Here is a 115,343-nt window from a genome sequence, read left to right as displayed (position 1 = left end):
CATCGCGCACCGCTTCGAGCGTTTCCTCGACGGTATTCAGTAGATGGGCGCTGCCGTCGTAAACGGCCCGGCCCGCATCCGTCAGCGTCAAGGCGCGTGTTGTGCGGAGGAACAACGGCGTGCCAAGACGGGTCTCGAAGGCCTTCAATTGATGCGATACCGCAGGGGGATTGACGCCGAGCACGCGGGCGGCCGCTCGTAATGAGCCTTGATCCGCAATCGTGACGAATGTCTGCAGCGCCGCGAGATCAGCTCGATCCATTGTTCGAATTTTTCGAAGAGTGTATTGCCACTGTAGCGCCTATGCGCATGTCATGCGCTCTGGAACGCTGGGTTCATCCGCTCTATCGCACCGAATTATGTCGTTTCCCGCAGTAAAGCCACGCTCGACGACCGTGGGCATCATGACGATTGTCGCCACCGTATTCGGCATGGCTCTGGCTGATGCGTTTATAAAAAAATATAGCATTGCCATGACGTTATGGCAGATTTACGTTCTACGGTCAGCGTTTGTACTGCCGGTTTTGTTGATCGCGACCCGCGGACGCATCCGAGTGCCCGGCCTGGGTTGGATCCTGTTGCGCAGCATGCTGCTCGCATTGATGTATCTCGCGATGTACGCCGTCATCTCCTGGCTGAAACTATCGGTGATTGCGGCGTCGATCTATACCGCCCCGCTATTCATCGTGACCTTGTCCGCCCTACTCCTGCGCGATCCCGTCACGCCACGCCAGTGGGTCGCCATTCTTATCGGATTCTTGGGTGTACTGTTGGTCGTCGAACCCGGCGCCTCGGCGTTCCAACCCTTGGCCCTGGTCCCGCTTGGCGCGGCGTTGTTCTATGCGGTGGCTGCGGTCGTCACCCGGGCTCGGTGCCGCGCTACATCGGCGGCTACTCTAGCGGTCTGGTTGAATTTGAGTCTTCTGCTCTGGGGAGCGCTGGCCAGCATCCTGATAGCGAGCACCAAAGTCGGCTCCGCGTTGGACTACCCGTTCCTTTTGGGCCACTGGGGCACCATGAGCCCCGGTGAATGGCGCACGATCATCGTCCTGGCGCTACTGATGATCGGTATCAGCGTGGGCCTTGCACGGGCCTATCAGTCGCCGCGGCCGCAGGTCATTGCCGTGTTCGATTACAGCTTTCTGATCTTCGCGGCGTTCTGGGGCTATATATTCTTCGATGAAATCCCGAATCCGCCGACTCTGATCGGCATGGTTTTGATTGCATCGGCCGGCTCGCTGGTTCTGAGAGCCGACGCGGCGAGCACCGAGGCGCGTTAGTGTGCAGGCCCAACACCGCGGGCCATCATCCGCCCCGCCCGATTCGAACCACGATGCGATGGGTGTGGTCGGCGTTATCCAGAGGTATCCGGGCATCGGGCAGCGGTTGGCCGTCGAGGGTGACGAAAACGGTGGGTTCCGACGCTTCGATCGCGATCACCTCAATCTCGTAACGGGCCGCGCCACGATGGAGCGTGGCTCGAAAACCGGGCCAGTCGATCGGCAGCAACGGCGCGATTTCGAGTGTCGTACCGTCGTGGATTCGCAGACCCAGCAAGGCTTCGATGCCGCCGCGCCAGAGCCATCCGGCCGCCCCGGTGTACCAGGTCCAGCCGCCCCGCCCGACATGGGGCGCCATGCTGTAAATATCGCCGGCCAGCACGTAGGGCTCGGTGCGATAACGCGCGATCTGTTCCGGCCCGCTTGCCTGAAGTACGGGATTGAGCAGTGAAAATAGCTGCCAGGCGCGCTCGGCGTCGCCCAGGCCCGCGGCCGCCCAGACGGCCCACACCGCGCCGTGGGTATATTGGCCGCCGTTTTCGCGAATACCCGGGGGGTAGCCCCGAATATAGCCAGGGTCTTGATGAGTGCGGTCGAACGGCGGCGCGAGCAGCAGGATTTGACGGGTCTCGTTGCGGACCAGGCGTTCGTATACCGCGTTCATGGCATGCCGGGTGCGAGCGCTGTCAGCGCCGGTGGCGAGCGTTGCCCAGGTCTGTGCCATGAGATCGATCTGACATTCGTCGTTCTCGGCGGACCCTAGCGGCGAGCCGTCGTCGAAATAGGCTCGTCGATACCAATCGCCGTCCCAGGCATGGTCCTCGATCCGCTGTAACAGCCGATCGGCCAAGCCATCGTAGCGGGTGCCCCGCGGCTCGTCGTCCATGGTGGCGCACAGCGGCGCGAAATCCCGAAGTACGCGGACAAGAAACCAGCCGAGCCAGACGCTTTCGCCCCGCCCATCGGCGCCGATCCGATTGTATCCGTCGTTCCAGTCGCCGCCGCCGATCAGCGGCAGCCCGTGGGCGCCGTAGCGACTGGCATGCTCGATCGCCCGCACGCAATGCTCGTAAAGCGACCCCTCGTTCGCAGCGGGGGCGTATTCGCTATAGCGTTCGGTTTCGTCGGGTTCGAGCGGTGCGCCGGCGAGGTAGGCGACGCGCGCGGCCAGAATCGATGTGTCCCCGGTCGTATGCACGTACTGCGCCGTGACATAGGGCAGCCATAGCAAATCGTCGGTATAGCGAGTCCGCACACCGCGTAGCGGGCGTTCGTGCCACCAATGCAGAACGTCGCCTTCGGAAAATTGCCGGCTGGCTGCCCGGAGTATGTGGGCGCGCGTCCAGTCCGGCTGGGACCACAAAAGCGCGAGCACATCCTGCAACTGATCGCGGAACCCATAGGCGCCACTGGACTGATAATAGCCGGTTCGCCCCCATAGCCGGCAGGACAGTACCTGGTACGGAAGCCAGTGATTGATCATGATGTCGGTCGCCCGGTCCGGCGTGTGCACCTCGATGCCGGTCAGATGACGTGCCCAGAACGCTGCCAGTGTTTGTTCACCGTGGGCGACGTTGTCGCGATCGCGAAATCGTGCGGCCAGGGCCAATGCGTCATCGCGATCGCGCCCCTGGCCGACGATGAAATAAATCGAGCGGGTGGTATCGGTCGGCACATCGACATGTACCTGATATGCGGCACACGGGTCGACGCCCGGTTCGATGTAGCCCGACAATCCAATGCGGAACAGTGCGGCCGGCGCGCCGAGATCGCCGGCCCGTCCGAGGAACTCGGTGCGATCCGCGGTCAGGCCATGGGGGCGCTCGCTGGCCGTGACAAAACCGACGCCGGGGGCGGCGTCGCGCACGAAGCTGTTGCGGGCCAGAAGCACTTGATGGTCAGCATCGTGTTCGAGCACGATGTGCGGCGCGGTCGCGGCGCGAGTCGTGCCCAGGACCCATTCCAGGTAGTACGTGGCGGTCAATCGCCGTGTCCATGGCCATCGGTTCGTCAGATCGAGGCGTACGATCTTGACCGGGGCCTCGCGATCGACCGTCACCCGTAAACGCTGCTCGATGCCGTGCGAGTGGTGGCGATACACGGTATAGCCCGCCCCGTGACGGATTTGGTACGCCCGGTCGGCCGGCCTCGGGGCCGGTGTGGGCGTCCAGACTTCGGCGGTCTCTTCATCCCGCAGATAGACGACTTCGCTCGGCGGGTCGCATATCGGATCGTTACTCCAGGGCGTCAACCGGTTTTCGCCACTATTGCCGGCCCAGGTACAACCCAGCCCGGCTTCGGTGGTGAGGCAACCGAAATCCGGGTTGGCGATCACGTTCGACCACGGGGCGGGCAATGACTGCCCCGGCTCCAAATGGATCACATATTCGCGCCCGTCTTCGGCGAACCCGCCGAGGCCGTTATCGAACTCGAGATCGCTGGGGCATTCGAGCGCCGGCAGCGCGGGCCCGGTTTCCGTGGTACGCCGGATCGGCACGAACGGCGGCAACAGCGGGATTGTTTCGGCGGTCGGCTTCAACTGGTCGATAATCTCGCCCGCGGCCGAGTCGAGCACGACACGCGCCGAGGCCCACAGCCGGGTACGGTCGGTTTCGGAAAGATCCGACGCCGCAATAAGATGTACCTGGCCGCGCGTGGCACGTTGCGTGCGGCCGCGAATTTCGGTGGTCAGGGCCTGCAGTCGGTCCCGGATCGATCGTACATAGCCGGCCGGGCTCTCATCGACCAGGACCAGATCGATAGCTTGCCCACGAATGCCCCAGAACAGGTGTGCTTGCAGTAACCGTCGGGCGAAATCGGCGTCGTCACTGGCGTGAACGCGCGCCAGCAGGATCGGCGCGTCGCCGGAAATGCCGCGCCCCCAGAGCGTCGACTGAATCTGGTGGCTGGCACGCAATAGATCGGCCGCTGCGCGACTGTAACGAGTCGGTGCCCACAGCTGAGACAACAGCCGCATGATCCAGATGACGTCCGGCGGGTCGATGCGCAGTTCGCTCAACTCTTGTTCGGCTGCCATGCGGGCCTGATCGAATACCCAGCTTGCGCGTGACAAACTTCGATAGCGACGAACGGTGTCCAGCACCGATGGCCGCGAATATCCGGCCGCCGTCACGTACACGATTTCGGCCTCGGTATGTGGGGCGAGTTCGATCGTCACGCCGGTCGCCAGCACCGGGTCCAGCACCGTGCCGACTGTCTGTGTGAACCCGGACAGTGACGGTGCACGCAATGCTTGGGGCGCTGCCATTCGACCGAGTCGCCCAAGAAAGCGTTCGCGACTGGTCTCCCACCGCACCCGCGATTTGATCCCGGGCGGGACGTGCACAGCGTGGCCCAGATACAGCGGCTTTTCCCGAGCGCCTCGCGGTCGGCGCCGGAAGACCATGGTCTGATGCGACGCCAGATAACGACTCTGCACGAACAGCTTGGCAAACGCCGGGTGACGAGTATCCTCGGCCTCCGGCGCCAGCACGACCTCAGCATAGCCGGCAATGAGCAGGCGACGCGGACGAGCGGTTTCGTTCTTGATCAGCAAATGACGAACTTCGACGTCATCCTCGTAAGCCACGGCGACCCGCAGACGACAGAATAATTCGGACGTACGGCGCTGGTATTCGACGTAATGTGGCGCAAACAGCGTGCGCGCGCTGTCGGGGTCGCCGCCTGCGGGTTCCACCCCCACCGACGAGAGGGTGTCGCGATCCAGATCCCGGATGTAGCACCAGTGCCCCTGTCGTTCACGCGTTGGATCGGGCGTCCACCGTGTGAGAACGACGCCCTCCCAGGTACTGCCGCCGCTGCCGTCGGCACTCTGAACCAGCGACATATGGCCGTTCGACAACAGGTTGTAGCGCTGCCCGGTGGCGGCACGTTCTGGTGACCAGACCGGCAGCGGCACCGCGGCGACGAAGGGTCGCGGCAACTCATGGTCCGGCCACGGCGGCAGTGCAGCCGGAAGCGCCGGCGCCCGCTCGTGCAATAGATTGCTCAAACGCGCAATACGTGGGTCCGCCTGGAAGCGCGTCGGCATAATGTCGTCGTTGAGCATGTTGTCGATCGCCAGCAGCAACATGCCCTGGTGATGGCTCAGGTACGAACGCACGATGCTCGCCCGGCGGGTGGATCGGCGGCGGCTGCTCGGGCCGTAGTCGATCGCCTCGTAAAGCCCGTATTCGCCGAGCCCACCCTCTTTCTCCAGTGCGCGAATATTGTCGATTACCGCGTGTGGCCTGAACGGCAAGGCCATCAACGACGAATACGCCGACACCACCAGGCGATCGCCCGCATCGCGCCGAAAGCCGATGCCCGGTATGCCGAACGCACGGTACTGGTAATTCGCATGCGCATCGAGGTGGTAATAGCCCGATTCCGAAATCCCCCACGGCACGTGCATCCGTTGTGCAAAGGCCATATGGGCATCGACCGCGCGCCGACACGCTCGCTCCATGAGACTGGCATTCGGCGCTGGCAAGAACAGCCTCGGCATCAAATACTCGAACAGCGTAGCGCCCCAGGACATGAGGACGATGCGGCCGTTCAGCGCGCGGAACGGACGTCCGAGATGCAACCAGTGCCGGTGGGGCACATCGCCTTTGGCAATGGCGAGAAAGCTGGTCAGGCGAGCTTCCGATGCAATCAGGTCGTAAAATCCGGCGTCGAGCTGGGCTTCGTCGATGTTGTAGCCAATGCGAAACAAATGCCGGGACGGATCGTATAGAAACGTAAAATCCGTTGCGCCGACCCAGGCATCGGCTTGCCGAACGAGCCGGTCGATATCGTTGCGCAGATGCGTCGCTGCTGTGCCCGCGGCGACCAGGGCATGCCGCAGATGGCGGTTCCAGGCGATGGCTTCGGCGTAGCGCCTGTCTGGACTTGCGGTTTCGATGAGTGCGGAGTCGAGACGGTCCAGAAGCCTCTCGACCGCAGCACATACGTTAGAGACATGGGCCAGCGTGACCGGGCGCGCGAGCTGACGGACGATCATGCGCCAATAGCGGGCGATCGGCGGTGGGGCCAGCGCGGCGTCGGCGCGATACAGCGCCGGTGGCTGATCCAGCAATCGGCGCCATGGCAACAGTTGATCGCCGAAATGCCGGGCCAAAGTGGCCTGGCGGCGCAACTCGTCGAGCCAGTGATGCAGTTGCGTCAGGCGTTCGGGGCTCAAATGGGCGCCGGCACGGTCTAATAATGTGACGAATTCGGTTCGAAGCGCCGGGATCTCGCGCTCGCATAATCGCTTCAACAGGGTCCAGCACTCGTCAGCACTCGCGTTCGCATCGATGAGGCTTCGGCGCGCCCTGACGCCCGCGATCCATTGTCGTTCGGCAATCTTCGGCCGGCTCGAATCAGCGGTAATCACGCCTGATTCGAGCAGCGACAACGTATCGCGAATACCGAACAATAGGCGCCGCGGGTCGATCGGTTGCGCGATCAGCTGCTCCAACCCGCGTGCCAGGGTCAACAGCGCCGCCGCAAAATTGCCGCTGTCGACCGTGGACACATAGCGCGGCGCGAGGGGCGTCAGCTCCCGCGTCTCGTACCAGTTCAACAAATGCCCGCGATGTCGCTCCAATGTGTCAATACGCTCGAAACTGCTGTTCAAACGGGCCGCGAGTGAAAACAGATCGAGATAACCGAGATCGTACGCGGCCAGCGCCGACAACAGCCCCATGCCGATATTGGTGGGCGAGGTCCGCCGTGCGAGTACAGCGCGTGGCTCCTCCTGAAAATTATCCGGCGGCAGCCAGTGATCGTCCGGGCCCATGAAGCGTTCGAAAAAGAACCAGGTTCGTCGCGCCACATCGCGCAGTACCTGTAGTTCGGCGGGTGCCAGCTGCGGTTTCTGCTCGGCCGGGGCGCCGCTGACGTAGTGCGCCAGTGCCGGAGCAGTCAGCCAGGCCAGCAGAAATGGTGCGGCCGGTATGAGCGCATCGGGGGCCAGTATCGCCAGGATTGGCGTCAGCACGATCGCGGTCGTCGGTGAGATCCACATGTCGCGCCACGCGGTGAGCATGGTCCGTTCGGCGCCGAAGTCGTGGTGTATGTCGTGCGCGGTCCGCCAATCCAGCAGATGGCATCGCGATATGCGCATACGATAGAGCGTGCGGCCGACGCCATCGAGCACGAACAGGCTCTCGTAAGGCACCAGGCACAACGACAACGCGAGCCGTAGCGATCGTTGCCGTAGCGGGCTGCGCAGGGCTGACAGATGCTGGCGCACGTGCCGCCAGTCCGCGAGGCATGCCCAGACGCAAGCGAGCAACTCGACCCAGATCGGTACGGCCGACAGCGCAACGACGAGTAGCGTCCAGGCCCATGCCGGGCCCGGCAAGGCGGCTGTCCAGGCGATACACAGCAACGCCAGGAGCGCAGGCGCGGTGACGCTGCGGCGCAGATTGTCGAGAATCTGCCATTGCTGTAGTAGTTTCAGCGGGTTGGTTTCCCGCCGCCCTGCCGACGTCGGTACCCAGCGCCAGAGCCACGGCAACAGCTGCCAGTCGCCCCGAATCCAGCGATGCGATCGTCGCAGATAGACGAAGACATTGGACGGAAACTGTTCGTAGAAACGCGTATCCGATATCAGCGCCGTGCGCCCCAGGCTGCCTTCGAGCAGATCGTGGCTCAGTAACGCGTTGGCTGGCAGGCGATCCGCCAGCGTATCGGCGATGACCCGTGGATCGTAGATTCCCTTGCCCGCGAAAATGCCCTCGCCGAACAAGTCCTGATAAACATTGGATACCGCATTCGTATACAGGTCGACGGTCGCATCGCTGTCGAAGACCTGTGTGAATCGCGTGGGCTCGGTGGTGGTTGGATCGGTGTCGAGGCGTGGCTGCAGAAAAGCATAGCCCCGCACAACGTGCGTCCGGCCGGCATTGGGAACGGCTGCGTTCAACGGATGCGCCAACGCGCCGATCAGAACATGGGCCGTGCCCTGCGGCATCGCAGTGTCGGCGTCCAGCGTGATGACGTAGCGGATCGCCGCGAGTTGCTCGCGATCCCCGGCAATCGTCTCGAAGTCGTCGTCGCGGTCAGTGATCAGGCGATTGAACTGCAGCAGCTTGCCACGTTTGCGCTCCCATCCCATCCAGCAATGCTGGGCGGGATTCCATTCGCGCCGGCGGTTGAGCGCGATAAATGGCCCGCTCTCACGGCCGTCGCTATACCGCGTATTGAGCGCCTCGATGCGATGCCGAACCGTATCGAGCAGGCGCTCGTCGCTCGCCATTTCACGATGCGGCGCATCGGCAAGATCGCAGAGCACGACGTATACGAGGTTGCGATCGTCGTTGTTGAGGTAGTTGGTTTCCAATCGCTCGGCCAGCGAATCCACGTCGGCGGTGCGGGCGAGCAGGACCGGCACGGCGACGGCGGTACGCGCCTCGTTGGGAATGCCCGCCTCGAAGTTCAATTTAGGCAATGCGCGCGGCGGCAACCAGTGCGTCACGAGACCATTGATCAACCCGGTGGCCAGGGAAGCCAACATCACGGCCGTCAGCAGCATGATCAGCGCGGTGATCCCGATCGCGGTGCCCGCGACCGTCAGGATCCAACCCAGCGCAAGCCACGGCGGCATGGCAAATAACGCAAGCCCCGCGAAATAAAGGATCGACGCCGCGCCGTACGGTGGTTCGTACCACGGGCGCCGCAAGCGGTGCCCGAGGCGCTCGGACAAGGCCGAGCGGCCGTCGTCGATCAGGTAGTAGCCGATGTGTCGCCGATAGTCGTCAGTAGCGGCCTCGTGAGCGCAGTCGAACGCGGCCTCCGCAACCTCGATCTCCGTTAGGCCGGTACGGCGCGCGAATCGTTCGATCGCCTTGCGGTAACGGTCGCGCGATATGAAATCCATGCGCGCATAAGCGTTGCCAGGGTCCGATCGCAGCACGGACTCGACCACCATCAGCGACTCGGCCGAATCGCACCAATCGTCGCTTTCGAGCGTCCGCAGACTGAGGATGCAGCCGGCCACGCCGAGTCCTGGCGTGACCGCTCGTTCGGCCGTTTGTTCGTTCGGCGTCCGCGGTAACCCGCGCTCCGCGGCCTTCATCAGGTCATCCAGCAGAACCCAGCGCAATACGGCTGGCAGCGCCCAGACCTCGCCAATCGTGAGCACACAGACCCGTTGGTAGGTTGCGACATCCTCGATGAGCCGTGCGATATCCAGCGGCTGCTCGCCGTGCATCGTGATCGCTTGGGCCAGCGCATGAACGCGCCACTGGGGTCGTCCATGGGTATCGCGAATCCGCGGTAGCTGGCGGGTATAAGCGCGCGGCAGACTCTCGCGGACCTGCTCGATGGCGCGTTGCACGACGTGCCAGTTATCCAAAAGCCATTCTTCGACGCGGCTACCCTGTCGTGCGGACGCCGCACGCTCGGCGACGCGCTCATACAGGCGTTGAAAACGACCCTCGAGCGCCGTGATCGCCGGCTCGACCGCCATTCGCGCCCGAGCCGGCACCACGACGCAATGGGCCTGAGCCAGCGTCGCGATCCAGTCTTGTTCTGCATTCACTTGGGCCCCGACGCCCGGATTGGGCCGGTTTACCACGCCAGTCGTCGAGTCCAGCGCGCGCGCCATATCCTTATCCATTCACCGTGGCGGCCGGTCGCGAGGGTCACGCCGGCCGGTAGAGGCCCGTCAGGTCGCGGTGCGCGCAGTCGTCGTGTGATACGCCGGGTTGGGTCGTCGGCAGGTCCTGGAATATCAGCACTGGACGATCACAATGGCTGGCGACGGCGTCCGCCACCGAGCCCAGCTCCCATATCGATTCATCCGAGCCGCCGTGCGCACTCAAGGCAACCAGGTCCACGTTCTCGCGCTCCGCGGTACGCACGATTTCCTTGGCCGCGCTGCGTGCGCGCACCAGGCGGGTTCCGACTTTCACGCACGATTGCATGCGCCGGCAGACTGTTTCGAGATAGCGCTGCCCCATTCGCAGCTGTTCTGCGACCAGACGCTCTTTTAACGCGGCCATGTCGCCGGATAGCCGCATCGACGGCAGCTCGTTGGGCGTCACGATAATCTGTAGCAGGATGAGCTCGGTCTGGGGCGAGCGCAGTAGCGACACCACTTCGCAAGCTGCCCACTCCGCCCGATATGACCCATCCAGCGGCACAAGGACGCGGCGATAGCCCTGTTCGCTTGCCACGGCGCCGGCCGGACCGGGGCGCACGATCAGGATCGAGGTCTGCGTGCCGCGCACGGCCTTCTGTACGGTGCCGCCAAAACGAAACCGGCTCGCATCACCTCGCCCGTAGGCGCTGAACACGATCAGATCGATGGCGTGGCGTTTCGCGAACTCCAAAATCTGGGCCGCGGGATCACCCTCGTCGATGTGCTGACTGACCGTCAGACCTTCTGCCGATAGGCGCTCGGCGTGTCGATCGAGATAGCGCTTCGCCCGGGCCTGTTGCAGCTGCCAGTCCAGCGGGTCGATATGACTATCGCCGTTGTGATTCAGCGAGGATAGGACGTACAGCAAATAGAGTTCGCCGCCCGAGGCCTTAGCCATACGCCGGGCATGATCCAGCGCATTTTCTGCAACCTGCGACCCGTCCAGTGGCACGAGCACACGAGCAAATGACATCCCGACGTCTCCTTCTGAACGACGCCACTCGCGGGTTCACGCGATGCGGCAGGCCGTGTTGCAACGACTCGCCGGGCGCCTGCGCGACAACGAACGCTGGCCGAATCAGCGGTTCATAGCCCAGCGGTGGGTCCGGCGGCATGACGGCCGCCGCCTGTCGGATTGATCCTCGCCACGTCGTGACTACCGCACGCCGCGACCCGAATACCATGCGGCCGTCCGAGCGAACCCGCTTCTCTCATTAGCGTTTGCACGCAACGAACGAGATCGTCTGATGCAGGCCAACGCTCGACGTGCCGTTTGTCGTTTCGATTAATTCATGCCGGGGCCCCGGGCGTGTTGACCCTGGTCAACCGTGTTGCACATGAGTTCGGCGGCCCGCCCCACGGCCCCCTAAGGCGGTCGGTTGATCTCAATCAAATCGCAGGGTTCCGGAGTCGCTAGCGTACGAGTGCGAGGACTGCGATACCCGACGGAACGTGTGCGGATGGATACGTCGAACTGGCATGAGCTCGATACGGAGCAGACCTTGCACGCCTTGCAGGCCGTGCCGGAGGGCCTGTCGGACGAGGAGGCGGCCATGCGACTGGCGCGCTATGGCGACAACACGTTGCCGGCCACGCCTCCCGAGTCCTGGTTTCGACGCCTCGCGCGCCAGTTCGGAAATTTGCTGATCGGGCTATTGATGGTCGCGGGCATCGCGACCCTCATTATGCGCCACTGGGTCGATGCCGGCGTTATTTTCGGCGTGGTGATCATCATGGTGCTGATCGGTGCACTACAGGAAGGCCGTGCCGAAAAAGCGCTGCGTGGCATCCAGGCCCTGTTGTCGCGCGAGACGAACGTCGTTCGCGCCGGTCGCTTGCAACGACTTCCCGCACGCTGGCTCGTGCCCGGGGACATCGTGCGCTTGAACGCGGGCGATTGTGCGCCAGCCGATCTGCGCCTGTTGCAGGGGCGCGAGGTTCAGGTCGACGAGTCCCCTCTGACCGGCGAAGCGCTGCCGGTGGACAAGAGTGCATCGGCCGTCCCACTCCAGACGCCGCTTGCCGAACGGAGCGATATGATCTATTCCGGCACCCATCTCACTCGGGGGCACGCCGTCGCGGTCGTGGTGGCGACTGGCGCACGAACCGAGATCGGCCGTATTGCGCGGTTGGCCGAGGGCGTCAGCCAGGTTCGCACGCCCTTAATGATCCAGATGGCGGATCTGTCGCTGAAGCTCACATTGGCCATACTCATACTGGCCGGCCTTACCTTCGGCGCCGGTTGGTTGCGCGGTGCCGGTTTCGAGGCGGCGTTTCTCGCTGCGGTCGCGCTGGCTGTGGCGGCGATTCCCGAAGGTCTGCCCGCCGTCATCACGATCACCCTGGCCATCGGCGTGCAGCGCATGGCGCGGCGCAGCGCGATAATCCGGCGGCTCTATGCCGTCGAAACGCTGGGCGCGGTCGACGTGATTTGCTCGGACAAGACCGGCACATTGACCTATAACCAGATGATGGTCCGGAGCGTTGTGCTGGCCGCCGATCAACTGGCGGTCGAAGGCAATGGCTATGTGCCCCGGGGCCGGATTGAATCGGTGCGATCGCCCTCCTCGGCCGACGCCGACGCCGGTCTTGCGCGACTGGTCATCGCCGCGGTGCTCTGTAACGATGCCGAACTCAAACCCGACCCCGACTGGCATATTCTCGGCAGCGCGACCGAGGGTGCGTTGCTCACGCTTGCCCTCAAGGCCGGACACGATATCGATCGCATCCGCGCCACTTATACCCGTTTGGACACGCGGCCGTTCGAGTCTTCGCGTCGCACCATGGCGACGCTGCACCGAGACCGCGAGGGCGTGCGCTGGATCACGCTCAAGGGCGCACCCGAAGCGGTACTCGAGCACTGCACGACACAACTGCATGACGGTGTGGCCGAACCGCTGGCGCGCGAGTACTGGACGCAGCAGGTTATCGCGCTTGCCGAGAGCGGACAGCGCACGCTGGCGGTGGCGCAACGCCTGGCCACAACCCCCGAAATCGATTTAGTCGCGGGCGATTTCGAGTCGGAATTCGTTCTGCTCGGCCTGTTCGGCATTGAAGATCCGCCTCGGCCGGACGCGATCGAGGCGGTGGCACGCTGTCGCGCCGCCGGTATCGATATCAAGATGATTACCGGCGACCACGCAGCGACCGCCCGAGCGATCGGCGCTCGATTCGGGCTCGGCGAGGTTGGCGGGGTGCTAACGGGCCGTGATATCGATGCCATGGACGATCGGGCCTTGCGCGACAGCACCCGAACCGTCGATATCTACGCGCGGACCACGCCCGAGCATAAGCTCCGTCTGGTCCGGGCCCTACAGGATCGCGGCTGTGTCGTGGCAATGACCGGCGATGGCGTCAATGATGCGCCGGCACTCAGACAAGCCGAAGTCGGCATCGCCATGGGCCAGCGTGGCACGGATACGGCACGCGAGGCCGCACATGTCGTGCTCACCGACGACAATTTCGTGTCGATCGCCGAGGCGGTCGAACAAGGACGAACCGTCTACGACAACATCCGGAAATCCGTGCTGTACATGCTGCCCACCGGGCTCGCCGAAGCGATGGTCATCGTGCTGGCGATCGTGTTCGGTTTCACCCTGCCGCTCACGCCACTGCAGGTGCTGTGGGTGAACACCATCACGGCCACGACGCTTGGCCTTGCCCTGGCCTTCGAGCGGCCGGAAACCGACCTGATGCGCCGTCGCCCGCGGGGTACGCGTGACGGCATATTAAACGCGATGCTGGCCTGGCGCATCGTATTCGTCACGCTCATCATCCTCGCGGGCACATTCGGGCAATTTCTCTGGGCGCTCGAGCGTGGTCTTGCGCTGGAACAAGCGCGTACCATCGCGGTGAACACTCTGGTCATGTTCGAGCTGTTCTATCTACTGAGCAGCCGCTTCATCCTGCTCCCGGTACTCGGTCGCAACGGCATGCGGGGGAACCGCTATGTCGTGTTCGCCGCGCTGACTACGCTTGTGTTTCAGCTGCTATTCACCGATACGACGCCGTTCCAGCTGCTGTTCGATACACGCCATATCACGGCAATGGAATGGCTCGGCCTGAGCCTCACGGCGTCTTCGGTACTGTGGCTGGTGGAGTTGGAGAAAATGATTCTGCGACGCGCGGCCCGAAACCGCGGACGCCCGGATCCAGCGCCAACACGCCCGGCCGGTGATGACGCTTCCAGCGGCGTCTCTTCATAACGCCCCGCTACGAAGTTCATTGCCGCGGCTGCCGTGTGCCGGCCGCCCCGGTTTATCGGCGCGCACGAGATTCATGCCAGATTTCGTTGGCCACTAATGTTCGCATCCGGTCCATGGATTCGGCGAACCATTCGAGAATGTCGTCGAGCGTGATGATTCCGCGTAGATAGAACTCGGAATCGACGACCGGCAGCCGCCGTACCCCGAGTTCGGCCATGCATTCCATGGCCTCCCAGATATCGGTGGTTTCGTCGATGGTTTCGATCGGCGCCTGGACGATATCACCGACCGAGAGCGCATCGATCGAGACGTTCTGAGCCAGCACTTCGACGACCAGATCCCGATCGGTGACCACACCGACGAGATCCGACTCGTCGTCATCGGACTCGACGATCACGAGCGAGCCGACATGATATTTACGCATCAGCGCTGCCGCATCGCGGATACTGGTGTCCCGCGGAGTCGTGATGACATCCTTTTCGCAGAATCGAGCGACTTCCACCTGAGCCTCCAACGACGCATGGTCGACGTCCTCATCGTCTGCGATCGGTCGGGCGTCATCTTGATTCAAGTCAAAGCAGGCTTTAGAGCCTCACGCGGAGCGTTCCGGGGACAGCGCCGGGCGCCGACGTGTCAGCCACGTCAGCGGCGTCGCACCGGGACAGGCTCAACGCTGGCTGCTGGAGGCGTTGGCCCGCACCGACCGCTGTCCAGAGCACGATCGAACCGACGGCAAGTCCGTTTGAAACGCGCGATACTCGTGTGGGGAATGGCGAGCTCTACACGCGCCTGAAGATCCCCACCCCGGCGCGATTCGCGCTACGAGCCGCTCGGCTGGGACCGGCTCTCGCCGCCGGACACCGTGCTCATCTGGTTATCGGACGGATGCCCCTCGGAACCGCTGCCGGTGGGTTGAGTCCCCCCGCCGGCCGTGGTCGCGCTGGCGCTATGCGTCTGACAATCCATATGGCTGGCGCCATCCACGTTGAGCGTGATCTTGTCGTGGCCGAAGGTCAGTTGATCGCCGTGGTCATCGGCATAGACCGCCGTTTGGGCGCTACCGCTTTTCTTTGCCTCGAGGCTGACCTGGCGCTGACCCATGTGCAGAACCGCGCGCTTATCGTTATTGGCCATGTCGAAACGAAAATCGTCGGCGCAGCGATAATGCTGGAAATCGCCGGCCATCCCAGTGTCGTTGGCCTGCAACATCAATAGCGCCGGTTGCGACTGCTGGCGGGGGTCGATCGCCTGGGGCACGGGGGTCTGCCAGCGGACGTCGCCGCCCTTGTCCATGATTTGAGCGGACAGACCGTACTGCCCGCCGGTGCCGAGCAGTTCCGAGCCAACTTTCAGATTGAAGCTGACCGGTAATTTGCCCAGATCGTGGAGCGTTCGTTCGGCTACGATGCGGTTCTTGTCGCCGCCCGCGTCGTGCTCGACCAAGCTGACCCGCGCGCTGGCATCATCCGGCAGGTGGCCGGCGCCGGCCAACGCCAGCTGGCCCTGGATCTGTACGTCCTGCGGCTGGTCCGAGCCACAACCGGCCAGAACGGCTACCGTGGCCCATATCGATACTAATACGAGCGCTCGAGCGCTTCTTTGAAATGTCACCATCAAGACGTCTGTTTCAATCGATCGAAAATGCAAGTATCTGGCTGATTTGACAGTACGGCAGACCCGACTGTCCGTGCCATGTGTTGAATAATGCCTGAATATCGGCGTGCGCGCTTCGCGTATGCGTTTTACCGGAATATGCGTTCCATTCCGACAACGCCTGAACCACCCAGTCCGTTAAAAGAAAGGTGTCCTTGCCGGCCATGCGCAGAAAAGCCGGACCGGAATTGCCGCCAAGCTGCATAAAGCGTTTCTTCAATTCGGCCCACAGATCGACAATTTCCTCTTCGGGCCATTCCGCCAGCCAGAAGCCGAAACTACCGAATTCGTCGACGATTGCCTGCATCGCCTGGGCATTGTCCCGAACCGCGAATATCTTGCGGCGGTGACGAATCAGGCTTTCATCCGTGGCTAGCCGCTTGAGATCGTCGTCGGTCAGTGCCGCGACGCGCGCCAGATCGAAATCGTCGAATGCCACTTCGAATGCAGGCCAGCGGGCATCCACCAAGCGATGAGTCAGACCGGCACGAAAAATACGCCGGCACATCACCGACAGATAGCGGTCGTCCCCGATCATGGCCAGGCTTTCCGGCGGTTCCGGGCGGACCAGTGCGGCCTGGAGTTCCGCTTCACCGCCTAGCCGCTCGATAGCAGCGGATTCGATCGTTTCGAATGCGATCATGGGATCGTCGTCAGCATATACAGCGTGCAATTGTACGCGCTCTGGCGTGCTCGGTTTCGCTTGATCCATGAAAAAAGGCCCGACTCGCGTCGGGCCTCACCGGGTTTTTGCCATCAGCCCTTGGGCTGTTCCGGACCGTCGGGCAGCGTGGAGTCGCCCGCCGCTTCGCGGGTCAGATGCAGAAAATGCAGATGACTCTCGTACTGATCCAGAATGTCGTCGATGACCTGATCCTTGGAATAGTCCATCAGGTCGTAGCCCTGGGTGCCTTCCGTAAGGAAAACCTCGAGCCGGTAATAGTCGGAATTCGAGCGCGAGGCACGCATGGCGAAAGTCGGCGTCTGGAAACGCCGAGGCCAGGCCTGGTAGTTGAAGTCCGGCTCGTCTTCGAGATCGACGCGCAGCGCCGCGTGCCGACCGTCGCCTTCGCCCTCGGTGACGACCTCGACCGACATACCCTGCGCCCGAAGCTCCTCGGCGACTGCGTCCATGGCCGGGCGCACGGCGCGGTCGAGATAACGCATGACGTGGCGATAGCTGGGAAAGCTCATCGCGCGCGAGACTCGGGTTGTCCAACTGACGGCTTCCCGGCCGCCGGTACGGCTCGACAGATGGCCCGGCAGGCTGACGCGCTGGCTGTCGAACTTATAGACCTCCATCTTCAGCGCCTTCCAAAGCCCGGCGATCATGAAGAACAGCACGACCGAAAACGGCAGCCCGGCGACTACGACCGCACTTTGCAGCGTGGCCAGACCGCTCGTGCCCGAGCCCGCCAACAGCAGAGCGAGCGTGACTACGCCAATGATGATCGACCACACGATACGCATCCAGACCGGCGCATCACTGTTCACGTCCTTGAGCACGGACGTGAAATTCGACAGCACCAGCGCGCCCGAGTCGCCGGAGGTGACGAAGAACACGATGCCCAGAATTGTCGCCCCGATCGTCGAGAGCAGCGGCATGGGCAGCTGGTTGAGGAACAGGTAGATCCCCGACGGCGGGTTGTCCATCACCTGTTGGCCGAAGTCGGTACCGCTGTGCATCACGATGTCGAGCGCGGAATTACCGAGCAGCGACATCCAGATCATCATGAACAGGATGGGCAGCGTCATGGTGCCGGCCACGAATTCGCCGATCGTTCGTCCGCGCGAAATACGCGCCAGGAAGAGACCGACGAACGGGCCCCATGCGATCCACCAGGCCCAGAAGAACAGCGTCCAGCTATCGAGCCAGCTGCTGGGCTGCGAAAATGAGAAGGTGTTGGTCGACAGACTGATGAAATCAGTCAGGTAATCGCCGACGTTGGTCACGAACGTGTTGAGCAGGAACAGCGTACGGCCGGAAAACAGGACGAAAAGCAACAACGCGATCGCCAGCAGGATATTGAATTCCGACAAACGGCGAATGCCCTTCTCTACCCCGGTGATAGCCGAAATCGTGGCGAACGCGACAATGGCCACGACGAGGAAAACCTGCGTCCAGATGTTCGACGTGATGCCAAACATATAGTGCAGGCCGAAGTTGAGCTGCACGATGCCGATGCCGAGGGCAGCCGCAATGCCGAACACGGTGGCGACCACGGCCGCAATGTCGACGGTATGCCCGATCCAGCCATAGATCCGGTTGCCGAATAGCGGATACAACGCCGATCGAATAGTCAGCGGCAGATCATAGCGATAGGAAAAGAAAGCCAGCGACATGCCGACCAGCGAATAGATCGCCCAGCCGGAGATACCCCAGTGCAGGAACGTAATCTCCATCGCATGTCGGGCCGCCATCGCCTGATCGGCGGGCGCGCCCGGTGCCTTGTAGAACTGGGTGATGGGTTCGGCGATGCCATAGAAAATGACGCCAATGCCGATGCCCGCCGAAAACAACATGGCGGACCACGAGAACAGGTTGAAGTCCGGCCGCGATTGTTCCGGCCCGAGTCGTATCCGGCCGAGTCGCGAGACCGCAACCGCGATCACGAACACCAGATAGATGATGACGGTCAGAAAGTAGTACCAGCCGAACGTGGCTGATATCCAACTCTTGACGTCGCTGATCACCGTCTGCGCCTGATCTGTAAAAATCATCGTCCATAACGAAAAGACGACGATGGTGATGGCCGATCCGTAAAAAACGACCGGGTTGAGCCGGTCTTCGGTCGGTTTGTGATCGGATGACAGTTGCTGGCTCATATAGCTCCTGACAAGGAAATTTGCCGGGCACATTCGCGCAGTCCCTCACGCGGTAGCGCGCATAACGGCCATGCGGTGCGCGGTCGCACCCATGTCGCTGTCGCTACAACGATCGAACGCTATCCAGGCCCAGATTTCGGGTCGCGGTGCAAAGCCCCCTTGGCCGGCCGCTTACCCGAGTCGACGCGCCAGCTTGACGCGATTCGACACCGCGCGCAAACGAAACGCTTACGCTGTGCGCGGCATAACCCCCGGGAATTCAGTTTCGGGCACGGCCGCGTCGATTTCGGCGCGGCCCCGGATCAAGTCACATGTTCGGCAATGGTGTCGACAAAGGCGCGACCGTAGGCGTCGCGTTTTTTCTCGCCGACTCCGGGCACATTCGATAACTCGGCGATATCGGTTGGCCGGCGGGCCACCATTTCCCGTAGCGTCGCGTCGTGAAAGATGACGTACGGCGGCACGTCTTGCTCGCGCGCGAGCTCCATACGCAGCGCGCGCAATGCTTCCCACAACGGCTCGTCCTCGATCTCGATAGGTGGCAGTTCTTTCTTGATGGCACGCCGCGAGCGCTTGCCGCTCCGGTCCACGCGCAGTTCGAGGGTCTGTTCGCCCCGCAACAGCGCACGGCAGCCCGGCGCCAGCTGCAGCCCGCCATAGGCCTGTTCGACCCGAATGTATCCGAGCGCAATGAGCTGGCGAATGATCGATCGCCATTGCTTGGCCGAGAGATCGTCGCCGATACCCGCGGTCGACAGCGCGTCGTGGCCGAGCTCGCGCGCCCGGTCCGAATGCGCCCCGCGCAGATGATCGATCACGTAACCGGTGCCGAAGCGTTGCCCGGTCCGATAGATGGCGGACAGCGCGATGCGTGCATAGCGCGTGGCGTCGTAAGTCTCCGGGGGATTGAGACAGGTATCGCAGTTGCCACAGGCCGTATCGCGATCCTCGCCGAAATAGCCGAGCAAATTCACCCGGCGACAGCTCGCGATTTCGCAATAGGCCAGCATGGCATCGAGCTTGGCTCGCTCGACTCGCTTGCGGTCTTCGACGGCGGCGCCCTGCTCGATCATGCGCCGTCGCTGTACCGCATCGCCGAGGCCATAGAGCATCCAGGCCGTGGCCGGCTCACCATCGCGTCCGGCGCGACCGGTTTCCTGATAGTAGGCTTCGATGCTGGCCGGCAGATCGAGATGGGCCACGAAACGCACGTCGGGTTTGTCGATCCCCATGCCGAAGGCCACGGTCGCACAGATGATCACGCCCTCTTCCCGGAGGAAGCGTGACTGATGATGCGCGCGCATGGCCGGCGATAAACCCGCGTGGTACGGCAAAGCGGTATGACCGGCTTGGGTCATCCACTCGGCGGTATCCTCGACCTTGCGACGCGATAGGCAATAGACGATGCCGGCCTGGCCGGGGTGTTCGCGATCGATGAAATCGGCCAGCTGTTGCTTGGCATTGCCGCGCTCGGCGACCCGATACTGAATGTTCGGGCGATCGAAGCTGTGTAGATAGTGCGCGGCGTTTTCGAGCCCCAGGCGCTCGACGATTTCAGCGCGCGTGGGCAGATCGGCGGTCGCCGTCAGGGCCATGCGCGGCACATTGGGGAACTGCTCCGCCAGCATCGCCAGCTGGCGGTATTCGGGGCGGAAATCGTGGCCCCATTGCGACACGCAGTGTGCTTCGTCGATGGCGAACAGCGAGACCGAGGCTCGTTGCAGCAGATTCAGCGTACGCGGTTGCAGCAAACGCTCCGGGGCGATGTACACGATATCCAGCGTGCCGTTCGCCACATCTCGTTCGATCGCGGTCTGCGACTCGGCGTCGAGCGTCGAGTTCAGATAGGCCGCGGCCACGCCCAGCTGTTGCAGCGCCGCGACCTGATCGGCCATCAACGCGATCAACGGCGACACCACGACGGCCACGCCCGGGCGCACGAGCGCCGGAATCTGGTAGCACAGCGACTTGCCGCCGCCCGTGGGCATAAGCACGAGCGCATCGCCGCCGGCGACGACGTGGTCGATGATGTCGGCCTGCTGCCCGCGAAACGCGTCGTAACCGAAAACCGATGCCAGTACCGATTGTGCCGTGGGCTGACTCACGATCCGGCCCCCTGACTCAGCATCGCTGCCGACGGTGCCAGGGGAACGACATAAAACAGCACAGCGAAGAAATGACAGGCGCTTCCGCCGATCACGAACAAGTGCCAGATCGCATGGTTATAGGGCAGACGATCCCAGGCAAAGAAAGCGACGCCCGCGGTATAGGACAGCCCGCCGGCCAGCAACAGCCAGATGCCGCCCGGCGCCACGCTTTCCAGTAGCGGCCGGATGACCAACACCACGGTCCAGCCCATGGCGACGTAAAACGCTGTCGACAAATAACGAATGCGCCGCAGCGCGGTGGTTTTGATGAGTACGCCTGCGAGCCCGAGCAGCCAGATGAGGACGAGCAGGCTCCAGCCCCAAGCGCCGCGCAGGTTGACCAGTGTGAATGGTGTGTAGGTGCCGGCGATCAGAACATAGATCGCCAGATGATCGATCACCCGGAAAACATGTTTGGCACGCGGGGGCGAAATCGCGTGGTAGAGCGTGGAGGCCAAGTGCGAAAAGATCAGACTGGCGCCGAAGATGGATACGCCGACCACATGCCAGGCGCTACCGTCCAGCGCCGCATAAACCACCATGACCACGAGGCCGGCGATCGACAGCGCCGTGCCGATGCCGGACGTGACGGCGTTGGCGATCTCTTCGCCGAGCGTGTAGCCGCTGCTGTTGACCTGCGGCGCGGTTCGGGCGGTGCTCATGGCGATATTGTGCCATGCCCACCGCGTTTCCAACCCGGGCGGGCGCCGCGCCACAAGGTCGCAGCGCCCGCTGGCTTCTGCTCAGTTATTCATTCGCCGCCCGTGCGAGCGATTGATGATCGGCTTCGGTCGCCGGGCGGTTCGCATCGCCGCGCGACAAGCTGTCCCGGTAGTACTCGTCCTTGTCGAACACGTCGACCTGAATCGCCTCCAGTCGTGCCGTTTCCGCCGCTCGAATGCGTTCGGCCTCGGCATCGGAAACCAGCCCTTCGGCAACCGCGGTATCGAGCGCCTCGATCACGCTGGTCGCCTTGATCTGTCCGCGGCGCATCGCTTTCTTTACACGCATCGATGGCTCGGCCACCTCGCTAATCAAACGCCATGCATGCAGTAAACGCCCCATGCCCGGCTCGTCGTCACGCGGCGAGCCCAGGCCGCCCAGCGCAATGCGTTGATATTGTTCGCCGGGCGTCTGGATGGCGGCGGCGACGCGGCGATCCTCCGCATCGCTCGGCCCGCTGGACAACGGGTTGATCTTGAGGAAAAACCGCCCCGGATAACGCAGCAGCCAGCCGACCACGGGCGTATCGAAGTTGGCATAAATGCCCTCGAATGCGCGTTGGATTTCCAGCAGGCAGTACTGGAGCGCCCAGTGCACGACCGGCAGGTCCTCTTTTCTTGCGCCTTCGGCATGGAAGCGGCGCAGGGTGGTCACCCCGAAGACCATCCAGGACAACGCGTCGGCGAATCGACCGGATAGCTGGCCGCGCTGCTTGAGCTTGCCGCCTACACAGAACATTGCCAGATCGGTCAGAAACGCAAAGCGCGTGGAGGCCCAGCCCAGCTTCTTGAAATAGCGTGCGGTTTCGTCCGACACCGGCGAACGCACGGTGGCGCCCCGGGTGATACCGCGCACGATGCCGCGCCCGAAATTGGCGATGGAGTGCCCCATCCAGCCGAGAATTGCCTTGCGGAATGCCGGTACATCCTTGTTTTCCAAAGCGCCGAGTGTGTCCAGCGCATAGGGATGACAGCGCACCGCGCCCTGGCCGAAGATCATGAGCGTACGCGTCAGGATATTCGCGCCTTCTACGGTCACGCTGACCGGCGCCGAGATATAACCCGAACCGAGGATGTTGTTCGGCCCCTGCATCACGCCAGCGCCAGCCATGACATCCATGCCGTCGATGAGCAGCTGCTGGCCGAGCTCGGTCGTCTGCTGCTTGAGGATGGCGGAGATCACGGGCGGATGATGTCCGGCATCGACACCGGCACAGACATAAATACGCGACGATTCGAGTACGTACGCCAGCGCAGCGCTACGCGCCACCTTGGCTGTGACACCTTCCATCCAGCCGATCGGAATGCCGAATTGCTCGCGCACCATGCTGTACGGCCCGACCGCTGCGGCGGCCGACTTCGCCGAGGCCACGCCGCCGGCCGGAAGCGAGACCGCCCGCCCGCCGCCGAGCTGCTCCATGAGCATGCGCCAGCCCTGCCCGGCCTGTTCGGGGCCCCCGATGATGTTATCGGCCGGCACGACCACGTCCTCGCCGTGGATCGGGCCGTTATCGAACGGGCCGATGGGCAAGTGGTGGTCGCCGAGATGGAGCCCCTTCGTTCCTTTTTCCAGCAGCACCACCGTTATACCCGGGTGTTCGCCGCGTCCCAGCAGGTTGTCGGGATCGTGCAGCTGACACGCCAGACTCACCAGATTGGCCACCGGCGCCAGCGTGATATAACGCTTGCTGAAATTCAGACGCAGCTTGATCTCGCCGTCGTCGGACTTGAAGACCTCGCCCTCGGCGCGGATCGAGGCGGCGTCGGAGCCCGCCGTGGGTTCGGTCAAACCGAAGCACGGCACGAGCTCGCCGGTCGCCAGCCGTGGCAGATAGTGCGATTTCTGGGCCTCGGTGCCGTATCCCATCAACAGCTCGGCCGCGCCCAGCGTATTTGGAATGACCACGATGGTGCCGACCGGCCCGAGCTGCGCGGTTTTCATCATGACGGCACTGCGGCCCAGCGTCGAAAACCCCGAGCCGCCGTATTCCTTGGGAATGATCAGGCCGAAGAATCCATGGTCCCGCAGGAAGGCCCAAATCTCCTCGGGGACGCGGCGCGTGTTGCGCAGCTCCCAGCGGTCGACACGATGCAATAGTTCTTCGACCGGCCCGTCAAGAAAGGCCTGCTCCTCGTCGGAAAGTGCGGGGTAGGCCTCCTGCATCATGGAATGAAAATCAGGATTACCTGAAAACAGCTGACCGTCGATCCATACCGAGCCGGCGTTGAGCGCCTGACGTTCGGTATCCGAAATGCGCGGCAATACCTTAGCCTTATCGAGCTTATTGAGGATCATCGAAAACATGCGAATCTCCAGGCCAATAGGCCATTTAATGAACAACTAATCGCGCGCGCGAATGCGTCACGCCAATGTTCCGATGACTCTAAGCTTAGCTCGCCTCCGCTCGGCATCCAACAATAATTAAAATTACTGTTTTCAGTTTTTGAGCCCCTGAAACCGGGGGTGTAGATGATTGTGCGCAATTATTGAGACGATTAGACATGATTGGGCACGGATTATGACGGTGCTACAGTCCTTGGCCTCTCCCGTGTAACAGGTATTACTCGTGATCGATCGCTATCCGAAAACTACGGCTGAACGCGAAAAAGCTCTGGCCCAGATCGATCCCGACACCCGGCACCGTATTGAGGATGCCGCTCGAATGCTGTTCGCCGAGCGTGAGTTTCACCGCGTGAAACTGATCGATGTGGCCAAGCACGCACGGATCAGCCTGCAGACGCTCTACAAGTATTACGGCAGCAAAGAGACGGTATTGTTCGCCAGCCTCGACACGTGGCTGTCGACCCTCGCCCGTCGCATGATCGATCATCTCCAGGGCATCGAGAATTTCCGGGATCGTCTACGAAAAGTATTCTGGGTGCTACTGGACTACTTCGAGCGCAACCCGGAAGTCGCCCAGATCATCCTCAGTTCGGTTTATCTGAATACCTGGCGCGAAGACGATACCTTCCGCCAACCGCAGCTGATGTCGGTTTTTCTCGGCGTGATCGAGGAAGGACGTCAGGCGGGGATCCTGACGCGACGCGTTGATGAAGTCGAAATCTCGGATTTCATCTGGGGCGTGGCCAACCGTAACGTCGCGATGTGGCTGATGCGGGGGCGCAAGCATGGTTTGGCCGAACGCGCACCGTTGTTGTTCGATATGATTTGGCGCGGTATTGCCAGTGACGCCGCACTGGCGGACACGCTCAATCTCGAAACGGAAACCCGCTCCACCGCGACGGGTTAGGGCCTGTTGCCGTTTCGTGCGAGTTCGCGCCAAGCGCTCCCTGAAAATTAACTAGGGGCGGCAAGACGAGGCGTAGCGAACGTGGCGTAGTGTGGGCCTACGCGAGAGAGCTATAACGCTGGATTGCCGTCGTGTCGTCAATTTATATGGGCGCTTGTCCCTTCGGGTTGGGCCGCCCATAAAAAATTAACTAGGGGCGCCCGGCGGCGTTGCGAGTCTGGGTCGTGGCACGTCACGACGCGGCGACTCGCGCCTTGCCGGACACGATTTGCGGACGCCAACGCGGGCCCGCACGAAACGGCAACAGGCCCTAGCGCGAACCGCTGCCCGCGAATACGGCTTCGACGAATCGCGTCAGAGCGTATGTGTTGGCCGATCGCTTTCCAGCTGCCCGGCGAGCAGCGTCTCGATGCGCTGCTGAATTTGCATGGCGTCGGGTTCAGCGAACTGGATACCGATACCCGGCGGCCGTTGGGTACCGGGTAACGACACCCAGGCGACGCGCCCGGCCACTGTGACACGCTCATCCTGTTCCTTGAGATGCAGAAGCAGAAAGACTTCGGCGCCTAGGTCGAAATGCTTGTCCAGCAGGTGGGGTTGGCCGACGAACAGGCCGCCGTTGCGGATAAACGGCATATAGGCTTCGTACAACGCCCGGTTGTTCGGGACGTCGAAACGAACGATACCGGATTGACCGGCAATACTGAGATCGCTCATGGCTTGCGCGTGGCCTCGGCGACGTACTGGCTGAGTTCGATGAATACCGACTCTACCACCAGACGCCAGTCTGCGTTGGTTCCAGCGGTTCGTGCGGCGTTGCTGACGTGCCGACTCCAGGCTTCGATCCGGCGGCGTCCGAGTCGTCGTGCGCCGTCAGCGATCGCGCCGTCAAGTGTCGCCGGCGCGGCATCGAGTGTGGCCAGTAGCAGATCATTGCAGCGCCGATAGAGCCAGTCCACCCACAGACGCCGCTCGGCCTCGTAGGCGCGTTCGGCCACGTTCAACGGGTTAGCACGCCGCGCCAGCAAGCGCGCCAGGTCCTTGTCCCACTGGGCCATCAGATTGACGGCATCCGCATCGCGTCGTGCCCGCAATGCCAGCGGCGCCCGCAGACTATCCGGGTCGACCCCACTGGCATCGAAATCCTGTGCCGTCAGCCAGCGCCGAGCCGCCTCCGGATCGGCCGCCGGAACCGTCCAGATCTGGCAACGGCTGCGGATGGTCGGCAATAGCGCCGACACGCGATCGCTGATCAACACGATATGACAACCCGCGGGCGGCTCCTCGAGCGTCTTGAGCAGACTGTTTGCGGCACTGATCGACAACGCGTCCGCCGGATCGATCCAACCGATCCGCCCGGTCGAATATTGCGGCGTGAGATGTAGCGTATGCGAAAATCGGCGCACCTGGTCCACCTTGATCGCCTTGCCCGAATCTTCGGGCGTCAGCCGCGAGATATCCGGATGCGTGGCTGCCGCACGCTGGCGACAGCCGGCACAGGTACCGCAGGCATCGCCGGTCGCTGTGGGCTGGCGACACAGCAGAGCGGACACCACCCGCCAGGCGAACCGCCGTTTGCCGACGCCCGGCGTGCCGGCCATTAGAAGCCCGTGGGCAACGCGGTCGGCAGCTAACCCGGCTGCCATATGCGACCAGAGGTTGTCGTGCCAAGGCAGACGCAACGCGTTGTCGTCGACTTCGCTCATAGCCAGCCCTGAACCGCGTTGACGATCGATTGTGCCACGGCGTCCGGCGCGGCCGTGGCGTCAATCACGGCGTAACGCGTCGGTGCATGCCGGGCGCGTTCGAGATAGCTCTCGCGTACGCGTTCATGAAAAGCCAGCGTCTCGTGATCGAAACGATTGCCGTCGCCACGCTTTTGCGCCCGTGCCAGGCCTTCTGCGACCGGGAGATCCAGCAGCAGCACGCCATCGGGCCGTCGCTCGCCCTGCACCAGCCGCTCAAGGGTGGCTACGGCGCCCTCGCCCAGCCCGCGCGCCGCCCCCTGATAGGCAAAACTGGCATCGGTGAACCGATCGCAGAGCACGATCTCGCCAGCAGCCAGCGCCGGCTCGATCACTTCGGCCAAATGGGCGGCGCGTGCGGCGAACATGAGCAGCAACTCACTCATCGCGGGCATCGGAGCGCCGTATTCGCCCATCAGAACCGCGCGGATCGCCTCGCCCAGGCGCGTCCCGCCCGGCTCGCGCGTAGTGCGCACCGTGTAGCCGGACGCCCTCAGATGCTCGGCGAGCTGGGCGATCTGGGTCGATTTGCCGGCGCCCTCGCCGCCTTCGAAAGTCAACAGACGCCCGGATTGTTGTCGACCCGCGCTCATGATCCCCCCAGCTGGTACTTGCGCACGGCCCGGTTTTGTTCGGCCAGCGTATCGGAGAACACATGGGTGCCGTTGCCGCGCGAGACGAAATATAGAGCCGTGCCTTTGTCCGGATGCAGCGCCGCCCGAATCGAGGCCCGTGACGGCGACGCGATGGGCGTCGGCGGCAGGCCGGCCCGCGTATAGGTGTTGTAGGGCGTATCGCGTTCCAGATCGGACTTGTGAATATGGCCGTCGTAGTTGGGAATACCGTAGATCACGCTGGGATCGGTCTGCAGCCGCATCCCTTTTTTCAGCCGGCGATTGAACACGCCGGAGATACGCTCGCGTTCGGACGGTACGGCCGTCTCCTTTTCGATCAGCGAGGCCATGATCAATGCCTGGTAGGGGGTATGGATAGCCAGATTGTCGGCACGATTGGCCCAGGCCTTGTGCAGAAAACGCTGCATGGCGTTATAGCTGCGCTTGAGGAACGCCACGTCGCTCTCGCCGCGCGGGAACATGTACGTGTCGGGCATGAAGCGGCCCTCGGCCTTCTGGTTCGGGTGGCCGAGCGCGGCCATGATCTGCGCGCTGGTTTTGCCCCTGAGGGTATGTTTAAGCGCCGGATCGTGATTGACCGCGTTCATGATCTGCTTGAAGCGCCAACCCTCGACCAGTGTCAGCCGATGCTGGCGAATCTTGCCGGATACCAGCAGCGCCAGTAATTGCCGAGGATCCTGCTTCGCCGGAATGCGGTATTCGCCGCTCTTGATGCTGGTCGCCTGCCCGGTCAGGCGGGCGTACAACGATAAATAGCGTTCATCCCGGGGCCAGCGGATGATCTGCTCGCGGCGCAGCTGATGCACCAGTCCGCGAAAGCTGGTCCCAGGCGCGACCTCGATGAGTTCTGGCTGAGTATTGCCGAGAGGCTGAGTAAAAAAACGGGTGACATCCGCCGCGAGTACGGCGAGCGCAAGCAGCACCGCCAGGACAATACCGTAGAAAAGACGCAGAAACACGGGCGTCGAAACTCCTTGAAATCAGGGGCTATTGATAACCCACGCATGGGCCGCCGGCGCGAACGCTAAGGCGATCCGCGCGGGTCGCGGCCCCGCGAGCGCCGCGTGGCATACGGCCGGTGCACCCCGCCCGCTCAAACACTCTGGCCCAGCAGTTCATTCGCGTACGCGGCCCATTGTCGACTATCGGCGAATTCATGACGACCTATTTGGGTGACCGCCACGGCGCCGCCGACACTATTGCAGGCAACGGCGGCCCGGAAATCCGACAATCGCGCCGTGTCGATCGTCGCCTCGATGAGATCCGGCAGCCGGGCCCGTAGTCGTTCTCGCGTCGCGCCAATCACGCCGGCTCGTGCGAGATCGGGCGTGTACCAGCGCTGGGCGCGATCGATGAACATCAGATTACGCATGGTGGTACAGACGACTTGCCCATGTGCGTCGCACATCACCGCATCCGCGATGTCCTGGCGCTCACAATACCGGCGCGCGAGCACCTGTTCCAGACGGTTTAGATGTTTCACGCCCGCGAGCACCGCCGGCGTGGCGAGCGTTATCGGACAAACCGGCATCGCCAGCGCATCGGGCACGGGCGGCAACCCCGCGTGCAGACTCAATATGCGGCGTGGCGTCGGCCGCCCCGGTGGCGCATAGCCGCGACCGCCGCTGCCGCGAGTGATGGTGATCTTCAACACACCGGACAGCCCGCCCTGGCCGAGTATGCGGAGTTCGGCCTCGAGCGTTTCACGCGGTGGCGCTTCGAGTTCGAGGGCCGCGCAGTCGTGCATGAGCCGGGCGTGGTGAAACGGCCAGGCGACGACTCGGCCGGATTCCATTCGAAGCGTCCGGAAGATACCGTCCCCGTAAGCAAGCCCCCGATCGTCTGCCGGCAATTCGCGGGCCGCCCGGCCATCGATCAGCATGGCTTCAGCCATCGAGTGCCTCGACGGAGACCTCGCGAAAAGCGCGCAATACGCCGTACGCCTTGTGGCGGGTCTCGGCCAGCTCGGATTCGGGGTCCGAATCGGCCACGATGCCCGCGCCGGCACGTAGCGTTAGTTGGCGTCCTGCCTGCGTCAATGAGCGGATGATGATATTCGTATCCATCGTGCCGCAACGGCTGAGATAGCCAATGCTGCCGGTATAAGCGCCGCGGCCTTCGCCTTCAAGTTCAGCGATGATTTCCATGCAGCGCACTTTCGGACAGCCGGTGATGGTACCGCCCGGAAACACGGCCTTGAGGGCTGCGCCCGGCCCGACGCCAGCGTTCAACCGGCCGCGCACATTGGACACGATGTGATGAACGTGCGCGTACGATTCCACCACCATCAGCTCGTCGACTTCGATACTGCCGGGACGGCAGACGCGGCCAAGGTCGTTGCGGACCAGATCGATGAGCATGACATGCTCGGCGCGCTCTTTCGGGTGCGTGATCAATTCTTCGCTGATCCGCTCTTCCTGGCCGAAGTGCCGCCGTCGGGTGCCGGCAATGGGTCGAACGCTGGCCTGGTCGCCGCGAATGGCGAGCAAGCGTTCGGGGGAGGAACAGATCAACGCGGCGTCCTGCCACTGCATCAACGCCGAGAATGGCGCCGGATTGGCCGCCCTCAGGGCCGCGTAAATCGCCCCTGGTGACGTTGCCTCGGTGAGCGTGCCGCGCCATGCCCGGGCCAAATTCGCCTGAAAGACATCCCCGGCCGCAATATAGTCGCGTGCGCGCGCCACGGCGTGGAGATAGGTCTCGGGCGCATCCTCGCGCCAGTGTACTGCCGGCGAGACCGCATCGCTTGGCGGTACATCGCGAACCGCTTCGAGCCGCTCCAACCAATAGGCGACGCGCTCTACATCGCGGTCTTCGGATACGACATCGAATGTCGCGCGCTGGCGATCGTGGATGATCGCGCTACGACAGCGAACTGCGAGTGCCGGTGGGAGCCCGTCGGTATCGGGTGGTAGTACCAGGCCGGGCTCTACGCCGGCCGCCATTTCGTAGCCAAAGTAAACGAGCCAGCCACCGATAAAAGGAATATCCGTGGCGCGCGCGCGCGACGCGCTGACGCAATGGTCGAGGTGATCGAAAAATGCGGCACGCGAGCCGAGCTGCGCCGGCGTAATGGACTCGATCGGATCGGCAAACAGGATATCGTAGCGGGACTGGGCCGCCGCTCCGGCGCTCGATTCGAGCAGCGACGGGCACGACTCGGGCTCGGCCTCGGCCAGGCGATAGAGCGAGGCGTAGTGCCGAGCGTCGACAGTCGCCCGAGCCAGATCGTTTTCCACCACGATCCGGCCCATGGCCCATGTCCGTGAAGTCAAGCGAAGCGCTTGAGTATCAGCGAGCCGTTCGTGCCACCGAAACCGAAGGAGTTCGACAGCGCGACGTCGATTTTCATCTCGCGTGCCGTATGCGGCACGTAGTCGAGCGTGCAGCCCTCGTCCGGATTGTCGAGATTGATCGTCGGCGGCGCCACCTGATCGCGGATGGCCAGCAACGCAAAGATGGCCTCGGCCGAGCCGGCCGCCCCCAGCATGTGCCCGGTCATGGATTTGGTGGAGCTGACCGCAACCTTATGCGCGGCGCTCCCCATGACGGCCTCGATCGAGCGGCTTTCGGATACGTCGCCCGCCTGGGTCGACGTGCCATGCGCGTTGATATAGTCGATGTCTTCGCCGGTCATCTCGGCATCGGCCAGCGCATTGATCATGCACTGACGCGATCCCCGCCCGCTCGGCATCGTGATGTGGTGCGCATCGCCGCTCATACCAAAACCGGCGACCTCACCATAGATTTTCGCGCCGCGCGCCTTGGCCGACTCCAGCTCTTCGAGCATGAGTACGCCGGCGCCGTCGGACAACACGAATCCGTCGCGATCGACATCCCACGGCCGGCTCGCCGCCGTCGGGTCGTCATTGCGGGTCGACAGCGCCTTGGCCGAACAAAAGCCAGCCAATCCGATCGGGTTGACGGCCATTTCGCAGCCGCCGGCCACCATTGCATCCGCATCGCCGTAGGCGATCATGCGCGCAGCCAGCCCAATATTGTGAACCCCGGTCGTGCACGCCGAAACGGCGGCAATATTCGGGCCGTGCAGGTTGAGCTGAATCGAGATCTGGCCAGCGGCCATGTTCGCGATACTGCTCGGAATGAAAAACGGCGAGACCTTCTTCGGGCTGTAATCCGAATCGTGAAAGCTCGCACAGGTTTTGAGAATCGTGCCGATACCGCCGATGCCCGAGCCCACAGCCACACCGACACGATCATTGTATTCGTCGGAGAGCTCGTATCCGCTGTCGCTGACGGCCTGTACCGCCGCCGCCACACCGTAATGCACAAACGGATCGAAGCGCTTGGCTTCTTTGGCCGACATGTACCGGGTGACGTCGAAGTCGCGGATCGGACCCCCGAAGCGGGTCGGATACTTCGACACATCGAAGTTGTCGATCGACGTAATCCCGCTACGGCCGGCAACAATGCCAGCCCAGGTCGTTTCCACGTCCAGGCCCAGCGGGGAAATCATCCCCAGACCCGTTACTACCACGCGACGCTGTTTCAACGACGCCCCCTCCAACGAATGGTGCCGCCCGCAATGGACGGCATTGATCCGGTCGGCCGGTTAAGACTACCGGCCGACGACTTCCACGGGCTTGATCAGCCCTCGGCGTGCGACTTGATGTAGTCGACTGCGTCCTTGACGTTGACGATCTTCTCGGCTTCCTCATCAGGAATATCGATTTCGAACTCTTCCTCAAGCGCCATGACCAGCTCGACCGTATCCAGCGAGTCGGCACCCAGGTCGTCGACGAACGAGGCTTCCGAGGTCACCTGGTCTTCGCTGACCGACAGCTGCTCGGCAATGATTTTCTGTACTCGTTCTTCCACGCTACTCATGGGTTGTCTCCTGTTGCTTGTGTGCGCGTTCATGAAGCGCGAATCCGCCCTCGCGAACCGCGCGCCATTCTAGGGAAAAAGGTATCGCCTCGCCAGACGACTACGCCCCCATATAAAGCCCGCCGTTAACACTCAGCGTCTCGCCGGTAATATAACCGGCTGCGGGCGAGACGAGAAATGCCACGGCGGCGGCGACGTCGTCGACCGCCCCAAGACGGCCGAGCGGGATCTGGCCCAGCATGGTCTCGCGGGTCGATTCCGGCAGGTCGCGGGTCATGTCCGTTTCGATGAAACCGGGGGCGACGGCATTGACGGTAATCGCGCGCGAGCCGACCTCGCGGGCCATCGAGCGCGTCAGACCGAGCAGCCCGGCTTTCGCGGCGCTGTAGTTCACCTGCCCGGCGTTGCCGCTGAGCCCGACCACCGAGCCGACGTTGACGATACGGCCGGTCCGGGCCTTCATCATGCCCTTGAGCACGGCCTTGGATACGCGAAATACGCCCGACAGATTGGCATCGATCACGGCCTGCCAGTCTTCGTCTTTCATGCGCATCATCAGCGTGTCGCGCGTGATGGCGGCGTTGTTGACCACGATTGTCGGCGCGCCGAAATCCTTGCCGATTTCTTTGATGAGCGCCTCGACCGCCGCGGCGTCCGTAACGTCGAGTACCCGACCCGCGCCGGCCGGTTCATAGCCGCCCAGGCGTTCGTCGATGGCGGCAGCGCCCTTTTCGCTGGTGGCCGTGCCAATGACGGTCGCCCCGTCGGCAGCGAGGCGATCAGCGATAGCTGCGCCGATACCGCGACTGGCGCCGGTCACAAGAGCGATCTGGCCGGATAGAGCGTTGGAAGACATAGCGGGCCTGGAGCTGGAATTCGAGACTGTGAGCTTAGTACAGCTGAGGGATCAGCGCTCGTCGCCGACGGCCGTCAAGGCGGCGCCGAAGCTGTCGGGATCGGACAGCGGCAACGTATGCAGCGACTTGTCGATACGCTTATTCAGGCCGGTAAGAACCTTGCCCGGGCCGCATTCGACGAAAAGCTGACAATTCTCATTCGCCAGGCGATTGATCGTGTTCGACCACTGTACCGATTCCGCGAGCTGGGCGACCAGCGCGCGGCGCACGCCTTCCACGTCTTCGCGCGGGCGGGCATCCACGTTGTGGTAGACCGGAATCGCCGGTTCGCGTAGCGGGATATCGGCCAGATGCGACGCGAGGCGATCGGCGGCCGGCTGCATCAGGGCGCAGTGCGATGGCACGCTGACGGCCAGCGCCTTCACCATTTTGGCGCCCTTGTCCTTGGCCAGAGTCGACGCCTTCTCCACGGCTTGCGCGTGCCCGGCGATCACCACCTGCTTCGGCGCATTGAAATTGGCCGCCGAGACCGTGAGCCCTTCGCTGGACAACGCGGCCGAGGCTTCGTCGCAGGCTGCGCGGACGTCGTCGTCGGACAAGCCGATGACCGCGGCCATGGCGCCTTCGCCAGCGCCGACCGCGTCCTGCATCGCCTGACCGCGCAGGCGCGTAAGACGCAGGGCGTCGGCGAAATCGAGTGTGCCCGCCACCACCAGCGCGCTGTATTCGCCGAGACTATGACCGGCCACGAATGTCGGTTGCGGACCGCCGGCCGCCTGCCAAGCGCGCCATATCGCCACGCTAGCGGCAACGAGGGCCGGCTGAGTGTATTCGGTGCGATCGAGCGTATCCGCCGGGCCGTCGGTCACCAGTTCGGCCACGTCGTAGCCGAGCGCTTCACTGGCCTCATCGAGCGTCTGCTTGATCGCCGGATGCTGTTGGCCGAGTTCGGCCAGCATCCCGACCGACTGTGCCCCCTGGCCGGGGAAAAGCATGGCAAATCGCGACATACGGGTGTTGTTGACTCAGCCTCCGAATCGAATGGCGGCATCATACCCGGGGTCGCCTCGCTTGGCCACGCAAAAATCGCCTTTGCTAGAATCGAATGCTTCGTTTTTTGCCGGCCGAGGCCGTCGCCATGGTCCATGCCGAACTTACTGTTGCCGCCATCGTGAAGCGCGATTCGCGTTATCTCGTGATTGAAGAGCTCGCCCATGGTCGGCGCGTAATCAACCAACCCGCGGGTCATGTGGAGCCGGGCGAGACGATTCTCGAAGCCGCCATCCGCGAGACCCGCGAGGAGAGCGCCTGGCGTTTTCATCCCCGGGGCTTTATTGGTATGTACTACTGGCCGCACGACGATGGTCGTACGACGCTGCGGGTGGCCCTGGCCGGTGAGGTCGACGACCATGCGCCCGATCAGCCGCTGGACGACGGCATCATTACGACACACTGGCTGAGTCGCGACGAGTTGGCGGCGCGCTCGGATCTGCGCAGCGCGCTGGTACTGCAATCGATCGACGATTTCGAGCGCTTCGACACCATGCCGCTCGATCGTGTCCGCCATATGGGGCAACCGATATGAAGACATCGCACGGCCATCCGGCCGATACGCGGGTGATCGTGGGTGTTTCGGGCGGCGTGGATTCGTCAGTCACGGCCCTGAAACTGGTCGAGGCGGGCTACCAGGTCGAAGCCCTGTTCATGTTCAACTGGAGCGAGGACGAGGCCGGACGCTGTCAGGCCGCCGACGACTTCGACGACGCGGCTGCGGTCTGCGATGCGCTGGATATCCCACTGCATCGCGCCGATTTCTCACGCGAATACAAGGCGCGGGTCTTTCGCTACTTTCTCGATAGCTATGCCGCCGGGCGCACGCCGAACCCGGATGTGCTCTGCAATCGCGAGATCAAGTTCGATGCGTTCATGCATCATGCCGATCGTCTCGGCGCCGACCTGATTGCGACCGGCCACTACGCGCGGATCGACCATACGGGCGAACGCCCTCGCCTGCTGCGCGGGCTCGATCCTAATAAGGATCAATCCTATTTCCTGTCGGCGGTGCCGATCGAGGCACTGGCCCGCACTTTATTTCCGCTGGGCGAAATCGATAAGACCGACGTGCGCGCCCTGGCGCGCCGCGCCGGGTTGCCGGTGCACGACAAACCCGACAGCACCGGCGTATGTTTCATCGGCGAGCGCGATTTCGAGGGCTTCCTGCGCGAATATCTGTCCGGCCGGGCCGGGCCGGTCCGCGTATCCGGCGGACCGCTCGACGGGCGTGTGATCGCCGAACATTCCGGACTCATTTATTACACCATCGGCCAGCGGCGCGGCCTCGGTCTCGGCGGCGTGGCCGGCGCGGCGGAAGGCCCCTGGTATGTCGTGGCCAAGGATCTGGGTAACGATACGCTCTGGGTCAGCCAGGACGCCGCGCATCCCGCGCTGGAACAAAAAGAGCTGGTCGCCGCGGCGCCGCACTGGCTGATCGAGCCGCCAGACGGCCCGCTGCGATGCGCGGCCCAGGTGCGATACCGACAGGCCGCCATCGATTGTGAAGCCACCCCCTTGCCCGACGGCGGCATTCATGTCCGATTCGATCGCCCGCCGCGCGCTATCGCGCCCGGGCAGTATGTTGTTTTCTATGATGGCGCGCATTGTCTGGGCAGCGCCGAAATCCAGGCGGCCGGCGGCGACGCGAAAGCAGCCGCCCCACCCCAACGTGTGACCGCATGACACAACAGAATTCGACGCTCGAAAATCAGGCGCTCGCGCTCGCGGGTGTGGCCCAGTTCACGCTTTATGCCCACGAGCTGGCGACCGACGGGCGCGACCTGCCGGTGCGCTTCGAGCGTGCGACCCAGGCAATCTTCTGTACCGATCCGGACAGCGCGGTTGATGTGTACGGCGATCGTTCGGGCGTGGCCGACGGCATCCGCTATTTGCGGGTTCATCTCTCCGGCCAGCGTCCGGACGCCCAAGGCGCGGCTGTCGCCCGCTACATCGGCCAGATCCTGAAGCTGTCGGGCAAGGTACTCGGCGACGAACAGGCGCTGGGCCGTATTCGGGGCGCTATCGATCGCGCGCGCCTGGCGGAACCGGGCGACGTCGCCGACATATTCGACGCGGCTTATCGAGAGACGATCAGCCCGATACGGCCACAGATCATGCTTCATGGCGAGCCGACCTATTTGAAGAACGAATTCATTCAGCGGCGTATTCGCACCCAACTGCTGGCGGCAGTGCGCTGCGGCGTCATGTGGCGTCAATGCGGGGGCGGCTTCGTGTCGTTGTTTTTCCGTCGCAAGGCCCTGCTGTCGGCACTTGGCTGAGCGTTCCCCCGCCGGCGCCCCCAAGGCCGGCCGATGCCTGCAGGAACCGAGGCGAACACGGTATACTTCGGCCGTTTTCCCGTCGTTACGCGACGTAGACGCCAATAAGACCACAGGCCCAGGAGATGAGGTCCATGACCGATAGTTTTGGTACGCGTACACAGTTCACCGCCGGTGGGCGCAGTTTCGACTATTTCAGTCTGAAAAAGCTCGAAGAGCAGTTCCCGAGCGTGGCGAAGCTGCCCTACGCCCAGAAGATCCTGCTCGAGAACCTCCTGCGTCATGAAGACGGCGCCAACGTCACCGCCGACGACATCAAGGCGCTCGCCAACTGGGACGCCAAGGCCGAGCCGGATACCGAAATCGCGTTCACCCCGGCGCGTGTGGTGCTACAGGACTTCACCGGCGTGCCGGCCGTGGTCGACCTGGCGGCCATGCGCGACGCCATGAAGAACCTCGGCGGCAGCCCGGCCAAGATCAATCCGCAGTCGCCGGCCGAGCTGGTCATCGACCACTCGGTGATGGTTGACGAATACGGCTCGGACAAGGCCTTCGACCTGAACGCCAAGCTCGAATTCAACCGCAACAAGGAGCGTTATGCGTTCCTGCGCTGGGGTCAGGGGGCGTTCGATAACTTCAAGGTGGTGCCGCCGGACACCGGCATCGTGCACCAGGTCAACCTGGAGTATCTGGCCCGCGTAGTCTTCGGCAATGAAGACACCGGCCTGGCTTATCCCGACACCCTGGTCGGCACCGACTCCCACACCACCATGATCAATGGCGTGGGCGTGCTCGGCTGGGGCGTGGGCGGTATCGAGGCTGAGGCCGCGATGCTCGGCCAGCCGATCACCATGCTCATTCCGCAGGTTATCGGCTTCAAGCTCACCGGCAAGCTGGCCGAAGGCACCACGGCCACCGATCTGGTGCTCACCGTCACCGAAATGCTGCGCGCCAAGGGCGTGGTCGGCAAGTTCGTGGAATTCTACGGCGACGGCCTGGCCGATCTGGCCCTGGCCGACCGCGCCACGATCGCCAATATGGCACCGGAATATGGCGCCACCTGCGGCATTTTCCCGGTCGACGAAGAAACCATCCGCTACATGGAGCTGACCGGCCGCGATGCCGAGCAGCTCGAACTGACCCGCGAGTACGCCAAGGCTCAGGGCCTGTGGCGCGAAGCCGGCCAGCCGGACGCGAACTACACCGACAGCCTCGAGCTCGATTTGTCGACCGTGCAGCCTTCGCTGGCCGGCCCGAAGCGCCCGCAGGATCGTGTGCTGCTGTCCGACATGCAGGCGACCTACAAGCGCGAAGTCAAGCCGTTCATCGAAGCGCGCGAGGAAAAGGCCGGCAAATCCATGGCCGAGGCCAAGGAAGAAAGCGAAGGCGGCATCCCGAGCAAGAGCGTTGGCGGCACGGCCCGCGTGAACTACAAGGACGCCGAATTCGATCTGCACGATGGCTCGGTCGTGATCGCGGCGATCACCTCCTGCACCAACACCTCCAATCCGGCCGTGATGATCGGCGCCGGCCTGCTGGCCCGCAACGCCATCAATAAGGGCATGACGGTCAAACCGTGGGTGAAGACCTCGCTGGCGCCGGGCTCCAAGGTCGTGACCGAGTATCTGGAAAAAGCCGGGCTCGACGACGATCTCGACCAGCTGGGCTTCAATCTGGTGGGCTACGGCTGCACGACCTGCATCGGCAACTCCGGCCCGCTGCCGGATCCGATCGGCGAAGCCGTGCGCAATCACAACCTGAACGTGGCCTCCGTGCTGTCGGGCAACCGCAACTTCGAAGGCCGCGTGCACGGTGACGTGCGCATGAACTTCCTCGCCAGCCCCCCGCTGGTGGTCGCCTACGCCTTGGCCGGCACGATCGACACCGATCTCACGAACGATCCGCTGGGCCAGGACGCCGACGGCAACGATGTCTTTCTGGCGGACCTGTGGCCGTCGCAGAAGGAAATCTACGACACCATCGGCACCTCGCTGAACTCCGAGATGTTCAAGCAGAGCTACGGCGATGTCTTTGCCGGCGACTCACGCTGGCAGAACCTGGACGTGCCGGAAGGCGAGATCTACGCCTGGGACGAAGACTCCACCTACGTGCAGAACCCGCCCTACTTCGAAGGCATGACCGTCGATGTCGACGACATTCCGACGATCAAGGGCGCGCGCTGTCTGGCCAAGCTGGGCGATTCGATCACCACCGACCATATCTCCCCGGCCGGCGCGATCACCCAGGACAGCCCTGCCGGCCAGTACCTGCAGGAACAGGGCGTCAAACCGGCCGACTTCAACAGCTACGGCTCGCGCCGCGGCAACCATGAAGTGATGATGCGCGGCACCTTCGCCAACGTGCGTCTGCGCAACCAGCTGGCGCCCGGCACCGAGGGCGGCTGGACGCGTTACCAGCCCGAAGGTCGCGAGATGTTTATCTACGACGCGGCCATGAAGTACAAGGACGAAGGCACGCCGCTGGTCATCCTGGCCGGCAAGGAATACGGTACGGGCTCTTCGCGCGACTGGGCGGCCAAAGGAACCTTGCTGCTGGGCGTGAAGGCCGTGATCGCCGAGTCGTTCGAGCGTATCCATCGCTCCAACCTCGTTGGTATGGGCGTGCTGCCCCTGCAGTTCAACGAGGGCGATTCGCACGAGTCGCTGGGCCTTGACGGTAGCGAAACCTTCGACCTCGACGGCCTGGCTGCCGGCGCGAAGTCGGTGCATATCACCGCGACCAAGGAATCCGGTGAGACGGTCGAGTTCGACGCCCGCGTGCGTATCGATACGCCCAAGGAGTGGGACTACTACCAGAACGGCGGCATTCTGCACTACGTGCTCCGCCAGCTGGCCAAAGCCGCCTGATCCAGGCGTCTGCCTAGCGAGAAAAGCCCCGCCTCGGCGGGGCTTTTTTCTGCGGTGTCTATGCAGGCGGAAGAAGCCAAGACGACGGCAGCCGATTGGCGCGTCACAGTCACGTCGCGAACCCCATCTCTCCTGGCCATTGTCGGCTCGCCGCATCCGATCCGCCGATCCACTGCCCACCGCGCACGCGACTCGGCACGGCTTCGGTCGCCCTGCTCGGACAGGCGCTGTTTCGCTGTAACTGGCGCGTGCACATGTTTACGCCGGCCAACGGCGCAGTGAGCACGGTGCCCGTTCGACCCCAAAAACACCATTCGGCGCGGGCTCAGCGGAAGCTTCGATCCCGCCAAGGCTACTGCTGTATTCGACAATATTTGACAGACTATTCGCGAATCACGGCATATTGATCATCTTCACTGCGACCGGGCCGTGGGCCGGTCGTTCTGACAAGAGTCCAGCATGACCGATCCCCAGGACCCGAAGGTGGCGCCCTCCCGCGGCTCGGTGGCAGACGAAAAGCTTCGGCGTGCCGAACTGGCCGGTCTGGACATACTCGACACCGGCCCGGAAGAACGGTTCGATCGGATCGCGCGCCTTGCCGCGCTGATCTTCGACACGCCGACGGCGCTGATCTCGTTTATCGATCACGACCGGCAATGGTTCAAGGCCCGCATCGGTTTCAATCTGTGCGAGACCAGCCGTGATGAGGCGTTCTGCCGCTATACGTTGGCCTATGCGCAGGTCTTCGTCATCGAGGACGCATCAATCGACCCGCGATTCCGCGACAATCCGTTGGTAGTCGGGTATCCGTACATCCGGTTTTACGCTGGGCGGGCCATCCGCGGGCCCACGGGACAGCCCGTTGGTTCGTTATGCGTGATCGGCCATAACCCCCGGGGATTCGACGATCGATCGAGAGAGATCCTCAGAGAGCTCGCGCTTTGGGTCGAAGCCGAACTCGCGCGAGGCGTGGAGGAGCCCGGGCGGCTGGCGCGCACCTCGCACGAGGGTGGGCGTTTGGTCGCAACCGCCGATGCCGGCGAAACGATTTACGAGCATATCGACCGTCTGCTCGGCGTGGCGGCGAAGGCCAATCATCGACTCGCGATTCTGCATATGCGGGTCGACAATCTGCCTGAGTTCAAACTCGTGCACGACGCGGGCCGCGCGCGGCGTTTCATCGGGCGGTGGTTGAATAATCTGCGCAACCGAAATTCAGACTTGATCTATATCGATCGTTTGTCCGAAACGGCTTTTATCGGCGTCATCGATTATTGCGGCAGCGCCGACGCCGCTCGCCGACGTTGCGATGCGCTACGCGCCCAGGCCGTTCAGGAAACACGTTTCGACAATATCCATTTCGTGTTCAATACGACCGCGGGCATGAGCCTCTTTCCGGACCATGCCAGTTCGGCGGCCGAGTTGGTCAATAAAGCCCGCCTGGCGCATTCAACTCGTCGCTGGGGCGATCGAACCGCGCTATTCACGCCTTCGATCGCGCTGCGCTCGCAGCGCCATTCGTTGTTGCAGGAGCGCTTTGAAACAGCGCTGCTCGACGGTTCCCTGTATTTCCATTGGCAGCCGATTTTCGGCAACGCCGGGCGAACGTTGGTGGGATTCGAGCTTCTCGCGCGCTGGTACGATGCACAGCTAGGAGCGGTTTCGCCCAATGAATTCATACCATTGATCGATCGACAGGAAAGACTTCGGCGCGCCTTGGTGATGAACGCTATCGAGACCGCGGTCGCCCAGTTGGCCCACTGGCAACAACACCACGACGACCCGCCCGACGTGGCGATCAATATCCCCGGCAGCGAGTTCTACCGCGAGGACTTTCCGGATTTGGTGGCTTCGGTACTGAGACGGCACGACGTATCCGGCGCGCATCTGGTGTTCGAGCTCACCGAGCGCAGCCTGATTCCCAGCTTTGCAGCCACCGCGGAAACCATGCAGCGGCTGCGCCAGATCGGGATCCGTATGGCGATCGACGATTTTGGCAGCGGGTATTCCTCGATCGCTTACCTCACCGAGCTGCCCATCTCCTCGGTCAAGATCGACAAAAGTGTCGTGCAGCAGATCGATCGGGCGGCACAGCATTATCGATTGATGCAAAGCATCGTGGATCTGGCTCATGGCCAGAATCTGCCGACGGTGGCCGAAGGAGTCGAAACCCGCGCGCAGCTCGAACTCGTCACCGAAATGCACTGCGAGTACACGCAGGGGTTCTTTCTGGGCTACCCGCAACCCCTGGCGCAAGCCGATGCGCTCGTGGCACAACAAGCGAGCTAATACGGAGCGGCACTATCGTGTTATTCGCCCCAGGTCACTTCGAGCACACTTAGCCAGTTGTCACGACAGATCGCGGCAATGGTCGCGGCATCATAGCCCCGGTCATGCATAGCCTGTTGCAGCGCCGGTAGCGATGCGACATCCCGGATAGGTATGGGCATCGCGTACACCCCGTCGAAGTCCGAACCTAGCCCGACGTGATCGACGCCCATGATGGCGATCATGTGATCCAGATGATCGAGCATGACGTCGACCGATGTCTCTGCACTCAATCCGCCGTCCGGACGCAGGAAATACGTCGCAAAGTTCAGGCCTACAATGCCACCGCTCCGTGCGATCGCCCGCAGCTGATCGTCGGTTAGATTGCGTGCATGCGGGCATATCGCATGGGCGTTCGAGTGACTGGCGATCAACGGCGCATCGCTCGTTCGGGCGACATCCCAGAACCCTTTTTCGTTGAGATGCGACAAGTCGATGGCAATATGTCGCCGATTGCAGGCCCTAACCAACGCGAAGCCGGCCTCGGTCAGTCCGTCGCCGATATCAGGCCCCGAGGGAAAACGAAACGGCACGCCCCGGCCGAACGCGTTCGGGCGGCTCCAGACCAGCCCCAGGGACCGTAAACCGGCGGCATGAAACACATCCAGTGCCTCCAGGTCGGTGTCTATCGCTTCCGCCCCCTCGAAGTGCAGCACGGCCGCCACAGCACTGTCGGCTTGGGCCTGCCGGATATCGGCGACGCTGCGACAGACACGAAAGCGCCCCTCGGAGGCGGCCTCGAGCCGATAAAGCCTTGACACCATGGTCATCGTGCGTGAGGTAGCTTCCGCTACGTCCATGGCCGGCGACAAGGATTTGTCGTATCCGTCGGGCTGCCGCACGATCGACGAACGATCATCGGTCGGCGGAATGAATACCGCGAACAGACCGCCGCCGAATCGCCCCTGATGCATGCGTGGCCAGTCGAGATGCCCGGCTCCACGGCCTTCGAAAAATCGCCGAATCGCGTCGTCCGAGTCGTGTTCGGCGAGACGCAACAGCATGTCGTTGTGACCGTCGAATACCGACGGCCACCCTGAGTTCTGCATGTAATACCTTGTATCGGCTAGGCGGCCAAGGTATCTACGGTATTGCGTTGTGCCCGGCGGGTCGAGGGCCAGTTGGCCAGATCGACTTCGTCACGGATATCCCGGCAGACTCGGATCACATGATCGAGTTCGCCCTGGGTCAGACCGGCGTTGACCGACATGCGAACCAACGAACGTTTCGCAGCCGTGGCGGGCGAATAGAACACCGAACCAAATACGCCACGCGACTCAAGCGCGTCGCGCAACACCATAGTCTGTTGCTCGGGTCCGGCTTCAAGCGCAATGATCTGCGCCTCGCCGTCCGAAACGTTGTAACCCAGGGCAGAAAGATTACGTCTCAGGTAATCGGTATTGTCGAACAGACGTTGACGCTTTTTATCTGCGCTCTTGATCAAATCGAGCGTTTTGGCCAGTCCCGCTACATCCGAGGGCAGAACTGCCGAGCTAAAGATGGCGGGAAACGCGTGATACTTGATGAAGTCTCGCAGGCGAGCACTGCAGGCGATCAACCCGGCGCGGCCTGCGAATGCCTTGGCCAGGCTCGCCGTTACGAAATGGACCTTGTTCTGCAAACCAAGGCCTGCCACCATTCCGCTACCCTGCCAGCCGTGGGTACCCAGTGAGTGTGATTCATCGACGATGATCACGCAGCCAGCCTCATGGGCGACTTCAACAATCTCACGTACGGGAGCCACACTACCGTTGGTGCTATAGACGGAATCGATAGCCACAATCCCGGGGCCATGCCGCTTAATCATCGAGGCGAGATGATCAGCACTATTGTGCCGGAAAGGCCTGGCTTCCAGTTTGCCCGCGGTAATACCGTGCCAAAGGGACGCATGCGCCATCATGTCGACATAAACTGGCGTGTCCGGTGTCGCTATAGCCTGAATCAGCCCAACATTGGCCGTATAGCCGGACGTACTTAGCAGCGCCGCTTCCATCCCCATCCAGTCGGCCATCGAGCGCTCGAACGCGTCCTGCGGGCTGTCGCCGTTCAGGAACACCGCTGACATGACCATAGTGCTCTCGCTTCCTTCCAGTGCATCAATCTGAGCCTGGCGAATCGACGGGTCATCCGCGATATCAAGATAATCGTTGCTTACCATCATGACGGCATCCGGCCCAGGTGTACGACTATCCAGCATATGCCCCCCATTCCACGCTTTTTTCACGCGTTCACGATAGTAGTAATCGACATGTGCCGAGAGAAAGCTCGGCTCAGCCGCAACACGGGCGGCACAGGCTTGGATACTAGGAGAAGCAAACTGAGTCATGGGATAGCCTCGTTGGTTAAGCGATGAGATGACAACAACAGATCTTTACGGGGCAGTGTCAGTACTGCCGTCGGGCTGCGCGACGCTCTCAATTTTTTATAAAAACCAATCGATTTTCAAATTATCCCATCGGACACTGGTTTAGCTGACCCGTTTTGCCTCGGTTCCGCCTCGGTCCAATGCGCTATTTGGCTCAGGCGCCCCGAGTGCGCGCCGTTAGCGTTTGTTTGCCGGCAGCTGCATCCCGGTCACGTCGCCTTGAATAATTGCCATATAAATCAATAATTAGGCTTATAAAAATGCCGGCGTGAGGTGGCTGGCGCTTGAAGAATTTCCGCTTGGACGCCTTGAACACAAGAGAGATCGCGTCGCGGATATACGATCGTATTGAGGTACGACACGTCAGCTCTAAGAGACGTTGCCTCAAGCGCCCGGGTGGCGCCATGCGCTGGTTCACCGGGTTGGCTCTGCTCAGTGGGGAGTCGAGCCGACTGTCAACCCGTGGTTTTATCGGGGTGACTGCGACGTGAGACCAGCCCGACAGCTAAAGCGGCCGCTCACATTAACGAGTAACCCACAGTGTCCAGCCATTCGAGAAATTCGTTGTAGCTGGGTCGGGGTTGCATGCCGGCCTGGGTGGCTGGTGTTTCGAACAAACTCCAACGCAGCGAGTCCGTGGAATCGACGAGTTCGGCCGCCGGTGCGGTATGCACGGACCAGTTGAGCTCATGATACACCGCGCTTCCAGGATCGAGCATTATCGCCCCAGCCGCCAAACCGTCGACGATCGATGCCGGAGCGCCAGCGTCTCGAGCACGCTGTACTTCCCGCGCTCTCTCATCGCGATTCTGGATCACCAGGCGCTTGGTGTGGCCGTCGGCATCGGCGAAAACGAATCCTGACGGATCATTTGCCAGGTAATACTCGACCAGCCCCCGGTCGGCGCGCAGGCGCTCTAGCAATTGGCCGACCGCCGGTTCTTTGAGTATGTCTGGCACATTGATCGGAAACACATCCGCCGCCGACACGAACACGTCACGGATATACTCGCGCTGGAACGCGCGGATCGCCTGGTTGAGCGTGTCGTAGACCGCATGTTCGTGCTTGCGTATGTACTGGTCGATGATGCCCCGGTTGAATGCATCGACTGCTACTGATTCCGTCGCCACGCCGGTGAACAGAATCTTTTTGACGTGCGGATCCTGAATCTGCTGACAAAACTCGAGCCCGTTCATCTGGGGCATCGCGTAATCGACCAGGGCGACCGAGATCTGGGAGAAACGATCCGAAGAGTGCATTTCGCGCTGTAATGCGTCGACGTCGAGCTCGATCGGCTCGCGCCGATCCGGCTCGAGTTCTCGATGACCGTTGGTCAACCCGCTGAAGAAGCGACCGCGGGCCACCCCATTCGATTGTCGACCGTTGAGATAGCTCAAGGCCTTGTGTGTGGAGTCGAACAGCAGATATCCCAAATCGGCATCGAGCTGCAGGCTCAGATTGCCAAGAAAATCGATATCGTCGTCGATCAGCACGATCTGGGTTGGATGAAAATATGGCGCCAGCTCAATCTCGGCCATCGTCAGGGATCTCCGGAAAACTCATGGTGAATTCAGTGTATTCGCCCCATACCGAGTCGCAGCGGATATGCCCGCCGAAGCTGTCGATGACGAGGCGGACGAAGGCCAGGCCAATCCCGGTTCCCTGGCCACGCGGCATGCCGGAATAAAAGCGTTCGAAGATCCGCGGCAACACCTCCGGCCGTATACCTGGGCCGGTATCTCGAAAGTGAAGTTGATTAACACCAGAATCCGAACGAGTTGTCCAGATTGTAATTTCACCGCTCTCTTGTCGGGCGAGATAGTAAATGGCGTTCTTCAACAGGTTGAACATGACGTGGACCATCAAAAGCTCCGAACCGACGAATGAGAAGCTTGGGCCACCGAGCCAATTAACCCGCTCTTTCTCCTGCGGGGAATGGAATGGATATCGTTCCAAGGATTTATTAATACATTGATTGATGTCTACTCGTACGAAAACAGAGCGATCGATAGCAGCGCGGCTGGAGTTAACCAGCAACATGTCGAGGACAATGCCCGTATATTCGCTTTCGGTCCGGATACGGTCCAGAACGGATTGCATTTGTTCGAAATGAGCACGACGAATCCTTTTTACAGGCAAGTCATGTTTTCTGGCCAGTTCGTACCCTTCGATAATTGCAGGCAAATAGGTGCTTAATCCACGCGCTCCACTGCGGATGCCGAGTAGCGGGGTACGCAGCTCGTGCGCCATTGTGCCGACTGCATCAGTAATAGCGGCGAGTTTTTCTCTAGCGACCAACTCAGCCTTGTAGTTGATCGCGCTCCCTACGACGATTCCGAAGGAGTAGATGGAGATCAACACCGGCAATGGGATATCGTTTTCGACCTGCAGATCGGCGCCGACAAGCTTGAAAACGAGCCAAGCTAACAAAGCCCCTATGACCGATAACAAGATCGTCATCAGCCAATCGAATACCAGGATCACCATCAGCATTAGAGCTGCAAGCGTAGACAAGGCCCACACCGCTGATAGATGATTCATGAGGGTCATGAAGAAGAAGAAGAACGGAAGCAGAAAAACGAGCGCAAAAAGCCAGTAAAGAGTCAGCCATGGCTCAACGTCGCGCATCCGCGAAATGTTGCGCTCGAACAGCATCGGTATGGCAAAAAGCACGCACACCGCTCTGAGCCATAGATTTTCATAGTGTTGGGGGTAAAGGTCATGCCACATGTAGTAATACAAGGGCTGGCCGATGATTTCGATGATGGCAAATGTTGCCATGATCGAGCGCCCGTACGAGGCGCTCTGTTGCAGCGAGGCAATCAGTCTGCTCGAAATCCGACTTGCCAAGGCATGAAAAAACGGCGTAGCAGCCGTTTTCCTGCGTTCATTGCGAGGTACCTTCTGGCCGGCATCAGACGTCGAACCAGATTTGTATTCGGTCTCGGAAGAATCCGTCATGTCATCCCGCAACACATCTCAAAATTCGAATATCGCAGCCGATACTCGGTCGTACGATTCGTCCAGTATACTGACCCGGCATAGATCTCGTTGCGTTGCCTGATGCCCGAATCGATCAAACTGTATCGCCGCGCCAGAGGCTCGAGCGACTTTCGACTGGTAAACTCCGGTCGCCTCTAGGCGAGTGCTCATGGCTGCAGCTCGAAGCGTGCTCTATGGATGCCTAGGCCTTCTCCTGCTTAGCCAGTTCGCGGCGTTGGTCGTGGCATACGTGAGTACGCCGCCCCGCGATATGCTGGCGGTGCTAGTCACCGCCGTCGGTTGTGGGCTGGCCATCGTGCTGCTAGGGATTATATGGCGGGTGGATCGGCATATCCGCCAAGCCAGCTCCAGCGCCCTGGCGGACTGGATCGAGCAGGTCGATATCACGGCCGACGAGTTGCCGCAGTTCAACGACACGGTGGCCAACCGTGCACCGCGTCTGGCGGCAGCCACCGAAACTCTCGTCGCCCGTGTCCATGATTACCGCGACAAGCTGCTGGTACGACATCAGCGAGTGCAGCGGTTGTTGCGCAACGTTACCGATGTGCTGTACCACGCAGACCGTGACGGTCGGCTCACCTGGGTGACGGATTCGGTGTCCGACATGCTGGGCTATACGTCGCACGAGCTTCGGGGCTACCCCCTGTCGGGACTGCTTGCCGATCCCGATACCGATCTGGCGATACTCACCCAGAGCGCCAACATCGTGCGCTACCCCACCCGCGTCTTCCGCCGTGATGGCAGTATCGCGTGGTTGTTGATCTCCGCGCGCCGTATCGATGATGCCGATGGCCAGATCACCGGCAGCGAAGGCATATGCCGCGACGGGACCCGCCTGATCGAGACGCAACGCCAGCTCAATCAAGAAAAAGAGCGGGCCCAGGTGACGCTGGCAGCGATCGGGGACGGGGTCGTCACCACCGATGCCGACGGCACTATCGATTACATCAATCCCCGGGGTCTACACATGCTCTCGCGCAGCATGAAGCAGGTTCAGGGGCGCGCATTCGAGGATGTCTGCCAGCTGTTCGATCTCGACAAGAAGGAATTCGTCGACGGGCTGGTCACCGAATGCCTGACCACGGGGATGTCGCGGGAATGGGCCAACACCCTGGCCTTGATCGGCGATCAGACCCCGACGCGGGAGCCCGACGATTATCGCTCGGTCACGGTCACCGTGTCGGCGATCCGAGATGAAAAAAGCCAGATCATCGGCGCCGTGGTGGTGTTACACGATGTCACCCGGCTCGAGCGCGTCTCACGCGAGCTGACCTATCAGGCCAATCACGATTCGCTGACCGGCCTGCTCAATCGTCGGGCGTTTGAACGCCGGCTCAAGCATGTGCTCGAAACCACCCGCCTGGACAAGGTGCACCACACACTGTGCTACCTCGACCTGGATCAGTTCAAACTGATCAACGACAGCTGCGGCCATCATGCCGGCGATGCCATGCTGCGGCAGCTGTCTTCGCAGATGGTCACGCAACTCAGGCCGAACGACACGCTGGCCCGACTCGGCGGCGATGAATTCGGCATCATCTTCGAGGAAACCGACCTGGAAACCGCGCAGGCCGCCGCCGAACGCTTGCGTCAGTGGCTCGAAAGCTTCCGGTTCGAATGGGAAGGCAAGGCGTTTCGCCTGGGCGCGAGTCTGGGACTAAGCGTGATCGACGAAGGCTCGGCCAGCGCCGCCGAGCTGCTACGCCGCGCCGACACCGCCTGCTATCTGGCCAAGGAACAGGGCCGGAACCAGGTTCGGGTCTATCATCGCGACAGCGACGAAGCCCGCATGCGCGATTACGAGATCGAGCGCATGCAGAAGATCAACGAAGCCCTGGACGACCATGGCTTTGTGCTGCATGCCCAGCCGATCGCTCCGCTGACGGGCCGTAACGCGGATTCGCGCATGGGCAGCGAACTGCTGCTGCGCATGAAAGGCGAGCCGGGTGCGATGATTTCGCCGCAGGATGTCCTACTGACCGCGGAGCGCTACAGCATGGCCTCGCGCATCGATCGATGGGTGATCGATCAGGCCCTGCGGCTGATCGGCCGGCACGATGCCGACTGCCCGCGCATCGGCTACTACAGCATCAATATCTCGGGCCAGTCGATCACCGACGAACAGTTCGTCGGTTTCGTGCGCGAATGCATCGAGCAGTCGGGCGTCAACCCGAAACGTCTGGTCTTCGAGATTACCGAAACGGCGGCTGTGACCAATCTGCAACGGGCCGCCGATCTGATGCGCTCGCTGCGCGCCATCGGGTGTCGCTTCGCCCTCGATGATTTCGGCAGCGGCGTGAGCTCGTTCAGCTACCTCAAGCACCTGCCCTCGGACTTCGTGAAGATCGACGGCAAGCTGGTACGCCACGTCACCGAGGATCCGGTGGAGCACGCGATCGTCGAGGCGCTCAGCAAGGTCAGCCGCGCCGTCGGCCTGCGCACGGTGGCCGAACAGGTTGAAACGAAAGAGCAGCTCGACGCCCTGGAGCGCATCGGGATCAACTACGTTCAGGGCTATTATATTGCCCGGCCCATGCCGTTCGAACAGTTCATCGAAAGCATGAAAACCGACGTATAGCCTCGTCTTACGCTCGCGGGCAATCACATCCGCGGGCAAGCCGTCGAACCGCTGCGGCGACGGCGCGCCCGATCTCGAATCTTCTGGCTCGAACACCCCGCCCGCTCTATCCGATCGGCCCGAACCGATGCCCTGCGGCGGCCATCCCCAGCGGCAATCGGCACGACGAGGCTGTAGTCCCGCGTCGATATTCGGGGTAGTCAGCGCCACAAAAACTGTATATAAATACAGTTATGCAAAAAGGCGAATACAACCCGACCCAGCCCAGCCAGGCCGCGATGCTGGAAGCCCGTTGGCAACGATTTGGCGTGCATCGGGCCAACCGCGCCGCGGCCCTGCGGACCTGGTCTACCGGCTGGTCCCGACTGGATGCCCTGCTGCCCGGCGCTGGCTATCCGCTGACGGGCGTGACCGAGTTCCTGATCGAGTCCGCCGGCCAGGGCGAACTCAGCCTGCTACTGGCCGGGCTCAAGCCTCATCTGGAGCGTCGGCCCGAGCATCGGCTGGTTTTCGTGGAACCGCCGCATCGGCTGAATGCGCCGGCGCTGGACTGCGCCGGCATCGACCATGCCCGCGTGCCGGTGATTCGTTGTCGCGATACCGCCGAACGGGTCTGGAGCATCGAACAATTAGCGGCGGCTGGCGGCTTCGTCGCCTTCGTGATCTGGGATGATCATCTGGATACGCCGCAGCTGCGGCGCCTGCAGCTGGCCAGTGAAAAAGCCGGCTGTCCGGTTTTCGTCTATCGCGACCTTGCCTGCGCGCGCCATCGATCGCCGGCTGCCTTGCGGCTTGCCCTCCATTGCCGGAATGGGCATCAGCGTATCGAGATCCTCAAGTGCCGGGGCCCGGCCGGAGGGCGAACCACCGGTTTGAGCGCTTCTCAGGATCGCGCGTGGATGTTTGTTGCGGTCGGGCCGGATTCGAGCGGGCTGACTTCCGCCGAGCCTGCCAACAGCGCGCAAATCCCGCCTTCGCCAATACAAGACGAATTCAGCGACCCGTCTCCCGGCGCCGATCGCGACCCTTCTCGCCGTTCGTATACGCGGTGAATCATGTGGCTGGCGCTGCGTTTTCCGAACTGGGCGCTGGATTTTCGGGGCGCGGCCGCCGAACAGCCCACGCTCGTGGTCGAAACCACGGCCCAGCGTCAGCACGTCGTAGCGGCCAGCCAGACCGCGCTCGAACATGGCGTTCGCCGCGGCATGGGGCTAGCCGACGCCCGGATACGCTCGCCCGCGGTGGTTGTGCACGATCGCAGCCGCGCCGGCGAAACCGCCGCGCTGGCCCGTCTTGCCGGCTGGGCCTGGCGCTATAGCAGCCAGATTCATTGCGCGGTCGCCGACCCGAATATCCAGGACGCACGATTGATTTTCGAAATCGGCGCGAGCCTGCGATTGTTCGGCGGACGACAGCGATTGCTTAAGGCCATCCGAGACGACCTGAAAGTCCTCGGCTATAGGTATCGAGCCGGGCTGGGCGAGACACCCCAGGCGGCCCTGGCCTTCAGCAGGGCGCGGCGTCGCGTCAGCGACCTGGCCGAACTGCCCCTGGCGAGCCTGTCACTCGACCCGACGACGCGTGCGACACTCGAAGCCAGCGGTTTTCGTCGCGCCGGCGAACTGCTCGCCTTGCCGCCGGCCGCTCTGGCGCGGCGTTTTGGCCCCGAGCTATTGGCTTTCCTCGAGCAACTGGCTGGGCGTCGGCCCCATGGGCTGGCGCTGTTCGAACGCCCCGAGCGGTATCAGACGCATCATGAACTGTTCGGCGCCGTTGAAAACGTCCAGGGGCTGATCTTCGTACTGCATCGCGTATTCACCGAACTGGCGATCTTTCTCCGCGGCGCCGACAGCGCCATTCAGACCTTGCGGCTGAGCCTGGTACACGAGCATCGCGCCACCACCGAGATTACGCTTCGGCTGTCCGCGCCCTCTCGCGATGCCCGGCATCTGGAGCGGGTCGCCTGCGAGCGGCTTGAACGCATCACGCTGACGGCGCCGGTACTCGAAATCGGGCTGCTCAGCGATCGGCTCCGGCCGGCCGAACATGCCCAGGGCGCGCTCTGGCAACAGAACGATCGGAGCGCGGGCGCGCCCTGGCCGGTCGTGCTCGATCGGCTGCGCGCACGTCTGGGTCATGAGGGCGTGGTCTGGCTCGATTCACCGGCCGATCATCGACCGGAATATGCATCGACCGAACGCGACAGTGAACCACGACCACATCAGGCCGCGAACGGCAACGGCGATACGCTCCCGCGGCCGATGTGGCTGATCGATCCGCCCGAGCCGATCAGCGCCCAGGCTCTTGGCAATATGAACTGGCTCAGCGGTCCCGAACGTATCGAAAGCGGCTGGTGGGACCAAGGCCAGCGCCGCGACTACTATCGTGCTCTCGACGCACGCGGGCGCCTGCTCTGGCTGTTTCGCGACTTGAATTCCGGTGACGCGTCGTCGCGATATTTCCTGCATGGCCTGTTCGGTTGAGGCATGCACGCTGCATGAGAAATCACTTTAACGCACATGAAGTAGATTACTCAGAGCTCTGTTGTGTCAGCAATTTTTCGTTTCACCGTGGCGCATCGAGCCCGGAAGAATTATTCGATCGAGCGGCGCAGCTCGGTTACCGGGCCCTGGCCATCACGGACGAATGCAGCCTGGCCGGCGCCGTGCGCGCCCTCAAGGCATCTGAAGAAACGGGGCCGCGTCTGATTCTAGGTAGCCGGTTCGCGCTCGATGACGGCCCGGTTATGGTGGTCCTGGCACGCAACGCCGACGGCTATACCCAGCTTTGCCGGTTGATTACGAAGGCACGAACGGCGACGCGCAAAGGCCGCTATCGGGTCACATGTACCGATCTCGACGCGCTCGATGATTGCTGGCTGCTTGTGCTGCCCGATTACGGTCGCCCGCCCGACCCGACGTTGCATGCGCTGCTGGGCTGGATGGCGGTGCGCTACCCTCGCCAGAGCCGGATCGCACTGGCCCTGCACCGCGGACCGCACGATCTTCTCCACGTGAAACGCTTGAACAGCCTGCGCTTGCGGTACGGCTTGCCGATCGTGGCGGTCGGTGACGTTCATATGCATCGCCGATCGCGCCGTGCCCTGCAGGATGTATTCACTGCCCTGCGTCTCGGAACGACCGTCCAAAACGCCGGTCATGCCCTGGCAGCCAACGGCGAGCGATATCTGCGCCCGCGTCGGGTCATCGGCAGACTCTATCCGCCCGATGCCATCGCAGAAACCCGGCGTATCGCTGACGCCTGCGATTTCAAGCTGCGCGATATTCGTTATGACTACCCGGCAGAGAATATCCCGCCCGGCCATACTTCAAGTAGTTTCTTAAGAGCGGAAGTTAAGAAAGGTTATGTAAGTCGCGGATTAAAAGGGTCGTCCTGGGCGATACGTCGACAACTGATGTACGAAATACGGGTGATCGAGCGACTGGGCTACCCACACTATTTCCTGACGGTCTATGCCATTGTCTGCCATGCCCGAAGCCGGGGCATTCTGTGTCAGGGCCGGGGCTCATCCGCCAACTCCATCGTCTGTTATTGCCTGCAGATCACCGAAGTCGACCCCATCCGGCGCGAACTGCTCTTCGAACGATTCATTTCGGAGGAACGCGCCGAACCGCCCGATATCGACGTGGACTTCGAGCACGAGCGACGCGAAGAGGTCATCCAGCATATTTACCGGACATACGGTCGGTCGCGGGCCGCGCTGGCCGCCACGGTGATCCGCTATCGTCCCCGCAGCGCCATGCGGGATGTCGGCCGGGCCATGGGCCTGTCCGTGGATCAGATCGATACGCTGGCCGGCGAGCTGTCGCGCCGGGCCGATGACGGTACGCTGCCCGAACAGCTCGCCGCCCGGGGCGTGCGTCTCGACGCCCGATTGCTGCACCAGATTCTGGTTCTGGTGGATACCCTGATCGGTTTCCCGCGCCATTTGTCCCAGCATGTCGGCGGTTTCGTGCTGAGCGACAAGCCGCTGGAAATGCTGGTGCCGGTGGAAAATGCGGCCATGCCCGATCGCACGATCATCCAATGGGACAAGGACGATCTCGAGGCCGTCGGCCTGATGAAGATCGATATCCTCGCGCTCGGCATGCTGACCTGCATTCGGCGTTGTTTCGATCTGATCGCGGGGTACACGGGCTATCTCTGGCGAATGTCCACGCTGCCCAGCGGAGACCCCGAGACCTATCGCATGATCCAGCGCGCCGATACCGTCGGCGTATTCCAGATCGAGTCGCGCGCCCAGATGACGATGCTGCCGCGGCTTAAGCCGAAGCGCTTCTTCGACCTGGTCGTCGAAGTCGCCATCGTGCGCCCCGGGCCGATCCAGGGCGGTATGGTTCACCCCTATCTCAAGGCGCGCGATCAGAAACCCGAAGATATCGAGTACCCCAGCGAGGCCCTGCGCGGCGTGCTGGAACGCACGCTGGGCGTGCCGATCTTCCAGGAACAGGTGATGAAGATCGCCATGGTCGCGGCCGGCTTCGATGGCAACGAAGCCAACGGCCTGCGCAAGTCGATGGCAGCCTGGAAGCGCGAAGGCGGGTTGGAACCCTGGCGGGAACGCTTGAAATCGGGCATGCGCGAACGCGGCTACGACGAGGACTTCGCCGATCGCATCTTCGAACAGATCAAGGGCTTCGGCAGCTACGGTTTTCCGGAGTCGCACGCCATCAGCTTCGCGCTGCTGGTGTATGTTTCGGCCTATCTGAAATGCCATTATCCGGCGGCATTCGCGGCCGCCCTGCTCAACAGCCAGCCGATGGGCTTCTACCAGCCGGCCCAGCTCGTGCGCGATGCGCGCCGCCACGGCGTGGAAGTCCGGGCGGCCGATGTGCGCTATTCCCACGCCGACTGCACGCTGGAATCCGAGCCCGGCGAGGCCGCGTCAAGCAATGTCCGGCCGGCGCTGCGTCTTGGCCTTCGGTTGGTCAAGGGACTGTCGCCCGAGGCCGCCTCGCGGATCTCGGCAGCCCGGGCGTCACAGGCTTTTGCCAGCGTCCCTGATCTGGTCGCGCGGGCCCGCCTGGATCGACGGGCCCGCGACGCCTTGGCTCGTGCCGATGCACTTGCGGGTCTGGCCGGGCACCGGCATCGGGCGCAATGGCAGATCGCGGCCACCGAAGTGCATGACGATCTGTTTGCGCACGTCGATGTGCCCGAGGCCGAGGTGACGCTGGCCGAGCCGACCGAAGCGGCGGACATCGTGGCCGATTATCACAGTACCGGGCTTACTTTGCGGCGCCATCCGGTCGCCCTGCTCCGGCCGGATCTGGCGCGGGCGGGTGCGGTCACGGCGGCCGCATTCAACCGCCTGGATCACGGCGCGAACGCGCATGTGGCCGGCATCGTGACCATGCGCCAGCGACCCGGCAGCGCCAAGGGCGTGACGTTCCTCACCCTGGAAGACGAAAGCGGCACCGTGAATGTCATCGTACGTCGCGAAGTGCTGGCGACATATCGGATCGCCGTATTGTCGGCTCGATTACTACGAATCGTCGGCGTGATGCAGCGTGCCGGCCAAGTCCGGCATTGCCTGGCCCATGAGATCGTCGACGAGACCCACCGCCTCGGCTCGCTCGTTACCCGGTCCCGCGATTTTCATTGATTGTGCTTGGGGTCGTGGGCAAGCCGAATACGGTAGCTGTAGCCGTGCTTTTCGAAACCCAGCGATTCGTAGAAGGCATGCGCCGCGTCGCGCTTGAGATTCGATGACAACACCAGCTTGTAGCAGCCCTTGCTACGAGCCGTATCGACGGCGTGGGCCATGAGCGCGCGGCCGACACCGTGGCCTTGACACGCGGGCGCTACAGCCACGTCTTCTACCACGGCCGAAGGCGTCCCCCGGTGCCCCAGGTTATCCATCACGAGTAGCGCATAGGTGCCGACGATCGTGCCGTCGTGCTCTGCGACATAGAGTCGATAATCCGGATAACGCTGCATACGCTCGAACACAAGCTCGGCCTCGGCCAGCGGCAACACGATTTCGTCGTCCATCGACGGCTGGGCATACAGTTCGAGTACGTCTGGCAGATCGGCGCGGCCGGCCTCCCGGATGACCCGTTCACTCATATTCGCTCACCCCCGAGACAGGCAACCCGGGTAATTACCGCCCTCTGCGTGGTTGCCACAACTCTCATTCCGCTCGTTCCTCGGATAGTATCGTGGCAGTAACCACGGTTGCGTGGCACTCGCCGCCATGGCGCCACGCCCGATTCGTCAAGGATTCCGCTGCATGACACATGATCCGTCCGACCAGGACGACACGCCCCGGGAAAACGCCGAACACGAGTCCGAGGAAGAACAACAGAACGAGCAAAACGTCTCGAAGAAAAACGAGCAGGAACAGATCGCTCAGGCGCATTCGCCCGAGAAGCATGCCGAGAGCAGCGAGAAAGAAGAGAAATCGATCGGCCCCCGTCGGCTGCTGGCGCTTTCCCTCGGAGCGCTTGGCGTATCCTACGGCGATATCGGCACCAGCCCGCTCTATGCGCTGCGGGAATGTTTCAAGGGATCGAGCCATCTCGCGCCCACCGACGTCAACATCATCGGCATTCTGTCGTTGATCTTCTGGGCGCTGATTCTGGTGGTGTCGACCAAGTACATGATGTTCGTCACCCGGGCCAACAACAATGGCGAGGGGGGCATGCTGGCGCTGGTTGCCCTGCTAAACCCCTGGCGACGCGATGCCGGGCGCTACTCGGGCCTACTGCTCAAACTCGGCGTCTTCGGCAGCGCCCTGCTCTACGGCAGCTTCATGCTGACGCCGGCGATCTCGGTCTCGAGCGCCGTGGAAGGCCTCAACGTCGCGACTTCGATCTTCAAGCCGTACGTGATCCCCATCACCATCGCGATCCTGATCGGGCTATTCGCAATCCAGAGCCGCGGCACCGAAACCGTCGGCAAGTTCTTTGGCCCGGTCATGATTCTTTGGTTCGTCACCCTGGCGACGTTAGGCATCTACGGGATCGTGCACGAGCCCGGCGTGCTGGCCGCAATCAATCCGGAACACGCGGTGGCGTTTTTCGTCCGCAATCACTGGACCGGGTTCGTCGTACTCGGCGCGGTCTTCCTCGTGGTCACCGGTGGCGAGGCGATGTACGCCGACATGGGGCATTTCGGGCGCCGCCCGATCCAGATCGCCTGGTTCGGTCTGGTGCTGCCCGCCCTGCTACTCAATTACTACGGCCAGGGCGCCATGCTTATTCATGGGCAGGGGGCGTCCGCCAACCAGCCGTTCTACGAATTGGCGCCGGGTTGGGCACTCTACCCACTGGTCGTGCTCGCGACCGCGGCCACCGTCATCGCTTCGCAGGCCGTCATTTCGGGCGCATTCTCGCTCACGCGCCAAGCCGTGCAGCTCGGGCAGCTGCCGCCGATGCGCCTGTTCCAGACCTCGTCCGAGGAATACGGCCAGATCTACGTGCCGACGCTCAACTGGCTGCTCATGCTGGCCACGATCGGCCTCGTGCTGGGTTTTCGCACCTCCACGAATTTGGCCTGGGCCTACGGTGTCGGCATCTCCTTCGCGATGACCATCACCACCTGCCTGGCGTTCTTCATCATGCGCGAGCGCTGGAAATGGCCGCTCTGGATCGCGCTGCCGCTCACCCTCGGTTTTCTCGCCGTGGACCTTCCGTTCTTCGGCGCCAACATGCTCAAGATTCCGCACGGTGGCTGGTTCCCCGTCGCGACCGCAATCCTGGTCTATACCCTGATGTCGACCTGGTGGCGCGGACGACAGCTGTTGCGCGAGCGGCTGGTCGAAGACGAGCCGCTGCCGCTTGATGAATTCATGCACGAGCTGGCCACTGACGACATCGTGCGCGTCAAGGGCACCGCGATCTTTCTGACCGGCAGTGACGCGGGCACGCCCCCGATGTTGCTACACCATCTGGAGCACAATCAGGTCCTGCACGAGCACGTGCTGCTGCTGACGGTCCAGACCGAGGACGTACCTCGCATCCCGGCCGCTGACCGCCTCGAGATCGACGATCTCGGCCAGGGCGTTTATCGCGTGTTCGCGCGCTACGGCTTCATGCAGAATCCGAACGTGCCGGTCGCGGTACGCCTGTGCGAACAGTTCGGACTGGATTTCGATACCGACAAGGCCACTTATTACATCGGCCGCGCCACCATCATCCCCACCGACGAAGTGCCCGGCATGATGCTCTGGCGCGAGAAGCTGTTCGCGTTCATGTCGCGCAACGCGATCCAGCCGACCTCTTACTACCGGGTGCCGCCCGATCGCGTCATCGAGTTCGGACTTCGGGTCGAGTTATAAATCCGGCGGGCCCGGCGCCGGAATGCGCCGGGCTCATTTGGCCGGATCAATAGATAGCAAGCGGCTCTGGCCCGCTGGGAGGCTGGAACAGCGCATCCAGCTCGGCGAGATCATCCGGCCCGAACTCGATATCCATGGCCGCGGCATTTTCCTTCACCCGCGCTGCATGGGCCGCTTTGGGAATGGGCAGGACCAGGCTTCGATGGAGCAACCACGCCAAGGCAACCTGCCCGGATGTCATACCGCGCGCTTCGGCAAAACGCCGGAGCGCGCCGTTGGCGGTCAACGCGCCGCCGTCGAACGGTGAGTAGGCCATGGTGACGATCCCGGCTTGCTGAAGCCAGGGCAACAGATCCCATTCGATGCCGCGCTGGTTCAAATTGTAGAGCAGCTGATTGACCTGCATCCCGCGACCGCCGGCCCGGGCGAAGGCCTGCGTCTCAACGAGATCGAGATTACTTACGCCGTAATGTCGGATCTTGCCGTCCGCCTTGAGGCGTTCGAAGGCACGGATGGTGTCTTCGTACGGCACGCTGCCCTGCCAGTGCAACAGATACAGATCAAGCCGATCGGTACCGAGACGCTTCAGGCTCGCCTCGCAAGCGGCGATCGTCGCCTCGAAACGCGCATTGGACGGCAGCACCTTGCTGACCAGGAACACGTCCTCACGCCGGCCCGCTATGGCTTCGCCCACCAGGCGCTCGGAACGGCCCTGGCCGTACATTTCAGCCGTGTCGATCAACGCCAAACCGTGGTCGATACCCGTAAGCAGCGCCTCGATTTCGGCGTCGCGCGCGGCCGGGTCGTCGCCCATGTACCAGGTGCCCTGGCCGAGCGCCGGTACGGCTTCGCCGCCGGATAAGGTCAAGTATTTCATGTCGTGCACCATAGAGCCTGATGGGATTTCGCGCGACCCCGCGACGCGGCCCCAGCTTGAACCGACATCCGTTCGTTCTGGCATTATCCCCCCATGTCGTCGCCGCTGTCGCATGAGCGTATCTTTGCCGTCGTCCGCCGTATCCCGCTCGGCCGGGTTGCCACCTACGGTCAGATCGCCCGGCTCGTAGGTCGTCCGCGGGCGGCACGCCAGATCGGCTATGCCATGCATCGTTGCCCGCCCGGCTTGCCTTGGCATCGAGTGATCAACGCCCAGGGCCGTATATCCTTGCCGCCCGACAGTACCTCGGCTCTTACCCAGCGTCGGCGCTTGATCGAGGAAGGCGTGGTATTCATCGCCGGGCGCGTCGATCTGACACGCTACGGCTGGGACGACGGCGACGGGCCTGTCTGATCGCCGCGTCATCCATGGCGCCGGCGCGCCACCGGTTATACAGTGGATTCCCGACCCAAACGGTGCTTCTCATGGCCGAACTCCAGGATACCGGCGTCTCTTTTTCTCCCTATTTCGAGATCCCGCCCGAACGCATGGACGAATTTCGCGGCCTGGTCGATGAATTCGTTGCCGCCACCAAGAATGAGCCCGGCTGTCTCTACTACGGGTTCTGTTTCCACGGTAACCAGGCGCTGTGCCGAGAAGGCTACGCCGACGGCGACGCGTTTCTCGCCCATCTGGACAACGTCGGCGAACTGTTCGCGCGCGCTCAGCAAGTGGCCAAGGTCACCCGCATGGAAATGCATGGCCCGGAACCCGAGCTGGCCAAGCTGCGCGCGCCGCTAGCCGAGTTGGATATCGTCTGGTTCACACAGGACTGCGGCTTTCGGCGCTGACCGGGACCTTTTGCCTGCCCTGGCTTTTTGACGACGCTGCTCGCACACCGGCCGCAAACGGCGGCCGCGTTGTGCCGATCCCGTCCAGCGGACGATGCGCCTTGTTGGATGGCGGCGGCCAAAAGCGTCGGCCCCGCCTATTGGCCCAGCCCGATTTTGATAAGAAATCGTTTCCAAAAGAGGCCGTGGGCTCGCACCACGGCGTCACAAACCCTAGAGTGGCCCCGTGGTTTAAAAACGAAACGAGCCCGTCATGGCCCGTCTGCATGAGTCTTTCGAAGCCGGTGCCGCACGCGGCATGCTCGCCCTGCCGGCCGCGCTGTTACGTTTGATGGCCGGCAAGCCGGTCGTTCGCGACGGCCAGACACTCGATGTGCAATGCCAGCTGCTGCTCAAAATCATGCGGATGCGGGGTGTACGGCTCGGCGGCGGCGATGTCGAGCAACAACGACGCCAGATGGTCGCGCAATCGCGCACTCTCGCGCCGCGGGCGCGCGGGCCCATCGCGGTACGCGATCTGGTCGTCGCCGGCGCCGAGGGCGCGCTTGCCGCGCGGGCGTATCGGCCAGAGGGCGCCGATGGCGCGGCGATCCTGTTCTACCACGGGGGCGGTTTCGTGCTCGGCGATCTGGAATCCCACGACGGCGTCTGTCGCGCGCTTGCCGATCGCACGCGGGCGACCGTGATCGCGGTGGATTATCGCCGCGCACCCGAACACGGGGCGCCGGCAGCGCCGCGCGACGCGATCGCGGCTTTTCGCGATATCGTGAACCGGGCCGATAATCTTGGGCTGGATGCCCGGCAGATTGCGGTCGCCGGGGACAGCGCGGGCGCCAATCTCGCCGCGGTGGTGGCACAACAAGCCAAAGGCGATGCCAAACCGCCCTGCGCTCAGCTATTGTTCTATCCGGTGGTCGACTTCGCCGAAGATAAGCCCTCGAAGGATCGACTGGCCGAGGGCTTTTTCCTGGAAAAAGCCTCGATGGATTGGTTCGAGGAACGCTATCTGCCAGCCGGCTGCGATAAGCGCGACCCGATGGTGTCGCCGTTGTACGGGGAACTGGCCGGGGCCGCGCCCGCCATCGTGATTACGGCCGGGTTCGACCCCCTGCGCGACGAAGGCGAGGCCTATGCCGCCGCACTCAAGACGGCGGGCGTCGATACCGTGTGCCGGCGCGAGACCGGCTTGCTGCACGGCTTTGCCAATTTCGCTGGCGGCGTCGAGCGAGCCAATGAGGCCCTGACCCACGCCGCCAACGATTTACGCGCCCGACTCACGGCGGCCGTCTGAACCGGGAACGAGCTGGGGGCGCTATTGTTTGGCGCCGCCGTCATTGCCGCGGTTGCCGAAGGCCGCACGGAGCTCGTCCTTCGAGATATAGCCATCGCCGTTGGTATCGAGGCGGTCGAAGTACGGTTGCAACGCCTTGCGATATTCGCTGCGCGAGATCTTGCCGTCGCCGTTGGCATCCATATGCTTGAACCAGCTGGCGATCACCTGATGGCGACGCTGCTTATCCTGTTCGGTGGCATCCGCAGGCAGGCCCGGCTGGCCAGCATCGAACTCTTTTTCATCGACCGTGCCGTCGCCGTTGGTATCGAGTTTTGTGAAGGCCCGGTCTTGCGCGGCGTTGGCTTCGGCCCGGCTGATCTTGCCATCCTGGTTGGTATCGGCACTGGTCAATCCGGTCGCCTGGGCCGTCGCGACAAGCATAAGGCTCGTGCCCCCGACCATGACGGCGCGCCGCCCGGCTGTAATGAATCGTTTGAACATAGCGCTCTCTTGTGGGTTATCGGTTTGCGTGGGTTGAGAATGGGCCCGGCACGGCCTACGCCTCAGGTTTCCAGGTCGGCGGTTTCGTCGAAACATGTGTCCTGATGATCGGCTCCGAGCTGGACAATGGCGACCGGCTCGCCGTCCTCGTTGAATCGTACATACCCCATGCCGGCCTGATTGACCAGTCGCCGGTGCGAGCCGACCGTCCGCGGGTGACGCGGCGACACGCGCAGACGGCGGCGCTTGGTAAACCAGTTGAGCGGCGAGCGCGGCGAATACAGCCAGCGGTTGAGACGATCGAACCAGCGTAGCAGGCGGGCGGGAAACTCGTTTTTTATACCGGAAGACACGATCTGCCAGATCCGCTGATGGGTGCGGACATGACGCAACCGTACCTCGTAAACGAACGAATAATGCACGTCGCCGGACAGAATGGTGAAGTTCTCGGGCGTTCTGCGATGACTCAGGATCTGCAGCATCGCCACCGCGGCACCGCGATGGGCCATCCAGTTCTCGGCATCCACCATCAACGGCTTGCCGAACCAGGTGAACACCCGCTGCACGTTTTCGATCAGTTTGACTCCGAAAACGGGCGCGGCCGACACGATCACCGCGGCCGACCGATCCATCAGCTCGTTCTGCATGGCGGTCAACGATTCCCAGTCCATCAGACCGGACGGCTTACCCGTCTTGTGCGTGCGACGCCAGCGATGCATTCGCGTATCCAGCACCAGGATCGGCGGCTCGGTATCGAGTGTGTAGTGCCAGCGATCGAAACCCAGCAGCGCATCGATCAGACGGTTCTGATGGGCCGCGGTCGGGTCGGCGGCGAACTCGCTCAGCGGCCCCGCCAGATGTTCGGCGAAGACGCCCGGCGTATTCAACCAGCCCTGACACAGCGTGTAGGCCATCAGCGCATTACCGATGATGCGCCGCGAAAACGGGTGGCCATAGGCCGAATCTTCCCAGGCCGCGGTCAGGTTCCAGTCGTCGGTGATGTCGTGATCGTCGAAGATCATCGACGTGGGCACGTTGGCCAGAAGCCGGCGTGCCGCGGGCAGCTCGGCCACGAACGCCTCAATGATCCGCTGCTCGTCGCGATAGCGCTCGGCGTGCGCGTCGGACAGTGCCGGGGGTGGCACCACGAGATCGCGCCACAGCGTATCCGACCAGGTCAGCAGATACATCGCCATCATTTCGGCGAAGGTGATCAGGTGGTTACCCGAACAGGCCGATGTGAACACCGGCTTGCGCGTGCCGCCGAAAAAACGATCCCGCAGTGCCCGATTGGCCCGCTCCTTGGGCAACAGCTGGTCGCGTTCGTAATAGCTATGCGGACTGACATAAAGCGCCGCGCTGTCGGCGACCGTGGCGCCCTCCAGTGTTTCCGGCCACAGCCCCAAACGATCGATCGTGGCATGGATGGCCGCCAGCAATGGGCCGGCCACGTCGTCCGCGTAGATCTGGTCGCCGGTCAGCAGCAGTTGGCTTGGCCAGGCGTCCGGATCGTCGCGCCGCTGCCCCAACCAGGCCTCGGCCCGTGCCATGCCATCGCGCGAGTCGTGGTGCGGGCGCCGGCAGGAACCATGTAAGAGATGCGTGAGCCGACGCCGGAGCACGAATCGCGGATGCGGCTCGCCGTCGAAACACAACCCCGACTCGATCTGTGCCACGCTCTGTGGCTCGCCGTCACACCACAGGTCGTAGCCGATCGGCACGTCGAACGGCAGCGGCGCGACACGGGCTGCGATCAGATCGACATCGATGAGATGTACGAAGGCGCGCTCGCCGATCGCGATCGTCCGATCATCGTCGGTCAGTTGAATGCGCGTCGGTTCCGCGTTAGCCAGAAACAGCTCGAGCGAGAGCGATACCCGCCGGCTCGTGACCAGCCATAGCGCGATGCGATCGGACGTCACGCGCCGAAGGATTGGCCCGGCGATTACCGTCGGCAAGGCGGACGACAAGTCAGCAGTCATCACCGGAGTATAACGAGTACGCGTCCGGCCATACCGAGCACGCGCGCGATATCGAAGGGCTTGCGAGTTATTGCCCCAGGCAGTAGATTTCAGCTATGGCTAACTTTGTAAGGCCCGGGTCCGAATTGAGCGCGGATCGATCCCGTTTCGGGTAGTCGATCTGGCGTACCGGTTCGCCGGGGCTGGCATGAGCGCAACCCATATCAACCACGACTATCTGCCGGGCGAAGGCGCGACACTCAGCGCCGCCCAGGCTGCACTCGAAGGCCGCAAGCGCGGGCTCAAGCGTTTTCTGCCCTTCATCGGCCCGGCGTTCATCGCCGCCGTGGCCTATATCGATCCCGGTAACTTCGCGACCAATATCCAGGCCGGTTCCACGTACGGTTACATGCTGCTTTGGGTTGTGCTGGCCTCCAATCTGATGGCCGTGCTTATCCAGACCCTATCAGCCAAGCTCGGCATTGCCACCGGCAAGAACCTGCCCGAGATTTCACGCGAGCGTTTTGCCCGGCCGGTCACGATCGGGCTCTGGCTGCAGGCCGAGTTCATCGCCATCGCCACCGATCTCGCCGAATTCATCGGCGGCGCGCTCGGTCTTCACCTGTTGTTCGGTATCGCCCTGTTCCCGGCCGCGCTGATCACCGGGGTGTTTTCGTTTGCCCTGCTCGAGCTGCAACGGCGCGGTTTTCGCCCACTCGAAGCCGGGATCACCGCGCTGGTGGGCGTGGTCGTGGTGTCGTTTGCGTACGAAGTCTGGATCGCCAAGCCGGACGGGAGCGAGCTGCTGACCGGCTTGTTCGTGCCGACGCTCGACGGCACGGGCAGCGTACTGCTGGCCACCGGGATTCTGGGGGCCACGGTTATGCCGCACGTGATCTATCTGCATTCCGCGCTGATGCAGCGTCGCGTGGTCGGCCGCAACGAAGACGAACGCCAGCGGATCTTTCGTTTCGAATTCATCGACATTCTGATCGCCATGGGCGTGGCCGGGTTGATCAACGGCGCGATGCTGGTCATGGCCGCCGGCCTGTTTCATGGCAGCGGCGATCCGGTGACCACGATCGAGGGCGCGTATGCCCGGTTGGATCATCACGCCGGCACGATCGCTGCCGTGCTGTTCGGCATCGGCCTCATGGCCAGCGGATTTTCGAGTTCGTCGGTCGGCACGATGAGCGGCCAGATCGTGATGCAGGGTTATCTCGACCGCCAGATTCCGTTGTATCTACGCCGGCTGATCACGATGGCGCCAGCGCTGGCGGTCCTTGCAATGGGGGTCGACCCGACCACCGCCCTGGTGATGAGCCAAGTCGTGCTGTCGTTCGGTATTCCGTTCGCGCTGATCCCGCTGCTGATGTTCTGCTCGAATCGCGAACTGATGGGCAGTCTGGTCAATCGCCGCCTGACCTCGATTGTGGCCTGGGCGGTGACCGCTGCCATCATCGGCCTCAATATCTTCCTGTTGTATCGAACGCTGTTCGGGCTTTGAGACAACGCTTTCAAAGCGCAACCGGATCGGGTCATGCGGCGGGTGCGGGCTGACGATGCCAGACGGTCAGACGAATCGTTGCGACCAGCCCAATCAGCAGAATGGCCGCGACCATGCCTGCGACGCCGGCCCAGCCATAACCGCTCCAGAACAGACCGCCCAGCGATCCGATCACGCTCGAGCCGAGATAGTAGCCCAGCAGATACAGCCCCGCGGCATGCCCCTTGCCGTGTTCGGCCAGTAGCCCGACCCAGCCGCTCGCGGTCGAATGGCCGGCGAAGAAGCCGATCGTCACGAGGGCGATGCCGGCGATGATGGCGATCAGCGAATCCGGCCACATCAACGCCAGCCCCAGCGTCATCAGCACAATCGCGAAGATGAGCACCGGCGGGCGCCCGTGTCGATCGGCAATCCGGCCGGCGATCGCCGAGGTCACGATGCCGAACATATAGACCACGAACACCGCGCCGATCGCGCCCTGGCCCAGTGAGAACGGCGGTGCAGACAGCCGGTAGCCGACGTAGTTGTAGACTGAAACGAAGGCGCCCATGAACAGAAAGCCGCAGAAGAACACCCACGGCAGCGCCCTGTGGCGCATGTGCGACACCACCGGCCCCGCGTGCTGGCGAATCGTCAGTCCGCGCTGGGCGATGAAATTGCGCGAGCATGGCAGCAACCACACGAACACCGCCGCCGCCACGAAACCGATCACGCCGAGCACGGCAATCGCCACGCGCCAGCCGAAGGCTTCGGCCAACAGACCGGCGATCACGCGCCCGCCCATGCCGCCACAGGCCGTGCCGCCGATATACAGACCGGTGGCAGTGCCCAGATCCGCCGGCTTGATCTCCTCGGATAAATAAGCGATCGCCAGCGCGGGCACGCCGCCGAGCGCGATACCCTCGAAGGCCCGGGCAACCAACAGCGTGCTCCAGCCGGGCGCGATCGCCGCGACCAGCGATAGCGTCGCCGAGCCCAGCAGCGACGCGGTCATCACCGTCTTGCGCTCGATCGCCCCCGACATGAGCCCGGCCAGAAACAGCGTGAAGGCCAGTACGCCGGTGGTCACCGAGAGCGACAGGCTGCTCACGGCAGCGGAGACGCCGAACTCGCGCGAGAACTCCGGCATCAACGGCTGTACCGAATACATCGACGAGAACGTCGCGAAACCGGCAGCGAACAAGGCGAGATTGGCGCGTAAATACTCGCTTGTGCCGTGTTCGAGATAGCGCGTGCCGGCGGTATTTTTCGGTTGGCTCATACGCCCATCGCCGCATAACTGCATCATGAAACGATCGCGAGCTTAACGATTTATTGCATCAATTACGACTTTCGGCTAGCCGTAGCGCGCTCATTACCTGATAATGGCGCGTTTTCGCACAGGCCGGCTCTTTATTCATGATCGATAACCTTCGCAACATCGCGATCATCGCCCACGTCGACCACGGCAAGACGACGCTCGTCGACTGCCTGCTTCGCCAGTCGGGCACCTTCGACGCCCGAGAGGACGTCGCCGACCGGATCATGGATTCCAACGATCTGGAAAAAGAGCGCGGCATCACGATCACGTCCAAGAACACCGCAATCGAGTGGCGCGACCCGGACTCGAACGAGGTCTACCACATCAATATCGTCGACACCCCCGGCCACGCCGACTTCGGCGGCGAAGTCGAGCGCGTGCTGTCGATGGTGGACTCCGTACTGCTTCTGGTCGACGCCGTCGACGGCCCGATGCCGCAAACCCGCTTCGTGACCGAAAAAGCGTTCCAGCTCGGCCTGAAGCCGATCGTGGTGATCAACAAGATTGACCGCGACGGCGCCCGCCCGGACTGGGTGCTCAACGAAACCTTCGACTTGTTCGACAGCCTCGGCGCGACCGAGGAGCAGCTCGACTTCCCGATCGTGTATACCTCCGCGCTTGGCGGCTATGCCGGCATGGACGAGAGCGTGCGCGACGGCAACATGTTGCCGTTGTTCCGCACCATCATCGAACGTGTACCGGCACCGCCGGTGAATCTGGACGGCAAGTTCCAGATGCAGATCACCACGCTGGACTACAACAGCTTTGTGGGCCAGATCGGCATCGGCCGCATCGCGCGCGGCACCGTCAAGCCGGCCACCAACATCACCATCGTCGACCGCGACGGCGGCGAGCGTAGCGCCAAGATTGCCGGCGTGTTCGGCTTTTTGGGCCTGAACCGGGTCGAAGTGGACGAAGCGCGTGCCGGCGATATCGTGGCGCTAACCGGCATGAACGACCTCGACATCTCGGACACGCTCTGCGACCCGGCCCAGCCGGAATCGCTGCCGCGCCTGACGGTCGACGAACCGACCATGAGCATGACCTTCGAGGTCAACAAGTCGCCGCTGGCCGGCAAGGAAGGCTCTTACCTCACCTCGCGCCAGATTCGCGAGCGGCTGGAGCGCGAGCTGAAATCCAACGTGGCGCTGCGCGTCGAGCAAGGCGGCGATGCCGACCGCTTCAAGGTTTCCGGGCGTGGCTTGCTGCATCTGTCGGTGCTGCTCGAAACCATGCGCCGCGAAGGCTACGAACTGTCCGTCTCGCGTCCGGAAGTCGTCACCCGCGAAGTCGACGGCGAGATCCAGGAGCCCTACGAACTGTTGATGTGCGATATCGAGGACGAGCACCAGGGCGCGGTGATCGACAACCTCAACCATCGCCGCGGCCAGCTCCAGAACATGGTCCCGGACGGCAAGGGTCGCACGCGCCTGGAATTCATGATTCCCTCGCGCGGGCTGATCGGCTTCCAGACCGAGTTCATGAGCCTGACCTCCGGCACCGGTATCGTCACCCATGTGTTCGACCACTACGGCCCGCTTGGCGGCACCGAGATCGGCCAGCGCCAGAAAGGCGTGCTGATTGCCAACGCACCGGGCAAAGCCGTGGGCTTCGCCATCTTCAACCTGCAGGATCGCGGCAAGATGATGGTGTCGCCGAACGACGAGGTCTACGAAGGCATGGTCGTGGGCATCCATTCGCGCGACAACGACCTGACCGTCAACGTCCAGAAGGCCAAGCAGCTCACCAACGTGCGCGCCGCCGGTTCGGACGAGAACATCCAGCTCACCCCGCCGGTGCGCATGACGCTCGAACAGGCGCTGGAGTTCATCAACGACGACGAGCTGGTCGAGATCACGCCGGGCTCGATTCGCGTGCGCAAGCGCTGGCTCAAGGAGCACGAGCGCAAGAAAGCCGCGCGCGGCTAACCAGCGGTCAACGCCGGCCGCGGCGACCCTTGCCGCGGCCGGCACCGCCGTGCGACAACCCGTCCATTCGTTCACTTTGTTGAAGGAACTGCCATGGCGCCCCAGAACAGCCGTTCCCGCCTGATCGTCCGCAAGGCTCGCCTGGCCGATATTGCGACCATCAACCGGATCGTGCAGCGCGCGTATCCGAAGATGGACGATTACTCCTTCGACGAGCTGCGCGGCCAGATCAACAACTTTCCCGAGGGCCAGCTGGTCGCGGTCTACGAGGACCAAGTGGTCGGCTATTGCGCCACCATCTGTCTGCCGGAAGCCCAGGTCATGCGGCGCCACAGCTGGGCGCAGATCACCGGCAACGGCTACGGCTCGACGCACGACATCGACGGCGACTATCTGTACGGCTACGAAGTCTGCGTGGACCCGGACGCCCGCGGGTTGCGTATCGGGCGGCGGCTATATCGCGAGCGCGAGGCCTTGGCGGTCAAGCTCGGCCTGAAGGGCATCGTCTTCGTTGGCCGCATCCCCGGGCTGCGCCGGCGCTTCAAGCAGTTCGGCAGCGCCGAGGCGTACGTCGAGGCCGTGGCCGACAAGACCACGCGCGACCGTGTCTTGTCCTTCCAGCTCGCCCAGGGCTACGAGCTGCTCGGCGTTATCCCGAACTATCTGCCGGACGATCCGGATTCGATGGGCTACGGCGCACATCTGCTCTGGCGCAATCCGGAATACAAGTACCGGGAGGACGTCGCCGGCGATTCGCATGTCCATCTGCAGCGGCGCAATACCGTGCGCATTGCGACCGTGCAGTACATGCAGCGCGCGATCGATTCGTTCGACGAATTCGCCCAGATCGTGACGTATTTCGTGCGCGAAACCTCGGACGCCAAAGCCGACTTCGTGGTTTTCCCCGAGCTGTTCACGGTCCAGCTGCTCTCGATCAAGAACGAGGAATTGCATCGACGCGCCGCCATCCAGCAGCTGGCCGACTTCACCGATGACTTCCGCAAGCTGATGGCGGATCTGGCGGTGCGCTTCAATATCAACATCATCGCCGGCTCGCACGTGAGCTGGGTCGACGACGAACTGCAGAACATCGCCTATATCTATCTACGCGACGGCTCCGAGCATCTCCAGCCCAAGATTCACCCGACCCCGGGCGAACGCGAGGACTGGAACATCGTGGGCGGCGATTCGCTGAACGCGATCGAAACCGACTGCGGCCCGGTCGGCGTGCTCGTCTGCTACGACAGCGAGTTCCCGGAACTGTCGCGTCATCTGGCCGATCAGGGCATCAATATCCTGTTCGTGCCCTTCTCGACCGAAGACCGGGCGGGCTATCTGCGCGTGCGTTATTCCGCGCACGCGCGCGCGGTCGAGAACCAGATCTACGTGGCCACCGCGGGCAATACCGGCAATCTGCCGCGTATCCACGCCATGGACATGCACTATGCGCAGTCGGCGATCGTCACGCCCTGCGACTTCGCTTTCGCGCGCGACGGTATCGCGGCCGACACGACGCCCAACGCCGAGCAGGTGGCGATCGCCGACGTACGGCTCGATACGCTGCACGAAGCCCGGACCTCGGGCTCGGTGCAGAACATGCTCGATCGTCGTCACGACCTGTACCGCGTGCAATGGAAGCCGCGTCGGCGCGCGCCGGCCAAACCGCGGCGCACCGCCGCCAAGCCCGGCCAGGCACGCTCGACCGACAAGAGCTGACAGACTCGCAGCCTGGCCGGCTCGCGTTACCATCCGGCCATGCAGGACGCCATCGAGCAAGCCGCCCGAACGCTGGCCTCGGCGCCGGACATCCTCGTGTTGTCCGGCGCCGGCATTTCGGCCGAGTCGGGTATTCCCACCTTCCGGGAAGCCCAGACCGGGCTCTGGGCCCAGTATTCGCCCGAAGATCTCGCCACCCCGGACGCCTTCGCCCGCCATCCGGCGCGCGTCTGGGCCTGGTACAGCTGGCGGCGGCGCCTGATCGCACGCGGCGGCCCGAATGCCGGGCATCGCGCAATCGCCGAGCTCGGCCGGCGCCGGCGCGTCTTCGTGGCGACCCAGAAGGGGTCAACTCACGAAACGGAAAAAATCGTACGCTAAGCCGCGCCGCTAGCACGCGGCGCATAATAGCTACTCGTGATTCGCCAAGCACTCGACAATGCGGCAATCCCCAATTCGACCCCCGTTGCAGGCATGGAGCATATCCTCCAGTGATTCTTCCAGCGCGTGCAGGGCCGCAAGCTTGCCCCGCACGGATTCAAGATGCTTTCCCGCCAGCCGCGCCACGTCTTCACAGGAAGCATCGCGTTGATCCGCTTGTTTCAGCAGCGTGCGCACATCGTTTTGACTGAACCCCATTTCCCGGCAGCGCTTGATGAACGTAAGCCGTTCGACGTGTGGCGGGCCGTAGTGGCGCTGGCCACCCTCACTGCGGCCCGCTTCCGGCAGCAAACCTATATCGCCATAGTAACGGATCGTGGCCGCCCCCACGCCTGTGCGTCGAGCCAGATCGCCAATACGCAGATCGGATTGCGTCATGAATACCTCGTGCTTGAAGCTCTAGCAACTAGAGGATTTACTGTGCGGTTTCTGTCGCCCGCTGGCAAATCAAGCGTAGGGAGATCGCGTGTACAAGCAAGCCTCGATCAGCCATGTGTCGGCGCGCAACGCGACAGTATTTTCGGGCATGTGCGCGATGTATGCCTTGGCGTTGCTTGCTGGCGCCGTCCTGCCGCTGGCTTTCGCGCCGTTGGGTTGGTATTGGCTCGCCGTGCTGTCGCCGGCTGTTCTATTCCTACTGGCCGCCCGTCTACCGAAACGCCAGGCGCTCTGGGCGAGCTATTTCTTCGGTCTGGGTTACTTCGGCGTAGGCGTGTCCTGGGTGTTTATCAGCATAAGTCGCTATGGCAGCGGGCCTGTGATTGCCATGCTCGTCACTGTGGGCTTTGTGGCGTTGTTGGCCTTGTTCCCGTGGTCAGCGATATTTCTCGTGCGCACCTTATGCCCGCGGATGGGTGGTTTCGCACTATGGCTTGGATTGCCGGCGGCATGGGTATTGAGCGAATGGGCCCGGCTCTGGTTCCTGACCGGCTTTCCTTGGCTTTTTCTAGGTTACAGCCAGATCGGCACACCGTTTGCCGCAATCGCGCCGGTTTTTGGCGTGCTGGGCGTGAGCTTTGTGGTGGCCGTGATGGCAGGGGCTCTGGCGTGGACGGCGCTTCGTTTCAGTTTGCGGCGCCTGGCCATCGCCAGCGGCGCACTGGTGGCGCTATTGCTCGGCGCATCACTGCTTGATCGTGAATGGACCGAGCCGGTAGCCAAGCCACTGTCCATCGCACTCGTGCAGGGGAATGTGGAACAAGACAGGAAGTGGAAGCCGGAGGCGCTCGCGTTCACCTTGGGGCGCTATCGAGCGCTTACCCAACCCTACGCGGGAACCGACCTTATCGTCTGGCCGGAAACCGCCGTGCCGGCGTGGTTCGATCAAGCCTCTGAATATTTAGACCGACTCCAAACACGCCTTGGCGCACGCGGATCGACCCTGATACTCGGGATTCCCGTACGCACCGACCAAGGCCAGGCATACAATGCCGCCGTCAGTTTGGCTCGTCCGCGTCGCTTCTATTACAAGCGCCATCTGGTGCCCTTCGGTGAATACGTCCCACTGCGCGGACTGGTCGGTCCATGGCTCAATATCCTGGGCGCACCGCTAAAAGACTTCAGTGCAGGCCAGCAACCGCGACTGCTATATGCCTCCGGCGTGCCCATCGGTGCATTGATTTGCTTTGATGTGGCGTTCGGCGCTGAAGTCGCCGACCTGCTCCCGGCCGCGCAGTTGTTGGTCAACCTGAGTAACGACGCCTGGTTCGGGGATTCTCTCGGGCCGCATCAACATCTGCAAATTGCGCAAATGCGCGCCATTGAGACTGGGCGTCCGCTCTTACGATCAACCAACACCGGGCTCACGGCGGTAATCGATCACAACGGTCAACTGCTGGCGCGCGCGCCACAATTCGAGCCGACTGTTTTGCCGGCAGAGGTCACACCGCGCACGGGGAGCACGCCCTATGTCCGCTGGCGGGATAAGCCAGTGCTGGCTTTCATTGGGATCGCGCTGAGCGTGCTCGTTGGGGTAGGGAGAAAAGGCAAACGAAATTCTTCGCGCTGATCGCTTGACCCTCTAGTGGCTAGAGGTTCTAGGATCATGATACAGAAATCACAGTCGATACTCGACTGCGCCGATGTTTGCGAAGAAGAGGACATGAAATGAGCGATTGCGGCTGTCACGTCGAAGCGAGCAACGAGGACGAGCGCCGAATTCTACGGATCGCCCTGGCGCTCAACGCCACGATGTTCGTGGTCGGCATCACGGCCGGCCTTATCGCCCAGTCTATGGGGCTGGTCGCCGATTCGTTGGATATGCTGGCGGACGCCAGCGCCTATGCGATCGGCTTGGTCGCCATGACACGCAGTGCACGCTTCAAGGCCTCTGCGGGTCAATTGAGCGGGTCGATACTATTGCTGCTGGGTTTAGCCGTGCTGGCCGGCGTCGTATGGCGTGCGGTCATGGGCAGCGAACCCGAGGGCTCTTGGATGATCGGGATCGCTTTTGTGTCGCTCGCCGTCAACACCATCGTTCTCCGGTTGCTGGGGCGTTTTCGCCAGAGCGAGGTGCATCTGCGGGCGACCTGGCTATTCACCCGGGTCGATGTAATCGCCAATGTGGCGGTGATCCTGTCCGGCGTGCTGGTGCTGGTTCTGAACAATGCCGCGCCTGATCTGGTCATTGGCACCGCACTGGGTCTCTATATTATCAAGGAGGCGATCGGCATCGTGCGCGAGGCACGCGAGGAACGAAAAAATACGCTTGGCGACCAGACAGCGCATCAGTCTCCGTCGCAATAAGAAACGTTCGATCCTCCCATTGATTGGAAGGTCCGTTCATACCATTGGGGTAACACGCGATGGCCGATTGCGGCTGTGAATTCGAGGCCAAAGACCAGGCTCAACAAAAGGCGCTCTACTGGCTGTTGGCGATCAACGGCGTCATGTTTCTGGCTGAATTCGCGATTGGTTTGCTGGGCGGCTCGACCGCACTGATCGCCGATTCACTCGACAACTTCGCCGATGCGGCGGTTTATTCTGCCGGGCTGTATGCGGTCGGACGCGCCGCTCAGCACAAGGCGCGCGCCGCTTCCATTGGCGGCGTCGTGCAAATATTGCTCGCGTTGTTCGCCGTGGGTGAGGTGGTTCGGCGAACCCTGATGGGCAGCAATCCCGAGCCCAGCTACATGGTGCTGATGGGCGTGGCTGCACTCGTCGCCAATACGGCCTGTTTGCTTATCATCGCACGCCACCGACAAGGCGATGTGCATATGCGCGCGAGCTGGATATTTTCGGCCAACGATGTGATCGCCAATGTCGGCGTCATCATCGGCGGCGCGCTTGTCTATTACTTCGACACGCGTTACCCCGATCTCATTATCGGTCTGGTCGTTGGTTTTATCGTCCTACGCGGCGGTGTCCGCATCCTGAAGGACGCGCGCCAAACGCGAGACGAACTTCAGGCATCATCGCCCTCAGAAGCACTTTGACGTGACGATATTTAAGCGCGATTCGGGCAGGAGGCACAGTTCGTGTCTACGGGGTCGATAGGCACGCTGAAAAGTGCTAGCCCGGCCGACAAACTGCGTTGGTTGGGGTTGTCTCTTGCGCTTCTGCTCGTAGATCAAGCAGCCAAGTACGCGGCCAGCACCTATGTTGACTATGGCGAGCGCAGAGCCGTCACAGAATTTTTTAGCTGGACACACCGTCACAATACGGGTGCCGCATTCAGCTTTCTGGCCGATGCCGGTGGGTGGCAGCGGGCATTCCTGATCGGTGTCGCCGTTGTTATATCAGCCTCGCTGCTGGGCTGGCTGTGGCGCGGGGTGACTTCGCAAGGTCAAGCGATCGCGCTCAGTGCGATTTTAGGCGGTGCGCTGGGTAACTTGACGGATCGCCTGCTACGCGGCCATGTCGTCGACTTTCTCGATTTCCATTACGCACAGTACCACTGGCCGGCATTCAACCTGGCCGATGTCTGGATCACAACCGGCGCTGCATTACTGATGTGGGCACATGCACAATACCGCGAGTGAGCGTATCGGCCGGATCGTTGAGTTCCGGCTCGGGCTGCCTGAATCCCCACCGCTGGCCGGGCATGCTGGAGTAATTTTGAACGACAAGTACCGCACGATACCTAAATTCCTACCGGCCAAAAGCATGGAAAACACCATGAAACTGTTCGTAGCATTGCTGTTGAGCGTGCTGGGCGTCCTCGTGGGGATCGCCCCTGCCGCGGGTCAGACCGGCCCGGGCCGCATGGGCGACGGCGATCTGATGAACGGATCGATGATGCAATGCGGGATGATGGGCGGCCCGATGATGATCGCCTGGCTATTGTTCGTACTCCTTGTCCTTGTCGTGCTGGTGCTAGCCATCGTGGCGCTGATCAAATACCTGCGTAGTTGAGCAACTCCAGGATCCGATGGGCCCATCATTCCCCTGAATCACTGAAAGCGAGCCCGGCTCAAGAGCGAATCTCCTATGACGACGATCGACCTGAAACGCCGCATGCTGTTGCGGTCCGTGGGCGGCCTCGCGGGTATCACCGTTTTGGCGCCCACAGCCCTATTGACGGCGTATCACGACACAGCAGTCGCAGGTACAAATCGCGATGGCGCGGCTCATTACGGCCTCGAAAACGGCCCGTTCGACGTCGACATCCGGCTGCGTGCGCAGCCGCACACGGCGCCCATTCTCCCCGGGACGCCCAGCGAGGTCTGGCGCTATACGGCCGAGCTGCGCAACGGTCCCGCGGATACCATCACCCCGGTGGGCGGCAGCTACACCGGCCCGTTGATCCGGCTGCGCCGCGGCCAGCGTTTCCACGCCCGGCTGGAGAACGGCCTGCCGGAGGACACCACCGTGCATTGGCACGGCCTGCACGTGCCGTCGGATGTGGATGGCCAGCCGCGGCTGCCGATCAAGCCCGGCGAGGCGATGACTGTCGCCTTCGATGTCGTCGATCGCGCTGGGCTGTATTGGTACCACCCGCATCCACACGGCCCTAATGGTGGCCGAGTCGGCTTTCAATCCTATGCCGGGCTGGCCGGGCCGCTGGTCATCGAGGACGAGGCTGAACGCGCGCTCGGCCTGCCGGCCGGGGAGCGGGAAATGTTCCTGGTCATCCAGGACCGCAGTTTCGCCGGCGACAACGAGTTGACCTATCTCGACAGCGGCATGGGCACCATGATGACCCGCATGCGCGGCTTCCTCGGCGACCGCATCCTGGTCAACGGACAACCGGATACGGCACGCGAAGTCGCCACCCGACCGTACCGTCTACGCATACTCAACGGCTCCAATTCGCGTATCTACAAACTGGCGTGGAGCGACGGCCGCCCCATGACCGTGCTCGGTACCGACGGCGGCCTGCTGGGTGCGCCGCGTCAATACCCGTTCGTTACCCTGGCGCCGGCCCAACGTATCGATCTGTGGGTGGATTTGTCCGCCAACGAGCCCGGCGATGAATTGCACCTGCTCAGCGACAGCTACCAAGCCGGGATGATGGGTGACGGCATGGGCGACGGTTGCAAGAGAGGTAGTCGTAGGGGCGGCAGGATGGGAAACATGATGGGTGGCTCGGAACTGCCAGCCGGCGCCCGCTTCGACATACTCCCCCTGCGTGTAACGCGGCGCGAACGCGGCAACGAACGACTGCCCAAACGTCTCGCCGAGGATTTGCAGGCGCCGCCGGTCGAGCGCGACGCCCCGGTACGCCGGTTCAAACTGAGCATGGTGATGATGCGTGGCTTCGCCATCAACGGCCGCCAATTCGAAGGTGCCACCGTGGCCGACGACGAAATCGTGCACTTGGGAAGCACCGAGGTCTGGGAGTTTGTCAACGACTCCATGATGCCGCATCCCATGCACGTGCACGGGCTGCAGTTTGCGGTCGTCGGGCGAGAGCAAATCGGCGGCGGCCGGGGCTGGAGCGGTCTGGCGGCCGGACTGGTCGATTCCGGGCTACACGACACGGTACTCGTCCTCCCGGGCGAACGCGTACGCATCGCGTTGACCTTCGCCGACTTCGAGGGGCTTTATTTGTATCACTGCCACAACATGGAGCACGAGGACAACGGCATGATGCGGTATTACCGCGTGCGTGCCTGATGATACTTATCGCTATCTCAGGAGGTAGTTATGTGACGCGCAAGCAGAGTCGTCATTATCGAATTTTCAATCTCAGAACATAGGAGTGACATCATGAGTTTACGTCTAGGCGATACCGCCCCCGACTTCACGGCGGATACTACAGAAGGCCAGATCAATTTCCACAAATGGCTCGGCGACGGCTGGGGCATGTTGATGTCGCATCCGGCGGATTTCACGCCGGTCTGCACCACCGAGCTGGGCGCGGTCGGCGGCCTCAAGGAACAGTTCGCCAAGCGCGACACTAAAGCCATCGTGGTATCGGTGGACTCGGTGGAGGATCACAAGCTTTGGTCGAGCGATATCGAGGAAACCCAGGGCTGCGCCGTGAATTTCCCGATTATCGGTGATGCGGATCGCAAGGTCGCCGAACTCTACGGCATGATCCACCCCAACGCCGGGGACACGTCCACCGTGCGCTCAGTGTTCATCATCGATCCGAACAAGAAGATCCGCATGACGCTGACTTATCCGAAGAGCGCCGGGCGCAACTTCGATGAGATCCTGCGTGTGATCGACTCGCTGCAGCTGACCGACAATTACAAGGTGACCACGCCGGCGAACTGGCAGGACGGCGACGACGTGATCGTATCGCCCGCGCTGTCCAACGAGGAGGCCGAAAAACTCTTCCCCGCCGGCTGGAACGAACTCAAGCCCTATCTGCGCATGACCAAGCAGCCCAACAAGTAATGTGCAGAATGCACTATATAAGCGATCACCCGGGCACACCTAACTTTTGTGCCCGGATTTTGGACTTGGCCGAGCTTGAATCCGTACCTAACGCTACGCCTCTCGACTACTGGGAACGCAATACCTTGCGCTAGTGCGTCAAGGTAAAGCACACCCTATCCGGACGTCAGGGGTCGGATTGTAAAACTGTCAGAATAGGGTCGAATTTAATAATCATTGACGCACGTTACCAAGGGTCATAGAGTTCATTCTGACACTTTGGCTCGGGAAGGCATTTTGGACGGTCACCGCATTGGTTATATCCGAGTTAGCAGCCTCGATCAGAATCCCGATCGCCAGCTTGAGCAGGTTGCGGTGGATCGGGTATTCACAGATAAGGCATCGGGTAAGGATACCCACCGGCCCGAGTTGGATCGGCTGATCGCTTTTGTCCGGGAGGGCGATACCGTCGTCGTTCATAGCATGGACCGCCTGGCCCGGAATCTCGACGATTTACGCCGTCTGGTCCATGCGCTGACTGAACGCGGCGTATGCATCGAGTTCGTCAAAGAGAATCTGACCTTCACCGGCGAGGCGTCGCCGATGGCCAATCTTATGCTGTCCGTCATGGGTGCATTCGCCGAGTTCGAGCGCGCGTTGATTGGCGAGCGTCAACGCGAAGGCATCGCCTTGGCTAAAAAGCGTGGAGCGTATCGGGGGCGCAAGAAAGCCCTCTCATCCAACAGGATTGCTGAGCTTCGGCAGCGCGTCGCGAATGGCGAGCAAAAAGCCAAGCTGGCTCGGGATTTTGGTATCAGTCGTGAAACGCTCTATCAATACCTGAAGACGGATGCCTGACGATGCCCCGTCGCCGCCTATTGACTGCCGCCGAACGCGCCAGCCTACTCGCCTTCCCGGCGACGGACGACGAACTCATCCGACACTACGCGTTCTCCGAGCCCGACCTGTCGGTGATCCGACAGCGGCGTGGCCAACACAATCGTTTCGGTTTCGCGGTGCAATTGTGTTACCTGCGCTATCCCGGCATCGCGCTGCCGACCGATGCCGCACCGCCTGCGTCTTTGCTGACCCTTATCGGCCAACAGTTGGATATCGAGCCCGACATTTGGTCGCAGTATGCCCAGCGGCCTGAAACACGACGTGAGCACTTGGCGGAATTGCGGGCGTGGTTGAACCTGTCGCCGTTCAGCCTCGTCGATTATCGGCGTCTCATTGATCCGATCGCTGATCTCGCTCAACAAACAGACCGAGGCATCGTTCTGGCTGAAGCGCTGGTCGAGATGCTACGACAACAACGCATCATCCTGCCGCCGCTCGATGTCCTTGAGCGCGTGTGCAGCGAAGCGCTCACGCGCGGTACCCGGCTCGTGTATGAGGCGCTGACCGAATCATTAACGGATCACCATCGCCGCGCCTTTGAGCAGCTTCTGGCGATTCGCAAGGAGAGGTCGAGCAGTGTCCTGGTTTGGCTGCGCCAGTCGCCTGGCCCGCCGAGACCCAAACATATTCTGATCCACCTCGAACGATTGCAGACCGTACGCGATCTCGACATCCCGGCCGGGCTGGAACACGCCATCCACCAGAACCGTCTGTTGAAACTGGCCCGCGAAGGCGGGCAGATGACCGCACAGCACTTGCGCGATCTGGAACCGACCCGTCGCTATGCGACGCTGGTGGCGATCATCCTCGACACCCGCGCCACGCTGATCGACGAGATCATCGATCTGCACGATCGTTTCATAGGATCGCTGTTTAACAAGGCCAAGCGCAAGCACGCGGAACAATTCCAGCGCTCCGGCAAAGACATCAATAATAAGGTGCGTCTGTACTCGCGTGTTGGGCGCGCTCTGCTCGATGCCAAACAGGCCGGCAGTGACCCATTCGCCGCGATTGAGGCGATCATGCCATGGCAGGCGTTCAGCGACAGCATCGCCGAAGCGGAGAAACTGGCGCAGTCGGAAGATTTCGACTACCTCGCCTTGATCGGTAGCGGCTTCAATTCCCTCCGACGCTATACGCCGGCGTTATTGGAAGCACTGGATATGAAGGCCGCGCCGGCGGCGCGTAATCTACTCGCCGGTATCGAATTGTTGAAAGACATGAACCAGCGCCAAGCACGGAAAGTGCCGGACGTCGCGCCGACCCGCTTCGTACGCAAGCGCTGGGAAAGCCTGGTGTTTACAACGGGTGGGATCGATCGTCGCTTCTATGAGTTGTGCGTATTATCCGAGCTCAAGAACGCTTTACGCTCGGGCGATATCTGGGTTCAGGACTCGCGCCAATTCAAGGACTTTGAGGACTATCTACTGCCGCCGACACGCTTCGCCGATCAGCGTGCGCACCAGAATCTCGGGTTGGCTGTTGAAACCGATTGCGATATTTATCTGGAATCGCGGTTGGCGCTTTTGGAGCACGAGCTTGCCACCGTTGAACGCCTGGCGGCCGCCGATGCGTTACCGGAGGCGGGTATTACGTCCGCCGGTCGCCTCAAAATCACGCCGCTGGATAACGCCGTACCCGACAGTGTCGATGCGTTGATGCAGCAGGTCTATAGCCGGTTGCCACGCCTCAAGATCACCGAACTCCTGCTGGAAGTCGATGACTGGACCGGCTTTACGCAGCACTTTAAGCATCTCAAAAGCACCGCGATCGCGAGCGATCGGCAACTACTACTCACCACGATTCTGGCCGATGCGATCAACCTGGGCCTGTCCAAGATGGCTGAATCTTGTCCCGGCACCACCTACGCCAAGTTGACTTGGCTCCAGGCCTGGCACATCCGCGATGAGACCTATTCAGCGGGGCTGGCCGAGCTGGTCAACGCCCAGTTCCGCCAGCCGTTCGCGGTCTACTGGGGCGAAGGCACCACGTCATCCTCGGACGGCCAGAATTTCAAAGCCGGTGGCCGAGGTCAGTTTGCTGGTCATGTGAACCTGAAGTATGGCCAGGAGCCGGGCGTGCAGTTCTACACGCATATCTCCGATCAGTACGCGCCGTTCCATACCAAGGTCATCAATGCCACGGTGCGGGATGCCACCCATGTATTGGACGGCCTGCTGTATCACGAGTCGGACCTGCGAATCGAAGAGCACTATACGGACACGGCCGGCTTTACCGACCATGTGTTTGCGTTGATGCAGTTGCTTGGATATCGCTTCGCGCCGCGTATTCGCGATCTGGCCGACCGGCGGCTGTATATTCACGGCGACGCCAAGCAATATCCAACGCTCGCGGGCATGATCGGCGGACGCGTTAACGTCAAACACATCCGAACACATTGGGACGAGATCCTGCGCCTGGCCGCGTCGATAAAGCAAGGCACGGTAACGGCATCTTTGATGCTCCGAAAACTCGGCAGCTATCCGCGCCAGAACGGGCTAGCTGTGGCATTGCGCGAGCTGGGCCGCATCGAGCGCACCTTGTTCGCACTCGACTGGATGCAAAACGTCGAGCTGCGCCGTCGCGTGCAGGTGGGTTTGAATAAGGGCGAGGCCAAGAACGCATTGGCCCGCGCCGTCTTCTTGAATCGCCTGGGTGAAATTCGCGATCGCAGCTACGAAAACCAGCGCTACCGCGCCAGCGGACTCAATCTCGTGGTGAGCGCCATCATTCTCTGGAACACGGTCTATATAGAGCGAGCCGTTGAAGCACTGCGCGAATCCGGGCAAGAAATCGACGACACGCTGCTGTCGCACCTGTCACCGTTGGGCTGGGAGCACATCAATCTGACCGGAGACTATATCTGGCAGCAGGATAAACGGGTCGAGCGTGGCAGATTCCGACCGCTTCGGACGCCTCGCGAGGCTTAGCGTACGATTTTTTCCGTTTCGTGAGTTGACCCCCAGAACGTCGACGGACTGCATGCCGCGGCCGGCAGTACCGATATCGCGGAATTGCACGGCAATATCTGGCGCGATCGCTGCACCCGCTGCGGCGCGAGCGAAACACGTGATGTGGCCGAGCCGGTCGACGACGGCCCGGTTTATTGCCGTAGCTGCGGCGCTATGGCCCGCCCCGACGTGGTCTGGTTCGGTGAAATGCTGCCGGGCGATGCGCTCGAGACGGCCCAGAATGCCCTGGAACGGGCGGCCGCCGTGATCGTGGTCGGCACCTCCAATCGGGTCTACCCGGCCGCCGCCCTGGTCGACGCCGCGGTCGATTCGTCGCGGCCCGTGATCGAGATCAATCCGGACATCACGCCGGTATCGGATGCTGTCGATATCCGTATCGCATCGGCCGCCAGCGAGGCCCTGCCGGCCATGCTGACATCGCTCGACGCGATTTCGGCGAACGGATAAAGTCGATCGCATCACGATCATTTTCGGCGCGGCCATGGGCCGGGAGCGCGCATGACGACTCGGGTCGTATTCAATCAGAAAGGCGGGGTCGGCAAGACCACGGTGCTTGCCAATCTTGCGGCGATCGCCGCCGACCGCGGCAAGCGAACGCTGGTGATCGATCTGGATGCCCAGTGCAATGCCAGTCAGTACCTGTTGTCCTCGGACGGCCGCCAGGCGGAGTGCGGCAGCGCCGATTTCTTCGAGGCCACGCTGGAGCGCGGCCGGCGCGGCGACGACCTGGCCGACTATGTCACCGAGACACCGTTCGACAATCTCTCGATCATCGCCGCCCATCCCGATCTGGAGTCGATCCGGGTCAAGCTCGAGGCCAAGCACAAGATCTACAAGCTGCGTCAGGGGCTGGAAAAGCTCGACGACTATGACGAGATCTTCATCGACACGCCGCCGGCGCTGAATTTCTATTCCCAGTCGGCGCTGATCGCGGCCGATCGCGTGCTCGTGCCCTTCGACTGCGACGATTTTGCGCGCCAGGCGCTCTATGCGCTGTTCGACAACATCCACGAGATCCAGGAGGACCACAACCCAGCGCTGGCGGTCGACGGCATCGTGGTCAATCAGTTCCAGCCGCGCGCCAAACTGCCGCAGCGCATGCTGGCCGAACTGACCGAGGAAGGCCATCCGATCATCGATGCCCACGTCACCAGTTCGGTCAAGGTGCGCGAGTCGCACGATGCCTCGATTCCGTTGATCCACTATGCGCCCGGCCATAAGGTCACCCAGCAGCTCGTCGCGTTATACGACAAGCTCTGAACGCATCGGGATCGAGCGCACCTGCGTTGTTTAGGATATGAACGTTCGATCACGACAACGAATACGACGCGCAGCGATCGGGCTCATCGCCCTGGCGGCCACGCTGACGGCCTTGAGTGTCGCGCTGGCGTCGAGCAACGATAAGGCGGCGCGCGAAATATCAATCGACGTCGCCATTGGGCCGGCGATCGGCAATTACGTGGTCGACGAGATCAAGCAAGCGGACGCCGATCACGTGCCGGTCATCATCCTGCGGCTGGATACGCCCGGCGGGCTGTCGGCGTCCATGCGCGATATCGTCAAGGCGATCCTGGCCTCGCCCGTGCCAGTCATTGGTTATGTCGCGCCCTCGGGCGCCCGCGCGGCGAGCGCAGGGACCTATATTCTGTATGCAACGAATATCGCCGCCATGGCGCCGGCCACCAATCTGGGCGCTGCCACCCCGATCGAACTCGGCGGCTCGGATGATGCCGGGCCGCCCGACCCGTCGGCCTCCGGCGACGGTCAGAATCAGAACCCGAAGAACGACAAGTCGAACAAGAATCCGACGCCCGACCTGTCCAATGGCGCCACCGAGCGGCGCAAGCAGGTCAACGACGCGGTCGCCTACATCCGCAGCCTGGCCGAGCGCCGCGGGCGTAATGCCGACTGGGCGGAGCAGGCTGTACGCCAGGCCGCGAGCCTGAGCGCGGAGCAGGCCGAAAAGAAACACGTCATAAACCTCATCGCCGACAACGAACAAGCGCTGCTCAAGGCGGTCGACGGCAAGAAGGTCGATACGGCCGCCGGGGCTGTGACGCTGCACACCGCCGGTCTGGCGATCGAAACGCGAACGCCCGGCTGGCGGACTTCGCTGCTGGCGATCATCACCGATCCGACCGTCGCTTATCTGTTGTTCATGATCGGCATCGTCGGTCTGGCCGCCGAAGCCCTGGCGCCCGGCGCCACCCTGCCCGGCACGGTCGGCGGCATCAGTCTGATCGCCGCCCTGTTCGCCTTTCATGTCATGCCGGTCAGTTACAGTGGCGCCGCGCTGATCGTGCTCGGCGTGCTGCTGTTCGTGGCGGAAGCGTTCGTGCCGAGCTTCGGCGCGCTGGGCCTCGGCGGCATCGTCGCCATCGTATTCGGCTCGATCATGCTCATGGACAGCAGCACGCCGGGGTACGATGTCTCTATGGGCGTCATCATCGGCATAGCCATCGCCGCCGCACTGATCCTGGCGCTGATGGTCGCGCTGTTTGCCCGCTCGCGTCGCGCGCATATTGAAACCGGCTACGAAGGCCTGGTCGGCCGCGACTGCACGGCACTCGACGATTTCGATCGCGAAGGCCGTGTCTGGCTGCACGGCGAATCCTGGCAGGCCGTCAGCGAAACGCCGGTGGTACGCAATCAGACGCTCATCGTGACCGGCGTTGAAGGACTGACCGTGTTCGTCCGTCCACGCACGGCTACGACCACGCCCGACCCTCCGAACAACGCCGGCCGACGGCCGGAAGGATCGTAATCATGTTCATCAACGTCGTGATCGCCGTGATCGTGCTATTGGCGATCTTCGTCTTCGCCTCGATCAAGATCCTGCCGGAATACGAGCGGGGCGTGATGTTCACGCTCGGCCGCATGACCGGCGTGAAAGGTCCGGGCATTTTCCTGGTCATTCCGGTTATCCAGAAGATGATCAAGGTCGACATGCGTGTGACCGTCATGGACGTGCCGGCCCAGGAAGTCATCTCGCGCGACAACGTCTCGGTACAGGTCAACGCAGTGGTGTATTTCCGCGTGATCGAGGCCAACAAGGCGATCGTCGAGGTCGAGAATTTCTATGCCGCCATCAGCCAGCTGTCGCAGACCACGCTGCGTAGCGTGCTCGGCCAGCACGAGCTCGACGACATGCTCGCCGAACGCGAGAAACTCAACGCACATATACAGGAAATCCTGGACCGTCAGACCGACGCCTGGGGCGTCAAGGTCGCCAATGTCGAAATCAAACAGGTCGAACTCGACGAAAGCATGACTCGAGCGATCGCCCGCCAGGCCGAGGCCGAACGCTCGCGGCGCGCCAAGATCATCAATGCCGAAGGCGAGCTTCAGGCCGCAGAGAATCTGCGGGCGGCCGCGCGCGAGCTGTCGCACGAGCCGCAGGCCATGCAGCTGCGTTATCTACAGACGCTGCTGGACATGGGCAACAACGAGAACGCGACCATCGTGTTCCCGCTGCCCATGGATCTAATCGAGCCGCTGCTCAAGAGCGCCCGACGTACCGACGATGGCAACCGAGATGCCGGCTCAGGCGCCCAGTAATAACTCGACGTTGTCGTAGGCGCGGCTGAAGAAACTGCCGCGTTTGACCGTGGCGCCGGCATAAATCGGGACTTCTCGCAGCAGCCGGTCGTTGTAGAGAATGCGCAGTTGGCCCAGCCTGGCGCCCTTGTGCACGGGCGCCATCATGCGCGCGGGCAAACGTGCCTGATAGACCAGCGCGTTGCGTTGGCCGCGCGGGTAAGCCACGTTGATGGCGCCCCGTGCGATCACCGGCAGGCGATCGTCGGCGCCGTCCCAGATGCGCAGGCTCTTGATCGGCCGGTCGGCGGGCCAGACCGTGCCACTTCGATAGTAGCGAAATGCGTAGTTGATCAAGGCGTCGCATTCATGCTTGCGCGCGAGCGCCGAGCGTGCGCCGAGCACGACTGCGATGACCCGCATGCCGTCGGCGCTCGCCGAGGCGGCCAGATGATACCCGGCGGACTTCTCGTACCCGGTCACTCCACCGTCGACCCGCGGGTCGGACCAGAGCAGAGAATTCCGGTTGTATTGTTTGATGCCGTCGTATGTGAAGACCCGCTGATTGAAATACCGGCGGTAGTAGCGCGGGAACCGGTGCACCAGCGCGGCGTAAAGCCGTGCCATGTCCGCAGCGCTCACATATTGCCCCGACGCCGGCAAACCGGTCACGTTGACGAAATGGGTATGCCCAAGATCGAGCCGAGCGGCGTAGCGGTTCATGTAAATGACGAAGGTGCTCGTCGTACCGGCGATAGACTGCGCGAGCTCCACGGCCGCGTCGTTGCCCGCCATGGTGATCAGGCCATGCAACAGCTGATTCACCGAGACCTTGTCGCCGACTTTGAGAAACATCCGTGAGCCGCTCGTACGCCACGCTTTCTTGCTGACGGTTAACTCGGTCTGCGGCGACAGCCGACCGTGGCGCATTGCATCGAACACGATATAGCTGACCATCAGTTTGGCGAAGCTGGCCGGCGCGATTTCCTCGTCTGGATGTTTTGCGACCAACGTCTGGCCGGACCGATAAGTGGTCAGAATATAACTCGGCGCGCCCAACGCTCGCGGTGCCGGTACCCGCGGCGCATCGGCCCGTGCGAGTGGCACCATCGTCCACGAGATTGCCAGAGTCAGACATGTGAGCCATGCCTTCATGAGGGGTTGCTCCTTTCACCGAGCCCGCTTGTCGAAGATGTGCGGCACATCACTGTTCCAGCCACCACGGCGTAACAGGCGTCGTGGCCGGCTCAGTGATCGGGACCGTATTCGGCGCAGACATGCAACAGACGATGCGCGCCGGCGGCGCCGTCGGTCGCAGCAACGCAACACATGCCACTCGATTCATTGATGGTCCAGATTGCGATCTATTGACATACACCTGCCCTCACCTGACGCCCTTGGGCCAGAACCGAACTCAGGCTCTCGCAGCGCGCCGAATCGCTGCGCTGACTCGACGGCAGCGAGTGAGCGTTTACGGTGACGCGGCCGCCGGTTCAGCTGGCGTATCGGGTTCGATAAGCCCGCCCCGACGGGCCCGCAATAAGCTATCAGGCCGGCAGTCGCGCCCCCGAACGAATCGACAGTACGAACCGGCCAGGCGGCGTTGCATACCTTGACCGTAGGGCCCGCCACGCTCGGCGGCATACGCCTTGCCTGACACGACGGGCGGGCCTCATGCGGTGGCGTCTCTCGTGACGACACGCCATAGGGTCTGTTGAGGTTTCGTGCGAGTCCGCGCCAAGCGCTGTTTTGCGGCAAGACGAGGCGTAGCGAACGTGGCGTAGTGGTTCTACGCGAGAGAGCTATAACGCTGTATTGCCGTCGTGTCGTTAATTTAAGGGCGCTTGTCCCTTCGGGTTGGGCCGCCCATAAAAAATTAACCAGGGGCGCCCGGCGGCGTTGCGAGTCTGGGGCGTGGCACGCCACGACGCGGCGACTCGCGCCTTGCCGGACACGATTTGCGGACGCCAACGCGGCGCTCGCACGAAACCTCAACAGACCCTAGTCCAAGGCATGCCTCGTAGGTGCGGCGGTCGCCGGCACTGCAAATGGCTGGCCCTCGACAGCCGCGACCCGTTGAGCCAGGCCCATCAACATGGCGGCCGTGGCGCCCCAGATATGGTCGCCTTCGAAATCGATCGAATAGATGCGGTAATCGATCCCGTTCCGCTGCAGCACCTCGCTTCGATAATGCGTGGCGTCCATCGCATAGGCCATCGGCACGCGAAAAATACGCGCGACCTCGACACCATCGGGCTCGAGCGGCTGACCGGGCTCTACCCATCCCACGAACGGGCTGATCTCGAATCCGGTGACCGTGCGGTAAGTCGGCAAACGGCCCATCAATTCGACGGCGGTGCGTGCAAGGCCGATTTCTTCGTGGCATTCACGAAGCGCGGCATCAGCCGGCCCGGCATCGCCCGCGTCGAGACGACCGCCCGGAAAGCTGATCTGGCCGGGATGATGACGCAGCGCATGGCTGCGTTCGGTGAACAGGATGCGTGGCGTAGCGGTCGCTTCGATTCCGATCAACACCGCCGCCGGCCGCGTGGCATGCCTCGCGCGCCGGGCGTCCGACGCCGGCAGATCGTCGGCAACCGGCACATCGGGTGCCAGCGCCGCTTCAATCCGTTGTCGCCACATATGCACCGCGGCGGCGTCAGTCGCCCGATTTAAGCTTGTTGGCATACCCCTTGGTGAGCTCCTGGAAGCGCGGCGTCAGCCCGGTATCGGCATACATCGGATCGCCCAGGTCATCGTAGCCGGCGACTTCTTCGCCCGGCTGATAAGAAAACGAACTGGCGAGTTCATCGAGCGCACAGGCCAACAGATCGGTAATGATTCGCTCACGCGTGAGGCCCGGGAACATCTCCGCCAGCGCTTCGATCTTGGCTGCGTCATAGATCGGCAACTGTACCGCGTAACTTTGGTCCGTACGCGGCTCGCCCGCACTCGATTGCCACTGCGAGACCAGCTCACTAATTTTCATTCCGCCTCATCTCCTGTTATCGCGGACCGAGCACCGCCCCATCGGCTGTCTCGGTAAACCATGTCAGTACGCATCGCCATTGTCAGGCCGCGAAATCGCGCGCGCCAGCGTCAATGAAACGCAATGTCGTACCGCCCGGCTATTATCGCGCAAGTTGCCGCATCGCCAAGCCGAACCGGATCGTAAATCAAGGTCGGTTGCGAATCCCGACGCTGTACCGAGCGCAACATGAAGCAATCGTCGTGCCGAGACGCGCGTTATGAGAACCTGCGATACACGTTGACCCCACCCCGGCCCGCTGCTAGCTTTGCCGCCACTCTACGAGGACCATCAAGCTTATGGCCAAATCGGAAAAAACCTGGAGTCTCAAGGAAATAGACCAGGAGCGAGGCAGTACGAAGGGCGCTGCGTTTCTCGCATTCAAGCAACTCAAGGATAGTTTTGACGAGGGCCGTGATTTCTACTACCTGAGCGCTTCCGAGGATGCCGACGAAATCGAAAAGCTGCGTGAAGCCGGTCGCATCTATGCCACCACGGTCAATGCCATCCTGTTGACCGAAGCGGGTTATCTGGCGGTGGTCGATTATCTCGACGGCTAAACCCGGATAGCGCGCTTGGCATGACCGGCATGCACGCACGGCCATCGTTGGCAAAAAGCGGCGCCCTCACGCATCATAGCGGGCTGACCTGACGAGCCAGCCCACGGCCCGATGCAAGACGCCCGCGAGCTTTTGACCCGACTGCCTCTATGTTTCAAGCCCGAGGCAGCCGGCGACCTGTCCATGACAGCCCAGTATTTGATCCGTAATCCGGTCTATATCACGATCGAAAACGGCCAGTGCAACGCCCATGAAGGGCTTGCGCCCAATCCTGACGTCACGCTCAAAGTCCGGGACGAGCATCTGATCAAGCTCATGACCGGTCGCATGCGCGGTCTGACGGCATTTCTTACTGGCCGGCTCAAGGTCGAAGGCAACTATATGCTGGCACAGAAGCTCCAGCAGGTCTTCGACACCTCACGCCTGCGATGACCGAAGCCGCCGCTGCGGTGGCATGGCGGCTGGGCGCAGACCGCGTCGAGTCGGCCCGGGATCGTCAACATGCGGCCACTCTCGGCCTGACGCCGATTAACGACGTGCCGGCGCTGGGCTTTTACATCGAACGCGACGATGACGGGCTGGTGCTACGCCACGCGGCCGACCCGGCAGGCACGGGTCTACGCTGCGCCCTGGCCGATACAACAGAACTCGCGGATCGTCAGGCCGGCGGCCGACGCTCGCCCTTGGCCCGTGCGTTCGGCCTTCATCGACACGCGCCGATGCGCGTTCTGGATACCACTGCTGGGCTCGCCCGCGACGCGGCCACGCTTGCCAGCCTTGGCTGCGACGTGACCGCGATCGAGCGCCAGCCGGCGCTGTACGCGCTCATCGAGGATGCCACGCAGCGCATTCATGCCACGCCCGAGCAGCGCCCCGTCTGGTGGTCGCATTGGCAGTGGCCGGTACACGCGGACGCCGCAGATTGGTTATCGGCCGACGCCGGTCAGAAGGCGTTCGACGCCATTTATATCGATCCGATGTTCGCCAGCCCGCGGCGCAAGTCGGCACCACAGAAAGCGCTCGCCTGGCTTGCTGAACTTGCGGGAACCGACGAAGATGCCCCGGCCTTGCTCGAAATCGCCCGCGCCCACGCACGCCGCCGTGTGGTGGTCAAACAACATGCCCGCGCCGAACCGATGGCGCCGCCCGACCTGCAGATACGGGGGCGGGCCATCCGCTTCGATATCTATTTGACGCCGCGCGCCTGAACGCGCCTGTCGTTCAGATCGGCTGCAACTCGGCCAGAAAACGCCGATAGTTTTCGACGTAGTGCGCGGCGCCGTGTCCAAGCGCTTCAATTTCCTCGGGCCCGAGCTCGCGCTTGACGCGGCCCGGTGCGCCAACCACGAGGCTGTTGTCCGGAATCGTCTTGCCTTCGGGAATGAGCGCGCCCGCACCGATCAGGCAGTTCCGGCCGATCGTGGCGCCATTAAGTACCACGGCCTGGATGCCCACGAGGCTGTTATCGCCGATGGTGCAGCCGTGCAGCATCGCCTGATGGCCAACGGTGACGTGGGCGCCGACGGTGAGCGGAAATCCCGGATCGGTATGCAGTACGCAGGCTTCTTGAATATTGCTGCCCTCGCCGATCGAGATCAGCTCCTGATCGCCGCGCAGCACGGCGTTGAACCAGATACTCGAACGTTCGGCCAACTGTACGCGCCCGATCACGGTCGCGTTGTCGGCGACGAAATAATCGCCGCTCGCGGGTACTTTCGGAGCGATGTCACCCAATCGATAGCGCATGCACTTCTCCTCCGTTTTGTGATGCCGTATTGCGATACACGCCGACGTCAGCTCTTTCGTCCACCCGGTTTGCGGGCCACATCGTCTCGCACGTACACCGGCAGCGCCTCGCTCGCCACGAGCGTTCGTCCGTCGGCGAACAGCGGCCACGCCAGACGAGCGACGTCGATCGCATGCGGCGCATCGACGCCGATCGGTGATGCATCAAGCCCCTGCACCTCGACGACCAGAGACCAGCCGTTACCCGCGCGACAGACCTTGTTCGTCGTCTCAACCATCAGATCGGCCGGCGCCATCACCCGTTCGGCGGCCATGGGCTCGGGCAGCCCACCGCGCTCGTACGTCGCGGTGTAGATCTCGCCCATGCGCGCATCCTGCACGACTTGGACACGGTCGGCCGTCGAGTCGTGATCGAACGCCCGCGCGGCGATCGCCGCCAGGGTCGAAATCCCGACCACCGGCAAGTTCGCGCCGCCGGCCAAGCCCTGGACCAGGCCGGCCGCGATACGCAGTCCGGTAAACGCCCCCGGGCCGCGTGCGAACGCGATACCGTCCAGATCGGCGAGCCCCAGCCGCGCGTCGTCGAGCAGTTGCTGCGCGGCAGGCAGCAGGCGCGTCGCGTGCGCGCGCGGCGCGATTTCGAAGACCTCGCGTGCCCGATCGGGGGCATCGCTATCGAACAGCGCGACGGAGAGTGCCTCGGTGGAGGCATCCAATGCGAGTATTTTCATGAGCGTGACGTTTCGATCGTCGAGGGCGCCAGTTCGTCGACGAACGCACAGGCCGCGCTGCGATTTCGCGTGATCGCCATCGGCGGCAGGCTGGCCCGGATCACCGAGCCATAGCGCGCGGTAAACAGGCGCGGGTCGCAGATGGCAAGCACGCCGCGATCCTCGGCGTCGCGGATCAGCCGGCCGACGCCCTGCTTGAGCATGATCACCGCCTGTGGCAGTTGATAATCCATGAATGGGTTCTGGCCTTCTGCCTTCATCGCCTCGAAGCGCGCCGCGAGCACCGGGTCCGCCGGCGAGGCGAACGGCAATTTATCGATGATCACCAGCCGCAACCCATGGCCGCGCACGTCTACGCCTTCCCAGAAACTGCTGGTCGCCACCAGAATAGCGTTCGAATCGGCGCGGAAATCGGCCAACAGGCTGGCGCGGGGCGCCTGCCCCTGGACCAGCGGATCGAAGCCGGCGTTGACCAATGCCTCCCCGTAGCGCCGTACGGCGCGATAGCTCGTACAGAGCACGAATGCCCCACCTTCGGCGGCGTTGATCAGCGCGACGATTTCCTCGACCGCGGCGTCGTCAAAGTTCGGCGCGGACGGCGCCGGCATACGCTGCGGCGAGTACAGCAGCGCGTTCTGTTCGTAATCGAACGGGCTCGGCAGGATACGAGTTTCGACATCCGCCAGACCGAGTCGGCTACAGAAATAACCCAGTTCGTCTTTCACCGAGAGGGTCGCGGACGTGAAAATCCAGGCACTGGGCGTGGACTCCACCGCACGAGCGAACGGCGTGGCCACATCCAGCGGTGTGCTGTGCCAGATCCAGCTGGAACCGCGTCGCTCGATCCAGCTTACGCGCTCGCCGTCCTCGGCAACTACCGTCGCCAACCGCGTACGCAGATCTTCGGCGCGGCGCGCGATCGACTTCAAGCCTTCGCTACGCTCGGTGGCCGGCTCCAGCGTGCTTTCGAGCGTGTGGATGGCCTCGAGCAGCGCGTCTCGGGCCGCCACGCGCTCGGGGCTCGCGATCTCGCGCCAGCCTTCCGTCAGGGCGCCCTGCCCGAGCGCTTCGGTGAATCCGCCCTCACACTCGCCGAGCGTGTTGAAAGAATCGGCGAGATCCGGCATGTCGCCGCCCAACGCCTCGATCTCGGCGCGGCCGTCGCGCACCAGATCGCGCAGTTGGCGCGAGGATACGGCCTGGCCGAAGAAACGACCGGCAATATCGGGCAGCTTGTGCGCCTCGTCGAGTACGATGGCATCAGCGCCGGGCAGGACTTCGCCGAACCCGGCTTCACGCACGGTCATATCGGCGAATAACAAATAATGATTGGCGATGACCAGATCGGCCGCCTGCGCCTCGCGACGCGCATGCAGCACCCAACACTGATCGTAGAGCGGGCAATCGGTACCCAGGCAGTTATCGGTCGTGGACGTGATTCGTGGCCACAGCGCGTCACCGTCGCTTGGGTCGCCGAACTCCCCAATGTCGCCCGTCCGAGTGCGCCCCGCCCATTCGCGCACTTTGCGTAGCCGTGGCGCGAGATACAGATCGCCACTGGTTTCGGCCAGGTCCAGCCGATGCAGACAAAGATAGTTGGAGCGGCCCTTGAGCACCGCCGTATGCACGCTGCGCCCCAACACGGTCTGAGCCAGCGGCACGTCCTTCTCGGCGAGCTGCGTCTGCAGGTAACGGGTCGCGGTTGACACGATCACCTTGCGCCGCGAGGCCAACGCCGGCAACAAATAAGCGAGCGTCTTGCCGGTTCCCGTGCCGGCTTCGACGACCAGACGCCCCCCGGCATCCATCGCGCGCGCCACAGCCGTCGCCATTTCGGCCTGGCCGGCGCGTGGGCGATAACCGGGCAACGCCGCGGCGAGAGCCGCGTCGTCCTCGAACAGCGCGGCTCCGGCCGCCGCCGTCATTGGTTGTATTGCGACGCGGCCTGGCGGAAGTTGACCGCCTGCGCGCTGGCTTTCTGGGCCCCCATCTTATCGCCCGCCTGCTTGCGCGCTTCCGCGATCAGCTGCCAATTGCCGGATTCCACGAACGGATTATTGTCCGACACGCTGTTGGACTTCATTGCCATCTGCTCGGCCTGCCCGTTCTGTCCTTCGGCCAGCCGGACCGCGGCCAAGCGCTGGTAGATGAACGGGTTGCGCGGGTCGAGGTCGAGTGCGCGTTCCAGGGTCGAGGCCGCCGCGTCCATATGGCCTGCGTTGGCCAGCGTATCGGCACGGCCCAGCAACGACATCACCGCCGGACTGCTGATCTCTGATGCGCTGCGGGGCGGCGCTTTCTTGGGTTGCTGCGGCGCGGTTGTCGCGGTTTGCCCGCCGCCGTTACCCGACGACTGAGGTGTCGTCGGCCCCGGTTGCCCGGTCTGGCTCGGAGTCGGGCTCGGGCTCGGTTGCGGCGGCGGATTATTGCCGCCCGGCCGCGACATGCCGCCGGGCTGCGTCGCACAGCCGGCCACGAGGATCAGAGCGCCGAGCGCGATGAGTAATTTTGTGTGTTGCATATCAGAACAGGCGCTGGAACCAGTTGCCCTTCCGTTTTTCCGGCTGCTGCTCTTGTTGCTGCTGTTGCCGGTGGTATTGGGCATTCTGGCTCATGATATCGGTATCGCAAGGGGTCAGCCCCTGCGGCACATAGCCTTTGATAAAAGGTACTTTTACCGCATTCGGACAGTTTTGCCCATGACCGTACATCGCATCCGGGTCCGGTCCGAGCCCCTGATTCACCGCCCCCGGGTTGAACACCAGATTCAACGGCATCTGCGCGATGTTATCGGGCGGCGTGTTCACAATGCCGCGCGCATCGATATCTTTCATGATCCGCGACCAGATCGGCAAGGCGCCAGTGGCGCCGGTCAGATGCGCGGATTTGTCGTCGTCGCGCCCGACCCAGACCACGCTCACGCGATTCGCGCCAAAACCGGCGAACCAGGCATCGCGCAGATTGTTTGTCGTGCCCGTCTTGCCGGCCATCTGCTTCGAGTTATCGAGCACACGATACATGCCCGCGCCGGTGCCGTAGCGGGCCACGCGTTCCATGAGCCATTGAACGATGTACGCCGGCCCCGGATCGACCACTTGGTGGATCTTGAGCGGATAACGGGTCAGCGGCTTGCCGTTGCGTGTGGTGACATCACGAATCGCGCGTAGCGGCGTGTAATAACCGCCCGTCGCCAGCGTGTTATAGATCTGCGCGACGTCCAGGGGCGTCATGCCTACCGCGCCGAGCGCGAGCGACGGCACCGCCATCGGTTTGCCGCGATAACCGAGGTCGTGCAGCGTTTTGATGATATTAGGGATGCCGACCGACAGCGCCAGCCGCGAGCTCGCCAGATTCAGGCTGTGCTCAAGGGCGTAATACAGCGGCACATCCGTGCCGTGGCTATGCTCCGAGTAGTTATGGGGACGCCATGTCTTGCCGTTGGCCAGTTTCACGGCGAGCGGGGAATCGTCCAGCGGCGTGATGGGGTTGAACTTGGAGGGGTTCTTGATCGCGGTCAGGTAATCGACCGGCTTCATCAATGAACCGACCTGCCGACGCGCGTCCAGCGCCCGGTTGAAGCCGGCATAGCCACGGTCACGCCCGCCGACCAGCGCGAGCACATTGCCGCCTTCGACGCTCGTGACCACTGCCGCGGATTCGAGGCTGTCCTTCTTGATGCCACGGGCCTTCTCGACGCGCTTGAGTCCCTGGTCGACTTCCTTCTCGGCGGCGGCCTGCACGCTCGGATCGAGCGTTGTGAAGATTCGTAGGCCGCCTTCGGTAAGGTCCGAATCGTTGTACTGCCCGTGCAGCTGCTCGCGTACCAGATCGATGAACGCCGGATACTGCGTATTGCCGTGAGCCGAGCGATTGGTCACGCCAAGCGGCGCCGCTTTGGCTTTCTGCCAGGCCTTGTCCTTGAGAAAGCCGGCGTTGTGGAACATATCCAGCACGAGATCGCGCCGTGCCTTGGCCCGTTTCGGATGCTGGCGCGGGTTGTAGTAGCTCGGGCCCTTGACCATGCCCACCAGCAGCGCGATCTCGCTCGGCTGCAGCTCCTGTACCGGCTTGCGGAAATAGAAGTAGCTCGCCAGACCGAAGCCATGGATCGCGCGCGAGCCGTCCTGGCCGAGGTACACCTCGTTGAGGTAAGCCTGAAGGATCTCGTCCTTGGAAAAATGCGCATCCAGCAGGATGGCCATCAGCGCTTCCTTGAGTTTGCGGCCGATGGTCTGGCGATTGGTCAGATAGAAGTTCTTCACCAACTGCTGCGTGAGCGTGGAACCGCCCTGCACGATGTGGCCCGCGCGTAGATCCGCCCAGGCTGCGCGGACGATCGCCTTGGGCGACACGCCCCAGTTGGTCATGAAACTGCGATCCTCGACCGTAATCAGTCCAGCCGGCAGCATGGGCGGGACATCGCCCAGCTTCACCAGAATCCGGTCCGAGCCGTTGGTCGGGTAGATACTGCCAATCAACAATGGGTCGAGCCGAATCAGCGCCAGCTTGCCCTTGTCGTCGATGGACTTGAACGAGGCAACCCCGCTGCCGTCAAAGGTCAGCTGTATTTCGCGGTCGGGCTGCGTGCCGTCCCAGAACTGGAACGCGCGAGTATGAATCGACAGCGTCGAACCGGAGGCCTTGAACGTGCCCTGGTCGCTGAGCGTATCGGCCTCGCGATAACCCTGGCGCTCCAGGCGCTGCTCTAGATCCTTCTCCGATAGATCCAGGCCGGCGTAGAGCTCCAGCGGGCTGGCGTAAACCTTGGCCGGCAGCTTCCAGCGCGTCCCCTCGAACTTGGAACGCACCTCATGATCGAGATGCACCGTATAAAGCGCCAGTGCGGCCGCGCCCGCACAGAATACCAACGCGACATACGGCAGAAGCCGACGAAACCAGCCGCGCGGCTGGCCGCGACGAGGTTTGGAGCGCTTACCGGATTTACGAGATTTTTTCGCCAACGGGACCATCCACGCGTTCGAACCGCGCAGATAGTACCAAAGCTAGAACCGGTTGGCGTTCGAGCCGTCAGCGCCACCTGCAACACCCGAAGGCTGTGGTTGGGCGCGATGCTTCAAAAGTGGTCGGCCCCGATTGAACCAGCGCCGCCAACGACCGACCGCCATCGGCGCGAATCCGTATCGATCTGCTGATCGATGTCGGAAAGAACGAGGAAGAAGCCCGCGTGATGCACCGATACCGAAGACGCCCGGAAACCCAACCCGCCGTTGGCGGTTTTCGCGTTTATCGTCGGGCGAAAACAGCAAACGCCAAAGAACAAGTCAGGGGTCGCGCGCGCAATAGGCGAACGAGACGGCTACGGGCGCTGGCCACAATCCCAGCGCCCCGATCGGAGACGCCTAGGCGTTCTTGGCGGCGTTGCGCTGGCCGCTCTTTACCTCTCTTTCCAGTTCTTCCATGCCGACGTGGCGGACGTCGCGCCCGCCAACGAAGTACACGACGTATTCACCAATGTTCGTCGAGTGGTCGCCGATCCGCTCCAGCGCCTTGACCGCCCACATCACGTCGAGCATGTGCCGGATCGTACGCGGGTCCTCCATCATGAAGGTGATGCACTGACGCATGACCCCTTCGTATTCACGATCGACTTCCGAGTCATGTTGGGCAACCGCCAGCGCGGTCTCGGTGTCCATCCGGGCGAACGCATCCAGCGCATCGCGCACCATCTGGCGCACGTGTCGACCGAGCGCCTCGATCTGCCGGAATGCGCTCGTCGGGCGTTCCTGCCCAGCCAGTTGCATGGCCATGCGGCCGATCTTTTCGGCTTCGTCGCCGATGCGCTCGAGATCGGTGATGGTCTTGGCAATGGCGAGCACCAGGCGCAGATCGCCGGCCTGGGGCTGGCGCCGCGCGAGGATCTTGGTGCACTCCTCGTCGATCGCGACTTCCATCGCGTTGATCTTGTAATCGCTGCGCGAGACTTCCTCGCCCAGGCCACCATCGCCATCCACCAGCGCTTTCACGCCGTTGGCGATCTGTTGCTCAACCAACCCGCCCATGGTGAGCACGCGTTCACGCACGTCCTCGAGTTCGACGTCGAACTGCTTGGATGTATGTTTTTCGATGCCGACTTTATCCAGTTCCATGATGGCCTCGTCGCGTTTGTTCGCGTGATCGGGATCAGCCGTAACGGCCGGTGATGTAATCCTCGGTGCGCTTTTCGCGCGGATTGGTGAACAACGAATCGGTATCCGCGTATTCGACCACCTCGCCGAGATGAAAGAATGCCGTATAGCCCGCGACACGCGCGGCCTGCTGCATATTGTGAGTCACGATCACGATGGTGTAGTCCTCGCGCAGCTCGTGGACCAGTTCCTCGATCTTGAGCGTGGCGACCGGATCCAGCGCCGAGGCCGGTTCGTCGAGCAACAGAACCTCGGGTTTCACTGCAACGGCTCGTGCAATGCAAAGACGTTGCTGCTGACCACCGGACAACGCGCTGCCGTTGGCACGCAGCTTGTCCTTGACCTCATCCCACAGCGCCGCTTTCTTCAACGACCACTCGACGCGCTCGTCCATCTCATGGCGCTTGAGTTTCTCGTACAGGCGCACGCCGAAGGCGATGTTGTCGTAGATACTCATGGGAAATGGCGTCGGCTTCTGGAACACCATCCCGATCTTGGAACGCAGAACGTTGAGATCGACTCCGCGATCCAGCAGATTCATGCCGTCCATCTCGATCGAACCGGAGGCCTTGTGCCCCGGGTAGAGCTCGAAGATACGGTTGAAGCAACGCAGCAACGTCGATTTGCCACAGCCCGACGGACCAATGAACGCCGTGACCTCATTGTCGACAATATCGACGTTGATGTTCTTCAAGGCGTGAAAATCGCCGTAGTGGAAGTTGAGATCGCGCACCGCGACCTTACAGGGGTTGTTCTTGGCAACTACCCCGGTGGTCTGCTGCGCTGGGCCCGAGAGCGCCTCGCTTTTGGCCGCGGGTGCGTCGGATCGAGCCGAGCCGCGCGACGTCTCTTGAGCGCTGCGTTCGGTTTCACCATAGGTATTACGGGCCGCCACCGACGGCGTCGTGCCCGGGGAAAGCGAATCGGTCGAGGAACTGGCCATGAGAATGCTCTCCTATTTGGACGGGCGGAGTACGAACCGGACAACGATGTTGAGCGCCAGGATCGCGAAGGTGATCAGGAACGCGCCCACCCATGCTAGATGGTGCCAGTCCTCATAGGGACTCAGCGCAAACTGGAAGATCATGATCGGGAGATTTGCGATCGGCTGCAGCAGGTTCGTACTGAAGAAGTTGTTGTTTAACGCGGTAAACAACAGAGGCGCGGTTTCACCGGCAATACGCGCCACGCCCAGAATGACCCCGGTGATAATGCCGGACAGTGCGGCGCGGTAAACGATGCGGGTAATGATTTTCCAGCGCGGAATGCCGAGGGCAGCGGCCGCTTCGCGCATCTGATCGGACACCAGACGCATCATGTTTTCCGTGATACGGACGTTAAGCGGAATCACGATCAACGCCAGCGCGACGCCACCGGCGAGCGCCGAGAAATGCCCCATCGTGATCACGACGATCTGGTATACGAACAAACCGATGATGATCGACGGCGCGGACAGCAATACGTCGTTGAAAAAGCGTACGAGCGCGGCCATGCGGCTGCTACGGCCGTATTCAGCCAGATAGGTGCCGGCAAAAATACCGATCGGCGCCCCGATGCCCGTGCCGATGAGAGTCACGATCAGACTGCCGACGATGGCGTTCGACAGGCCGCCACTATTGCCTGGCGCCGGGGTCGGCTGGGTAAATACATCCCAGCTCAGATAACCCACGCCGTGACTGATCAGCGTCCACAGTAGCCACACCAGCCAGAACAAACCGAACAGCGTGGTGGCGACCGCGGCACTCATATTAAAGTTGTTGATGAACTTGCGTCGTTGATAGATCGTCATCGCGGCGTTCCTATCGTCCTTCCTGATTCGAAAGCTGCAGCAGCAGTAAGCGCGCGAGCACCAGCACGATCAGCGTAATCACGAACAACACCAGCCCAAGCGCGATCAACGCCGAGGTGTACATACCGCCAGAGGCTTCCGTGAATTCGTTGGCGAGCGTGGCGGCGATACTGTTACCCGGATAGAACAAGCCGTTGGGGATGTTATGGGCATTACCGATCACGAACGTCACCGCCATGGTCTCGCCCAGCGCCCGACCCAGACCCAACATGATGCCGCCGATGACGCCGGTTTTCGTATACGGCAGGATCACGCTGCGTACGACTTCCCAGGTCGTCGCACCCAGGGCATAGGACGACTCCTTGAGCACCGGCGGCACGACCTCGAAGGTGTCGCGCATCACCGCCGTGATGAACGGAATCACCATGATCGCGAGTACCAGACCGGCAGTGAACACGCCGATACCGATGGGCGGCCCCGAAAACAGATAGCCTAGAATCGGCAGATCGCCGAAGGCGTCGTTGAGCCAGGGCTGGACGTTATCGGAGAGAAACGGCGCGAAAACGAACAAGCCCCACATGCCGTAGATGATGCTGGGGATGGCCGCCAGCAGCTCGATGGCGGTGCTGATCGGACGACGCAGCCACACCGGCGAAAGCTCGGTGACGAACAGCGCAATGCCGAAGCTCACCGGCACCGCGATTGCCATCGCAAGCGCCGAACTCACCAGCGTGCCGAAGATCGCCACCAGCGCGCCAAAGTCGTCGGTGACCGGATTCCACTGCGAGCTGGTCAAGAAACCGAAGCCGAATTTCGCCAGCGCCGGCCATGCGCCGATCACCAGCGAAACGGCGATACCCGCGATCAGCGCCAGGACGAGTAGAGCCGAAGCCGCGGTGACACCGTGAAATATACGATCGCCCAACGCGCCGACCGCACGCCGCTCGGGGGCGAGCCTCTGCTCGTCGGGATTCGCGGTCATGTCACTCACTGTCGATCTCCATCAGGTGAGTCAGCCGTTTTCCTGGGAAGCTCGTAACAGCCTGCCAAGAAAACGGCCGACCCCGGTTAAGGGTCGGCCGCTCGATTCGATCCGCCCCTCACCCGAGTGCGGATCGAATGGCAACAGATTTTTACTGCTGCACCGGCCAAAGCGGCTGGCCGTTATCGCCCTTGATCTGACTATGCCACTTGTCGTGGACCAGCTTCACCGCGCTGTCCGGCATCGGGACGTAATCCAGATCGGCCGCCATCTTGTCGCCGTTCTCGTAAGCCCAATCGAAGAACTTGAGCACGGCCTGGGCCGTCTTCGGATGCTGCGGCTTCTTGTACATCAGGATGTACGTCGCCGCGGTGATCGGCCAGCTCTTGGCGCCCGGCTGATCGGTCAGCACCACGTAGAAGCCCGGGGCGTTGGCCCAGTCGGCGTTGGCCGCAGCGGCCTGGAAGTTGGCGGCCGTCGGCTGCACGAAGTTGCCCGCCTTGTTCTTCAACGACACGTAGGTCATCTTGTTCTGGAGCGCATAGGCATATTCGACGTAACCGATCGAGTTCTTGATGCGATTCACGTACGAGGCGACACCCTGGTTGCCCTTGCCGCCGACACCCGTCGGCCAGGCGACTGCCTTGGCATGGCCCGGGCCCTTGGCCCACATCTCGCTAACCTTGGTCAGATAACTGGTGAAGTTCCAGGTGGTGCCCGAACCGTCGGACCGATGGACGACGGTGATATCGGTGTTCGGCAGGTTCAGGTTCGGGTTGAGCTTCTTGATTGCCGGAGCATTCCACTTGGTGATCTTGCCGGCATAGATCTCGGCCAGGGTCTTGCCATCCAGACGCAGCTTACCGGGCTGGATACCCTTGAGATGCACGACCGGGACCACGCCCCCCATGACCATGGGGAACTGCAACAGGCCGTACTTGTCGAGCTCGTCCTTCTTCAACGGCGCGTCGGACGCACCGAAATCGACGGTCTTGGCCTCGATCTGCTTGATGCCGCCACCGGAACCGATGGCCTGGTAGTTGAAACGCACGCCGGTCTTCTTCTGGTAGGCCTGCGCCCACTTGGAATAAACCGGGTACGGGAACGTCGCGCCAGCACCGTTGATCTGATCAACGGCCGCACTGGCCGACCCCCAGATCGACAGCGCGGCGACGGCTGTGATCAACGTCTTGCTGAAACTCAATCGCACAGGATTCTCCTTTTCGTGCATTGTCGTGACGGGTGGCTCTGTGCTCGGCCCCGTCGGAATGCTAACGATAGGCTCGAATTATGACACTCATGTGACACTGATCGAAGCCCCGTGCGCTCGCCGGAGCCGAAATAAAAGAAGGCCCGGACAAAGCCGGGCCGAAAAATGGGAGCCATCTGCGGGAAAGATCCGGTCGCGGGGACGACACGATCGGCAGGGACAAACCGACTTTGGATCTTTCAATTCTATCGGCCGGAGCCGCTAAAAACGCCGCGGGGAGAGCGCGACGTGGGCCCATTATCGACATCGCGCGTGACGCTTTCATGACAGGCATGCGCGATCTTGCAAACAAAAAACCCCGGCCATCAGGCCAGGGTTCATCATCGAACAGACAGCGTTCAAGCGAACTTACTGCTGCTGTTGTTTCCACTTCTTGTACTCCTGCCACTCCTTCCAGTCCTTGAAGCGCTGCTTCTCGGGGGAGTCGGGCGGAAGCTGCTGAAAGTGCTTGTAAGCCTGAAAATCCTGGAAGTTCTGGAAGTCCTGCTGGGAACTCGCCGCGGATGCGCTCGTCTGGGACGAACCCTGCCCCGCGTTTTCGGTCGGCGCCTGCCCCGGCTTGTTTCGATCGCGCAGCGATCCGAAGACCGACTTGCTCGGGTGATTATCGGAGTAAAGCAGCGTACCGCCCCCATCCGACTTGTCGTAGTGATCACCACTGAGCAGACCCGGCCCCTGAGCCGAATCGTTCTCACCAGGCAGGTTGTTGTAATCGACCGACTTGCCGTGGGGCAAGCCGGATGCACATCCGGCCAACCCCAACGACATGACAAGTCCAATGATTGCGTAGGTAGATCGCATTGACTTCTTAGAAGAACTTCGCACGTACGCCGGCAAAGACAACATTCATGTTCTTGGCCTTGAAAGAGCTGCCATCACGGTTCACCAGATTGTCGCCAGTCAGATGATGGTAGGAGGCGTACATGTTAACCGACTTCAGCAGGTCGTAGCGATAGGCGACGCCATAGTTGCGCACCTGGCTGTTGCCGCTCTGCAGATCGTCGGTCTGGCCGAAGAACGCCTGGACGTGGTTCTTGCCGAAGATATAACCGACACCGCCCGAGTAGCTCTGGGCGTGATCCAAGCTAGCGCCATCCGTGTAGAACGTATTGCTATAGTTCCGACGCTTGTATTGCGCAAAGAAGTTCAGGCCCGAGGGCAACAGCATGGAGGCGGAGCCGCCGAATTCCTGGAACGACGAATTCCTGTTTGGCCCGCTATTGTTCGCGAAATTGCCGGCCGCATTGAGAGTCTTGTCCTGATTACCGCTATCGACGTAGTCGAGCGCGGCCTCGACTTTCACGTCGTTGGCGAACTTGTGCTTGTAACGCGGCGCCACTTCGATCGCCTGGCCCTGGTCATAGCTGACCGACAGGGTCGCGCCGGCAAAGCTCGGCGTGTCGTAGCGCACGGTGTTCTGGCGCGACAGCGCGTCGAAGTTGCTGTAACCGTTCTTGAGGCTGGGGCCGACGTTGCCGGCGCCGTCGACGAAGCTGAGACCACCGAAGTAGTCGTCCACGACCGAGCCACCGCCGAGGTCGGTCAGGCCGGACAGGTCGACCTTCGACGTGCTGTTGGCCGCACCGTCAGTTCTACCGAACGTCAGCTTGCCGTAGTTGCCTTCGAAGAAGACGTTGGCCTGACGGTTCTCAATGGCATTGCCCTTCTGGCTGCCGTTGACGTCGTACTCGCTACTCGTGTTGGTAGCCAACGCCATAACGTACTCGAAGCCTACCTTCAGGTTCGGGCTGACGTCCTGCGTGCCGGTGAACCCGAAACGGCTCGGCGACGAGTGGTTGTCCACCAGGCCGGCATCCGTCGACTTGCCGTTGTCGGACGCGATGACAGCGCGGTTTACCTGACCCTTAAGTTTGAAATCGAAGGCGTGTGCAGCCGGCGCCACACCAAGCACCGTCGCCATGGAAACGATACCGGTTGCCAAACCAGCATAATGAGCCTTGATCGTCATGAAATACTCTCCCTCGAAGCGGATTGATCCGGGCATTCGTGTGCCCTTCTGGGAACAGCCATTGCGTAGCTGCATCGACGATCCGGCTGGAGACAGCGCTTGGCACCCGTCTGGCTTTTTGACGCGGATGCCCCCAAACGCTCGCCCCGAACCGGACGATGCGCCCAATTAAACACCGCTTGTATGACGGTTTTATTGCAATAGGAGGAAATTAGAAAATTCGCGCGTCGGTCGTGCGTCGCAGCACGGCGCGCAGCATACGGCGGGGCAAAATATTCCCGTCGTGGCGCGGGGTTGGCGTCAGGCGGCGTCGGCGGCGACCAGGCGCTGGCCCGGGAACACGCACGAAAATGTCGTGCCCCGACCCGGCTCGCTGTCGATGGACAGCTCCGCCTCGTGATGCTCGAGGCTGTGCTTGACGATGGCCAGACCAAGTCCGGTCCCGCCATCTGACGAACTTCGACCGGAATCTATGCGATAGAAACGCTCGGTCAGACGCGGCAGATGCTCCGCGGCGATACCCGGTCCATTGTCGCTCACCGCCAGTCGCGCAGCGCCATGTTCGCTATGCCAACGCACCACGATATGACCGCCGTCCTGGGTATAGCGCAGGGCGTTGGCCACCAGATTCGAAATCACGCTCTCGATTTCCGCGGGCCGCCCGAACAGCGATAGCCGGGGTTGCACCTCTACCGTCAGTTTGTGGCGGCCCTCATCAGATTTACGGAATCCATCCACCAGACGCTGGATCATGGTGGGCATATCGATGGTTTCCTGGGCTTGCGCCAACCCCTCGCCCTCGAGCCGCGCCAGCCGCAACAGGCTGTCGATGATGCGGCCCATACGTGCCGACTGCGCATCCATTTCCCGGATCGGCATGCGCCACGTGGCGAGGGCGCCGCTATCGTCGGCTTCCTCGGTCATCATTTCGAGATAACCGCGCAGCACCGTCAGCGGTGTCCGCAGCTCGTGCGAGGCGTTGGCGACGAAGTCGCGACGCGTCGACTCGAGCCGCTTCTGCTCGCTAATGTCACGCGCGACCAGCAACCGCTGTCCGTTGCCATAAGGCACGATCCGGAGCGACAACGTATCGGTATCGTTAGCGGGCGACGGCACCTCAAGCGGCGCGCCGACTTGATCGGCGCTGGCGAGGAACTCGGCAAAGCGCGGATGCCGGACGAGGTTGACGATCCGCTGGCCGTTGTCCTGTCCAGCCCGTAGGGCCAACAAGGCGGCCGCAGCGTTGTTGAACCACACAATCCGGCCGCGGCCATCGATCACCACGGCGCCGTCGGGCAACGCGGCCGTAGAGGCCTGAAATTCGCTCACGATGCTCTTGAGCCGTTTCTTGCGACGGCGATTACGCTGTTTCAGGCGATACAGCTCGGTATAGATTTCCTGCCAGACGCCCACGCCTTCGCGGGGTTCTATGCGCGGCTGAGCCAGCCAGCGATGCAGCTGGTACGCGAAAACAAGATGCCCGGCGGTATAGAACGCCAGAGCGATGAGAAGTGCGAGCGTAATGTGATCGAAAAACCAGCCGATCAACGCCGCCGTACCCAGCCAAGCGGCGAGTCGAAGGCCGGCCATCCACCAGATATGGCGTATTTCGTCGGCCGGCGCGTCCATCTTCAAAGTCTATACCGAGCGACTCGAGAAGCGATAGCCGCTACCGCGCACGGTCTGAATGAAACCATCGAAGCCATGGGGCGCCAACGCCTTGCGCAACCGTCGGATATGCACATCGACGGTGCGCTCTTCCACATACACATTCTGCCCCCAGACGCGGTCCAGCATCTGTTCCCGGGTATAGACACGTTCCGGGTTGCTCATGAAAAAGCGCAACAGACGGTATTCGGTGGGCCCGAGTTTAACCGATGCATCGCCCACAGAAACACGCTGGCTGGCGGCGTCCAGTGTGAGCCCGTCCAGCTCCAGAGTTTCATCTTCGCCCCCCGGGAGGCTGCGGCGCAGCACAGCCCGCACGCGTGCGACCAGTTCCGATGACGAAAACGGCTTGGTGACGTAATCGTCGGCGCCCAGATTGAGCCCGCGCACGCGATCGTTTTCGTCCACGCGCGCGGTGACCAGAATGATCGGCAGGTTTTCGGTCAACTCGTCGCGACGCCATTCGCGCGCGAGCTCCATGCCGGAGACGCCCGGCAGCATCCAGTCGAGTAAAACCAGATCCGGCCGCTGCTCGGCGATGGCCAGACGAGCGGTCTGGGCATCCGGCGCCTCGGCGACCGTGAAGTCCGACCGCTCGAGCGCAAATCGGATCATGTCGCGGATCGGGGCTTCGTCTTCGACAACCAGTATGTGTTTGCGTGACATGGCAACGAGTTCACATCGAAACTTGTGGCGATGTTATGAACGTCATATGACAGCTGTATGACACACGCGACGCATCGCGCCGGTTGGCGTCAGGGGCCCGCCTGATCACCGAGTCCGGCGTCGACGATCTCACGCGTATTATCCGACAGATCAGCCTCGCCGACGCGCGCCAGCGCCTCGCGCATGCCGCCCGCATAAGGTTCGGCATAACGCCGCCAAGGGGCCAGCAGGCCGGCCAGTGCGGCCGCTAACTGCGGGTTAATCGCGTCAAGCCGCAGAATCTCGTCGGCGACGAGTGCGTACCCCGCCCGATCGGCGCGATGAAAGCCGAGCGGATTGCCCCGAACGAACCCGCCGACGAGCGCGCGCACGCGATTGGGGTTGGTGAAATCGAACCGATCGTCGGCCAGCAGATCGCGGACCCGGGCCGCCGTATCGCCGTCCTCGGTCGCGGCCTGGAGGCGCAGCCACTTGTCCATGACCAGCGGTTGATCGGCAAAACGCTCGGCGAAATCGGCGCGCGTTGCCTCTCGCTCCTCGCCCGGCAGATCCTGCAGCGCGTTCAGGGCCGCCATGCGATCGGTCATGTTATCCGCTGCATCATAGACGGCCTGCGCGCGCTTACGGATCGCTGGCGTATCCAGGCAAGCCAGGTAATCGAGCGCCGTGGCAAAAACACGACGCCGCCCCGCCGCGACTTGGTCGAATACATAACCGCCGCTGGGCGCATGCGCGTCGGCCAGCCGCTCCAGCTCGGCCTCGAAACGAGCGGCAATCTCACGTTTGACGTAACGACGCGCCGCTTCCACGGCGGCCACATCGATGGCATCGAATGCTTCGCCGATCTGCGTCGCGCTCGGCACGGTGAGCATCTCCGCCAGCAGCGCGCGGTCGTCGGGCGGGTCGGCCAACAGCGCGGCGACTGCCGTCATCATGCCCTCGCCCAGCGCCGGCATTGGCTCGTCGTTCTGATGCGCAGTGACCGCCGCCTTTAACGTCGCCATGTACAGGCTTTGCGCGGCGTCCCAGCGCGATACCGGATCGGAATCATGTGCCATCAGGCGAACCAGCGCGTCGTCAGGCTGGTCGAATTCAAGCCGCACCGGCGCGGTCAGCCCACGCAGGACCGAAACGGTGGGCTCGGCGGCGAGACCGTCGAAGACGAACGTCTCACGTTGCTCGATCAGCCGAACGATCTCCGGGGCCCGGACCACCTGCCCTGCGTCGTCGAACAAGGCGACCGACACAGGAATATCGAAGTTGGGCTTGTTTTCCTGCCCGGGCGTAGCCGGCGTGGCCTGAGCCAGTTCCAGACTCAGTCGCCCGTCGGCGAAACGCGATGACACCCGCAACCGCGGCGTACCGGCAAAGGCGTACCAGTGCCGGAACTGGGCCAGATCCAGCCCGGTGGATTCCTCGATCGCGAGCACGAAATCCTCGATGGTCACGGCCTGGCCGTCGTGCTTGTCGAGATAGTGCTTGACCGCCTTGGTGAAAGCCTCGCGCCCGGCCATCTGCGCCATCATGCGAATGAGCTCGGCGCCTTTTTCGTACACCGTGATGGTGTAGAAGTTGTTCATCTCGACGTACGACTCGGGCCGCACCGGATGGGCGCGCGGGCCGGCATCCTCGGGGAACTGCACATCGCGAATCATCCGCACCTGTTCGATACGCGTCACCCCCGGCGAACCGTGGTCGATGGCGAACTGATGCTCGCGATACACCGTCAGCCCTTCCTTGAGCGAGAGCTGGAACCAGTCGCGACAGGTTACGCGATTACCGGTGTAGTTATGGAAGTATTCGTGGGCCACCACGTCGCGCACGCGGGCGAAGTCGCTATCCGTGGCGGTGTCCTGATGGGCGAAGATACAGGCCGTGTTGAAGATATTGAGGCTCTTGTTCTCCATCGCCCCCATGTTGAAGCTGCCGACGGCGACGATCACGAACGAGTCGAGATCATATTCCAGGCCGTAGGTTGCCTCGTCCCACGCCATGGCGTCCTTGAGCGAGGCCATCGCGTGGTGACACTGGTCCTCGTTGCCGTGCTCGGTATACAACGCCAGCGCGACCTCGCGGCCGGAGGTGGTGGTGAAGGTATCGCGGATCACACCGAGATCGCCCGCGACCAGCGCAAACAGATAGCACGGCTTGGCGAACGGATCTTCATAGACCGCGTAATGGCGGCCCTCGCCCGCAGCGCCCGATTCGATGCAGTTGCCGTTGGATAACAGCACCGGGTAACGCTCGGCGTCGGCTTCCACGCGCGTCGTATAGCGCGACATCACGTCCGGCCGATCGGGGAAATAGGTGATACGCGAGAAGCCGGTGGCTTCACATTGCGTACACAGCATGTCGTCCGAACGATACAGCCCTTCCAGCGAGAGATTGCGGTCCGGATCGATCTCCGTGACCACGGTAAGCGTGAAACGATCAGGCAGGCCGTTTAGCCACAAGCCGGTCTCGCTGACCTCCAGCGCCCCGTCCGCGACGGGCTCGTCGTCGACCGCGATGCTCACCAGGCGCAGATCGCGACCATCGAGCCACCAGCGCCCGCCGGTACCGATCAACTGCGGATTACGCCGGACCGAATGCCGGGCGGTGACCCGGGTCGACCCATCCCGAATATCGAAATCGAGCGACACGCGGTCGATCAGATAGATCGATGCCTGATAATCGCTGCGGTACTTGCGCTGGGGAGTGCCGGTCATCGAGCGTCCTTCGAGAAAATAAGGCGTGTTTCAGCGGCGGCGAAGCACGACACTGCCGGCCGAATAGCCGGCGCCGAAGCCGCAGAGCACGCCGACGTCGCCCGCCTGCAAGTCATCCGAGAATTTATGGAAGACAATGACGGGCGACGCCGAGCTGGTGTTGCCATACTCCGCCAGCACCGAGGGCATTTCGCCGTTTTCCGGCGCGCGGCCGAGCACGCGTTTGGCGATCAGCGTGTTCATGTTGATGTTGGCCTGATGCAGCCATAGCCGCTTCAGGTCGCTCGCGGCCAGCTCGTGCTCGCCGACATGATTCACGATCATCTCCGCGACCATCGGGCCGACTTCCTTGAACACGCGCCGTCCATTCTGCACGAACAGGCGATCGGCGTCCGATCTCGGCTCGATTTCGCTGCGATTGAGAAAGCCGAAGTTGTTGCGGATATTGTTGGAAAACTGCGTTGCCAAACGGGTGCCGAGCACCTCGAATCCTTGGCCGGCCGGCACATCATCGGCATGCTCGAGCAATGCGGCGGTACAAACGTCACCAAAAATGAAATGGCTGTCGCGGTCCCGGAAGTTCAGGTGCGCCGAGCAGATTTCCGGATTCACCATCAGCACGCGTCGCGCGCTGCCCGAGCGGATCATGTCGGCCGCGGTCTGGATGCCGAAGGCCGCCGAGGCACAGGCCACGTTCAGATCGAACCCGTAGCGTCCGCCGCCCAGAAACTCCTGCACTTCGACTGCCAGCGCCGGATACGGCCGCGGCAGATTGGAACAGGCCACCAGGACCACGTCGATATCCTCGGCACGGCGCCCGGCCGCCTCGAGACAGGGCCCGATCGCCGCTAGCGCCATCTCACACTGAAGCGACGGTTCGTCGTTGCTGCGCGTACGAATGCGCGGATGCATCACTTCGGGATCCAGGATGCCGGCCTTGTCCACCACATAGCGACTTTCGATGCCCGAGGCCTTGGTGATGAACTCGCTGTTCGAGTGCGACAGCGGCGCCACACGACCGGCGGCGATATCGTCGGCGTGCTGTTCGTTATAAATATCCACGTAGGCGTTAAACGATGCCACGAGTTCATCGTTGGAAATCGCCTCGGGCGGCGTATACAGCCCCGAGGCCGTCAGAACGACATTGCTCACCGCAGCTCCTGATCTCGATGGTTCGACGATGGGTCAATTCTGGCCTGCGGGGGCGACGGCCACAACCAGCAGCGCCCGAGCCGCCATTCAGGGGCTTTATGCATGCATGCCCGTCTCGGCCAGCGCCCGATCGATGAACGGCCCGACATCCACTTCGTGACGCACCGACAGGTGCGAACCGTCGTACCACTGCAAGGGGGGCTCGCCCCAGTGGTGCCACAACGCGAGCGGCTGTTCCGGCGCAATCAGCTGATCGGCGGTCGCCGCGAAGATATAGCGTCGCGCCTGCGGTACGCGTGGCTCGGCGATCAGCGGGGATACCGCAGCCAACCGTTCCCCGACAGCCGACGCGCTCAACCCGCGTGCCTCCAGATAACGCGCGTGTGCGGTCGGCAAATGCTGCCAGAGCGTAGCCGGTATGTCGGTCATCGGAATACCGGCGATCACACAGGCCAGATCGGGCTCGTGGGCGGCCAGCAGCGCGGCATGATAGCCGCCGAGGCTATAGCCGAGCACGCCGATGCGTGCATCCGGGTCCACGCTGCGAATCCACGCGATGCAGCTGCGCAGATCGATCAACGACTGCGCCTGGGCATGCATCAGGTCGGCGAGCGGGCCATCGAGGAACAAGCCACCGGTCAATGGCGTCGCCCGACGCACGCCGTGCAACGGCAGGATCGGCATCATCACGTTCAGTCCGAGCCGTCCGTAGAGGCGGCCGATGTCGAACAGCTGAAAATCGAGCCCGGCCACGCCCATGCGATAACCATGCACGCACAACAGCCAGGGCCGACCACGCCCCTCCCCGTGGCGCAGAATCCGTGCCGCCATCGTGCGGTTATTTACATGGCCCTGCCAGCGCTCGATGCCCGGCAAGACCGGGTCGGGGGTATAGCGTGACGCCGCGGTAAGCCATTCATAATCGACGCCGAACGTTCGCACGCGCTCGATTTGCGGTGACTCGAACGGCGCGACGACGCCGTGCAGCCTCTCCGGATGATGCAACCAGTCTTGTGAAGCCGCGGCCTTGCCGATGACATCCAGCTCGCGGATATCGGTGTCGACGGCGGCGCCGCGCGGCACACGCGCACAGTTGATGAAAAAGCCCAGCAACGCCGCGTCGCTGGCCATCTTGGCGAGCAACTTCACCCGTGTGGTTGGCGGCGATACGTCGACGGGCACTGGATGCTGTACCCGCAACGCCCATCCCGCCACGATGAAGGTGGCCCCGCCGCCGATGATCAGAACCAGGCTTTCCCACAGGCCCAACCAATACCCCAGAACGGCCGCAAGCACGGCACTGACCGGGCCGGCCAGCGCCATGTGATAACAGAGCTGGCGATCGCCGGCCCAGAGAAGCTGTCCGGCACCGGTGGCAATCAGCACCACCCCCGGGAGAGTGCCCAGAATGGCAACCCCCCAGTTCGTCGGCCAGGCCGCGATCAGCCAGAACAGGCCTACGGCAAGCACGACCGCCGCCGACTTGAAACGGCGCGGCTGCCAGCGCATCGGCGATGGGTCGGGCAATGGCTCCACGTCAGCGGCTCACGATGCCGTACGCCAGCGCGACGGCCACGGCAATCGCGAGCGCGATCTCCGCGACCCAGAACAATGGATGCCGCTTGTCGGTCAGCCAGGTCGCGAGCGCCGCGACGATCGTCACGCCGACACCCAATTCGGTCGCCACCCAGATATCGGTCAACCCTGGACCGTCGGCGGCCACCTGAGGAAAAGGCCAGATCAGCAGGCAGATCACCGCGCCCGCCAGGCTCGCCAGGACGGCCAGCGTTAATACGGCCCAGTTGACGAACGAGAGAAACTTCAGAATCCGACCTTGCGCCACACGCATCGCGATATCGTCTCGTGGCATAGTAGCCCGCCATTCGAATGCCCGTCCATCGATGACGCAACGCTCGGATTCACCCCGCGTGGTATTCGCCCACGGCAAGGAAAGCGGCCCCTGGGGCTCGAAGATCCAGCATCTCGCCGCCATCGCGCGCGACCTCGGCTTCGCCGTGGATAGCCCGGATTATCAGGGCGTAGACGATCCTCGCGAACGGGTCACTCGGCTGCTCGAAATCAAGCCGATCGGCCAACCGCTGGTGCTGGTCGGTTCCAGCATGGGCGGCTATGTCAGTGCGATGGCCTGCGCGGAACTCGCGCCGGATGCGTTGCTCCTCATGGCCCCTGCTCTGTATTTGAACGGCTATCCGGGCGATCCGCGCGATTGCCCGGCGGACACGGTCGTCATCCACGGCTGGCACGACGATATCGTGCCGGTGGACGCCAGCATCACCTTCGCCCGGCCGCGCGCTGCTGCACTCCATCTGGTCGCCGACGGGCATCGGCTGACCGACAGCATCGACTTCATCGGTCGGGTGTTCGCCGACCAGCTCAAGCGGGTCGGCGCCCCGAACTCACCGGCTAGCTTTTATCCAGACGGCTCAGAATGAGCCGCGATCCCAACGTGATGGCCAGCGCGAAGAACGTGATCAGCAACGCGGCCGCAAAGGCAAGCTGGTGGGCCGACTCGAATGGTTCGTTGATGAACGACCAGATCACGTAGGTGAGATAACCCAACGGCTCATGGGTGAGATGGCCATTCCAGGTGTAGTTCGACCAGCCCACGGTATAGATCAACGGCGCGGTTTCACCCATCGACAGGGCCATGGCGAGCAAGAGCCCCGTCAGAACGCGGCCGACACAACTCGGCAGCAGTACGCGAAACACGACCACCGGCTCGGTCGCCCCCAGCGCATAGGCCGCTTCGCGCAGACTTCCCGGCAAGGCGAGCAACGCAAGCTCGGTGGTTCTGGCAATGTACGGCGTGATCATGATCGCCAACGTGATCGCGCCGGCGAGTACCGAGAAGTGCCAGCCCAGGCCCACCACCATGGTGATGTAGCCGAACAGACCCAGCACGATCGACGGGATACCGACGAGCACATCGGCCATGAATCGCACGACGCGTGAAAACACACGCTCCTGCTTTTCCGCCATGTAGATCCCGGTACCGATGCCGATCGGACCGGCGATAAGCACCGAGCCGGCGGTCAGCAAAGCGGTACCCTCGATCGCATTGGCGAGCCCGCCCGAGACGCCTTGAGTCGGCTCGGTAAACAGCTTGGTGTTCAATGCCGGGAATCCACCGGCTGCAATTTCGACCAGGATATCGACCAACGCGAAGCCCAGCAGAACGAAAAAGCCCCCGCAGACGACCCACCCCAGCAGACTGAGTATGCGTCGACGATGGTACCGATACCGGGCCATGCCCTCCAGACGCGATTGCAATACGGTTGAAGACATGCTCAGCCCCTTACCCGCCACATGATCAGCCGGGCGATGGAATTCACGATAATGCCGAGAATCAAAAGCATCAGACCGATCTCGCTGAGGCTGTCGACAGCCATGCCTGTCGGATCCTGCAACGCGCTATCCAACTGCGACACGATGAACGCCGCCATCGTCGAGAACGGGCTGTAAATATTCGACGGGATATCCAGCGCGTTGCCGCTGACCATGAGCACCGCCATGGTCTCGCCCAGCGCGCGGCCGAGACCGAGTATGGTGACGCCGACGATCGCCGTCTTGACCTGCGGCAGTACGACTTTCCACACCACTTCGAAACGTGTGGCCCCGAGCGCGAAGCCCGCCTCGACGTCGCCCCGAGAAACCGCCGAGATCGCCTCGCGAACATTGGCGGTAATGATGGGCACGACCATCAGCGCGAGTACGACGCCGGCCGTCAACAAACCGTAGCCGGCGCCGACCGGGCCGCCGAATCCCGGGATGAAACCCAAGACATCCGCCATCAGCGGATAGACATAATGCGAGAAAACCGGGATCACGACCACGTAACCCCACAGCCCGAAAACCACGCTGGGCACGGCGGCCAGCAGTTCGACCACGGCGGCAACGACATCGCGCGCGCCTTGTGGTACGACCTCGGCGATGAACATCGCCGATAGCACCCCGGCCGGTAATGCAAAAAGCACGGCGAGCAATGAACTCGCGAGCGTGCCGAAAATCAGAAAAAGAATGCCGTAGCTTGCGCCCGGCAATACTTGGTGGCCGTCGACTGAAACCGGCGTGCCATATTGGCTGCCCAGATCCCAGTCGTTACTGACCAGGAAGCCGAAGCCGTTGAACTGGATCGCGGGCCATGCTTGCAGCGTCAGAAACGCCAGCAGGCCGAGTAGAACCAGCGGAATGATGAGCGCGACAACTCCCAGGCCGACCCGAAACACCCAGCGCTTGGCGCGGCCGGCGGCCGGCAGCGACTGATCGATACGGGTGGTCACGATCTCGGACATGGGCGCCCCTCTTGCAAACCTCAATTACGGAAAAAACCGGATAACGGTCACGCGCATGGCGCAACCGTTATCCGGTCATGTCGTGCGAGCGATTAACCGTGGATCTTGTCGATCTGGCTCATCGTCAGCTGACGCGCCTTGGCCGGGAGCGGCATGAAGTGCACCGGCTTGAGGAACTCCATGCTGTTACCGCCGTCGGAGCTTACCGCCCAAGTCAGGAACTGCTTGAGTTCCTTGGCGGTTTCCTTGTTCGGCTGCTTGGAGTCAACCAGCACGTATTCGTAGTTGATGATCGGATACGACTGCTTGCCCTTGGCGTAGATCAGGCTGATACGCTCACTCTTCGGCGTCTTGGGCACCATCTGCGCGGCGGCCGCCGGCACGGTCTGCTTGTTCGGCAGCACATAGTTGCCCGACTTGTTCTTCAGCTTGGCTTCGCCCAAGCCGGCCTTGTCGGTCTGGTCCTTGTAGCTCACGCCGATGTACGCGATCGAGTACGGGTTGTTTTGCAGTGCGGTCACCATGCCGGAGTTGCCGGTGGCACCGATGGCGCCCTGCACGCTTGGCCAGCTCACCGTCGTGCCGTAGTGCGCCTTCCAGTTATTCGCCGACTTGGTCAGGAACTGCGTGAACAGGAAGGTATCGCCACTGCCATCAGCACGATGAATCGGCACGATGCGCTTGTGCGGCAGATGGGCGCCGCTGTTCATCGATTCGATTTTCTTGTTGTCCCAGTAACGGATTTTGCCGCTATAGATATCGGCCAGTACCGGGCCGCTCAGCTTCAGATGATCGCTGTTGGCATTCGGCACGTTGTAGTTGATCATCTGCGACGAGATGGCGACCGGGATGTTGAGCATGCTCGGATGCTTTTTCATCTGCGCGCCGCTCAAGTAGGCGTCGGACGACCCCATCTGAACGATCCCTTGGGTGGATTGCGCGATACCGGTACCGCTGCCCGTGGCCGCCGTATTGATTTGGACGCCTTCGTGTTTTTTCGTGTACGCCGGAACCCAAAGGTTGAACAGCGGGTAAAGAAGGCTCGAGCCCGTCTCGGTAAGACTGGTGGCGGCAAAAGCGGTGCCGACCGACGACGCGGCGAGGGCAACGCCCGCCAGCAGAAGGGCCGAGCGGCCGCGATGTGTCCGTTTCACAAACATAAACCTCGTGCTCCTGAAAAGTTCGTTGCGTCATGCATTGGTGCGACAGCAACTATGCGCGTGGTTTATGAAGCTCTTGTGACAGCAACCTTTTTTTCTGACGTGCGGCCAGGGTCTGTTGAGGTTTCGTGCCCGCGCCCCGTTGGCGTCCGCAAATCGTGTCCGGCAAGGCGCGAGTCGCCGGCTCTGGGCGGGCCACGACCCAGACTCGCAACGCCGCCGGGCGCCCCGGGTTAATTTTTTTTGGGTAGCCCGCCCCTTAGGGAACAAGCGCCGTTAAATTAACGACGCGACGGCAATCCAGCGTCGTCGCTCTCTCGGGATTGACTACGCCGCGTTCGCTTGGCGCAAAACAGCGCTTGGCGCGGACGCACACTAAACCTCAACACGCCCGAGGGCTCAGGCGGCTCGACGACCCACGGCGCGGACACAGTCACCGACCAAGCCGGGCCCGGCATAGATCAGGCCGGTATAGAGCTGGACAGCGGTGGCCCCGGCCGCCATCTTGGCCGCTGCATCGGCCCCGCTCATGATGCCCCCCACACCGATGATCGGGATCTCGTCGCCGAGCCGAGCCTTGAGCGCGGCGATCACCCGGTTCGAGGCCGCACGCACCGGGCGCCCGCTCACACCGCCGGCCTCCTCGCGCCAGGCCAGCGGCAGATCCGTCCGCGCCGTGGTGGTGTTGGTAGCGATGACGCCATCGATGCGATGATGCCGCAGGCGCGCCACGATCGCGTCGAGGCCGGCTTCATCCAGATCCGGGGCGATCTTGAGCGCCAGCGGCACGTAGCGGCGCCGTGCATCGGCCAGCCGGTTGCGCTCGTCGACCACGGCCGTAAGCAACGCATCCAGCGCGTCTTCGCCCTGCCAGTCGCGCAGGCCAGCGGTGTTCGGCGACGACACGTTGAGCGTGACGTAGTGGGCGGCATCGTAGACCGTCGCGAGTGCGGTCGTGTAGTCGGCGACCGCCCGATCGGGCGGTGTCGTCTTGTTCTTGCCGATATTGATGCCGAGCACGCCGTCGTATGCCGCGCCGCGCACGTTGGCCACCAGCTGGTCGGCGCCTTCGTTGTTGAAGCCGAATCGATTGAGCAGCGCGCGCTGTTCAGGCAGACGAAACAGCCGCGGTTTCGGGTTACCCGGCTGCGCGCGCGGGGTCACCGTGCCCACTTCCAGAAACCCGAAACCGAGCGCGGCCAGACCGTCGATATGCGCGGCGTTCTTATCCAACCCGGCGGCCAATCCGACCGGATTGGGCAACGACAGGCCCATCAGCGTGGTCGGCACGCGCGGTACGCGCGCGCCATACAGCCGCTGCGCGCCAAATGTCAGGCGCGATAGCCA

General features: G+C 62.5%; 91 protein-coding genes and 1 pseudogene (2 of these 92 running past the window's edge). 37 read left to right on the top strand and 55 right to left on the bottom strand.

What is annotated here, in order from left to right; all coding sequences use genetic code 11:
• Positions 1-262, bottom strand: the start of a protein-coding gene (locus C41B8_RS02580; protein ID WP_037333540.1) for a LysR family transcriptional regulator. The gene continues 629 nt to the left of window position 1, outside the view; the window shows 262 of its 891 coding nt (coding positions 1-262); the start codon lies at positions 260-262; the stop codon falls past the left edge of the window.
• Between C41B8_RS02580 and C41B8_RS02575 the strand changes: the two genes are divergently transcribed.
• A complete protein-coding gene (locus C41B8_RS02575) occupies positions 222-1,280 on the top strand; it encodes a DMT family transporter (protein WP_198025014.1) in 1,059 nt (352 codons plus the stop codon). The genes C41B8_RS02580 and C41B8_RS02575 overlap by 41 nt on opposite strands.
• Before the next feature lie 25 nt (positions 1,281-1,305).
• On the opposite strand, the gene C41B8_RS02570 is transcribed toward C41B8_RS02575, so the two are convergent.
• Together C41B8_RS02570 and C41B8_RS02565 are read right to left on the bottom strand one after the other, a co-directional pair.
• Positions 1,306-9,879 carry a GH36-type glycosyl hydrolase domain-containing protein gene (locus C41B8_RS02570; protein ID WP_198025013.1) on the bottom strand — a complete coding sequence of 2,858 codons (8,574 nt, stop codon included), beginning with the start codon at positions 9,877-9,879 and terminating at the stop codon, positions 1,306-1,308.
• A 37-nt stretch (positions 9,880-9,916) separates the two neighbouring features.
• Positions 9,917-10,888 carry a universal stress protein gene (locus C41B8_RS02565; protein WP_084188400.1) on the bottom strand — a complete coding sequence of 324 codons (972 nt, stop codon included), beginning with the start codon at positions 10,886-10,888 and terminating at the stop codon, positions 9,917-9,919.
• A gap of 487 nt (positions 10,889-11,375) precedes the next feature.
• Between C41B8_RS02565 and C41B8_RS02560 the strand changes: the two genes are divergently transcribed.
• Positions 11,376-14,120 carry a cation-translocating P-type ATPase gene (locus tag C41B8_RS02560; protein WP_084188399.1) on the top strand — a complete coding sequence of 915 codons (2,745 nt, stop codon included), beginning with the start codon at positions 11,376-11,378 and terminating at the stop codon, positions 14,118-14,120.
• 52 nt (positions 14,121-14,172) lie between these two features.
• Here the strand turns inward: C41B8_RS02560 and C41B8_RS02555 are convergent, their stop codons facing one another.
• From C41B8_RS02555 to C41B8_RS02525, 7 genes are all read right to left on the bottom strand, one after another.
• A complete protein-coding gene (locus C41B8_RS02555; protein ID WP_051882827.1) occupies positions 14,173-14,691 on the bottom strand; it encodes a CBS domain-containing protein in 519 nt (172 codons plus the stop codon).
• Positions 14,692-14,939: 248 nt separating this feature from the next.
• Positions 14,940-15,734 (bottom strand): YbaY family lipoprotein, encoded by a 795-nt coding sequence (locus C41B8_RS02550; RefSeq protein ID WP_037333531.1) that lies wholly within the window; start codon positions 15,732-15,734, stop codon positions 14,940-14,942.
• A gap of 13 nt (positions 15,735-15,747) precedes the next feature.
• Positions 15,748-16,416 carry a DNA-3-methyladenine glycosylase I gene (locus C41B8_RS02545; protein WP_037333528.1) on the bottom strand — a complete coding sequence of 223 codons (669 nt, stop codon included), beginning with the start codon at positions 16,414-16,416 and terminating at the stop codon, positions 15,748-15,750.
• Between the two features lie 113 nt (positions 16,417-16,529).
• Positions 16,530-18,599, bottom strand: coding sequence for a choline BCCT transporter BetT (betT, locus tag C41B8_RS02540; RefSeq protein ID WP_037333525.1), 2,070 nt, complete (start codon positions 18,597-18,599; stop codon positions 16,530-16,532).
• A 302-nt stretch (positions 18,600-18,901) separates the two neighbouring features.
• Positions 18,902-20,707: a DNA helicase RecQ gene (gene recQ / locus C41B8_RS02535; RefSeq protein ID WP_037333522.1), complete on the bottom strand. Its 1,806-nt coding sequence runs from the start codon at positions 20,705-20,707 to the stop codon at positions 18,902-18,904.
• Complete coding sequence (gene trhA / locus C41B8_RS02530) at positions 20,701-21,408, bottom strand: PAQR family membrane homeostasis protein TrhA (RefSeq protein WP_037333519.1); 708 nt, start codon at positions 21,406-21,408, stop codon at positions 20,701-20,703. Before trhA ends, recQ begins: the two co-directional genes overlap by 7 nt.
• Positions 21,409-21,493: 85 nt before the next feature.
• Positions 21,494-23,773 carry an acyl-CoA dehydrogenase gene (locus tag C41B8_RS02525; RefSeq protein WP_051882826.1) on the bottom strand — a complete coding sequence of 760 codons (2,280 nt, stop codon included), beginning with the start codon at positions 23,771-23,773 and terminating at the stop codon, positions 21,494-21,496.
• Between the two features lie 262 nt (positions 23,774-24,035).
• On the opposite strand from C41B8_RS02525, the gene C41B8_RS02520 reads away from it, so the two are divergent.
• A complete protein-coding gene (locus C41B8_RS02520; protein WP_051882824.1) occupies positions 24,036-24,719 on the top strand; it encodes a TetR/AcrR family transcriptional regulator in 684 nt (227 codons plus the stop codon).
• 354 nt (positions 24,720-25,073) lie between these two features.
• On the opposite strand, the gene C41B8_RS02515 is transcribed toward C41B8_RS02520, so the two are convergent.
• The 10 genes from C41B8_RS02515 to fabD all read right to left on the bottom strand — a co-directional run bounded on the left by C41B8_RS02515 (position 25,074) and on the right by fabD (position 33,814).
• Complete coding sequence (locus tag C41B8_RS02515) at positions 25,074-25,436, bottom strand: PilZ domain-containing protein (RefSeq protein ID WP_037333517.1); 363 nt, start codon at positions 25,434-25,436, stop codon at positions 25,074-25,076.
• A complete protein-coding gene (locus C41B8_RS19260; RefSeq protein WP_051882822.1) occupies positions 25,433-26,425 on the bottom strand; it encodes a hypothetical protein in 993 nt (330 codons plus the stop codon). Before C41B8_RS19260 ends, C41B8_RS02515 begins: the two co-directional genes overlap by 4 nt.
• Complete coding sequence (tmk, locus tag C41B8_RS02505) at positions 26,422-27,057, bottom strand: dTMP kinase (RefSeq protein WP_037333514.1); 636 nt, start codon at positions 27,055-27,057, stop codon at positions 26,422-26,424. Before tmk ends, C41B8_RS19260 begins: the two co-directional genes overlap by 4 nt.
• Positions 27,054-28,058 carry an endolytic transglycosylase MltG gene (gene mltG / locus C41B8_RS02500; RefSeq protein WP_037333511.1) on the bottom strand — a complete coding sequence of 335 codons (1,005 nt, stop codon included), beginning with the start codon at positions 28,056-28,058 and terminating at the stop codon, positions 27,054-27,056. The genes tmk and mltG overlap by 4 nt, the downstream gene beginning before the upstream one ends.
• Before the next feature lie 134 nt (positions 28,059-28,192).
• Complete coding sequence (pabC, locus tag C41B8_RS02495; protein WP_051882820.1) at positions 28,193-28,993, bottom strand: aminodeoxychorismate lyase; 801 nt, start codon at positions 28,991-28,993, stop codon at positions 28,193-28,195.
• A complete protein-coding gene (locus tag C41B8_RS02490) occupies positions 28,986-30,374 on the bottom strand; it encodes an aminodeoxychorismate synthase component I (RefSeq protein ID WP_232225975.1) in 1,389 nt (462 codons plus the stop codon). Before C41B8_RS02490 ends, pabC begins: the two co-directional genes overlap by 8 nt.
• The gene (gene fabF, locus C41B8_RS02485) at positions 30,371-31,612 is read right to left on the bottom strand and encodes a beta-ketoacyl-ACP synthase II (RefSeq protein ID WP_084188396.1); all 1,242 of its coding nucleotides are present in this window, start codon (positions 31,610-31,612) and stop codon (positions 30,371-30,373) included. The genes C41B8_RS02490 and fabF overlap by 4 nt, the downstream gene beginning before the upstream one ends.
• A gap of 95 nt (positions 31,613-31,707) precedes the next feature.
• Complete coding sequence (gene acpP, locus C41B8_RS02480; protein WP_006912784.1) at positions 31,708-31,947, bottom strand: acyl carrier protein; 240 nt, start codon at positions 31,945-31,947, stop codon at positions 31,708-31,710.
• A gap of 100 nt (positions 31,948-32,047) precedes the next feature.
• On the bottom strand, positions 32,048-32,803 hold the full coding sequence (gene fabG, locus C41B8_RS02475) for a 3-oxoacyl-ACP reductase FabG (RefSeq protein ID WP_037333504.1): 756 nt from the start codon (positions 32,801-32,803) through the stop codon (positions 32,048-32,050).
• A gap of 51 nt (positions 32,804-32,854) precedes the next feature.
• On the bottom strand, positions 32,855-33,814 hold the full coding sequence (gene fabD / locus C41B8_RS02470) for an ACP S-malonyltransferase (protein WP_037333501.1): 960 nt from the start codon (positions 33,812-33,814) through the stop codon (positions 32,855-32,857).
• Positions 33,815-33,909: 95 nt separating this feature from the next.
• Between fabD and C41B8_RS02465 the strand changes: the two genes are divergently transcribed.
• The 5 genes from C41B8_RS02465 to C41B8_RS02445 all read left to right on the top strand — a co-directional run bounded on the left by C41B8_RS02465 (position 33,910) and on the right by C41B8_RS02445 (position 41,292).
• Positions 33,910-34,389, top strand: coding sequence for an NUDIX hydrolase (locus C41B8_RS02465; RefSeq protein ID WP_051882818.1), 480 nt, complete (start codon positions 33,910-33,912; stop codon positions 34,387-34,389).
• Positions 34,386-35,540 carry a tRNA 2-thiouridine(34) synthase MnmA gene (gene mnmA, locus C41B8_RS02460; protein WP_037333497.1) on the top strand — a complete coding sequence of 385 codons (1,155 nt, stop codon included), beginning with the start codon at positions 34,386-34,388 and terminating at the stop codon, positions 35,538-35,540. Before C41B8_RS02465 ends, mnmA begins: the two co-directional genes overlap by 4 nt.
• Positions 35,537-36,136: a DUF489 family protein gene (locus C41B8_RS02455; protein WP_037333495.1), complete on the top strand. Its 600-nt coding sequence runs from the start codon at positions 35,537-35,539 to the stop codon at positions 36,134-36,136. Before mnmA ends, C41B8_RS02455 begins: the two co-directional genes overlap by 4 nt.
• A gap of 134 nt (positions 36,137-36,270) precedes the next feature.
• Positions 36,271-39,003 carry an aconitate hydratase AcnA gene (acnA, locus tag C41B8_RS02450; protein ID WP_037333493.1) on the top strand — a complete coding sequence of 911 codons (2,733 nt, stop codon included), beginning with the start codon at positions 36,271-36,273 and terminating at the stop codon, positions 39,001-39,003.
• 459 nt (positions 39,004-39,462) lie between these two features.
• A complete protein-coding gene (locus tag C41B8_RS02445) occupies positions 39,463-41,292 on the top strand; it encodes an EAL domain-containing protein (RefSeq protein ID WP_037333491.1) in 1,830 nt (609 codons plus the stop codon).
• A gap of 20 nt (positions 41,293-41,312) precedes the next feature.
• Here the strand turns inward: C41B8_RS02445 and C41B8_RS02440 are convergent, their stop codons facing one another.
• The 4 genes from C41B8_RS02440 to C41B8_RS02425 form a co-directional block, all read right to left on the bottom strand.
• Complete coding sequence (locus C41B8_RS02440; RefSeq protein ID WP_037333489.1) at positions 41,313-42,380, bottom strand: dipeptidase; 1,068 nt, start codon at positions 42,378-42,380, stop codon at positions 41,313-41,315.
• A 17-nt stretch (positions 42,381-42,397) separates the two neighbouring features.
• A complete protein-coding gene (cqsA, locus tag C41B8_RS02435; protein ID WP_051882816.1) occupies positions 42,398-43,657 on the bottom strand; it encodes an alpha-hydroxyketone-type quorum-sensing autoinducer synthase in 1,260 nt (419 codons plus the stop codon).
• Positions 43,658-44,214: 557 nt separating this feature from the next.
• Entirely contained in the window at positions 44,215-45,189 is a 975-nt protein-coding gene (locus C41B8_RS02430) for a response regulator (RefSeq protein WP_198025011.1), read from the bottom strand.
• A 31-nt stretch (positions 45,190-45,220) separates the two neighbouring features.
• A complete protein-coding gene (locus tag C41B8_RS02425; RefSeq protein WP_051882814.1) occupies positions 45,221-46,657 on the bottom strand; it encodes a sensor histidine kinase in 1,437 nt (478 codons plus the stop codon).
• Between the two features lie 271 nt (positions 46,658-46,928).
• On the opposite strand from C41B8_RS02425, the gene C41B8_RS02420 reads away from it, so the two are divergent.
• The 4 genes from C41B8_RS02420 (at position 46,929) to C41B8_RS02405 (ending at position 54,903) form a co-directional block, all read left to right on the top strand.
• Positions 46,929-49,277, top strand: coding sequence for an EAL domain-containing protein (locus C41B8_RS02420; protein WP_232225974.1), 2,349 nt, complete (start codon positions 46,929-46,931; stop codon positions 49,275-49,277).
• 233 nt (positions 49,278-49,510) lie between these two features.
• Complete coding sequence (gene imuA, locus C41B8_RS02415; protein ID WP_051882809.1) at positions 49,511-50,329, top strand: translesion DNA synthesis-associated protein ImuA; 819 nt, start codon at positions 49,511-49,513, stop codon at positions 50,327-50,329.
• 3 nt (positions 50,330-50,332) lie between these two features.
• Positions 50,333-51,760, top strand: coding sequence for a Y-family DNA polymerase (locus tag C41B8_RS02410; RefSeq protein WP_037333483.1), 1,428 nt, complete (start codon positions 50,333-50,335; stop codon positions 51,758-51,760).
• A gap of 14 nt (positions 51,761-51,774) precedes the next feature.
• Positions 51,775-54,903, top strand: a complete 3,129-nt coding sequence (locus tag C41B8_RS02405; protein ID WP_037333480.1) for an error-prone DNA polymerase — start codon at positions 51,775-51,777, stop codon at positions 54,901-54,903.
• Here the strand turns inward: C41B8_RS02405 and C41B8_RS02400 are convergent.
• Entirely contained in the window at positions 54,897-55,367 is a 471-nt protein-coding gene (locus C41B8_RS02400; RefSeq protein WP_037333477.1) for a GNAT family N-acetyltransferase, read from the bottom strand. The two genes, C41B8_RS02405 and C41B8_RS02400, sit on opposite strands and share 7 nt — an antisense overlap.
• A gap of 163 nt (positions 55,368-55,530) precedes the next feature.
• Here C41B8_RS02400 and C41B8_RS02395 point away from each other — a divergent pair, with 163 nt between their 5' ends.
• A complete protein-coding gene (locus tag C41B8_RS02395) occupies positions 55,531-57,579 on the top strand; it encodes a potassium transporter Kup (RefSeq protein WP_084188394.1) in 2,049 nt (682 codons plus the stop codon).
• A 46-nt stretch (positions 57,580-57,625) separates the two neighbouring features.
• On the opposite strand, the gene C41B8_RS02390 is transcribed toward C41B8_RS02395, so the two are convergent.
• Entirely contained in the window at positions 57,626-58,456 is an 831-nt protein-coding gene (locus C41B8_RS02390) for an aldo/keto reductase (protein WP_037333824.1), read from the bottom strand.
• Positions 58,457-58,549: 93 nt separating this feature from the next.
• On the opposite strand from C41B8_RS02390, the gene C41B8_RS02385 reads away from it, so the two are divergent.
• The 3 genes from C41B8_RS02385 to C41B8_RS02375 all read left to right on the top strand — a co-directional run bounded on the left by C41B8_RS02385 (position 58,550) and on the right by C41B8_RS02375 (position 60,598).
• Entirely contained in the window at positions 58,550-58,870 is a 321-nt protein-coding gene (locus C41B8_RS02385) for an MGMT family protein (RefSeq protein WP_037333475.1), read from the top strand.
• A gap of 71 nt (positions 58,871-58,941) precedes the next feature.
• Positions 58,942-59,307 (top strand): putative quinol monooxygenase, encoded by a 366-nt coding sequence (locus C41B8_RS02380; protein WP_037333820.1) that lies wholly within the window; start codon positions 58,942-58,944, stop codon positions 59,305-59,307.
• A gap of 253 nt (positions 59,308-59,560) precedes the next feature.
• Positions 59,561-60,598 (top strand): alpha/beta hydrolase, encoded by a 1,038-nt coding sequence (locus C41B8_RS02375; RefSeq protein WP_037333472.1) that lies wholly within the window; start codon positions 59,561-59,563, stop codon positions 60,596-60,598.
• 21 nt (positions 60,599-60,619) lie between these two features.
• Here the strand turns inward: C41B8_RS02375 and C41B8_RS02370 are convergent, their stop codons facing one another.
• Positions 60,620-61,081: an EF-hand domain-containing protein gene (locus C41B8_RS02370; protein WP_051882808.1), complete on the bottom strand. Its 462-nt coding sequence runs from the start codon at positions 61,079-61,081 to the stop codon at positions 60,620-60,622.
• A 62-nt stretch (positions 61,082-61,143) separates the two neighbouring features.
• Entirely contained in the window at positions 61,144-63,063 is a 1,920-nt protein-coding gene (locus tag C41B8_RS02365; RefSeq protein WP_051882806.1) for a metallophosphoesterase family protein, read from the bottom strand.
• A gap of 187 nt (positions 63,064-63,250) precedes the next feature.
• On the opposite strand from C41B8_RS02365, the gene C41B8_RS02360 reads away from it, so the two are divergent.
• Positions 63,251-64,549 carry an Nramp family divalent metal transporter gene (locus C41B8_RS02360; protein ID WP_037333470.1) on the top strand — a complete coding sequence of 433 codons (1,299 nt, stop codon included), beginning with the start codon at positions 63,251-63,253 and terminating at the stop codon, positions 64,547-64,549.
• A 31-nt stretch (positions 64,550-64,580) separates the two neighbouring features.
• Here C41B8_RS02360 and C41B8_RS02355 read toward each other — a convergent pair whose 3' ends face one another.
• Entirely contained in the window at positions 64,581-65,810 is a 1,230-nt protein-coding gene (locus C41B8_RS02355) for an MFS transporter (RefSeq protein ID WP_037333813.1), read from the bottom strand.
• A 137-nt stretch (positions 65,811-65,947) separates the two neighbouring features.
• Between C41B8_RS02355 and typA the strand changes: the two genes are divergently transcribed.
• The 3 genes from typA (at position 65,948) to C41B8_RS02340 (ending at position 69,874) form a co-directional block, all read left to right on the top strand.
• Positions 65,948-67,777 carry a translational GTPase TypA gene (typA, locus tag C41B8_RS02350; RefSeq protein ID WP_037333468.1) on the top strand — a complete coding sequence of 610 codons (1,830 nt, stop codon included), beginning with the start codon at positions 65,948-65,950 and terminating at the stop codon, positions 67,775-67,777.
• Positions 67,778-67,870: 93 nt separating this feature from the next.
• Positions 67,871-69,493: a carbon-nitrogen hydrolase family protein gene (locus C41B8_RS02345; protein ID WP_084188392.1), complete on the top strand. Its 1,623-nt coding sequence runs from the start codon at positions 67,871-67,873 to the stop codon at positions 69,491-69,493.
• Positions 69,494-69,532: 39 nt separating this feature from the next.
• Positions 69,533-69,874, top strand: a complete 342-nt coding sequence (locus tag C41B8_RS02340; RefSeq protein ID WP_051882804.1) for an SIR2 family NAD-dependent protein deacylase — start codon at positions 69,533-69,535, stop codon at positions 69,872-69,874.
• A 30-nt stretch (positions 69,875-69,904) separates the two neighbouring features.
• Here the strand turns inward: C41B8_RS02340 and C41B8_RS02335 are convergent, their stop codons facing one another.
• Positions 69,905-70,312 (bottom strand): MerR family transcriptional regulator, encoded by a 408-nt coding sequence (locus C41B8_RS02335; protein ID WP_037333463.1) that lies wholly within the window; start codon positions 70,310-70,312, stop codon positions 69,905-69,907.
• Between the two features lie 88 nt (positions 70,313-70,400).
• On the opposite strand from C41B8_RS02335, the gene lnt reads away from it, so the two are divergent.
• The 13 genes and pseudogenes from lnt to C41B8_RS02270 all read left to right on the top strand — a co-directional run bounded on the left by lnt (position 70,401) and on the right by C41B8_RS02270 (position 84,129).
• Positions 70,401-71,942 (top strand): apolipoprotein N-acyltransferase, encoded by a 1,542-nt coding sequence (lnt, locus tag C41B8_RS02330; RefSeq protein ID WP_084188391.1) that lies wholly within the window; start codon positions 70,401-70,403, stop codon positions 71,940-71,942.
• Positions 71,943-72,040: 98 nt separating this feature from the next.
• Positions 72,041-72,679, top strand: a complete 639-nt coding sequence (locus C41B8_RS02325; protein ID WP_037333461.1) for a cation efflux transmembrane domain-containing protein — start codon at positions 72,041-72,043, stop codon at positions 72,677-72,679.
• A 59-nt stretch (positions 72,680-72,738) separates the two neighbouring features.
• The gene (locus tag C41B8_RS02320) at positions 72,739-73,368 is read left to right on the top strand and encodes a cation diffusion facilitator family transporter (protein ID WP_037333458.1); all 630 of its coding nucleotides are present in this window, start codon (positions 72,739-72,741) and stop codon (positions 73,366-73,368) included.
• Between the two features lie 42 nt (positions 73,369-73,410).
• Entirely contained in the window at positions 73,411-73,914 is a 504-nt protein-coding gene (gene lspA, locus C41B8_RS02315) for a signal peptidase II (RefSeq protein ID WP_051882802.1), read from the top strand.
• The gene (locus C41B8_RS20795) at positions 73,895-74,287 is read left to right on the top strand and encodes a hypothetical protein (RefSeq protein ID WP_111747200.1); all 393 of its coding nucleotides are present in this window, start codon (positions 73,895-73,897) and stop codon (positions 74,285-74,287) included. Before lspA ends, C41B8_RS20795 begins: the two co-directional genes overlap by 20 nt.
• A 75-nt stretch (positions 74,288-74,362) precedes the next feature.
• Positions 74,363-75,991, top strand: a complete 1,629-nt coding sequence (locus tag C41B8_RS02305) for a multicopper oxidase family protein (RefSeq protein ID WP_037333456.1) — start codon at positions 74,363-74,365, stop codon at positions 75,989-75,991.
• Positions 75,992-76,084: 93 nt separating this feature from the next.
• Positions 76,085-76,720 (top strand): peroxiredoxin, encoded by a 636-nt coding sequence (locus C41B8_RS02300; RefSeq protein WP_037333454.1) that lies wholly within the window; start codon positions 76,085-76,087, stop codon positions 76,718-76,720.
• Positions 76,721-76,996: 276 nt separating this feature from the next.
• Positions 76,997-77,557 (top strand): recombinase family protein, encoded by a 561-nt coding sequence (locus C41B8_RS02295; RefSeq protein WP_037333451.1) that lies wholly within the window; start codon positions 76,997-76,999, stop codon positions 77,555-77,557.
• Positions 77,558-77,559: 2 nt separating this feature from the next.
• On the top strand, positions 77,560-80,529 hold the full coding sequence (locus C41B8_RS02290) for a Tn3 family transposase (RefSeq protein ID WP_037333449.1): 2,970 nt from the start codon (positions 77,560-77,562) through the stop codon (positions 80,527-80,529).
• 45 nt (positions 80,530-80,574) lie between these two features.
• Positions 80,575-81,018: pseudogene (locus tag C41B8_RS02285) on the top strand (SIR2 family NAD-dependent protein deacylase); the annotation flags it as partial.
• A 51-nt stretch (positions 81,019-81,069) separates the two neighbouring features.
• The gene (locus tag C41B8_RS02280; protein WP_037333446.1) at positions 81,070-81,831 is read left to right on the top strand and encodes a ParA family protein; all 762 of its coding nucleotides are present in this window, start codon (positions 81,070-81,072) and stop codon (positions 81,829-81,831) included.
• A gap of 37 nt (positions 81,832-81,868) precedes the next feature.
• Positions 81,869-83,335 (top strand): NfeD family protein, encoded by a 1,467-nt coding sequence (locus tag C41B8_RS02275; protein ID WP_051882772.1) that lies wholly within the window; start codon positions 81,869-81,871, stop codon positions 83,333-83,335.
• A 2-nt stretch (positions 83,336-83,337) separates the two neighbouring features.
• Positions 83,338-84,129 carry a slipin family protein gene (locus C41B8_RS02270; protein WP_051882770.1) on the top strand — a complete coding sequence of 264 codons (792 nt, stop codon included), beginning with the start codon at positions 83,338-83,340 and terminating at the stop codon, positions 84,127-84,129.
• Here the strand turns inward: C41B8_RS02270 and C41B8_RS02265 are convergent.
• The 3 genes from C41B8_RS02265 to C41B8_RS02255 all read right to left on the bottom strand — a co-directional run bounded on the left by C41B8_RS02265 (position 84,115) and on the right by C41B8_RS02255 (position 87,097).
• Positions 84,115-85,263 (bottom strand): D-alanyl-D-alanine carboxypeptidase family protein, encoded by a 1,149-nt coding sequence (locus tag C41B8_RS02265; protein WP_037333444.1) that lies wholly within the window; start codon positions 85,261-85,263, stop codon positions 84,115-84,117. The genes C41B8_RS02270 and C41B8_RS02265 overlap by 15 nt on opposite strands.
• Positions 85,264-86,109: 846 nt before the next feature.
• Positions 86,110-86,751, bottom strand: coding sequence for a CoA pyrophosphatase (locus C41B8_RS02260; RefSeq protein ID WP_051882768.1), 642 nt, complete (start codon positions 86,749-86,751; stop codon positions 86,110-86,112).
• A 16-nt stretch (positions 86,752-86,767) separates the two neighbouring features.
• Positions 86,768-87,097 (bottom strand): hypothetical protein, encoded by a 330-nt coding sequence (locus tag C41B8_RS02255; protein WP_037333441.1) that lies wholly within the window; start codon positions 87,095-87,097, stop codon positions 86,768-86,770.
• A 338-nt stretch (positions 87,098-87,435) separates the two neighbouring features.
• Between C41B8_RS02255 and C41B8_RS02250 the strand changes: the two genes are divergently transcribed.
• From C41B8_RS02250 to C41B8_RS02240, 3 genes are all read left to right on the top strand, one after another.
• Positions 87,436-87,696 carry a hypothetical protein gene (locus C41B8_RS02250; RefSeq protein WP_037333439.1) on the top strand — a complete coding sequence of 87 codons (261 nt, stop codon included), beginning with the start codon at positions 87,436-87,438 and terminating at the stop codon, positions 87,694-87,696.
• 111 nt (positions 87,697-87,807) lie between these two features.
• Positions 87,808-88,128 carry an SCP2 sterol-binding domain-containing protein gene (locus C41B8_RS02245; RefSeq protein WP_037333437.1) on the top strand — a complete coding sequence of 107 codons (321 nt, stop codon included), beginning with the start codon at positions 87,808-87,810 and terminating at the stop codon, positions 88,126-88,128.
• A complete protein-coding gene (locus C41B8_RS02240) occupies positions 88,125-88,904 on the top strand; it encodes a class I SAM-dependent methyltransferase (protein WP_051882766.1) in 780 nt (259 codons plus the stop codon). The genes C41B8_RS02245 and C41B8_RS02240 overlap by 4 nt, the downstream gene beginning before the upstream one ends.
• A gap of 13 nt (positions 88,905-88,917) precedes the next feature.
• Here the strand turns inward: C41B8_RS02240 and C41B8_RS02235 are convergent, their stop codons facing one another.
• The 18 genes from C41B8_RS02235 to C41B8_RS02145 form a co-directional block, all read right to left on the bottom strand.
• The gene (locus tag C41B8_RS02235) at positions 88,918-89,442 is read right to left on the bottom strand and encodes a gamma carbonic anhydrase family protein (protein WP_037333434.1); all 525 of its coding nucleotides are present in this window, start codon (positions 89,440-89,442) and stop codon (positions 88,918-88,920) included.
• 47 nt (positions 89,443-89,489) lie between these two features.
• Positions 89,490-90,173, bottom strand: a complete 684-nt coding sequence (tsaB, locus tag C41B8_RS02230) for a tRNA (adenosine(37)-N6)-threonylcarbamoyltransferase complex dimerization subunit type 1 TsaB (RefSeq protein WP_037333432.1) — start codon at positions 90,171-90,173, stop codon at positions 89,490-89,492.
• A complete protein-coding gene (locus C41B8_RS02225) occupies positions 90,170-92,098 on the bottom strand; it encodes an ATP-dependent DNA helicase (protein ID WP_037333429.1) in 1,929 nt (642 codons plus the stop codon). The genes tsaB and C41B8_RS02225 overlap by 4 nt, the downstream gene beginning before the upstream one ends.
• A complete protein-coding gene (locus C41B8_RS19255; RefSeq protein WP_051882763.1) occupies positions 92,095-92,694 on the bottom strand; it encodes a tetratricopeptide repeat protein in 600 nt (199 codons plus the stop codon). The genes C41B8_RS02225 and C41B8_RS19255 overlap by 4 nt, the downstream gene beginning before the upstream one ends.
• Position 92,695: 1 nt before the next feature.
• Positions 92,696-95,134 (bottom strand): penicillin-binding protein 1B, encoded by a 2,439-nt coding sequence (gene mrcB / locus C41B8_RS02215; protein ID WP_198025008.1) that lies wholly within the window; start codon positions 95,132-95,134, stop codon positions 92,696-92,698.
• Between the two features lie 399 nt (positions 95,135-95,533).
• Complete coding sequence (phoU, locus tag C41B8_RS02205) at positions 95,534-96,274, bottom strand: phosphate signaling complex protein PhoU (RefSeq protein WP_415752816.1); 741 nt, start codon at positions 96,272-96,274, stop codon at positions 95,534-95,536.
• A 40-nt stretch (positions 96,275-96,314) separates the two neighbouring features.
• Positions 96,315-97,262, bottom strand: a complete 948-nt coding sequence (pstB, locus tag C41B8_RS02200) for a phosphate ABC transporter ATP-binding protein PstB (protein ID WP_084188388.1) — start codon at positions 97,260-97,262, stop codon at positions 96,315-96,317.
• A gap of 12 nt (positions 97,263-97,274) precedes the next feature.
• Positions 97,275-98,108, bottom strand: coding sequence for a phosphate ABC transporter permease PstA (gene pstA / locus C41B8_RS02195; protein WP_037333421.1), 834 nt, complete (start codon positions 98,106-98,108; stop codon positions 97,275-97,277).
• Positions 98,109-98,118: 10 nt separating this feature from the next.
• A complete protein-coding gene (gene pstC, locus C41B8_RS02190; protein ID WP_037333419.1) occupies positions 98,119-99,090 on the bottom strand; it encodes a phosphate ABC transporter permease subunit PstC in 972 nt (323 codons plus the stop codon).
• Positions 99,091-99,241: 151 nt separating this feature from the next.
• Positions 99,242-100,294 (bottom strand): phosphate ABC transporter substrate-binding protein PstS, encoded by a 1,053-nt coding sequence (gene pstS / locus C41B8_RS02185; RefSeq protein WP_037333775.1) that lies wholly within the window; start codon positions 100,292-100,294, stop codon positions 99,242-99,244.
• Positions 100,295-100,708: 414 nt separating this feature from the next.
• Positions 100,709-101,128, bottom strand: a complete 420-nt coding sequence (locus C41B8_RS02180; protein WP_037333417.1) for a hypothetical protein — start codon at positions 101,126-101,128, stop codon at positions 100,709-100,711.
• Between the two features lie 40 nt (positions 101,129-101,168).
• Positions 101,169-102,497 carry a porin gene (locus tag C41B8_RS02175; protein WP_156962382.1) on the bottom strand — a complete coding sequence of 443 codons (1,329 nt, stop codon included), beginning with the start codon at positions 102,495-102,497 and terminating at the stop codon, positions 101,169-101,171.
• A 132-nt stretch (positions 102,498-102,629) separates the two neighbouring features.
• Positions 102,630-103,958 (bottom strand): phosphate regulon sensor histidine kinase PhoR, encoded by a 1,329-nt coding sequence (phoR, locus tag C41B8_RS02170; RefSeq protein WP_051882759.1) that lies wholly within the window; start codon positions 103,956-103,958, stop codon positions 102,630-102,632.
• Positions 103,959-103,967: 9 nt separating this feature from the next.
• Positions 103,968-104,663: a phosphate regulon transcriptional regulator PhoB gene (gene phoB, locus C41B8_RS02165; RefSeq protein ID WP_037333412.1), complete on the bottom strand. Its 696-nt coding sequence runs from the start codon at positions 104,661-104,663 to the stop codon at positions 103,968-103,970.
• Between the two features lie 89 nt (positions 104,664-104,752).
• Entirely contained in the window at positions 104,753-107,371 is a 2,619-nt protein-coding gene (gene pepN, locus C41B8_RS02160; RefSeq protein WP_037333410.1) for an aminopeptidase N, read from the bottom strand.
• Positions 107,372-107,401: 30 nt separating this feature from the next.
• Positions 107,402-108,523 (bottom strand): beta-ketoacyl-ACP synthase III, encoded by a 1,122-nt coding sequence (locus C41B8_RS02155; protein WP_037333407.1) that lies wholly within the window; start codon positions 108,521-108,523, stop codon positions 107,402-107,404.
• A gap of 96 nt (positions 108,524-108,619) precedes the next feature.
• Positions 108,620-110,032 (bottom strand): alpha/beta hydrolase family protein, encoded by a 1,413-nt coding sequence (locus tag C41B8_RS19250; RefSeq protein WP_051882757.1) that lies wholly within the window; start codon positions 110,030-110,032, stop codon positions 108,620-108,622.
• A 28-nt stretch (positions 110,033-110,060) separates the two neighbouring features.
• Positions 110,061-110,393 carry a hypothetical protein gene (locus C41B8_RS02145; RefSeq protein ID WP_037333405.1) on the bottom strand — a complete coding sequence of 111 codons (333 nt, stop codon included), beginning with the start codon at positions 110,391-110,393 and terminating at the stop codon, positions 110,061-110,063.
• 31 nt (positions 110,394-110,424) lie between these two features.
• On the opposite strand from C41B8_RS02145, the gene C41B8_RS02140 reads away from it, so the two are divergent.
• Positions 110,425-110,976, top strand: a complete 552-nt coding sequence (locus C41B8_RS02140) for an alpha/beta fold hydrolase (protein WP_037333403.1) — start codon at positions 110,425-110,427, stop codon at positions 110,974-110,976.
• Here C41B8_RS02140 and pstA (C41B8_RS02135) read toward each other — a convergent pair.
• From pstA (C41B8_RS02135) to C41B8_RS02120, 4 genes are all read right to left on the bottom strand, one after another.
• Complete coding sequence (pstA, locus tag C41B8_RS02135; protein ID WP_084188386.1) at positions 110,948-111,829, bottom strand: phosphate ABC transporter permease PstA; 882 nt, start codon at positions 111,827-111,829, stop codon at positions 110,948-110,950. The two genes, C41B8_RS02140 and pstA (C41B8_RS02135), sit on opposite strands and share 29 nt — an antisense overlap.
• 2 nt (positions 111,830-111,831) lie before the next feature.
• On the bottom strand, positions 111,832-112,836 hold the full coding sequence (pstC, locus tag C41B8_RS02130) for a phosphate ABC transporter permease subunit PstC (protein ID WP_084188385.1): 1,005 nt from the start codon (positions 112,834-112,836) through the stop codon (positions 111,832-111,834).
• A gap of 92 nt (positions 112,837-112,928) precedes the next feature.
• Complete coding sequence (pstS, locus tag C41B8_RS02125; protein WP_037333397.1) at positions 112,929-113,996, bottom strand: phosphate ABC transporter substrate-binding protein PstS; 1,068 nt, start codon at positions 113,994-113,996, stop codon at positions 112,929-112,931.
• Positions 113,997-114,395: 399 nt separating this feature from the next.
• A protein-coding gene (locus tag C41B8_RS02120; protein WP_037333396.1) for a quinone-dependent dihydroorotate dehydrogenase crosses the window boundary here: on the bottom strand, positions 114,396-115,343 show its 3' portion. Its footprint extends 69 nt past the window's final position; the window shows 948 of its 1,017 coding nt (coding positions 70-1,017); its start codon lies off the right edge, out of view — the gene reads right to left on this strand; it ends in the stop codon at positions 114,396-114,398.

The sequence above is a fragment of the Salinisphaera hydrothermalis C41B8 genome (assembly GCF_000732535.1).
Lineage (GTDB): Bacteria > Pseudomonadota > Gammaproteobacteria > Nevskiales > Salinisphaeraceae > Salinisphaera > Salinisphaera hydrothermalis.
This window is presented reverse-complemented; position numbering and strand designations above follow the sequence as displayed.

What these genes read in the sequence shown, in the direction of transcription:
- C41B8_RS02570 (WP_198025013.1), bottom strand. Translation starts at nt 9,879, where the DNA reads ATGGCGCGCGCGCTGGACTCGACGACTGGCGTGGTAAACCGGCCCAAT.
- C41B8_RS02565 (WP_084188400.1), bottom strand. Translation starts at nt 10,888, where the DNA reads ATGTCATTTGCTCGTGTGCTCGTGCCACTGGACGGGTCGCAGGTTGCA.
- C41B8_RS02560 (WP_084188399.1), top strand. Translation starts at nt 11,376, where the DNA reads ATGGATACGTCGAACTGGCATGAGCTCGATACGGAGCAGACCTTGCAC.
- C41B8_RS02550 (WP_037333531.1), bottom strand. Translation starts at nt 15,734, where the DNA reads ATGGTGACATTTCAAAGAAGCGCTCGAGCGCTCGTATTAGTATCGATA.
- C41B8_RS02545 (WP_037333528.1), bottom strand. Translation starts at nt 16,416, where the DNA reads ATGATCGCATTCGAAACGATCGAATCCGCTGCTATCGAGCGGCTAGGC.
- betT (WP_037333525.1), bottom strand. Translation starts at nt 18,599, where the DNA reads ATGAGCCAGCAACTGTCATCCGATCACAAACCGACCGAAGACCGGCTC.
- trhA (WP_037333519.1), bottom strand. Translation starts at nt 21,408, where the DNA reads ATGAGCACCGCCCGAACCGCGCCGCAGGTCAACAGCAGCGGCTACACG.
- C41B8_RS02525 (WP_051882826.1), bottom strand. Translation starts at nt 23,773, where the DNA reads ATGTTTTCGATGATCCTCAATAAGCTCGATAAGGCTAAGGTATTGCCG.
- C41B8_RS02515 (WP_037333517.1), bottom strand. Translation starts at nt 25,436, where the DNA reads ATGAGCGATCTCAGTATTGCCGGTCAATCCGGTATCGTTCGTTTCGAC.
- C41B8_RS19260 (WP_051882822.1), bottom strand. Translation starts at nt 26,425, where the DNA reads ATGAGCGAAGTCGACGACAACGCGTTGCGTCTGCCTTGGCACGACAAC.
- tmk (WP_037333514.1), bottom strand. Translation starts at nt 27,057, where the DNA reads ATGAGCGCGGGTCGACAACAATCCGGGCGTCTGTTGACTTTCGAAGGC.
- pabC (WP_051882820.1), bottom strand. Translation starts at nt 28,993, where the DNA reads ATGGCTGAAGCCATGCTGATCGATGGCCGGGCGGCCCGCGAATTGCCG.
- acpP (WP_006912784.1), bottom strand. Translation starts at nt 31,947, where the DNA reads ATGAGTAGCGTGGAAGAACGAGTACAGAAAATCATTGCCGAGCAGCTG.
- fabG (WP_037333504.1), bottom strand. Translation starts at nt 32,803, where the DNA reads ATGTCTTCCAACGCTCTATCCGGCCAGATCGCTCTTGTGACCGGCGCC.
- fabD (WP_037333501.1), bottom strand. Translation starts at nt 33,814, where the DNA reads ATGTCGCGATTTGCCATGCTTTTCCCCGGCCAGGGGGCACAGTCGGTC.
- C41B8_RS02465 (WP_051882818.1), top strand. Translation starts at nt 33,910, where the DNA reads ATGCTTCGTTTTTTGCCGGCCGAGGCCGTCGCCATGGTCCATGCCGAA.
- mnmA (WP_037333497.1), top strand. Translation starts at nt 34,386, where the DNA reads ATGAAGACATCGCACGGCCATCCGGCCGATACGCGGGTGATCGTGGGT.
- C41B8_RS02455 (WP_037333495.1), top strand. Translation starts at nt 35,537, where the DNA reads ATGACACAACAGAATTCGACGCTCGAAAATCAGGCGCTCGCGCTCGCG.
- acnA (WP_037333493.1), top strand. Translation starts at nt 36,271, where the DNA reads ATGACCGATAGTTTTGGTACGCGTACACAGTTCACCGCCGGTGGGCGC.
- C41B8_RS02445 (WP_037333491.1), top strand. Translation starts at nt 39,463, where the DNA reads ATGACCGATCCCCAGGACCCGAAGGTGGCGCCCTCCCGCGGCTCGGTG.
- C41B8_RS02440 (WP_037333489.1), bottom strand. Translation starts at nt 42,380, where the DNA reads ATGCAGAACTCAGGGTGGCCGTCGGTATTCGACGGTCACAACGACATG.
- cqsA (WP_051882816.1), bottom strand. Translation starts at nt 43,657, where the DNA reads ATGACTCAGTTTGCTTCTCCTAGTATCCAAGCCTGTGCCGCCCGTGTT.
- C41B8_RS02425 (WP_051882814.1), bottom strand. Translation starts at nt 46,657, where the DNA reads ATGACGGATTCTTCCGAGACCGAATACAAATCTGGTTCGACGTCTGAT.
- imuA (WP_051882809.1), top strand. Translation starts at nt 49,511, where the DNA reads ATGCAAAAAGGCGAATACAACCCGACCCAGCCCAGCCAGGCCGCGATG.
- C41B8_RS02410 (WP_037333483.1), top strand. Translation starts at nt 50,333, where the DNA reads ATGTGGCTGGCGCTGCGTTTTCCGAACTGGGCGCTGGATTTTCGGGGC.
- C41B8_RS02405 (WP_037333480.1), top strand. Translation starts at nt 51,775, where the DNA reads ATGAGAAATCACTTTAACGCACATGAAGTAGATTACTCAGAGCTCTGT.
- C41B8_RS02400 (WP_037333477.1), bottom strand. Translation starts at nt 55,367, where the DNA reads ATGAGTGAACGGGTCATCCGGGAGGCCGGCCGCGCCGATCTGCCAGAC.
- C41B8_RS02395 (WP_084188394.1), top strand. Translation starts at nt 55,531, where the DNA reads ATGACACATGATCCGTCCGACCAGGACGACACGCCCCGGGAAAACGCC.
- C41B8_RS02390 (WP_037333824.1), bottom strand. Translation starts at nt 58,456, where the DNA reads ATGAAATACTTGACCTTATCCGGCGGCGAAGCCGTACCGGCGCTCGGC.
- C41B8_RS02385 (WP_037333475.1), top strand. Translation starts at nt 58,550, where the DNA reads ATGTCGTCGCCGCTGTCGCATGAGCGTATCTTTGCCGTCGTCCGCCGT.
- C41B8_RS02380 (WP_037333820.1), top strand. Translation starts at nt 58,942, where the DNA reads ATGGCCGAACTCCAGGATACCGGCGTCTCTTTTTCTCCCTATTTCGAG.
- C41B8_RS02375 (WP_037333472.1), top strand. Translation starts at nt 59,561, where the DNA reads ATGGCCCGTCTGCATGAGTCTTTCGAAGCCGGTGCCGCACGCGGCATG.
- C41B8_RS02370 (WP_051882808.1), bottom strand. Translation starts at nt 61,081, where the DNA reads ATGTTCAAACGATTCATTACAGCCGGGCGGCGCGCCGTCATGGTCGGG.
- C41B8_RS02365 (WP_051882806.1), bottom strand. Translation starts at nt 63,063, where the DNA reads ATGACTGCTGACTTGTCGTCCGCCTTGCCGACGGTAATCGCCGGGCCA.
- C41B8_RS02360 (WP_037333470.1), top strand. Translation starts at nt 63,251, where the DNA reads ATGAGCGCAACCCATATCAACCACGACTATCTGCCGGGCGAAGGCGCG.
- C41B8_RS02355 (WP_037333813.1), bottom strand. Translation starts at nt 65,810, where the DNA reads ATGAGCCAACCGAAAAATACCGCCGGCACGCGCTATCTCGAACACGGC.
- typA (WP_037333468.1), top strand. Translation starts at nt 65,948, where the DNA reads ATGATCGATAACCTTCGCAACATCGCGATCATCGCCCACGTCGACCAC.
- C41B8_RS02345 (WP_084188392.1), top strand. Translation starts at nt 67,871, where the DNA reads ATGGCGCCCCAGAACAGCCGTTCCCGCCTGATCGTCCGCAAGGCTCGC.
- C41B8_RS02340 (WP_051882804.1), top strand. Translation starts at nt 69,533, where the DNA reads ATGCAGGACGCCATCGAGCAAGCCGCCCGAACGCTGGCCTCGGCGCCG.
- C41B8_RS02335 (WP_037333463.1), bottom strand. Translation starts at nt 70,312, where the DNA reads ATGACGCAATCCGATCTGCGTATTGGCGATCTGGCTCGACGCACAGGC.
- C41B8_RS02325 (WP_037333461.1), top strand. Translation starts at nt 72,041, where the DNA reads ATGAGCGATTGCGGCTGTCACGTCGAAGCGAGCAACGAGGACGAGCGC.
- C41B8_RS02320 (WP_037333458.1), top strand. Translation starts at nt 72,739, where the DNA reads ATGGCCGATTGCGGCTGTGAATTCGAGGCCAAAGACCAGGCTCAACAA.
- C41B8_RS20795 (WP_111747200.1), top strand. Translation starts at nt 73,895, where the DNA reads ATGCACAATACCGCGAGTGAGCGTATCGGCCGGATCGTTGAGTTCCGG.
- C41B8_RS02305 (WP_037333456.1), top strand. Translation starts at nt 74,363, where the DNA reads ATGACGACGATCGACCTGAAACGCCGCATGCTGTTGCGGTCCGTGGGC.
- C41B8_RS02300 (WP_037333454.1), top strand. Translation starts at nt 76,085, where the DNA reads ATGAGTTTACGTCTAGGCGATACCGCCCCCGACTTCACGGCGGATACT.
- C41B8_RS02290 (WP_037333449.1), top strand. Translation starts at nt 77,560, where the DNA reads ATGCCCCGTCGCCGCCTATTGACTGCCGCCGAACGCGCCAGCCTACTC.
- C41B8_RS02280 (WP_037333446.1), top strand. Translation starts at nt 81,070, where the DNA reads ATGACGACTCGGGTCGTATTCAATCAGAAAGGCGGGGTCGGCAAGACC.
- C41B8_RS02275 (WP_051882772.1), top strand. Translation starts at nt 81,869, where the DNA reads ATGAACGTTCGATCACGACAACGAATACGACGCGCAGCGATCGGGCTC.
- C41B8_RS02270 (WP_051882770.1), top strand. Translation starts at nt 83,338, where the DNA reads ATGTTCATCAACGTCGTGATCGCCGTGATCGTGCTATTGGCGATCTTC.
- C41B8_RS02265 (WP_037333444.1), bottom strand. Translation starts at nt 85,263, where the DNA reads ATGAAGGCATGGCTCACATGTCTGACTCTGGCAATCTCGTGGACGATG.
- C41B8_RS02260 (WP_051882768.1), bottom strand. Translation starts at nt 86,751, where the DNA reads ATGTGGCGACAACGGATTGAAGCGGCGCTGGCACCCGATGTGCCGGTT.
- C41B8_RS02255 (WP_037333441.1), bottom strand. Translation starts at nt 87,097, where the DNA reads ATGAAAATTAGTGAGCTGGTCTCGCAGTGGCAATCGAGTGCGGGCGAG.
- C41B8_RS02250 (WP_037333439.1), top strand. Translation starts at nt 87,436, where the DNA reads ATGGCCAAATCGGAAAAAACCTGGAGTCTCAAGGAAATAGACCAGGAG.
- C41B8_RS02245 (WP_037333437.1), top strand. Translation starts at nt 87,808, where the DNA reads ATGCAAGACGCCCGCGAGCTTTTGACCCGACTGCCTCTATGTTTCAAG.
- C41B8_RS02240 (WP_051882766.1), top strand. Translation starts at nt 88,125, where the DNA reads ATGACCGAAGCCGCCGCTGCGGTGGCATGGCGGCTGGGCGCAGACCGC.
- C41B8_RS02235 (WP_037333434.1), bottom strand. Translation starts at nt 89,442, where the DNA reads ATGCGCTATCGATTGGGTGACATCGCTCCGAAAGTACCCGCGAGCGGC.
- tsaB (WP_037333432.1), bottom strand. Translation starts at nt 90,173, where the DNA reads ATGAAAATACTCGCATTGGATGCCTCCACCGAGGCACTCTCCGTCGCG.
- C41B8_RS02225 (WP_037333429.1), bottom strand. Translation starts at nt 92,098, where the DNA reads ATGACGGCGGCGGCCGGAGCCGCGCTGTTCGAGGACGACGCGGCTCTC.
- C41B8_RS19255 (WP_051882763.1), bottom strand. Translation starts at nt 92,694, where the DNA reads ATGCAACACACAAAATTACTCATCGCGCTCGGCGCTCTGATCCTCGTG.
- pstB (WP_084188388.1), bottom strand. Translation starts at nt 97,262, where the DNA reads ATGGCCAGTTCCTCGACCGATTCGCTTTCCCCGGGCACGACGCCGTCG.
- pstA (WP_037333421.1), bottom strand. Translation starts at nt 98,108, where the DNA reads ATGACGATCTATCAACGACGCAAGTTCATCAACAACTTTAATATGAGT.
- pstC (WP_037333419.1), bottom strand. Translation starts at nt 99,090, where the DNA reads ATGACCGCGAATCCCGACGAGCAGAGGCTCGCCCCCGAGCGGCGTGCG.
- C41B8_RS02180 (WP_037333417.1), bottom strand. Translation starts at nt 101,128, where the DNA reads ATGTCGTTGGGGTTGGCCGGATGTGCATCCGGCTTGCCCCACGGCAAG.
- phoR (WP_051882759.1), bottom strand. Translation starts at nt 103,958, where the DNA reads ATGGACGCGCCGGCCGACGAAATACGCCATATCTGGTGGATGGCCGGC.
- phoB (WP_037333412.1), bottom strand. Translation starts at nt 104,663, where the DNA reads ATGTCACGCAAACACATACTGGTTGTCGAAGACGAAGCCCCGATCCGC.
- pepN (WP_037333410.1), bottom strand. Translation starts at nt 107,371, where the DNA reads ATGACCGGCACTCCCCAGCGCAAGTACCGCAGCGATTATCAGGCATCG.
- C41B8_RS19250 (WP_051882757.1), bottom strand. Translation starts at nt 110,032, where the DNA reads ATGCGCTGGCAGCCGCGCCGTTTCAAGTCGGCGGCGGTCGTGCTTGCC.
- C41B8_RS02145 (WP_037333405.1), bottom strand. Translation starts at nt 110,393, where the DNA reads ATGCCACGAGACGATATCGCGATGCGTGTGGCGCAAGGTCGGATTCTG.
- C41B8_RS02140 (WP_037333403.1), top strand. Translation starts at nt 110,425, where the DNA reads ATGACGCAACGCTCGGATTCACCCCGCGTGGTATTCGCCCACGGCAAG.
- pstA (WP_084188386.1), bottom strand. Translation starts at nt 111,829, where the DNA reads ATGTCTTCAACCGTATTGCAATCGCGTCTGGAGGGCATGGCCCGGTAT.
- pstC (WP_084188385.1), bottom strand. Translation starts at nt 112,836, where the DNA reads ATGTCCGAGATCGTGACCACCCGTATCGATCAGTCGCTGCCGGCCGCC.
- pstS (WP_037333397.1), bottom strand. Translation starts at nt 113,996, where the DNA reads ATGTTTGTGAAACGGACACATCGCGGCCGCTCGGCCCTTCTGCTGGCG.